Origin of the sequence: Streptomyces sp. KL109B, assembly GCF_030766935.1 — a bacterium.
In the GTDB taxonomy this organism is placed as follows: domain Bacteria; phylum Actinomycetota; class Actinomycetes; order Streptomycetales; family Streptomycetaceae; genus Streptomyces.
The window spans coordinates 958,675-1,071,531 of the sequence record NZ_JASERL010000001.1 but is presented as its reverse complement, the minus strand read 5'-3'; the positions used below and the strand labels follow the sequence as shown (position 1 = coordinate 1,071,531).

Annotated in this window: 101 protein-coding genes, 2 tRNA genes and 3 pseudogenes (2 of these 106 cut by a window edge); 42 read left to right on the top strand and 64 right to left on the bottom strand. The window is 70.9% G+C overall.

Annotated features, from left to right (window positions below; translation table 11 throughout):
- Both RBJ65_RS05075 and RBJ65_RS05070 read right to left on the bottom strand, forming a co-directional pair.
- Window positions 1–313, bottom strand: partial view of an alpha/beta family hydrolase gene (locus RBJ65_RS05075; RefSeq protein WP_306323394.1) — the beginning only. 323 nt of this gene lie to the left of the window's left edge; 313 of the gene's 636 nt are visible here — the first part of the coding sequence; it begins with the start codon at window positions 311–313; the stop codon falls past the left edge of the window.
- A 97-nt stretch (window positions 314–410) separates the two neighbouring features.
- Window positions 411–1,226 (bottom strand): SOS response-associated peptidase, encoded by an 816-nt coding sequence (locus RBJ65_RS05070; RefSeq protein ID WP_306323393.1) that lies wholly within the window; start codon window positions 1,224–1,226, stop codon window positions 411–413.
- A 72-nt stretch (window positions 1,227–1,298) separates the two neighbouring features.
- On the opposite strand from RBJ65_RS05070, the gene RBJ65_RS05065 reads away from it, so the two are divergent.
- From RBJ65_RS05065 to RBJ65_RS05050, 4 genes are all read left to right on the top strand, one after another.
- Window positions 1,299–2,000, top strand: coding sequence for a M50 family metallopeptidase (locus tag RBJ65_RS05065; RefSeq protein ID WP_306323392.1), 702 nt, complete (start codon window positions 1,299–1,301; stop codon window positions 1,998–2,000).
- A gap of 36 nt (window positions 2,001–2,036) precedes the next feature.
- The gene (gene aroA, locus RBJ65_RS05060) at window positions 2,037–3,401 is read left to right on the top strand and encodes a 3-phosphoshikimate 1-carboxyvinyltransferase (protein WP_306323391.1); all 1,365 of its coding nucleotides are present in this window, start codon (window positions 2,037–2,039) and stop codon (window positions 3,399–3,401) included.
- Window positions 3,402–3,413: 12 nt separating this feature from the next.
- The gene (rsgA, locus tag RBJ65_RS05055; protein WP_306323390.1) at window positions 3,414–4,424 is read left to right on the top strand and encodes a ribosome small subunit-dependent GTPase A; all 1,011 of its coding nucleotides are present in this window, start codon (window positions 3,414–3,416) and stop codon (window positions 4,422–4,424) included.
- A gap of 102 nt (window positions 4,425–4,526) precedes the next feature.
- Window positions 4,527–4,850, top strand: a complete 324-nt coding sequence (locus RBJ65_RS05050) for a multidrug efflux SMR transporter (protein WP_306323389.1) — start codon at window positions 4,527–4,529, stop codon at window positions 4,848–4,850.
- Window positions 4,851–5,577: 727 nt separating this feature from the next.
- Here RBJ65_RS05050 and RBJ65_RS05045 read toward each other — a convergent pair.
- On the bottom strand, window positions 5,578–6,168 hold the full coding sequence (locus RBJ65_RS05045) for a TetR/AcrR family transcriptional regulator (RefSeq protein ID WP_306323388.1): 591 nt from the start codon (window positions 6,166–6,168) through the stop codon (window positions 5,578–5,580).
- A gap of 154 nt (window positions 6,169–6,322) precedes the next feature.
- Here RBJ65_RS05045 and hisN point away from each other — a divergent pair, with 154 nt between their 5' ends.
- Complete coding sequence (gene hisN, locus RBJ65_RS05040) at window positions 6,323–7,123, top strand: histidinol-phosphatase (protein ID WP_306323387.1); 801 nt, start codon at window positions 6,323–6,325, stop codon at window positions 7,121–7,123.
- A gap of 215 nt (window positions 7,124–7,338) precedes the next feature.
- On the top strand, window positions 7,339–7,740 hold the full coding sequence (locus RBJ65_RS05035) for a cyclic nucleotide-binding/CBS domain-containing protein (protein WP_306323386.1): 402 nt from the start codon (window positions 7,339–7,341) through the stop codon (window positions 7,738–7,740).
- Window positions 7,741–7,816: 76 nt separating this feature from the next.
- Here RBJ65_RS05035 and katG read toward each other — a convergent pair whose 3' ends face one another.
- Complete coding sequence (gene katG / locus RBJ65_RS05030; protein WP_306323385.1) at window positions 7,817–10,030, bottom strand: catalase/peroxidase HPI; 2,214 nt, start codon at window positions 10,028–10,030, stop codon at window positions 7,817–7,819.
- Between the two features lie 137 nt (window positions 10,031–10,167).
- Between katG and RBJ65_RS05025 the strand changes: the two genes are divergently transcribed.
- The 4 genes from RBJ65_RS05025 (at window position 10,168) to RBJ65_RS05010 (ending at window position 13,603) form a co-directional block, all read left to right on the top strand.
- Entirely contained in the window at window positions 10,168–10,587 is a 420-nt protein-coding gene (locus tag RBJ65_RS05025) for a Fur family transcriptional regulator (RefSeq protein ID WP_306323384.1), read from the top strand.
- Window positions 10,588–10,798: 211 nt separating this feature from the next.
- Window positions 10,799–11,557 (top strand): ABC transporter ATP-binding protein, encoded by a 759-nt coding sequence (locus RBJ65_RS05020; RefSeq protein ID WP_306323383.1) that lies wholly within the window; start codon window positions 10,799–10,801, stop codon window positions 11,555–11,557.
- Entirely contained in the window at window positions 11,554–12,423 is an 870-nt protein-coding gene (locus RBJ65_RS05015; protein WP_306323382.1) for an ABC transporter permease, read from the top strand. Before RBJ65_RS05020 ends, RBJ65_RS05015 begins: the two co-directional genes overlap by 4 nt.
- A gap of 37 nt (window positions 12,424–12,460) precedes the next feature.
- Window positions 12,461–13,603 carry an ABC transporter substrate-binding protein gene (locus RBJ65_RS05010; RefSeq protein ID WP_306323381.1) on the top strand — a complete coding sequence of 381 codons (1,143 nt, stop codon included), beginning with the start codon at window positions 12,461–12,463 and terminating at the stop codon, window positions 13,601–13,603.
- Between the two features lie 54 nt (window positions 13,604–13,657).
- On the opposite strand, the gene RBJ65_RS05005 is transcribed toward RBJ65_RS05010, so the two are convergent.
- The 4 genes from RBJ65_RS05005 to RBJ65_RS04990 all read right to left on the bottom strand — a co-directional run bounded on the left by RBJ65_RS05005 (window position 13,658) and on the right by RBJ65_RS04990 (window position 19,869).
- Window positions 13,658–13,731, bottom strand: a tRNA-Met gene (locus RBJ65_RS05005).
- Between the two features lie 1,066 nt (window positions 13,732–14,797).
- Window positions 14,798–16,594, bottom strand: a complete 1,797-nt coding sequence (locus RBJ65_RS05000; protein WP_306324315.1) for a tetratricopeptide repeat protein — start codon at window positions 16,592–16,594, stop codon at window positions 14,798–14,800.
- A 241-nt stretch (window positions 16,595–16,835) separates the two neighbouring features.
- A tRNA-Met gene (locus RBJ65_RS04995) sits at window positions 16,836–16,909 on the bottom strand.
- A gap of 47 nt (window positions 16,910–16,956) precedes the next feature.
- Window positions 16,957–19,869 (bottom strand): UPF0182 family protein, encoded by a 2,913-nt coding sequence (locus RBJ65_RS04990; RefSeq protein WP_306324316.1) that lies wholly within the window; start codon window positions 19,867–19,869, stop codon window positions 16,957–16,959.
- Window positions 19,870–20,012: 143 nt separating this feature from the next.
- On the opposite strand from RBJ65_RS04990, the gene RBJ65_RS04985 reads away from it, so the two are divergent.
- Window positions 20,013–20,555: a PPA1309 family protein gene (locus RBJ65_RS04985; protein ID WP_306324314.1), complete on the top strand. Its 543-nt coding sequence runs from the start codon at window positions 20,013–20,015 to the stop codon at window positions 20,553–20,555.
- Between the two features lie 101 nt (window positions 20,556–20,656).
- Here RBJ65_RS04985 and RBJ65_RS04980 read toward each other — a convergent pair whose 3' ends face one another.
- From RBJ65_RS04980 to RBJ65_RS04965, 4 genes are all read right to left on the bottom strand, one after another.
- Window positions 20,657–21,745: a PDZ domain-containing protein gene (locus RBJ65_RS04980; protein WP_306324313.1), complete on the bottom strand. Its 1,089-nt coding sequence runs from the start codon at window positions 21,743–21,745 to the stop codon at window positions 20,657–20,659.
- 94 nt (window positions 21,746–21,839) lie between these two features.
- Window positions 21,840–22,004, bottom strand: coding sequence for a hypothetical protein (locus tag RBJ65_RS04975; RefSeq protein WP_306324312.1), 165 nt, complete (start codon window positions 22,002–22,004; stop codon window positions 21,840–21,842).
- A gap of 103 nt (window positions 22,005–22,107) precedes the next feature.
- Entirely contained in the window at window positions 22,108–22,572 is a 465-nt protein-coding gene (locus RBJ65_RS04970; RefSeq protein ID WP_306324311.1) for a molybdenum cofactor biosynthesis protein MoaE, read from the bottom strand.
- A 68-nt stretch (window positions 22,573–22,640) separates the two neighbouring features.
- The gene (locus RBJ65_RS04965) at window positions 22,641–23,753 is read right to left on the bottom strand and encodes an SDR family oxidoreductase (RefSeq protein ID WP_306324310.1); all 1,113 of its coding nucleotides are present in this window, start codon (window positions 23,751–23,753) and stop codon (window positions 22,641–22,643) included.
- 192 nt (window positions 23,754–23,945) lie between these two features.
- Here RBJ65_RS04965 and RBJ65_RS04960 point away from each other — a divergent pair, with 192 nt between their 5' ends.
- Together RBJ65_RS04960 and RBJ65_RS04955 are read left to right on the top strand one after the other, a co-directional pair.
- Window positions 23,946–25,427 carry a zinc-dependent metalloprotease gene (locus RBJ65_RS04960; protein WP_306324309.1) on the top strand — a complete coding sequence of 494 codons (1,482 nt, stop codon included), beginning with the start codon at window positions 23,946–23,948 and terminating at the stop codon, window positions 25,425–25,427.
- A complete protein-coding gene (locus RBJ65_RS04955) occupies window positions 25,424–25,948 on the top strand; it encodes an NUDIX hydrolase (protein ID WP_306324308.1) in 525 nt (174 codons plus the stop codon). The genes RBJ65_RS04960 and RBJ65_RS04955 overlap by 4 nt, the downstream gene beginning before the upstream one ends.
- 61 nt (window positions 25,949–26,009) lie before the next feature.
- Here the strand turns inward: RBJ65_RS04955 and RBJ65_RS04950 are convergent, their stop codons facing one another.
- The 4 genes from RBJ65_RS04950 to RBJ65_RS04935 all read right to left on the bottom strand — a co-directional run bounded on the left by RBJ65_RS04950 (window position 26,010) and on the right by RBJ65_RS04935 (window position 29,914).
- Window positions 26,010–26,765 (bottom strand): AIM24 family protein, encoded by a 756-nt coding sequence (locus tag RBJ65_RS04950; RefSeq protein WP_306324307.1) that lies wholly within the window; start codon window positions 26,763–26,765, stop codon window positions 26,010–26,012.
- A gap of 17 nt (window positions 26,766–26,782) precedes the next feature.
- A complete protein-coding gene (locus RBJ65_RS04945; RefSeq protein ID WP_306324306.1) occupies window positions 26,783–27,463 on the bottom strand; it encodes an AIM24 family protein in 681 nt (226 codons plus the stop codon).
- 11 nt (window positions 27,464–27,474) lie between these two features.
- Window positions 27,475–29,163 carry a TerD family protein gene (locus RBJ65_RS04940; RefSeq protein ID WP_306332108.1) on the bottom strand — a complete coding sequence of 563 codons (1,689 nt, stop codon included), beginning with the start codon at window positions 29,161–29,163 and terminating at the stop codon, window positions 27,475–27,477.
- 154 nt (window positions 29,164–29,317) lie between these two features.
- Window positions 29,318–29,914, bottom strand: a complete 597-nt coding sequence (locus tag RBJ65_RS04935; RefSeq protein WP_306318002.1) for a M48 family metallopeptidase — start codon at window positions 29,912–29,914, stop codon at window positions 29,318–29,320.
- 208 nt (window positions 29,915–30,122) lie between these two features.
- Here RBJ65_RS04935 and RBJ65_RS04930 point away from each other — a divergent pair, with 208 nt between their 5' ends.
- Both RBJ65_RS04930 and RBJ65_RS04925 read left to right on the top strand, forming a co-directional pair.
- The gene (locus tag RBJ65_RS04930) at window positions 30,123–31,289 is read left to right on the top strand and encodes a TOMM precursor leader peptide-binding protein (RefSeq protein ID WP_306318001.1); all 1,167 of its coding nucleotides are present in this window, start codon (window positions 30,123–30,125) and stop codon (window positions 31,287–31,289) included.
- A gap of 67 nt (window positions 31,290–31,356) precedes the next feature.
- Window positions 31,357–32,721 carry an AarF/ABC1/UbiB kinase family protein gene (locus RBJ65_RS04925; RefSeq protein ID WP_306318000.1) on the top strand — a complete coding sequence of 455 codons (1,365 nt, stop codon included), beginning with the start codon at window positions 31,357–31,359 and terminating at the stop codon, window positions 32,719–32,721.
- 6 nt (window positions 32,722–32,727) lie between these two features.
- Here RBJ65_RS04925 and RBJ65_RS04920 read toward each other — a convergent pair whose 3' ends face one another.
- From RBJ65_RS04920 to RBJ65_RS04900, 5 genes are all read right to left on the bottom strand, one after another.
- The gene (locus RBJ65_RS04920; protein WP_306317999.1) at window positions 32,728–32,931 is read right to left on the bottom strand and encodes a hypothetical protein; all 204 of its coding nucleotides are present in this window, start codon (window positions 32,929–32,931) and stop codon (window positions 32,728–32,730) included.
- A 136-nt stretch (window positions 32,932–33,067) separates the two neighbouring features.
- On the bottom strand, window positions 33,068–33,391 hold the full coding sequence (locus tag RBJ65_RS04915; RefSeq protein WP_306317998.1) for a hypothetical protein: 324 nt from the start codon (window positions 33,389–33,391) through the stop codon (window positions 33,068–33,070).
- The gene (locus tag RBJ65_RS04910) at window positions 33,388–33,756 is read right to left on the bottom strand and encodes a WhiB family transcriptional regulator (protein ID WP_306317997.1); all 369 of its coding nucleotides are present in this window, start codon (window positions 33,754–33,756) and stop codon (window positions 33,388–33,390) included. The genes RBJ65_RS04915 and RBJ65_RS04910 overlap by 4 nt, the downstream gene beginning before the upstream one ends.
- A gap of 185 nt (window positions 33,757–33,941) precedes the next feature.
- Window positions 33,942–34,265 (bottom strand): hypothetical protein, encoded by a 324-nt coding sequence (locus tag RBJ65_RS04905; RefSeq protein ID WP_306317996.1) that lies wholly within the window; start codon window positions 34,263–34,265, stop codon window positions 33,942–33,944.
- Window positions 34,266–34,428: 163 nt separating this feature from the next.
- Window positions 34,429–36,672 carry an ATP-dependent DNA helicase UvrD2 gene (locus RBJ65_RS04900; RefSeq protein WP_306317995.1) on the bottom strand — a complete coding sequence of 748 codons (2,244 nt, stop codon included), beginning with the start codon at window positions 36,670–36,672 and terminating at the stop codon, window positions 34,429–34,431.
- A gap of 162 nt (window positions 36,673–36,834) precedes the next feature.
- On the opposite strand from RBJ65_RS04900, the gene RBJ65_RS04895 reads away from it, so the two are divergent.
- Window positions 36,835–37,086 carry a mycoredoxin gene (locus RBJ65_RS04895; RefSeq protein WP_306317994.1) on the top strand — a complete coding sequence of 84 codons (252 nt, stop codon included), beginning with the start codon at window positions 36,835–36,837 and terminating at the stop codon, window positions 37,084–37,086.
- 69 nt (window positions 37,087–37,155) lie between these two features.
- Here the strand turns inward: RBJ65_RS04895 and RBJ65_RS04890 are convergent, their stop codons facing one another.
- Window positions 37,156–37,962, bottom strand: coding sequence for a DNA-binding transcriptional regulator (locus RBJ65_RS04890; protein ID WP_306317993.1), 807 nt, complete (start codon window positions 37,960–37,962; stop codon window positions 37,156–37,158).
- Window positions 37,963–38,080: 118 nt separating this feature from the next.
- Here RBJ65_RS04890 and RBJ65_RS04885 point away from each other — a divergent pair, with 118 nt between their 5' ends.
- On the top strand, window positions 38,081–38,257 hold the full coding sequence (locus RBJ65_RS04885) for a hypothetical protein (protein ID WP_306317992.1): 177 nt from the start codon (window positions 38,081–38,083) through the stop codon (window positions 38,255–38,257).
- Between the two features lie 53 nt (window positions 38,258–38,310).
- Here the strand turns inward: RBJ65_RS04885 and RBJ65_RS04880 are convergent, their stop codons facing one another.
- Window positions 38,311–39,000, bottom strand: a complete 690-nt coding sequence (locus tag RBJ65_RS04880; protein ID WP_306317991.1) for a hypothetical protein — start codon at window positions 38,998–39,000, stop codon at window positions 38,311–38,313.
- Between the two features lie 1,077 nt (window positions 39,001–40,077).
- On the opposite strand from RBJ65_RS04880, the pseudogene RBJ65_RS04875 reads away from it, so the two are divergent.
- Window positions 40,078–40,179, top strand: a pseudogene (locus RBJ65_RS04875) (NrdH-redoxin); the annotation flags it as partial.
- Between the two features lie 92 nt (window positions 40,180–40,271).
- Here the strand turns inward: RBJ65_RS04875 and RBJ65_RS04870 are convergent.
- From RBJ65_RS04870 to RBJ65_RS04845, 6 genes are all read right to left on the bottom strand, one after another.
- Entirely contained in the window at window positions 40,272–40,448 is a 177-nt protein-coding gene (locus RBJ65_RS04870) for a hypothetical protein (RefSeq protein WP_306317990.1), read from the bottom strand.
- 73 nt (window positions 40,449–40,521) lie between these two features.
- Window positions 40,522–41,481 (bottom strand): NAD(+) diphosphatase, encoded by a 960-nt coding sequence (gene nudC, locus RBJ65_RS04865; protein WP_306317989.1) that lies wholly within the window; start codon window positions 41,479–41,481, stop codon window positions 40,522–40,524.
- 75 nt (window positions 41,482–41,556) lie between these two features.
- Window positions 41,557–42,969: a dipeptidase gene (locus RBJ65_RS04860; RefSeq protein ID WP_306317988.1), complete on the bottom strand. Its 1,413-nt coding sequence runs from the start codon at window positions 42,967–42,969 to the stop codon at window positions 41,557–41,559.
- Between the two features lie 10 nt (window positions 42,970–42,979).
- Complete coding sequence (locus RBJ65_RS04855) at window positions 42,980–46,516, bottom strand: ATP-dependent DNA helicase (protein WP_306317987.1); 3,537 nt, start codon at window positions 46,514–46,516, stop codon at window positions 42,980–42,982.
- 94 nt (window positions 46,517–46,610) lie between these two features.
- On the bottom strand, window positions 46,611–49,901 hold the full coding sequence (locus tag RBJ65_RS04850; protein WP_306317986.1) for an ATP-dependent DNA helicase: 3,291 nt from the start codon (window positions 49,899–49,901) through the stop codon (window positions 46,611–46,613).
- 278 nt (window positions 49,902–50,179) lie between these two features.
- A complete protein-coding gene (locus tag RBJ65_RS04845; RefSeq protein WP_372341227.1) occupies window positions 50,180–50,554 on the bottom strand; it encodes an MGMT family protein in 375 nt (124 codons plus the stop codon).
- A 155-nt stretch (window positions 50,555–50,709) separates the two neighbouring features.
- Between RBJ65_RS04845 and RBJ65_RS04840 the strand changes: the two genes are divergently transcribed.
- The 3 genes from RBJ65_RS04840 (at window position 50,710) to RBJ65_RS04830 (ending at window position 56,861) form a co-directional block, all read left to right on the top strand.
- Complete coding sequence (locus tag RBJ65_RS04840) at window positions 50,710–53,490, top strand: lysylphosphatidylglycerol synthase transmembrane domain-containing protein (RefSeq protein ID WP_306317984.1); 2,781 nt, start codon at window positions 50,710–50,712, stop codon at window positions 53,488–53,490.
- A gap of 101 nt (window positions 53,491–53,591) precedes the next feature.
- Window positions 53,592–55,136, top strand: coding sequence for an alpha/beta hydrolase (locus tag RBJ65_RS04835; protein WP_306317983.1), 1,545 nt, complete (start codon window positions 53,592–53,594; stop codon window positions 55,134–55,136).
- 96 nt (window positions 55,137–55,232) lie between these two features.
- Window positions 55,233–56,861, top strand: coding sequence for an alpha/beta hydrolase (locus RBJ65_RS04830; protein WP_306317982.1), 1,629 nt, complete (start codon window positions 55,233–55,235; stop codon window positions 56,859–56,861).
- Between the two features lie 106 nt (window positions 56,862–56,967).
- Here RBJ65_RS04830 and moeZ read toward each other — a convergent pair whose 3' ends face one another.
- The 8 genes from moeZ to RBJ65_RS04790 form a co-directional block, all read right to left on the bottom strand.
- Window positions 56,968–58,146, bottom strand: a complete 1,179-nt coding sequence (gene moeZ / locus RBJ65_RS04825; protein ID WP_306317981.1) for an adenylyltransferase/sulfurtransferase MoeZ — start codon at window positions 58,144–58,146, stop codon at window positions 56,968–56,970.
- 63 nt (window positions 58,147–58,209) lie between these two features.
- Window positions 58,210–58,959 carry a spherulation-specific family 4 protein gene (locus RBJ65_RS04820; RefSeq protein ID WP_306317980.1) on the bottom strand — a complete coding sequence of 250 codons (750 nt, stop codon included), beginning with the start codon at window positions 58,957–58,959 and terminating at the stop codon, window positions 58,210–58,212.
- Window positions 58,947–59,915, bottom strand: a complete 969-nt coding sequence (locus RBJ65_RS04815; protein WP_306317979.1) for an NAD(P)-dependent oxidoreductase — start codon at window positions 59,913–59,915, stop codon at window positions 58,947–58,949. Before RBJ65_RS04815 ends, RBJ65_RS04820 begins: the two co-directional genes overlap by 13 nt.
- 322 nt (window positions 59,916–60,237) lie before the next feature.
- Entirely contained in the window at window positions 60,238–61,293 is a 1,056-nt protein-coding gene (locus RBJ65_RS04810; protein ID WP_306317978.1) for a hypothetical protein, read from the bottom strand.
- Window positions 61,293–61,679, bottom strand: a complete 387-nt coding sequence (locus RBJ65_RS04805) for a hypothetical protein (protein ID WP_306317977.1) — start codon at window positions 61,677–61,679, stop codon at window positions 61,293–61,295. The genes RBJ65_RS04810 and RBJ65_RS04805 overlap by 1 nt, the downstream gene beginning before the upstream one ends.
- A 660-nt stretch (window positions 61,680–62,339) precedes the next feature.
- On the bottom strand, window positions 62,340–64,616 hold the full coding sequence (locus tag RBJ65_RS04800; RefSeq protein ID WP_306317976.1) for a DUF3492 domain-containing protein: 2,277 nt from the start codon (window positions 64,614–64,616) through the stop codon (window positions 62,340–62,342).
- 200 nt (window positions 64,617–64,816) lie between these two features.
- A complete protein-coding gene (locus RBJ65_RS04795; protein ID WP_306317975.1) occupies window positions 64,817–66,250 on the bottom strand; it encodes a DUF3152 domain-containing protein in 1,434 nt (477 codons plus the stop codon).
- Window positions 66,251–66,258: 8 nt separating this feature from the next.
- Window positions 66,259–67,308 carry an alpha/beta fold hydrolase gene (locus RBJ65_RS04790; RefSeq protein WP_306317974.1) on the bottom strand — a complete coding sequence of 350 codons (1,050 nt, stop codon included), beginning with the start codon at window positions 67,306–67,308 and terminating at the stop codon, window positions 66,259–66,261.
- Window positions 67,309–67,527: 219 nt separating this feature from the next.
- On the opposite strand from RBJ65_RS04790, the gene RBJ65_RS04785 reads away from it, so the two are divergent.
- From RBJ65_RS04785 to RBJ65_RS04770, 4 genes are all read left to right on the top strand, one after another.
- Entirely contained in the window at window positions 67,528–67,746 is a 219-nt protein-coding gene (locus RBJ65_RS04785; protein ID WP_306317973.1) for a hypothetical protein, read from the top strand.
- A gap of 199 nt (window positions 67,747–67,945) precedes the next feature.
- A complete protein-coding gene (locus RBJ65_RS04780) occupies window positions 67,946–68,587 on the top strand; it encodes a TetR/AcrR family transcriptional regulator (protein ID WP_306317972.1) in 642 nt (213 codons plus the stop codon).
- A gap of 167 nt (window positions 68,588–68,754) precedes the next feature.
- Window positions 68,755–68,982, top strand: coding sequence for a DUF3107 domain-containing protein (locus RBJ65_RS04775; RefSeq protein WP_306317971.1), 228 nt, complete (start codon window positions 68,755–68,757; stop codon window positions 68,980–68,982).
- A gap of 209 nt (window positions 68,983–69,191) precedes the next feature.
- Entirely contained in the window at window positions 69,192–69,464 is a 273-nt protein-coding gene (locus tag RBJ65_RS04770) for a hypothetical protein (protein WP_306317970.1), read from the top strand.
- 24 nt (window positions 69,465–69,488) lie between these two features.
- Here RBJ65_RS04770 and RBJ65_RS04765 read toward each other — a convergent pair whose 3' ends face one another.
- Entirely contained in the window at window positions 69,489–70,226 is a 738-nt protein-coding gene (locus RBJ65_RS04765) for a ferritin-like fold-containing protein (RefSeq protein ID WP_306317969.1), read from the bottom strand.
- A gap of 542 nt (window positions 70,227–70,768) precedes the next feature.
- Between RBJ65_RS04765 and RBJ65_RS04760 the strand changes: the two genes are divergently transcribed.
- The 3 genes from RBJ65_RS04760 (at window position 70,769) to RBJ65_RS04750 (ending at window position 74,372) form a co-directional block, all read left to right on the top strand.
- The gene (locus tag RBJ65_RS04760) at window positions 70,769–73,021 is read left to right on the top strand and encodes a DEAD/DEAH box helicase (protein ID WP_306317968.1); all 2,253 of its coding nucleotides are present in this window, start codon (window positions 70,769–70,771) and stop codon (window positions 73,019–73,021) included.
- A gap of 82 nt (window positions 73,022–73,103) precedes the next feature.
- On the top strand, window positions 73,104–73,979 hold the full coding sequence (locus RBJ65_RS04755; protein WP_306317967.1) for an alpha/beta fold hydrolase: 876 nt from the start codon (window positions 73,104–73,106) through the stop codon (window positions 73,977–73,979).
- Window positions 73,980–74,219: 240 nt separating this feature from the next.
- Window positions 74,220–74,372 (top strand): hypothetical protein, encoded by a 153-nt coding sequence (locus RBJ65_RS04750; RefSeq protein ID WP_306317966.1) that lies wholly within the window; start codon window positions 74,220–74,222, stop codon window positions 74,370–74,372.
- 86 nt (window positions 74,373–74,458) lie between these two features.
- On the opposite strand, the gene RBJ65_RS04745 is transcribed toward RBJ65_RS04750, so the two are convergent.
- From RBJ65_RS04745 to RBJ65_RS04735, 3 genes are all read right to left on the bottom strand, one after another.
- Window positions 74,459–75,064: a MarC family protein gene (locus tag RBJ65_RS04745; protein ID WP_306317965.1), complete on the bottom strand. Its 606-nt coding sequence runs from the start codon at window positions 75,062–75,064 to the stop codon at window positions 74,459–74,461.
- Between the two features lie 89 nt (window positions 75,065–75,153).
- A complete protein-coding gene (locus tag RBJ65_RS04740; RefSeq protein ID WP_306318023.1) occupies window positions 75,154–76,017 on the bottom strand; it encodes a PHP domain-containing protein in 864 nt (287 codons plus the stop codon).
- Window positions 76,018–76,245: 228 nt separating this feature from the next.
- Entirely contained in the window at window positions 76,246–76,887 is a 642-nt protein-coding gene (locus RBJ65_RS04735) for a DUF6758 family protein (RefSeq protein WP_306317964.1), read from the bottom strand.
- A gap of 195 nt (window positions 76,888–77,082) precedes the next feature.
- Between RBJ65_RS04735 and RBJ65_RS04730 the strand changes: the two genes are divergently transcribed.
- Window positions 77,083–78,351: an MFS transporter gene (locus RBJ65_RS04730; RefSeq protein ID WP_306317963.1), complete on the top strand. Its 1,269-nt coding sequence runs from the start codon at window positions 77,083–77,085 to the stop codon at window positions 78,349–78,351.
- A 41-nt stretch (window positions 78,352–78,392) separates the two neighbouring features.
- Here the strand turns inward: RBJ65_RS04730 and RBJ65_RS04725 are convergent, their stop codons facing one another.
- The gene (locus RBJ65_RS04725) at window positions 78,393–78,983 is read right to left on the bottom strand and encodes a suppressor of fused domain protein (protein WP_306317962.1); all 591 of its coding nucleotides are present in this window, start codon (window positions 78,981–78,983) and stop codon (window positions 78,393–78,395) included.
- Window positions 78,984–79,507: 524 nt separating this feature from the next.
- Here RBJ65_RS04725 and RBJ65_RS04720 point away from each other — a divergent pair.
- Both RBJ65_RS04720 and RBJ65_RS04715 read left to right on the top strand, forming a co-directional pair.
- On the top strand, window positions 79,508–80,647 hold the full coding sequence (locus RBJ65_RS04720) for a magnesium and cobalt transport protein CorA (protein ID WP_306317961.1): 1,140 nt from the start codon (window positions 79,508–79,510) through the stop codon (window positions 80,645–80,647).
- 19 nt (window positions 80,648–80,666) lie between these two features.
- Window positions 80,667–81,182, top strand: coding sequence for a hypothetical protein (locus RBJ65_RS04715; RefSeq protein ID WP_306317960.1), 516 nt, complete (start codon window positions 80,667–80,669; stop codon window positions 81,180–81,182).
- Window positions 81,183–81,370: 188 nt separating this feature from the next.
- On the opposite strand, the gene RBJ65_RS04710 is transcribed toward RBJ65_RS04715, so the two are convergent.
- Window positions 81,371–82,069, bottom strand: a complete 699-nt coding sequence (locus tag RBJ65_RS04710; protein WP_306318022.1) for a hypothetical protein — start codon at window positions 82,067–82,069, stop codon at window positions 81,371–81,373.
- Between the two features lie 248 nt (window positions 82,070–82,317).
- Here RBJ65_RS04710 and RBJ65_RS04705 point away from each other — a divergent pair, with 248 nt between their 5' ends.
- Genes RBJ65_RS04705 through RBJ65_RS04695 form a run of 3 tightly spaced genes read left to right on the top strand, consistent with a single transcriptional unit; the run spans window position 82,318 to window position 85,386 of the window.
- Entirely contained in the window at window positions 82,318–83,601 is a 1,284-nt protein-coding gene (locus RBJ65_RS04705) for a magnesium transporter MgtE N-terminal domain-containing protein (protein ID WP_306317959.1), read from the top strand.
- The gene (locus tag RBJ65_RS04700) at window positions 83,591–84,208 is read left to right on the top strand and encodes a DUF1003 domain-containing protein (RefSeq protein WP_372341220.1); all 618 of its coding nucleotides are present in this window, start codon (window positions 83,591–83,593) and stop codon (window positions 84,206–84,208) included. Before RBJ65_RS04705 ends, RBJ65_RS04700 begins: the two co-directional genes overlap by 11 nt.
- Window positions 84,209–84,252: 44 nt before the next feature.
- Entirely contained in the window at window positions 84,253–85,386 is a 1,134-nt protein-coding gene (locus RBJ65_RS04695; protein ID WP_306317958.1) for an Mrp/NBP35 family ATP-binding protein, read from the top strand.
- 59 nt (window positions 85,387–85,445) lie between these two features.
- On the opposite strand, the gene RBJ65_RS04690 is transcribed toward RBJ65_RS04695, so the two are convergent.
- The 5 genes and pseudogenes from RBJ65_RS04690 to sigE all read right to left on the bottom strand — a co-directional run bounded on the left by RBJ65_RS04690 (window position 85,446) and on the right by sigE (window position 90,224).
- Window positions 85,446–86,111, bottom strand: coding sequence for a hypothetical protein (locus RBJ65_RS04690; RefSeq protein WP_306317957.1), 666 nt, complete (start codon window positions 86,109–86,111; stop codon window positions 85,446–85,448).
- Window positions 86,112–86,339: 228 nt separating this feature from the next.
- The gene (locus RBJ65_RS04685; RefSeq protein ID WP_306317956.1) at window positions 86,340–86,819 is read right to left on the bottom strand and encodes a sec-independent translocase; all 480 of its coding nucleotides are present in this window, start codon (window positions 86,817–86,819) and stop codon (window positions 86,340–86,342) included.
- A gap of 155 nt (window positions 86,820–86,974) precedes the next feature.
- Window positions 86,975–88,108: pseudogene (locus RBJ65_RS04680) on the bottom strand (S1C family serine protease); the annotation flags it as partial.
- 353 nt (window positions 88,109–88,461) lie between these two features.
- Complete coding sequence (locus RBJ65_RS04675; RefSeq protein WP_306317954.1) at window positions 88,462–89,451, bottom strand: anti-sigma factor; 990 nt, start codon at window positions 89,449–89,451, stop codon at window positions 88,462–88,464.
- Entirely contained in the window at window positions 89,448–90,224 is a 777-nt protein-coding gene (gene sigE / locus RBJ65_RS04670; RefSeq protein ID WP_306317953.1) for an RNA polymerase sigma factor SigE, read from the bottom strand. The genes RBJ65_RS04675 and sigE overlap by 4 nt, the downstream gene beginning before the upstream one ends.
- A gap of 156 nt (window positions 90,225–90,380) precedes the next feature.
- Between sigE and RBJ65_RS04665 the strand changes: the two genes are divergently transcribed.
- Complete coding sequence (locus RBJ65_RS04665) at window positions 90,381–91,079, top strand: O-methyltransferase (RefSeq protein ID WP_306318020.1); 699 nt, start codon at window positions 90,381–90,383, stop codon at window positions 91,077–91,079.
- A gap of 164 nt (window positions 91,080–91,243) precedes the next feature.
- Here the strand turns inward: RBJ65_RS04665 and RBJ65_RS04660 are convergent, their stop codons facing one another.
- The gene (locus RBJ65_RS04660) at window positions 91,244–91,411 is read right to left on the bottom strand and encodes a DUF3117 domain-containing protein (protein WP_266713770.1); all 168 of its coding nucleotides are present in this window, start codon (window positions 91,409–91,411) and stop codon (window positions 91,244–91,246) included.
- Window positions 91,412–91,731: 320 nt separating this feature from the next.
- Between RBJ65_RS04660 and RBJ65_RS04655 the strand changes: the two genes are divergently transcribed.
- Window positions 91,732–92,535, top strand: a complete 804-nt coding sequence (locus tag RBJ65_RS04655; protein ID WP_306317952.1) for an enoyl-CoA hydratase/isomerase family protein — start codon at window positions 91,732–91,734, stop codon at window positions 92,533–92,535.
- A 19-nt stretch (window positions 92,536–92,554) separates the two neighbouring features.
- On the opposite strand, the gene RBJ65_RS04650 is transcribed toward RBJ65_RS04655, so the two are convergent.
- A complete protein-coding gene (locus RBJ65_RS04650) occupies window positions 92,555–93,154 on the bottom strand; it encodes a DNA-3-methyladenine glycosylase I (RefSeq protein WP_306317951.1) in 600 nt (199 codons plus the stop codon).
- Window positions 93,151–93,552 carry a DivIVA domain-containing protein gene (locus RBJ65_RS04645; RefSeq protein WP_306317950.1) on the bottom strand — a complete coding sequence of 134 codons (402 nt, stop codon included), beginning with the start codon at window positions 93,550–93,552 and terminating at the stop codon, window positions 93,151–93,153. Before RBJ65_RS04645 ends, RBJ65_RS04650 begins: the two co-directional genes overlap by 4 nt.
- A gap of 129 nt (window positions 93,553–93,681) precedes the next feature.
- Between RBJ65_RS04645 and folP the strand changes: the two genes are divergently transcribed.
- On the top strand, window positions 93,682–94,542 hold the full coding sequence (folP, locus tag RBJ65_RS04640; protein ID WP_306317949.1) for a dihydropteroate synthase: 861 nt from the start codon (window positions 93,682–93,684) through the stop codon (window positions 94,540–94,542).
- A gap of 30 nt (window positions 94,543–94,572) precedes the next feature.
- Here folP and RBJ65_RS04635 read toward each other — a convergent pair whose 3' ends face one another.
- Window positions 94,573–95,322, bottom strand: a complete 750-nt coding sequence (locus RBJ65_RS04635) for a TIGR00730 family Rossman fold protein (RefSeq protein WP_306317948.1) — start codon at window positions 95,320–95,322, stop codon at window positions 94,573–94,575.
- Window positions 95,323–95,409: 87 nt separating this feature from the next.
- Window positions 95,410–96,492, bottom strand: coding sequence for a succinyl-diaminopimelate desuccinylase (gene dapE, locus RBJ65_RS04630; protein WP_306317947.1), 1,083 nt, complete (start codon window positions 96,490–96,492; stop codon window positions 95,410–95,412).
- A 73-nt stretch (window positions 96,493–96,565) separates the two neighbouring features.
- Here dapE and RBJ65_RS04625 point away from each other — a divergent pair, with 73 nt between their 5' ends.
- Window positions 96,566–97,522: a heavy metal transporter gene (locus RBJ65_RS04625; protein WP_306317946.1), complete on the top strand. Its 957-nt coding sequence runs from the start codon at window positions 96,566–96,568 to the stop codon at window positions 97,520–97,522.
- 298 nt (window positions 97,523–97,820) lie between these two features.
- Complete coding sequence (locus tag RBJ65_RS04620; protein WP_306317945.1) at window positions 97,821–98,249, top strand: ATP-binding protein; 429 nt, start codon at window positions 97,821–97,823, stop codon at window positions 98,247–98,249.
- A gap of 183 nt (window positions 98,250–98,432) precedes the next feature.
- Here the strand turns inward: RBJ65_RS04620 and RBJ65_RS04615 are convergent, their stop codons facing one another.
- The gene (locus RBJ65_RS04615) at window positions 98,433–99,557 is read right to left on the bottom strand and encodes a bifunctional succinyldiaminopimelate transaminase/glutamate-prephenate aminotransferase (RefSeq protein WP_306317944.1); all 1,125 of its coding nucleotides are present in this window, start codon (window positions 99,555–99,557) and stop codon (window positions 98,433–98,435) included.
- A 130-nt stretch (window positions 99,558–99,687) separates the two neighbouring features.
- The gene (fdxA, locus tag RBJ65_RS04610) at window positions 99,688–100,008 is read right to left on the bottom strand and encodes a ferredoxin (protein WP_306317943.1); all 321 of its coding nucleotides are present in this window, start codon (window positions 100,006–100,008) and stop codon (window positions 99,688–99,690) included.
- A 140-nt stretch (window positions 100,009–100,148) separates the two neighbouring features.
- On the opposite strand from fdxA, the gene RBJ65_RS04605 reads away from it, so the two are divergent.
- A complete protein-coding gene (locus RBJ65_RS04605; protein ID WP_306317942.1) occupies window positions 100,149–101,213 on the top strand; it encodes a GNAT family N-acetyltransferase in 1,065 nt (354 codons plus the stop codon).
- A 38-nt stretch (window positions 101,214–101,251) separates the two neighbouring features.
- A complete protein-coding gene (locus tag RBJ65_RS04600) occupies window positions 101,252–102,094 on the top strand; it encodes a transglutaminase-like domain-containing protein (protein ID WP_306317941.1) in 843 nt (280 codons plus the stop codon).
- A 60-nt stretch (window positions 102,095–102,154) separates the two neighbouring features.
- On the opposite strand, the gene RBJ65_RS04595 is transcribed toward RBJ65_RS04600, so the two are convergent.
- The 6 genes and pseudogenes from RBJ65_RS04595 to RBJ65_RS04570 form a co-directional block, all read right to left on the bottom strand.
- Window positions 102,155–102,409 carry a LuxR C-terminal-related transcriptional regulator gene (locus RBJ65_RS04595; RefSeq protein ID WP_306318019.1) on the bottom strand — a complete coding sequence of 85 codons (255 nt, stop codon included), beginning with the start codon at window positions 102,407–102,409 and terminating at the stop codon, window positions 102,155–102,157.
- Window positions 102,410–102,814: 405 nt separating this feature from the next.
- A pseudogene (locus RBJ65_RS04590) lies at window positions 102,815–103,642 on the bottom strand (ABC transporter ATP-binding protein); the annotation flags it as partial.
- 106 nt (window positions 103,643–103,748) lie between these two features.
- Window positions 103,749–105,179, bottom strand: coding sequence for a hypothetical protein (locus RBJ65_RS04585; RefSeq protein WP_306317940.1), 1,431 nt, complete (start codon window positions 105,177–105,179; stop codon window positions 103,749–103,751).
- A 769-nt stretch (window positions 105,180–105,948) separates the two neighbouring features.
- Window positions 105,949–106,452 carry a DUF6113 family protein gene (locus RBJ65_RS04580; protein ID WP_306317939.1) on the bottom strand — a complete coding sequence of 168 codons (504 nt, stop codon included), beginning with the start codon at window positions 106,450–106,452 and terminating at the stop codon, window positions 105,949–105,951.
- The gene (gene mshB, locus RBJ65_RS04575; RefSeq protein ID WP_306317938.1) at window positions 106,452–107,375 is read right to left on the bottom strand and encodes an N-acetyl-1-D-myo-inositol-2-amino-2-deoxy-alpha-D-glucopyranoside deacetylase; all 924 of its coding nucleotides are present in this window, start codon (window positions 107,373–107,375) and stop codon (window positions 106,452–106,454) included. Before mshB ends, RBJ65_RS04580 begins: the two co-directional genes overlap by 1 nt.
- A gap of 64 nt (window positions 107,376–107,439) precedes the next feature.
- Window positions 107,440–107,634 (bottom strand): hypothetical protein, encoded by a 195-nt coding sequence (locus tag RBJ65_RS04570; protein ID WP_306317937.1) that lies wholly within the window; start codon window positions 107,632–107,634, stop codon window positions 107,440–107,442.
- Between the two features lie 180 nt (window positions 107,635–107,814).
- On the opposite strand from RBJ65_RS04570, the gene RBJ65_RS04565 reads away from it, so the two are divergent.
- Complete coding sequence (locus tag RBJ65_RS04565; RefSeq protein ID WP_306317936.1) at window positions 107,815–109,923, top strand: prolyl oligopeptidase family serine peptidase; 2,109 nt, start codon at window positions 107,815–107,817, stop codon at window positions 109,921–109,923.
- 150 nt (window positions 109,924–110,073) lie between these two features.
- On the opposite strand, the gene RBJ65_RS04560 is transcribed toward RBJ65_RS04565, so the two are convergent.
- The 3 genes in view from RBJ65_RS04560 to RBJ65_RS04550 are tightly spaced (at most 4 nt apart) and all read right to left on the bottom strand, a layout consistent with a single transcriptional unit that may run on beyond the window.
- A complete protein-coding gene (locus RBJ65_RS04560) occupies window positions 110,074–111,222 on the bottom strand; it encodes an ABC transporter ATP-binding protein (RefSeq protein WP_306317935.1) in 1,149 nt (382 codons plus the stop codon).
- Entirely contained in the window at window positions 111,206–112,201 is a 996-nt protein-coding gene (locus RBJ65_RS04555) for an ABC transporter ATP-binding protein (protein ID WP_306317934.1), read from the bottom strand. Before RBJ65_RS04555 ends, RBJ65_RS04560 begins: the two co-directional genes overlap by 17 nt.
- 4 nt (window positions 112,202–112,205) lie before the next feature.
- Window positions 112,206–112,857 carry the 3' portion of an ABC transporter permease gene (locus RBJ65_RS04550; protein ID WP_306317933.1) on the bottom strand. The gene runs 275 nt beyond the window's last position, so the window shows 652 of its 927 coding nt (coding positions 276–927); its start codon lies beyond the right edge, outside the window; it ends in the stop codon at window positions 112,206–112,208.

The following is a 112,857-nucleotide window of genomic DNA, read 5'->3' as shown; positions in this document are numbered from 1 at the left end:
CGCCGGCGCTCCGCCCTCCGGCGACCACCGGCAGCCCCGGCTTCTCCAGCGCGGGCCAGATCCCCCGCCACCCCTTGTCGAGCGTCTTCGGCGCGGGCGCCAACTTCTTCCCGGCCACCCGCCACGGCTGCTCGACGAGCGCGACGCTCACGCCGTGGGCGGGGAGGGCGGCGGCGAGGGCCTGGAGGTCGCGTGCCTCGATCCCGCCGCCGGCCCCATGACTCACGGCCAGCACCAGCTTTGCCTGCTCGGCGACGTGCCAGGTGATCCGGGCATCGCCGACTTCCGTGGAAACGATCTCGCTACGTGTCACGGAGTCATGGTGCACCGAAATCAAGCCCCGCCGGCGATTGAGGCGCGGGGTCCGGGGCAGAGCCCCGAGTCGCCAACCACGGCTCACCGCACACGGTTCAGAAGAGCGTCCCCTCCTCCGGCCCCTCCAACTCCTTCAACAACTCCGGCCCGTTGTTGCGCACATTGCTCACCGCCGTCGACACGGGATACGCCCGCATCAGCCCCTCCGGAGGAGGGACAAGGAGCGTACGAAGATCCTCGACATCGGTACGGCCCGGGTCGAGCCAGTCGTCCCACCGCTCCGGCGTCAGCATCAACGGCATCCGCGGATGAATGTCGGCGAGCGACCTAGGCCCCTCCGCCGGAGCCACCCCCAGCGGCGCCGTCTCCGCCTCCGTAGTGATCACGGAGCACGTCACCCACCACGCCAGCGGATGCTCGTCCGGCAACGTCCGGTCCCGCCAGAACTCGTACAGCCCCGCCATCGCGAACACCGACCCGTCCGCCGGCGTCACGAAGTACGGCTGCTTTCGCGGCCGCTTCTTCTTGCCCTCGACCTCCAGGTCGCGCTCACCGGCCGCGGTCACCCACTCGTAATAGCCGTCGGCGGGCAGGATGCAGCGCCGCGTGGAGAAGGCCCGCCGGTACGAGGGCTTCTCGTGTACGGTCTCGGCCCGCGCGTTGATCATGCGGGCGCCGCCCTCCGGGGTCTTGGACCACGACGGCACCAGGCCCCACTTGAGCTTGCGCAACTGGCGAACCGGACGGGGGTCGTCGGCGTCCTTAACAGGGCGGTCCAGCACCGCGTAGACCTCCTTAGTAGGAGCCACGTTGAAGTCGGCCTCATAGGCCTCCTCCGGCTCCCACTTCTCGATCTCAAAGATTCCTGCGAGATCCTCGGGCCTACGACTCGATGCATACCGTCCGCACATACGTGCCACAGTGCCAGATGCCGACCCGCCGCCGAACCCGAAACCGAACTCGAACGGGAGCAGCCTAACCACATGGACGCCAGCCTCTGGGACCGGATCTTCGGGACCCAGTCCGACCCCGACCAGTGGGTGACCTTCGCCACCGGCGTCGTCGCACTCGCCGCGATCCTCCCGCACAACGTCTGGCGGCTGACCCGCAACGCCATCACCATCGCGCACGAGGGCGGCCACGGACTGGTCGCGCTGCTCATGGGCCGCAGGCTCGACGGCATCCGGCTGCACTCGGACACCAGCGGCCTCACCGTCAGCCGGGGCAAGCCGAGCGGGCTCGGCATGGTGCTGACCGCTGCGGCCGGGTACACGGCGCCGCCGCTGCTCGGCCTCGGCGGCGCCGCGCTGCTCTCCGACGGGCACATCACGCTGCTGCTGTGGCTGGCCACGGCGCTGCTCGTGGCGATGCTCGTGATGATCAGGAACGCGTACGGGGTACTGACCGTGGTCGTCACGGGCGGCGCGTTCGTGCTCGTGTCCTGGCTCGCGGGGCCGCAGGTGCAGGCGGCGTTCGCGTACACCGTGGTCTGGTTCCTGCTGCTGGGCGGCGTACGGCCCGCGTTCGAGCTGCAGCGCAAGCGTCGCAGGGGTGGAGCGGGCGACTCGGACGCCGACCAGCTCTCGCGCCTCACGCACGTCCCCGCGGGCATGTGGCTGTTTTTCTTCCACGCCGTCTCACTGTGCTCACTGCTGGGCGGGGGTCGCTGGCTGCTGGGGCTGTGAGCAGGTGGGTTCGCGTGGGCCTACTAGAGTTGGGGCATGACCACGAACCCGGCCCACACCGCCCTCTGGCCCGCCCCCGTCGCTGGCGGAGCCGTCGACGCGACTGTTCAGGTGCCGGGCTCCAAATCCGTCACCAACCGGGCGCTCGTCCTTGCCTCGCTCGCCGCCGAGCCGGGCTGGCTGCGCCGCCCGCTGCGCTCCCGCGACACCCTGCTGATGGCGGGTGCGCTGCGCGCGCTCGGCGTGGGCATCGAGGAGACGGTGTCTTCGAGCTCCTCCGTCGCGGGGGGTCCCGACGGCTCCGGTGAGGCGTGGCGGGTCATCCCGTCCGGGCTCCAGGGCCCGGCCACGGTCGACGTCGGCAACGCGGGCACCGTGATGCGCTTCCTGCCGCCGGTCGCCACGCTCGCCGACGGGGAGATCCGCTTCGACGGCGACCCCCGTTCGTACGAGCGTCCGCTGCACGGCGTGATCGACGCGCTGCGCGCGCTCGGCGCCCGCATCGACGACGAGGGGCGGGGCGCGCTCCCGCTGACGGTGCACGGCGGCGGCGCCTTGGAGGGCGGCCCGGTCGAGATCGACGCCTCGTCGTCCTCCCAGTTCGTGAGCGCCCTGCTCCTCTCCGGGCCGCGCTTCAACCAGGGCGTCGAGGTACGGCACACCGGCTCGGCGCTGCCCTCCATGCCGCACATCCGCATGACGGTCGACATGCTGCGCGAGGTCGGCGCCCAGGTCGACACCCCGGAGTCGGGCGGCGAGCCGAACGTGTGGCGGGTCACACCGGGCGCCCTCCTCGGCCGCGACATCACCATCGAGCCGGACCTCTCGAACGCCCAGCCGTTCCTGGCTGCGGCCCTGGTCACCGGCGGCAAGGTCACCATCCCGGACTGGCCGGAGCGCACCACGCAGCCCGGCGACGCGCTGCGCGACATCTTCACGCGGATGGGCGGCAGCTGCGAACTGACCGAGCGCGGACTCGAGTTCACCGGCTCCGGCTCGGTCCACGGCATCGACGTCGACCTGAGCGAGGTCGGGGAGCTGACCCCCGGCATCGCCGCCGTCGCCGCCCTCGCCGACTCCCCCTCCACGCTGCGCGGCGTCGCCCATCTGCGGCTGCACGAGACGGACCGGCTCGCCGCGCTCACCAAGGAGATCAACGAGCTGGGCGGCGACGTCACGGAGACCGCCGACGGCCTGCACATCAGCCCGCGCCGGCTGCACGGCGGGATCTTCCACACGTACGACGACCACCGCATGGCCACCGCGGGCGCGATCATCGGCCTCGCGGTGAAGGACGTACAGATCGAGAACGTGGCGACGACGGCGAAGACGCTGCCGGACTTCCCGGAGATGTGGGCCGCGATGCTCGGGACCGAGATGGCCGGGGCGGACAGGCCGTAGGGACGTAACGCGATGCGCCGCTACGGCAAGCACACCGACGAGGACGACATCCGCCAGCGCCCGAACCGCAAGGGCAACCGGCCGCGGACCAACATCCGTCCCAAGCACGAGGACGCGGCCGAGGGCATGGTCCTCACCGTCGACCGCGGCCGCCTCACCGTCCTCATCGACGACATCCCTGTGACGGCCATGAAGGCCCGCGAGCTGGGCCGCAAGGCGGCCGTCGTCGGCGACCGGGTCTCGGTCGTCGGCGACCTGTCCGGCAAGAAGGACACCCTCGCGCGCATCGTCCGCATCGAGAGCCGCAGCTCCGTGTTGCGCCGCACGGCGGACGACGACGACCCGTACGAGCGGGTGGTCGTCGCCAACGCCGACCAGCTCGCCATCGTGACCGCGCTCGCCGACCCCGAGCCGCGCCCACGCATGATCGACCGCTGTCTGGTGGCGGCGTTCGACGGCGGCCTCGCCCCACTCCTCGTCCTGACCAAGTCCGACCTGGCACCGGCCTCCAAACTCCTCGACCTGTACGGCGACCTGGACATCCCCTACGTCGTCACCAGCCGCGAGGAGCTGGAGGACGGCTCGGCCGTGGAGCGGGTGCGCGAGCAGCTCGACGGCAAGGTCACTGCGTTCGTCGGGCACTCCGGTGTCGGAAAGACGACGCTGGTCAACGCGCTGGTCCCGGACGACCAGCGGCGCACGGTGGGGCACGTGAACGCGGTCACCGGCCGCGGCCGCCACACCACGACCTCAGCGCTCGCCCTGCCCCTCTCCGGGGACGCGGGCTGGGTCATCGACACGCCCGGCGTGCGCTCCTTCGGCCTGCACCACGTGGACCCGTCGCGCGTCATCCACGCCTTCCCGGACCTGGAGCCCGGCACGGAGAACTGCCCGCGCGCGTGCAGCCACGACGAGCCGGACTGCGCGCTCGACTCGTACGTCGCGGAGGGGCACGCCGACCCGGCCCGCCTGTACTCGCTGCGCCGCCTCCTGGCGACACGGGAACGCCGCGAGGGCGACTGACCTCGGCTCTGTTTGCTGCCGCCGCGCCCTGGTAAAGGCATAATCGCACCAAGCCGGACGCAAGATCGTCGAAGATCAGTGGAACGCGGGAGGCACAAGGACATGGCGTGGCTGCTGGTCATCGTCGCGGGAATCCTGGAGACGGGCTTCGCCGTCTGTCTCAAGCTCTCGCACGGCTTTACGCGGCTGTGGCCGACGGTCGCGTTCGCCGCGTTCGCCCTGGGCAGCTTCGGCCTGCTGACCCTGTCCCTGAAGAAGCTGGACGTCGGTCCCGCGTACGCGGTGTGGACGGGCATCGGCGCCGCCGGCACGGCCATCTACGGCATGATCTTCCTCGGCGACGTCGTCTCGGTCCTCAAGGTCGTCTCCATCAGCCTCGTCATCGCGGGCGTCATCGGCCTCCAACTCTCCGGCTCCGCCCACTGACCCACGGCTCCCACGCCACGGGTCTCCACCCACCGGTCCACCGACCTCACGCCACCGGGCACCACGCCACGGGGCTCCGCCCCGGACCCCGCGGGCTATCGTCCGACGGCGGGGCTTGATGTCCCCGACTCCCCCACCTCGCCGCTCCCCCACCTGGCACCCGCCCATCTCCCACCCACCCGCCCCTCCAGGGGGTCGGCCCGACGGGCCACCACTCCCTTACGCCACGACTCCCCACCCACTGCGGCCGAACCCGCCCCGCCTCGGGCACCCCTCCACCACCCCCGGCTCCCCACCCACCACGCCAGCCCGCCACCAACCTTGGCCCCCACCCGTGACGCCAGCCCGCCACCACCCTGGGTATCCCCTCCGCCAACTCCGGCTCCCCACCCACTGCGGCCAACCGCACTCGCCTTGGGCAACCCTCCGCCACCAACCACGGCTCCCCACCCACTGCGGCCAACCCCCACCGCCTTGGGCAATCTGCCGCCAAGGGCGGCAGGGTGGGCAAGGCGGCCCCCGGTGCGGCGCACACGCCACTGCGGGCGCCACCCCCGGCACAGGCAGAAAACCCCGGCGCAGCGCACACATCACCGCAGGCACCCCCCGGCACAGGCACAAAACCCCGGCGCAGCGCACACATGGAACCCGGCGCCGACCACGGCACGGCCCCAAAACACCGGTGCGGGCCACCGGGACACACGACGCCAACCACAGCACCCGGCGATCAACCACGCCCCCGCCCCAACACCTCCCGCACAAGCCTCCCCGTACCCCCCTCCCCCGGCGGAGCCATCACACACGACAACGCCAACCGCACCGCCACCTCACAATCCCGCACCAACCCCTCCGCCTCACTCTTCGCCACCCCCGGCACCCCGAGCGCGGCCACACTCCGATCCCGTACGGCCGCCACAAAATCCCCTGGCCCCGGCAACGGCCCATCCGCCCTCCGCTGCGCCGGCACGGAGGACGAGGACGGCACGGCGGACAACGTCGGCGACGGCAGCCGCTCGCTCCAACACCCCGTAAGCGCCGCCCGTACCAACGGATTGCGCCGCGCACTCGCCACCGTCCACTCGGCGACCGCGTCGAGCCCGCCCTCCTTCAACGCCCGGTCGACCCCCGCGAGATACGCGTCGGCCTCCCGCCGCACCAACGCCCGCGCAAGCCCTTCCTTGCTGCCGAACTCGTTGTAGAGGGTCTGCCGGGAGACCCCGGCGACCGCCGCCACGTCCACCATCCGCACGCCGCCCCACGGTCGCCGCGCGAGCGCCGTGTAGGCCGCGTCCAATAGGGATTCCCGCGCTGCAGGCATCGTCGCCTCCCCGGTCCGCCGGGTCCGTAAAGGCCTGTGTGGCCAGAGTTGACGCGCTCGTACGCACTGTCAAGGGCCTGCACCGACCCCACCGGGCCCGCCGCCGGACCAGTGCCTGTAGCAGTCGGCGTACCACGATCGATACTGTTCACTCATGCCCGACTACCAAGATGATCTGCGCCTCGCCCACGTCCTCGCCGACGTCGCCGACGCCGCGACGATGGACCGGTTCAAGGCCCTCGACCTGAAGGTGGAGACCAAGCCGGACATGACCCCGGTGAGCGAGGCCGACAAGGCCGCCGAGGAATTGATCCGCGGCAACCTCCAACGGGCCCGGCCGCGCGACGCGATCCTGGGCGAGGAGTACGGGATACAGGGCACCGGCCCGCGCCGCTGGGTCATCGATCCGATCGACGGGACCAAGAACTACGTGCGCGGCGTCCCGGTCTGGGCGACGCTGATCTCCCTCATGGAGGCGGGCGAGGGCGGCTACCAGCCGGTCGTCGGCGTCGTCTCCGCCCCTGCCCTCAACCGCCGTTGGTGGGCCGCGAAGGGCGCGGGCGCGTACACGGGCCGCAGCCTCACCTCCGCCTCGCGGATCCACGTCTCCAAGGTGAACCGTCTCGAGGACGCCTCCTTCGCGTACTCCTCGCTGACCGGCTGGGAGGAGCAGGGCAGGCTCGACGGGTTCCTCGACCTGACGCGCGCCGTGTGGCGCACGCGCGGCTACGGCGACTTCTGGCCGTACATGATGGTCGCCGAGGGCTCGGTCGACCTGTGTGCCGAACCGGAGCTCTCCCTGTGGGACATGGCGGCCCCGGCAGTCATCGTGAGCGAGGCGGGCGGCATGTACACCGGCCTCGACGGGACCCCCGGCCCGCACAGCGGCAACGCGGCGGCCTCGAACGGCCTGCTCCACGACCAGTTGCTGAGCTACCTGCGCGCCTCGGTCTGAGCCACCGGCGCGCTCCGGCCCGAGCCCGCGGCGCGCCGCGAGTTGAGCCACCCGCGCGCCCGAACTCGCCTCCCGCGCCCCCTTGTTGACGCTCTCTTTACCTGCAACTCTGAGAGTCCCCCCACTTGTGAACTTGTGAACCGTTTCTCGTTCGGCTTCTCGCCCGGCACGAGCCCGGTGCCACAAGTACCTCACACAGGAAGGTGGCTCCATCCATGCTCGTCCGTGACGCCATGAGCACGATGGTCCTCACCATCGGCCCCAACCACACCCTGCGCCAGGCGGCCCGGCTGATGTCCGTACGCCGCGTCGGCGCCGCCGTCGTCCTCGACCCGGACGGCTCCGGCATCGGCATCCTGACCGAACGCGACATCCTCAACTCCCTCGGCCAGAACCAGAATCCGGACTTCGAGACCGCTGGTACGCACACCACCACGGACGTCGTCTTCGCGGCCCCGTCGTGGACCGTGGAGGAGGGCGCGGCCGCCATGGCGCACGGCGGCTTCCGGCACCTGATCGTGCTCGAAGGGCAGGAGCCGGTCGGCATCGTCTCCGTCCGCGACATCATCCGCTGCTGGGCCCCGGCCCGCCGGGACCACGCACCCCTCCCGGCATAGCCGCTTGGATACGACGAAGAGGGCCGGCTCCCCGAAGGGAACCGGCCCTCTTCACTCACTCAGCGGTCGTCCGCGCTCAGCGCACGTCGAACCGGTCCAGGTCCATGACCTTGCTCCACGCCGCGGCGAAGTCCTTCACGAACTTCTCCTTGGCGTCGTCGCTCGCGTACACCTCGGCGAGCGCACGCAGCTCGGAGTTGGCGCCGAAGACCAGGTCGGCGCGGGTGCCGGTCCACTTGACCTGGCCCGAGGCGTCGGTGCCCTGGAACTCGTCCTGCGCCTTCGTCGTCGACTTCCACTGGGTGTCGATGTCGGTGATGTTGACGAAGAAGTCGTTGCTCAGGACGCCCGGACGGTCGGTCAGGACGCCGTGCTTCGACCCGCCCGCGTTGATCCCGATGACGCGCAAGCCCCCGACGAGGACGGTCATCTCGGGCGCGCTCAGGGTCAGCAGGTTCGCCTTGTCGGTGAGCAGGAACTCCGCCGGGAGGCGGTTGCCCTTGCCCACGTAGTTGCGGAAGCCGTCGGCCTTCGGCTCCAGGGCGGAGAAGGACTCGACGTCCGTCTGCTCCTGCGAGGCGTCGACGCGGCCCGCCGTGAACGGCACCTCGACCTGGACGCCGCCGTCCTTGGCGGCCTGCTCGACGGCCGCGGAGCCCGCGAGCACGATCAGGTCGGCCAGGGAGACCTTCTTGCCGCCCTTGGCGTTGAACGACTCCTGGATGCCCTCAAGTACGCGGAGCACCTGCGCGAGGCTCTCCGGGTCGTTGACCTCCCAGCCGCGCTGCGGCTCGAGGCGGATACGGGCGCCGTTGGCACCGCCGCGCTTGTCGCCGCCGCGGAAGGAGGAGGCCGAGGCCCAGGCCGCGGAGACCAGCTGCGGGACCGTGAGGTCCGAGGCGAGGACCTGCTCCTTGAGCGCCGCGACGTCGGAGGCGTCGATGAGCTCGCCCTCGCGCTCCGGCAGCGGGTCCTGCCAGAGCAGTACCTCGGAGGGAACCTCCGGGCCGAGGTAGCGGACGACCGGGCCCAGGTCACGGTGCGTCAGCTTGTACCAGGCGCGGGCGAACGCGTCCGCGAATTCCTCGGGATTCTCGTAGAAGCGCCGCGAGATCGGCTCGTAGACCGGGTCGAGCTTCAGCGAGAGGTCCGTGGTGAGCATCGTCGGCAGACGCTTCTGCGACGGGTCCTCGGGGTCCGGGATGATCGCCTCGGCGTTCTTCGCCACCCACTGGTTGGCGCCGGCCGGGGACTGCGTGAGCTCGTACTCGTACTCGAAGAGGTTCTTGAAGAAGTAGTTGCTCCACTGGGTGGGCGTCTCGGTCCAGGTGACCTCGAGGCCGGAGGTGATGGAGTCGCGGCCCTTGCCCTTGCCGTGGCCGGACTTCCAGCCGAGGCCCATCTGCTCCATCGGGGCGCCCTCGGGCTCGGCGCCGACGAGGTCCGCGTCGCCCGCGCCGTGCGTCTTGCCGAAGGTGTGGCCACCGGCGATGAGGGCGACGGTCTCCTCGTCGTTCATCGCCATGCGGCGGAAGGTCTCACGGATGTCGCGGGCCGCGGCGATCGGGTCCGGGTTCCCGTTGGGACCCTCCGGGTTGACGTAGATGAGGCCCATCTGGACCGCGCCGAGCGGGTCCTCAAGGTCACGGTCGCCCGTGTAGCGCTTGTCGTCGAGCCAGATCTGCTCGGGGCCCCAGTAGACGTCCTCGTCCGGCTCCCACACGTCCGCGCGGCCGCCGGCGAAGCCGAAGGTCTCGAAGCCCATGGTCTCCAGGGCGACATTGCCGGTGAGGATCAGCAGGTCGGCCCAGGAGATGTTCTGGCCGTACTTCTTCTTCACGGGCCACAGCAGGCGGCGGGCCTTGTCCAGGTTCCCGTTGTCCGGCCAGCTGTTGAGCGGGGCGAAGCGCTGCTGGCCCGCTCCCGCGCCACCGCGGCCGTCGCTGATCCGGTACGTACCGGCGGAGTGCCAGGCCATCCGGATCATCAGCGGGCCGTAGTGCCCGAAGTCGGCCGGCCACCAGTCCTTGGAGGTGGTCAGGACCTCGGCGATGTCGCGCTTCACGGCCGGGAGGTCCAGGGAGTTGAACGCCTCGGCGTAGTCGAACTCCTCACCCAGCGGGTTCGCCACGGCCGGGTTCTTCGCAAGGATCTTCAGATTGAGGCTCTCGGGCCACCACTGGCGGTTTCCGCCACCCTGCGTCGGGTGCGCGGCGCGACCGTGCCCGACCGGGCAGCCGCCCGCCTCCGCATTGGGGTCCGTGACGAATTCTTGCTGATTCTCGGACATTGGGCGCCCTTCCCGAGTGGTCCTGTCGCTTGGCTATAGCCGTTCCTGATCCTACAATGGACAATGTCTAAGTCAAGGAAAGCTCCAAAGTCACATCGAATCGGGGCCAAGGTCCCCTGACTGTTAGGCTGGTCCTTATGAGTGACCTGTTGGAACGGCTGCGCGGGCGCGGCTGGCGGATGACCGCACAGCGGCGCGTCGTAGCCGAGGTACTCGATGGGGACCACGTCCATCTCACCGCCGACGAAGTACACGCACGCGCGACGGCGAGGCTCCCCGAGATCTCACGGGCCACCGTCTACAACACGCTGGGCGAGATGGTGTCGCTCGGCGAGGTCATCGAGGTCGCGACGGACAAGCGCGCCAAGCGGTACGACCCGAACGCGCACCGCCCGCACCAGCACCTGGTCTGCGACGTGTGCGGCCAGATCCGCGACGTGCACCCGGAGGGCAACCCCTTGACGGCCCTCCCCTCGTCGGAGCGCTTCGGCTTCACGATCTCGGAGGTCGAGGTCACGTACCGGGGGCTGTGCCCAAACTGCTCCGCCAAGGCGTAGCCGCCGCCCCCCTTCGCTCCGCAAGGCCCGCACCGCGAGGTGCGGGCCTTTTTGTCGCGCGGGGCTTTGTCGCGTGACTTTGTCGCGTGGCTTTGTCGCGCGACCACGGGCCGCGCCATGCATGTGTCAACCACGCACCCCCTTCCGCAATCTGACGGGTCGTCATATTCTCGCCACCGCCCACGAGAATCCGCCGCACCCCGGAGGGCCCATGCACCCCAAGCTCCAAGCCCGCACACTCACCAGGACGTTCGGCACGACCCACGCCCTCGGCCCCCTCGACCTGACGGTCACGCCCGGCGAGTTCGTCTGCGTGGTCGGCCCCTCGGGCTGCGGGAAGTCCACCCTGCTCCGGATAGCCGCGGGCCTCACCCGCCCCTCCACCGGCACCCTGGAGATCCGTACGACGAGCCGGCGCCCCGCAGCGATGATCTTCCAGGACTACGGGATCTACGACTGGAAGACGGTCCTGGCCAACGTCCGCTTCGGACTCGACATCCAGAAGACGCCGCGCAAGGAGGCGAACACCCGGGCCCGCGACTGGCTCGCCCGCATGGGTCTGGCGGACTTCGCCGACGCCTACCCCTCCGCTCTCTCCGGCGGCATGCGCCAACGCGTCGCGATCGCCCGCGCGTTGGCGGTCGAGCCCGAGGTCCTCCTCATGGACGAGCCCTTCGCGGCCCTCGACGCCCAGCTCCGCACCATCCTCCAGGACGAGCTCCTGGAGCTCACCCAGACGACGAACACCACCACGCTCTTCATCACGCACAGCCTGGAGGAGGCCATCGTCCTCGGCGACCGCGTCCTCGTGATGTCCGCACGGCCGGGCCGCGTGATCGCCGAGCGCAGGCCCCCGTTCGAGCGCCCGCGCACCGGCGAGATCCGCGACACCCCCGAATTCTCGTCCCTGAAGGGCGAGTTGTGGGACCTGTTGCGCGGCGAGGTGCAGCAGGAGGCGGTCCCGGCATGAGCGCGCTCACCCCCACCAAGGCGACGGAGAACGACCTCCTGGTCCGCGCCCCAGGACCCGGTGAACTCCACCCCACCCGCGCACGCCGCAAACGCCGCGCCCTCGAACTCTCCCTCGCGATCGCGGTCCCCGTGGTCCTGATCCTGCTCTGGCAGCTCGCGGCCTCGCAGTCCTGGATCGACGCGCGCGTCTACCCGGCCCCGTCCACGATCCTCGCCGACGGCTGGCAGCGCGCCGCCGACGGCGAACTGTGGCCGGACGTCTGGGCCACCCTGAAGCGCGTCCTCGCCGGCTATGTCATCGGCACGGTGTCGGGCTACCTCCTCGGCCTCCTCATGGGCTCGATCTCCCTGGTCCGCGCGGCCCTCGAACCCCTACTCGACGCCCTCTACGTAGTCCCGAAGCTCGCCCTCCTGCCGATCTTCCTGAACATGTTCGGACTCGGCGAGGGCCCGCAGATCGCGCTCGTCGCGGCGACGGTCTTCTTCTTCGTGTGGATCTCGACGATGGCGGCGGTCATCGCCGTCCCCACCGGCCACCGGGACGCCGGCCAGGTCTTCGGCGCCTCCCCCTGGCAGATGTTCCGCCACGTCCTGCTGCCCGCCTCGCTGCCCGCGGTCCTGGTCGGCGCGCGCATCGCGGCAGGCGTCGCGGTCCTGGTCATCGTCGCCTCGGAGCAGATCGCCGCGAACGACGGCCTCGGCCACCTCATCTTCGACGCCCGCGCCCTCTTCCAGAACGACGTCATGTTCGTCGGCATCGTCTGCGTCGCCGCCCTGGGTGTCCTCTTCTCCGAACTGGTGCGCCTCGCGGGCCGGTTCCTCACCCCGTGGGCCCCGCGCGACCGCGGCCGCGGCCAGTCCTGAACCCCGCTGTAGGGACCCCTCTTCGTACGGAGACTCCATGCACACCAGCAGCAGACATGTAGCTACGACCCTGCTCGCGGCCGGCGCCCTGCTCCTCGGCACGACGTCCTGCGCCAAGAACGACACCCCGTCCGACGCCGCCGCGAAGCCCCGCGCGATCAAGGCGGTCGCGGGCTGCGGCAAGGGCTCCTGGACGGACCCGAAGGACCGCTCCCCCGACCGCGAGCCGGCCCGCTGCGACAAGGGCGCGCCGGAACCGCAGAAGCTCGGCAAGCCCCGCAAGCTGACGATCGCGACGGGCACGCTGAGCGCGGAGTACGTGGCGCCGCTCGAAATGGCGGTCAAGAAGGGCGAGTTCAAAAAAGAGGGCCTGGACGTGACCCTGAAGACCCTCCCCACCCCGGACGCCCTCCCCCTCCTCGCGAAGGGCGAGATCGACGCCCAGTGGGCCGCCCCCGAGGCCGCGGTCATGAACGGCATCCTCGGCGGCTTCGACATCAAGTGGGTCTCCGGCAACTTCTCCCCCGACGCCAAGTCCAAGAGCGGCCTGTGGGTGCGCCTCAAGAAGGGCCAGAGCGCGTCCCAGGTCCGGATGGCCGGCAAGAAGATGGGCACGCTCATCGGCAAGGGCTCGGTCGCCTCGTACCCGATGAGCACCGCTCTACGTAAGCACGGTGGCGGCCTCAGCAAGATCCAGTTCCAGCAGCTCGGCTCGGCCGACGTGCTGACCGGCCTGCAGAACGGCGGCGTCGACTCGGCCTGGCTCCTCGACCCGATCTGGCGCAAGGTCGACGGCGACAAGCGCTACGCGTTCCTCGGCGGCCAGCCCCAGGGCGAACCGCTCGGCGGCCTCCTGTACGGCCCGAACCTCCTCAACAAGGACCCGGACGCGGGCGTCGCGCTGCTGCGCGCGTACATCCGCACGGTCAACACATACTTCCGCGGCGACTACAAAAAGAACCCCGCCTTCGTCTCGGAACTGGCGACACTCCTGAAGACGGACAAGAAGGTCCTCCAGGAGACCCCCTCGCTCCGCATGGACTGGGAGATCCGCTCCGGCACCACGGACCGCCTCCAGGCCGCCTACAAGGCGGCGGGCGTCTCGGAGGGCGACCCGCTGCCGGAGTCGAAGACGGTGAACCGAAAGCTGTACGAGGAGGCCGTCGGCCACAAGCCGTGAAAACGGCCCGAGGCCCGGAACCATTTACGGTTCCGGGCCTCGGATCTTCATCAGTAGCGGGGACAGGATTTGAACCTGCGACCTCTGGGTTATGAGCCCAGCGAGCTACCGAGCTGCTCCACCCCGCGTCGGTGAACCCAACCTTACGCCAAGCCCCCGACCAGCGCAAACCGCTCCGCGGGGGGGGGGCGGGTACGCCGGACACGGCGGAGCTGTGCGGCGCGGTACGGGCCGGACGCCGGGCCTCGAGCGCCGGACGCCGGCCGGACGCCGGGCATCGGGCGTCGGGCGTCGGGCGTCGGGCGTCGGGCGTCGGGCGTCGGGCGTCGGGCGTCGGGCGTCGGGCGTCGGGCGTCGGGCGTCGGCAGCACGGTGTCGGCTCCCGGTGCTCGGCGCCCGGCTCTCTGCGTCCGCCGCCCGCCGCCCGTCGCAAGCCACCCCGCCCATCTCCCACCCGCCCCCTCCGGGGGCGTCGGCCCGACGGAGTACCACCGCCCCACGCCTCCCCACCTGTTGCGACCAGCCGCAATGGCCTCGGGCACCCCACGCCCCCACGCCCCACACCCCCCAACCAATTGCGGCCGACCGCACCTACCTCGGCCAATCCGCCGCCAACCCCCGCTCCCCACCCGAGGCGACGGGCCACACCCACCTTGGGCACCCCACCGCCCCCACGGCTCCCCACCCACTGCGGCCAACCGCACCCACCTCGGCCAAACCCGCCGCCAACCCCCGCTCCCCACCCGAGGCGACGGGCCACACCCACCTCGGGCACCCCACCGCCCCCACGGCTCCCCACCCACTGCGGCCAACCCCCACCGCCTTGGGCAATCTGCCGCCAAGGGCGGCAGGGTGGGCAAGGCGGCCCCCGGTGCAGCGCACACGCCACTGCGGGCGCCACCCCCGGCACAGGCACAAAACCCCGGCGCAGCGCACACGCCACCGCAGGCACCACCCCCGGCACAGGCACAAAACCCCGGCGCAGCGCACACGCCACCGCAGGCACCACCCCCGGCACAGGCACAAAACCCCGGCGCAGCGCACACATGGAACCCGGCGCCGACCACGGCACAGCTCCCAGCCCCGACGCCGCGCACCGAAAACCCCGGCCCCAACCCCGACGCAGCCGAACCCCCGGCCGAGCCCACCCCACCACAAGGCCACCCCCGCCCACCGGTCAAGCCAGGCGCAGCCCTACGCCGACAACTCCTGCCGCAACGCATCCCGCAACCGCCCCGCCCGCTCCGCAACCTCCGCAGGCCCCAACTCGACCGCCCGGGACGCCCACTTCTGCCCCTCGGCGAGATCCCCCCGCCGCGCGCACAGCAACGCAAGCCGAAGCGCCGCCCGCCCATGCCCCGCGTCAGCGGCCCGCGTCCACCACAGCGCCGCCTCCGGCTCACTCCCCTCCCGGGCCAGCAACAGCCCAAGGTTGAACGCCCCGTTCCGCGACCCGGCCTCCGCCGCCTCCCGGTACCACCGCGCCGCCTCCACCACATCGCCCCGCGCGGCGGCCAGCATGCCCACCCGTACCTGCGCCCGCCGATGCCCGTGCTCGGCAGCCCGCTCGTACCACTCCTCGCACTCACTCTTCTCGGTGACGGGCTCCCCCAGCTCGTGCCGCACCGCGGGCGGCCGCCGCACATCGAGCAGCGCGGCAAGCCGGTACGCGGCCTCCCCGCTGCCGCCCCCGGCCGCACACCGCAGGTGCCGCTCGGCGGCCTGTTCGTCGCCCTCACGCTGCCGCGCGATCCCGGCCTGCAACGCGGCCTCGGTGTGCCCACCGGCCGCGGCCCGCTCGTACCACTGCAACGCGGCCGTCTCGTCGTCCCGACCCGCGTACAGGATCCCGAGGTTGAACGCCGCGTCGACGCTCCCCGCCTCCGCCGCCTTGGAGAACCACGGCTCGGCGCCCGCCGCGTCCCCGTTCTGCAGAAGCAGCACCGCGAGCGCGTTGGCGGCCTCGCGGTGACCCGCGTAGGCGGCGCGCCGGTACCAGCCCTCGGCCTGCGCGGTGCGCTGCTGCTCGGCACAGAGCAGCCCGAGGTTGTACGCGCCGTTGTTGTCGCCCGCGTCCATGGCGGCGCGGTACCAGCGCTCGGCGGTCTGCGTCTCGCCGCGCTCGGCGTGCAGGGCACCCAGCGCGTTCGCCGCGTTGCCGTCGCCGTCCTGGGCGGCGCGCAGCCACCACACGGCGGCGCTCTCCTCGTCGCCCGCGTCGCGCAGCAGGAACGCGAGCGCGCACGCGGCGCGCGCCTCGCCGTCCTTGGCGGACGTCAGGTACCAGCGCCCGGCCTCTTTCAGGGCGCCGCGCTTCTCCAGGATCGAGCCGAGGTGCAGCGCGGCCCGCCGGTGCCCGCGCGCGGCGGCCTGCCGGTACCACTGCTCGGCCTCCTCCGCCGGGTTCCCGCCGTCCCCGGAGACGAGCACATCGGCGCCGCCCTTGCGGTCGAGCGCGCGGGCGAGCCGGTACGCGGCCTCACGGTGCCCGCGCTCGGCGGCGGTCCGCATCCAGCGCTCGGCGCCGATGTCACTGCGGTGCTCCAGAAGGTCGGCGAGGGCGTACGCGCCCAGGGTGTGGCCCTGTTCGGCGGCCTGGCGCAGCCAGTACTCGGCCGCGGGCTCGTCGCCGCGCTCGCGGAAGTGGCGGCCCAGGGCGTGCGCGGCGGGCGCGGAGCCCGCGACGGCGGCGATGCGCCACCAGCCGGCGGCCTCCTCCGCGTAGCCGCGCTGGTGGAGCAGGACTCCGAGGTTGTTGGCGGCGGCCCGGTCACCGGCGCCGGTGGCGGTACGCAGCAGGGGCTCGGCTCCGTCGAAATCTCCGCGGCGCAGCAGCATGGCGCCGAGGACGCTCATCGCCTCGACGTCGCCGGCCTCGGCGGCCAGCCGCTGACGTACTTCTTCCGCAGCCTCTCCGGGTTCGTCCCGATCTGTCGGCTGCACAAACCGCCCTGTCTCCAACAGAGTTGCCTTGTCCCCCATAACGTCCATCGTCGCACCACCTGCAACCTGGGTACACCTGGTATACCGCAGCCATTGAGGTCACTTCAGCGTTTTGTCGACATGCCCACAGGGAGACAAGTGAAACACAGATTTCCCAACTACCCCCGTCGGGAGCAGGGTTCGCACACGCTTCGCACATGCCGGGGGCCCATGACGGGGGCTCATGACAACAGGGGCCCCAACGCACCGAAGGCCCGGAAGCTTTCGCTTCCGAGCCTTCGATCATCAGTAGCGGGGACAGGATTTGAACCTGCGACCTCTGGGTTATGAGCCCAGCGAGCTACCGAGCTGCTCCACCCCGCGCCGTTGTGCAGAAACCGTACCACGGCGCGGAGGGGTCATCTGACCGGTCAGCCGCCGGCCGCCTCCTTGTCGTTGCCGCTCTTGTTGTCACCCTTGTTGGACTGGGCCGCCTTGTCGGCCTTGTCGGCCTTGTTCTGAGCGTCCTCGGCGCGCTGCAAGGCGTCCTGCAGCTTCTCCTGCGCCTCGCCGTACGCGGTCCAGTCGTTGTCCTTCATGGCCTTCTGGCCGTCCTCGAAGGCCTTCTCGGCGTCCGCGAGCGCTTCCTTCACCGTCGAGTTCTCCGGTGTCTCGCCCGTGTCCCCACCGGGCTTCTCCGGCTCGGCAGGCGTGTCCCCGTCGACGTCGAAGGCCTGGTTGAGCGCCTCGGACAGCGAGTCCGCGAAGCCGATCTTGTTGCCGTAGCTGACCGCGACCTTGCGCATGAGTGGGTACTCGGCATTACGGCCCTGGGCGTAGATCGGCTCTACGTAGAGGAAGCCCTTGTCGAGCGGCACCGTCAGCAGATTGCCGTACAGGACCGTCGAGTCGGCGCCCTTCATGTCGCGCACCCAGTTGGCCACGGAGCCCGAGGAGTTGAGCGTGTTCTGCACCTGCTCGGGTCCGGCGACCTTGTCCTCGGTGACTCTGAGGAGCCTTATGGCGCCGTAGTCCTTACTGGTCGCGTCGGCGTCGACCGCCATGAACGCTCTCAGGTTGGGCCTGCCGCTCGGTGTGAACGTCGTCGTCAGCGAGAACTGCTGGCTGGTCTGGCCCGGCATCTTCATGGACAAGTAGTACGGCGGGACCGCGCTGTTGTCCTTCTTGGTCGGGTCGTTCGGCACCTGCCAGGCGTCGGACGCGTTGTAGAACTGGTTCGAGTTCGTCACGTGGTACAGGCTCAGCAGTTCGCGCTGAACCTTGAACATGTCCTGCGGGTAGCGCAGGTGTTCCTTCAGGGAGGCCGGGATCGCGCTCTTGGGCTCGACCGTGCCCGGGAAGGCCTTCTTCCAGGTCTTCAGGACCGGGTCCTTGTTGTCCCACGTGTAGAGCTTGACCTCGCCGGTGCCCGCGTCGACGGTCGCCTTCACCGAGTTGCGGATGTAGTTGACCTGGTTCTGCTGGGCCACCACGGCGCGCTGGCTGTCGGCCTCGTTGAGCGAGTCGGCGGTGCTGTCGCCCAGCGTCGTACGGGACGCGTAGGGGTAGCCGTTCGACGTCGTGTAGGCGTCGACCACCCACTTGATCTTGCCGTCGACGACCGTCGGGTACGGGTCGCCGTCGATCGTCAGCCACGGCGCGACGGCCTCGACGCGCTCCTTCGGAGTGCGGTTGTAGAGGATCCGCGAACCGTCGCCGATGGCTCCCGAGTAGAGGATCTGCGGCTCGCTGAAGGCGACGGCGTACGCGGCGCGGTTGAGCGGGTTGGCGAGGTTGACGCCACCCTTGCCCTTGTAGCTCGTCGTCTTCTGGGTGCCGTCGTCCTGCTCGTAGTCCAGCTCCTTCTGCGGCCCGCCGACGATCGAGTACTGCTTCGTCTTCTCGCCGTAGTAGATGCGCTGGTTGTAGTTGCCGAGGTCACCGCCGGTGGGCAGGCCCGACTCGGTGAACTGCGGGGCGCCCCCGGAGGTCGACGTGCCCTTCGCCGTCACGGCTCCGTAGCCGTGCGTGTAGACGAAGTGGTCGTTGATCCAGTTGCGCTTGTCGAGCTTGCTCAGGTTCAGCTCGCGCAGGCCGACCACGGTGTCCTGGCCGTTGTAGCGGTCCACGTCCAGGGTCGTGGGGAACTGGTAGTACTTCCGCTGCTGTTCGAGCTGCTGGAAGGTGGGCGACACGATGTTCGGGTCGTTCAGCCGGTAGCTGGCCGCCGAGTCCGACTCCGTGCGCTGCTTCTTGGCGTCGTCGGAGCCCTTGCCCTTGTAGTCGACGGGCTTGGCCTTGTCGATACCGTACGCCTTACGGGTCGCCTCGATGTTCTTCGTGATGTACGGGGCTTCCTTGGACTGCTCGTTCGGCTGGACCTGGAACTTCTGGACGATGGCCGGGTAGAGGCCGCCGATCAGGATCGCCGAGAGCACCATCAGGCCGAAGCCGATGACCGGCAGCTGCCAGGTGCGCCGCCACAGGGTCGCGAAGAAGAGGATCGCGCAGATGACGGCGATGCAGAACAGGATCGTCTTCGCCGGCAGATACGCGTTGGCGTCGACGTACCTGAGGCCCGTCCAGTTGTCCGTCGCCTTGAAGTCGCTCTGCTTCACCGCGAGCCCGTACCGGTCGAGCCAGTACGCGACGGCCTTCAGGGCCACGAACACGCCCAGCATGACGGAGAGATGCCCCGTCGCCGCCGCCGTGGCGCGCGCCCCGGGGCTGGTGATGCGCAGCCCGCCGTACAGGTAGTGCGTGAGCGCCGCGGCGACCAGGCCGATCACGGCGGCCGCGAAACCGAAGCCCAGCAGGAAGCGGTACCAGGGCAGGTCGAACGCGTAGAAGGACACGTCCATGTGGAACTGCGGGTCCTTCTGGTTGAACGGCACGCCGTTCACGAACATCAGCCACGTACGCCACTGGCTGGCGGCCGAGGCTCCCGCGATCAGGCCCACCAGGGCGGTGATGCCGGCCAGCAGCCACCGCTTGAAGGGCGCGATGCCCATCCGGTAGCGGTCGAGGCTCTGTTGCTCCATCGACATGGCACTCAGCGGCGGGCGCAGCCGATGCGCCAGCCAGATGTTCACGCCGACGGCGAGCGCCATCAGGAGGCCGAAGACGAAGAAGAGCCCGATCTTCGTCCACAGCTGCGTCGTGAAGACGGACGAGAACTTCACCGATCGGTACCAGAGCCAGTCGGTCCAGAACCCGGCGAACATGACGAAGGCCATGCCGAGCACGGCCAGGACGCCAAGCGTCAACAGCAGCGTCCGGGCCCGCCGGGAGGGGCGGCCCACTCTGATCCGCGGTCCCGTCGGGCCCCCGCCGCGGTCCGGCATCTGGAAAGCCAAGGTGCGCACCTCGAAGTTCAGTGATTCGGTCTTCGGTCGGGCCCCCGAGATCGCGGACCCATCACCTATGCAACTTACTCACGCTTTACTCAGTTCCCGGTTCGGGGCAGGAACGAGGCAGGATTGTGACCATGTCCAACACTCCCATGGCAGCGAGCCCCCTCACCCGTGCCGTTCTCGAGATCGACGAGTACGCCTCCGGGCTTGGCTGGGACCAGCCCGCTCGCCTCTTCGCCCTCGTCGACACGGCCGCGCTGCGCGCCCAGGAACCCGCCCTCGCCGCCCAGCTCGGCCTGGAGGGCGAGCAGGAGGCCCCCGGCCTCACCCCGATCGAGCAGGACGAAATTCCCGCCGACAAGCCGCTGGACGAGTTCCTCGGCACCATCGCGTGGCCCGACGCCGTCGTGGGCTGCGCGCTGACGGTGGAGCGCCTCATGCTGCCGCCGTCCGCGGAGGCGTCCGTCCCGGAGGGCCTCAGCGACGCGAAGCTCACCAAGTGGGTGGCCGAGCACCCGGACCGCCAGGAGGTCCGTATGACGGTCGGCGTGCTGCGCGACGGCACCCGCGACTCGGCGCTGCGGCTGCGCGAGAAGGACGCGACGACGGAGGTCCTCACGGGCGCGGGCCTGGTGCCGGGGCTGGCGGAGGCGCTGTCGGCGACGTTCGCCGAGTAGCGGTCCTGAGGTTTTCTTCGTCTACGTAGAGGGGCGCCACCGGAGATTCCGGTGGCGCCCCTCTACGTAGTGCGGTGTTCGCGATTGCTCAGCTCTTGTGCTCAGCTCTTGGCCGAACACGTGGGCAGGTCCGCCGTGTCGCCGCTGCGGATGTCCTTCAGGGCGTCCATCGCGTCGTCCATGGTGCCGACCTTGACGAGCGTCAGACCGTCCGGTGTGTCCTTGGCCGCGGTGGCGCAGTTGTCCTTCGGCGTCAGGAAGTACCGGGCGCCCTTGTCTCGGGCGCCGACGAGCTTCATGCCGATGCCGCCGATGGGGCCGACCTTGCCGTCGTCGTCGATGGTGCCGGTGCCGGCCACGAACTTGCCGCCGGTCAGGTCGTCCTTGGTGAGCTTGTCGACGATGCCGAGGGAGAACATCAGGCCCGCGCTCGGCCCGCCGACGTCGGCGAGCTTGATGTCGATCTCGAACGGGAAGGTGTGGTCGGTCCCCGCCTGGATGCCGACGATCGCGCGGCCGTCCTCTGCCTTCTCCGTCTTGATCGTCACGTTCTCCGTACGGGTCGGCTCCTTGCCGGCCTTCTCGGCCGCGGTCGCCTCCTTGACCGGCACGACCGTGAAGACGACGTTCTCGCCGGGCTTGTGCTTGGTGACGAGCTTGGCGACGTCGGTGGGCTTGGTGACCAAGGTGCCGTCGACGGCCTTGATGACGTCACCGGCGTGCAGCTTGCCCTGCGCCGGGCTGTCCTTGACGATGCTGGAGGCGATCACCCAGGACTTCACGGGGATGCCCAACTCGTTCAGCGCCGCCACCTTGGCGCTCTCCTGGGACTGGCTGAACTCCTCGGCGTTCTGCTGCGAGGACTGCTGCTCGGTCTGGCCGTCCGGGTAGAGCGTGTCGTGCGGCACCACGATGCTGTCGTGCGCGAGCCACCCGTAGACCGCCGACACCAGGTTCATGTTGTAGTCGGCGCTGGTGACGCGGACCGTCGTCATGTTCAAGTGGCCGGTCGTGTCGTACGTCTTGTGGCCATTGATCTGGATCACGGGTTCGCCGCCGTGGTCCGCGAGCGTGTTCACCGTCGGTCCCGGCGACATCTCCGCGTAGGGCACTTTGATGAGCACCCCCGCGCAGAGGAGCGCGATCAGCATCAGGGTCGAGGCGAGCATCGTCGCAGTGCGGCGTGGCATGGAACGACAGTACGGGACGAGCCTGTCAGCGCACGTGCGGGGCCGGTCCCTTCGGGGGCCCTGGCGGGGCCTTGGCGGGTCCTTGGCGGGTCCTTCAGGTGCCCTGGTGGGACTTCTCCATCGCCTCGCGGAAGCGCGCGTAACCGCTGAGTTCGGTGACGTCACCGGTCTTGTTGCGGCGGCGACCGGCCCAGATGCCCCAGACTCCGGCAGCCACCGCAGCGACAACCGGAATGAGCAGCCACAGGAGCGCTGCCATGCCGACCTCCCGACCCCTTGAGCGACCGCCACTGACGTATCAGCAGATTAACCATCCGCAGTCCCAACGCTCGCCTCAGGGGGGCGGTTACGCAACCTGAACCTCAGCAGGCTCCGACCCACTCTTCCGTACCGTCGGAGAACGTCTGGTGCTTCCAAATGGGCACTTCGTGCTTCAGGTCGTCGATCAGCTTGCGGCAGGCGTCGAACGCCTCGCCGCGGTGCGGGCACGACACGGCCACGACGACCGCGAGGTCGCCCACCGTCAGATCGCCGACCCGGTGGACCGCCGCGAGGGCGCGCACCGGGTACTCGGCGACGACCTTCTCGGCGACGCGCCGCATCTCCGCCTCGGCGGTCGGATGGCAGGAGTAGCCGAGCTTGTCCACGTCGGCCCCGCCGTCGTGGTTGCGCACGGTCCCCACGAAGAGCGCGGTGCCGCCCGCCGCGTCGTCGCCGACGGCCCGGAAGACCTCGTCGACGGAGAGCGGCGTCTCTCGGACGGCGAGCAGCTTGATCGGGTCCTGTGCCGCGTGCTCGCCGGGGTGCTCGTGCTCAGTGGGTGCCATGTCCTCATCGTGCCGCACACCACTGACAACCGTGAATTGGAGCCTCGTACAGTCGCCCTCGCCGCTCCTTAGATGCGCCGCCGAGCCTTGCGGACCCGGCGCACCACGGCCGCCGTACCCAGCAGCGCGACGGTCGCGCCCGCGGCACCGGCCGCCGTCGCGTCCTTGCGGCCGAGCCGTCGGCCCGCGACGGTGCGCCGCCCGGCGACCTCTTCGAGGAGTTCCGCGAGGACCTCCTCGTTGGTCCACTGCGGTCGCCACCCGGACTCGTGCAGCCGGCTGCCGCTCACGACCCACGGGTACATCGTGTAGGCGAGATCGCCCGCTGGCGAGGGCGTCAGGCCGATCCGGTGCAGCCGCGCGGCCGCGCCAAGGGCGACGGCGGAGGGCAGCTCCATGCGGCGAATTCCGCTGAGCTCCTCGACCTCCTCCTGCTCCAGCCACCCGTCGCAGCCGACGGCGAGCTCTCCGTCGACCTTCTCCAGGACGGCGTGCTCCAGGGCGCTGCACAGGTCGTCCACGTGGCAGAACTGCCAGGCGGGCCGGGAACCGGCCACTACAAGGAGGCGCGGCGACTCGAAGTACCGGGTGAGCGCCGTGTCCGTGCCACCGATGAGCACCGCGGGGCGCATCACCGTGACGTTCAGGCCGGGGTGCGCGCGCGGGGCGCGGCGGGCGAGACGTTCCACCTCCAGGAGGTCTCCGACGCCGGTCGCCTCGGCCGTGGCGCGCAGTTCCGCGTCCTCGGCGAGCGGCAGCTCGTTGTCCTCGAGCGCCCCGTAGACCATCGTCGAGGTGCACAGGACGACGCGGTGCACTCCGGCGGCGGCCGCGGCGGTCAGCACCGTCTGGGTGCCCCGCACGTTGTACGCGGTGCGGGCCGCGGGGTCGGATTCCAGGTCGAGGTCGAGGGCCAGGTGCACGACGACGTCCGCGCCGCGCAGCTTCTCGGCGATGGCCGGATCCCGCACGTCCAGGACGTGCCAGGTCGCGGATGTGCACTCGCCGCGCCGCTCGTCGATGGCGAGGACCTGCTTGATCGCGTCCGACGCGGCGAGCCGCTCGGTGAGCAGGGCACCGACACCGGACGCGGCACCGGTGACCGCGACGACGGGGCCGCGGACGGCGGATTTGGACGAAGGGTTTCGCGCTGCGCGAACCTGCGGATCTGGGGAACTCACCGGGCGTCTCCAGCGGTTGTCTTCAGTACGTACCTGTATGACGCGTACGTACCAGGAGGCATCCATCCTGCCGCAGGCCATGAGTCGGCGAAGCACTGAGGCCCGATCCGGTCATGGTGTCTACGCTGGGTGTGTAGTCGGGCAGTCGCCGCCGGGCCAAGAAACCGGCGGCCCAACCAGCCGAGGAATCCCGTGAGTGACACCCCATTCGGTTTCGGCCTTCCGCCGGAGGAGCCGGAAGACGGCGACGAGGGCAAGAAGAAGGACCAGCAGGGCGGTGGCGGTCAGGGACCGGCCGGCCCGTTCGGATTCGGGTTCCCGGGCCTGCCCGGCGCGGGCGGCCCGGGTGGCGAGGGCGGGGACAACCCCTTCGCGGCCATGTTCGGTTCGATGAATCCGAACGATCTGGGGGCGGCCTTCCAGCAGCTCGGCCAGATGCTCTCCTACGAGGGCGGCCCGGTGAACTGGGACATGGCCAAGGACATCGCCCGCCAGACCGTCTCGCAGGGCACGCAGGACGGCGTGAAGGACACCAGCGTCGGCCCGGCCGAGCGCTCCTCCGTCGAGGAAGCCGTGCGCCTGGCCGACCTGTGGCTGGACGACGCGACGTCGCTGCCTTCGGGCGCGCACTCGGCGGTGGCCTGGAGCCGCGCCGAGTGGGTCGAGGCGACGCTCCCGGTGTGGAAGGAGCTCGTCGACCCGGTCGCCGAGCGCGTCGGCATGGCCATGGGCGACGTACTGCCCGAGGAGATGCAGGCCATGGCGGGCCCGCTGATCGGCATGATGCGCTCCATGGGCGGCGCCATGTTCGGCCAGCAGATCGGGCAGGCCATCGGCGTGCTCGCGGGCGAGGTCGTCGGGTCCACGGACATCGGCCTGCCGCTGGCCCCGGCCGGCAAGGCGGCGCTGCTGCCGCTGAACGTCGAGGCGTTCGGCAAGGACCTCGGCGTCCCGCAGGAGGAGGTCCGCCTCTACCTGGCGCTGCGCGAGGCCGCCCATCAGCGGCTGTTCTCGCACGTGCCGTGGCTGCGCTCGCACCTGTTCGGCGCGGTCGACGGGTACGCGCGCGGGATCAAGGTCGACACCACGAAGCTGGAGGACGTGGTCGGCCAGTTCGACCCGCAGAACCCGGAGCAGATCCAGGAAGCGCTCCAGCAGGGCATGTTCCAGCCCGAGGACACCCCGGAGCAGAAGGCCGCCCTGGCCCGCCTGGAGACGGCTCTCGCGCTCGTCGAGGGCTGGGTCGACGCGGTGGTCCACGCGGCCGCGAAGCCGCGTCTGTCGTCCGCCGACGCGCTGCGTGAGACGCTGCGCCGCCGCCGTGCGACCGGTGGCCCCGCGGAGCAGACGTTCGCGACGCTGATCGGTCTGGAGCTGCGTCCGCGCCGGCTGCGTGACGCCTCGCGCCTGTGGGCCTCGCTCACGGACGCGCGCGGCGTGGACGGCCGTGACGGCCTGTGGGCGCACCCGGACATGCTGCCGACGGCGTCGGACCTGGACGACCCGGACGGCTTCGTGCACCGCGACGAGCAGCTGGACTTCTCCGAGATCGACAAGATGCTCGGCGAGGCGGCGAGCGGCGGCTCGGGCAAGCCGAACCTCTCCAAGGACGACTCCGACGACTCCGACGGCGCCGACGGCTCCGACAAGGGCGAGGACGACAGCGACAAGTGAGCCTGTACGACGACGCGGTCCTCGTGCTCAAGGGCTACGAGGACCAGCCGGAACTGCGCCAGGCCTACCTGGACCACCTGTCCGAGCACGGCGCCGAAGGCCTGTGGAAGCCCTGCACCGCCGGGCACGTCACGGCGAGCGCCCTCGTGGTCGACCCCTCGCGCGGGCGCGTGCTGCTGACGCTGCACAAGAAGCTGCAGATGTGGCTCCAGATGGGCGGGCACTGCGAGCAGGGCGACGCGTCGCTCGCGGCCGCGGCCCTGCGCGAGGCGACGGAGGAGTCGGGCATCCCCGGCCTCACGCTCCTCGCGGGCGGCCCGGTCCGTCTGGACCGGCATCCGATCCCGGGGCCGTGCACCCAGCACCTGGACGTGCAGTACGCGGCGCTCGCCCCGGCGGACGCCACGGAGGCCATCAGCGACGAGTCCCTGGACCTGCGCTGGTTCCCGTACGACGAGGTGGCGGACGTCGCCGACGCGTCCGTCGTCCGGCTCGTGGAGGCGACGCGGGCGCGACTCTGAGAGGGCATGTGTAAGGGGCGAGCACCGTGGTGCTCGCCCCTTACGCGTACCTGCGGAGCGGCTAGCTCCAGACGTTCCCCTGGTTCTGCCCACGGGCGCCCTGCTGCCCCATCCCGTACTGCGCGGCGAGTCCGCCGCCGATCGCCGCGTTCTGCGGCGGCAGCAGTTCGCTGGGCTGGACGAGCGCGTAGCCGCTGCCCATGAAGCTGAGCTCCCAGCCCTCTCCGGTGTTGCCCCGGCGCCGCCAGACGCCCGAGGAGTGCGTCTGCGCCTGCATCTGCACCCGGAGCCCGGTGGACCAGGCGACGACGGCGTCCGCGTCGGCGTTGACGTACTGCTCGGGCGTGACGTGGAGCATCAGCGGCTGGCCCGACGTCATCAGGGCGACCTTGCCGTGGCCTGTGATGTTGAGCTGGTACTTGCCCGAGCCGGAGATGCCGAACTGGCTGTCCACCGCGATGACTTCGTGGTGCAGGGAGGAGTCCATCGCCAGCACGTAGCTGCTGTCGACGGTGAGTCCGTCCTGTTCGACATCCACTACGTGGATGTACTGGGCGAGGTTCGCCAGGTAGACGGTGCCCTGCCCGTGGCAGCGCATCAGGCTGAGGCCCTCGCCGGTGTGCGCGCGGGCGCGCCGCTGTCCGGACGTCTGGTACTCGCCGTCGAACTCCATCAGCCCCTGGTAGGCGACCATCGCGCCCTTGCGGGCGAGGATGTCGTCGTGTCCTTCGAGGGCGACCCGCAGCATCTGCGGGTTCTGCACCGTGTAGCGCTCCTGGGTCTGCTGCTCGGTGTGCGCGAAAAGCGGGCTCTGCATGGTGTGTTCGCTCCCCCTCAGCCCCGGGCTCGGAGACGGTCGGTGCTGTCCTCACTGGGCTGTACGACGACGATGCCTTCGCCGGAGAAGCCCATCTGGTAGGCCTCGCCACTGCCCCGTCCGATGAGCGAGCCGGCCCTGAAGCTGCGCTTGCCCTTCACCTTCAGGCTCGGCGACCAGGCGATGAGCGCGTCGGGGTCCACGTAGGTCTCGTCCTCGCCGCGGCCGCAGTCGACCACGATGGGGGTGCCGCGCGAGGTCAGGGCGACGTGCCCCTGGCCGCCGACCGTGATGTTCCACAGGCCCTGGCCCGTGAACTTGGCGAGGCCCTTCACTCGCTCGACGCCCCACTGGAGGTGCGCATCGAAGGCGAGGAGGTTCGTGCCGTTGACGGAGATCGACTCGCCGCCGAGGTTGATGACGACGACATCGGCACCGTAGTCGGCGAGGTACAGCAGGCCGTCGCCGGAGCACTTCATGAGGGGCGCGCCCTCACCGGTGATCCAGTCCCGGGCGACCTGGCGTACGGCGGGCGGGTTGGGCTCGTACTGGACGAAGCCTTCGTAGGCGACCATCGAGCCCACGCGCGCGAAGAGGTCGTTTCCGGTCTGCATGGCGACCTTCAGCATGTTGCTGCCGTGGTTCTCCATGCGGGCGGCTACGGGGGTCGGGGCGAAGCCCGCGAGTGGCTGGTTCATGACGGGCTCCCTCAGACCTCGTACGGCTGGACGACGATGAAGTTGCCGGGTGCGCCCCGGAATTGCAGGTTGACGCCCTCGCCGCTGTCGCCGGGGTAGGCGTTGCGGCGCATGCGGACCTGGTTGGAGACGATCGCCTGCGAGGCCGCGGACCACGCCACGACGGCGTTGGAGTCGGCGAACGTGGTGGGCGTGACCGGCAGCACGACGGGCGTGCCGTGGGTCTTCACGACGACCGTTCCCGTGCCCTGGAACTGGAGCACGAACAGGGCGCCTCCGGGGATGCCGTGCCCTTCGATCCTGCGCACTTCGTGCTGCAGGCTCTCATCGAACGCGAGGACGTTCTCCGCGGAGACGCAGATCGCGTCGCCCTGGAGCTCGATGGGGTGCACATGGGTGGCCTCTTCCGCGAAGAAGACCTGACCGCGGCCGGAGCAGCGCATCAGCTGCATCTCCTGGCCGGTGGCATTGCCCACGATGCGGCCCGCGAACCCGGCGCCCTTGTAGCTGAATTCGACCTTGCCCTGGTAGAGCACCATGCTGCCCTGGCGGGCGAGTACGGGCTGGTCGCCGCCCGCGCCGAGGTCGACCCGGATCAGCTTCTTGTTCTGAAGCGTCCAGCGCTGACCCGTGGGGGCCTCGCGGTACTTCTCCAGAGCGGCGGCCACGCCCGGCGCGGCGGCCTGCTGCGGGATGCCCTGCGGGGCGCCTTGCGGGGCGGGCGCGGCCGGGGGCTGGCCGAAGACCTGCTGCGCGGAGGGCGTCGGGGGCTGCTGCCCGAAGCCCTGCGGGGCGGCGGGCGCCTGGGGCTGCTGGTCGTAGCCGGGCGGCAAGGGCGCGCTGCCTTGGCCGGGGACCTGGCCGAACTGCGGCTGCTGACCGTGCGGGCCTGGAGCGGTCGGTGCCGGCGGCGGTGGAGGCGGGACCGCGCCGGGGGGCGTGGCGAGCGGGGCCGCGATGGTGGGCGCGGCGTGCACCGAGGGCGTGGGGGCCTGGGGCGGGGCGGCTTGCTGCGGTGCCGGTTCGGGAGCGGGCGCGGGGGCCGGAGCGGGCGCGGGAGCCTGGGCCGGGGGCGCGAAGGCCGGCGGCTCGGAGGCCTGCGCGGGCGGCGCGAATCCGGGAGCCGCGAAGCCGGGAGCCGCGGTCTGCTGGGGCTCGGCGGCGGGCTCCTCCTCGGCGACCTCTCCGCCGAAGTTCTTCAGCAGCGCGTCCAGGCCACCGTCGAAGCCCTGCCCGACGGCGGCGAACCGCCACACGTCCTTCAGGTAGAAGTCGCCCAGCATCACCGCACGCTCGGTGGAGAACTCACCACCGTGGAAGGAGTACCGCGCGACCTCCTCACCACCGGCGACGATGCGGATGTACCCGGGAGCGACCTGCGACATCTGCCCCGCACCGTCGACGGTCGCGGTGAACGACAGCTTCTGGATCTGCGCGGGGATCTTGTCGAGGGTGACGCGGAAGGACTCCGTGTCACCGGCCTGCGCGCCGAGCAGCTGGACGGACTCCTCGGGCGTCTTCGGCTGGTTGAAGAAGACGAAGTACCGGTCGTCGGACAGCCGCTCCTCGGCGTCGAGGCCGAAGCAGCTGATGTCGAAGCTCAGTCCGGGGCCGGTGATCTGTACGCCCACGTACAGATCCGTGCCCGCGGTCAGGTCACTGATCTTGGCCTTGTGGCCGCGTTGGAATTCCCTGGCCATGCGTAACGACCGTCCCCCATCCCGATGGTGATTGCGTCGCGCCAGGCTAACCGCAAACACCGACAGCGGGAGAAGTCGGTACAGCCCTGGTACAGAAGCGTCCTTTGGGGACGATCGGACGGGAAGGGATCGAGCGGGTGGGGCGATCGGGCGATCAGTCGCCGCGAGCAGCCGGCAGGTGCGGCAGCCGGTCGGCCGCGACCACTCCTTCGAGGTAGCCGCGCGCCCGCTCGGTGCGGGGGTACGCCTCAAGGAGCCGCCAGAACCGCGGTCCGTGGCCGGGGACCAGTAGATGCGCCAGTTCATGGATGAGCACATAGTCGACGACGTACTCGGGCATGCCCTGGAGCCGGTGCGAGAGCCGGATGCTGCCTTCCGCGGGCGTGCACGAACCCCATCGGGTGTTCTGGTTCGTGACCCAACGCACCGACGCGGGGCGGGCCTTGCCCTCGAGGTACTGGTCCGACAGCCGCTCGGCGCGGTCCGCCAGTTCGGCGTCACCGAGGACCCGCTTGCTCTCCTGCGCGGCGAGCTTGTCGAGCATGACGCCCACCCAGCGCTTCTCCTCGGCCTCCGACATGCGGGCCGGGATGAGCACGACAGTGCGATCGCCTTCGCGGTACGCCGATACCGTCCTGCGTCGCCGGGAGCTTCTGCGGACCTCGACCGCGCTCGCCCCCAGGCCGCCTGCGGGCGGGCTGGTCGTGCTGCGCTGCGTGTTCGTGGCACGGTGCAGTGGGTCGGCGGACACGCCCCGACGTTACCCGCTGGGCAGGGCGGAAGTCCCGCCTCCGGAACTCTTCGGTGCGGTGCCGCGACCCGCCCCTTGATTAGTACGACTATCACCCACAGCCTGTGGACAACTTTCCGCACGATTCCGGCTGTCCGGGCATGCTGACGGTGTCGATCGACGGGAACGGCTCCGTCGACGCCAAACGGGGACGGCACGGGGGACAGTCATGCATCCGATCTTGAAACCGGCGCTGCGGCGCGGCTGGCACGACCTGAACACGGTGCAGTTCGGCCTGACGCCGGCGCACGCGGTGGTGCTCGGCCCTGTCGACACGGTGACCGGCAGCTTCCTCACCCTGCTCGACGGCACCCGCGGAGTACCGCTCCTGCGCGACGAGGCCCGCACCATGGGCCTTCCCGACGGGCACGTGGACGCGCTCCTGGAACGTCTGAGCGGGGCGGGGCTCCTGGACGACGCGACCGGGGGTGGCCCACCCGCCGAGGAGTTGCGCAGCCGAACCGGCGTGATGGACCGCCTGCGCCCCGACCACGCGGCGCTGACGGTGACGACGTCCGAGCCGGCCGAAGCGGTGGTGAAGCTGGCGGCCCGCCACTCCACGCGGGTTCAGGTGAGGGGTGCCGGGCGGGTGGGCGCCGTCATCGCCTCGGTGCTCGCTTCCGCCGGGGTCGGCCACGTCGAGGTGCGGGACGGCGGCTGCGTCGAGCCATGGGATGTGGCGCCGGGCGGGCACCCGATGGAGGCGGTGGGCGAGCGCCGTGCCGTGTCCGGGCGGCGGTTGGTGCGCTCGATGGCGCCGACCCGGCCGCCGCGCCCGGACCGGCGCGAGGCGGCCCCCGCCCGCCTGGCAGAGCCTGATCACGAAGAGCCGCCGTTCTCCCTGGTGATCATCGCCCCACGCGACGGACTGGCGGTCCACTCCCCCGCCCCGGCCGCGGACGAGGACCTCGTGGCGGCCGGTATTCCGCATCTGTACGCGGGGGTGGTCGAAGCCACCGGCGTGGTCGGTCCCTTGGTGCTGCCGGGCGGGACGGGGTGCGCGCACTGCCTGCTCCTCGGGCGTACGGACCGCGATCCGAGCTGGCCGCGCTTGCTGGCCCAGTGGGGCTCGGGGCGCGCCGCCCGCCAGGTGCAGGCCTGTGACCTGGGCCTGGCCACCGCCGTCGCCGGACTGGCCGCCGCGCATGGACTGGCCTTCCTGGACGGGGAGTTGCCGTCGAGCACGGGGGCCCGCTGGGAGGCGGCCGCTCCGGGCCTGGACTGGCACGCCCGACCGGTGTGGCCACATCCGCGGTGCCCCTGCGGTGCGGGTGAGAGAGCTAACGGGCAGGAGGTCTCCGTGGAAGAAGGGCCGCACGACACAATGGCGGGGTAGGCAATGGCTGTCGGCGTCACGACACTCGGGCACGCGCGGCATGGCTGTTCGGCACTTGGAGGGGTGTATGTCGGATCTTCCCCGGAAGGCGGTTACCCGTACCGCCAAGCTGGCAGCGCTGCCGATCGGCTTCGCGGGCCGAGCGACCTGGGGCATCGGCAGACGCATCGGCGGCAAGTCCGCCGAGCTCGTCGGCCGGGAACTGCAACAGCGCACGGCGGAGCAACTGTTCAAGGTGCTCGGCGAACTCAAGGGCGGCGCCATGAAGTTCGGGCAGGCACTGTCCGTCTTCGAGTCCGCGCTGCCGGAGGATGTCGCGGGCCCGTATCGCGCGGCCCTGACCAAGCTCCAGGAAGCCGCGCCTCCGATGCCGACGCGCACCGTGCACGCGGTCCTCGACGAACGGCTCGGCGAGCAATGGCGCGAGCTGTTCCTGGAGTTCGACGACAGGCCATCGGCCGCCGCGTCGATAGGGCAGGTGCACCGCGCGGTGTGGCACGACGGCCGCGAGGTCGCCGTAAAGGTGCAGTACCCGGGCGCGGGCGAGGCGCTGCTTTCGGACCTCAACCAACTGAGCAGATTCGCCCGCCTGTTGGGCCCGCTGGTCCCGGGCATGGACATCAAGCCGCTCATCGCCGAGTTGCGCGACCGGATCTCCGAGGAGTTGGACTACGCGCTGGAGGCGCAGGCCCAGCAGGCACACGCGGAGGAGTTCGACGACGACCCCGACGTCGTGGTGCCGCATGTGGTGCACCAGTCCGAGCAGGTCCTGGTGACGGAGTGGATGGACGGCACACCGCTCGCCGAGATCATCAACGATGGGAGTCAGGACGAGCGTGATCGCGCGGGACAGTTGCTGGCCCGCTTCCTGTTCTCGGGTCCCGCACGCACGGGCCTGTTGCACGCGGACCCCCACCCGGGCAACTTCCGGCTGCTTCCGGACGAGAAGGGCGGACGGCGGCTGGGCGTCCTGGACTTCGGCACGGTGGACCGGCTGCCCGGTGGCCTGCCCGGCACGATCGGCGCCTCCCTGCGCAGAACGCTCGACGGCGAGGCGGCGGCGGTCTACGAGCTGCTCTGCGAGGAGGGTTTCGTCAAGGAGTCGATCGAGCTCGAACCGGACGCGGTGCTCGACTACTTGCTGCCGATCATCGAGCCGGCCCGCGTCGACAGCTTCACGTTCACCCGCTCCTGGATGCGCAACCAGGCGGCCCGGATAGCCGATCCCCGCTCCCCCGCCCACCAGTTGGGCAAGCAGCTCAACCTGCCGCCGTCGTATCTGCTGATACATCGGGTGACGCTCAGCACGATCGGGGTGCTGTGCCAGTTGGGGGCCACGGTGCGGCTCCGGGACGAACTGGAGGCGTGGGTACCGGGGTTTGTGGTCGAGGAGGAGATGGAGGCCGAGGACTGGCCGGCCGCGGAGGCCTGAGCCCGATCACCACCAGTCGGAGTCGAGCCGTCCTTCGATGGCCCTGATGTTCTCCCGGGCGCAGGCCTCGCAGAAGTACCGCCGGACGCCGCCCTCGACGGAACACGTCCAGGTCAGCGGCATCTCTTGGGCTGTCGTGCCGCACCGCGCGCACGCGACGGCCTGATGCTCGGGCTGCTGCGCGCAGTCCCCGCCAGGAAGAGACGTCACTCGGCGACGATAACTCCACAACCCGATGAACGCCGGGCGCCACGCACCTCGGGGGCCGGTCCGGATCGGACCGGCCCCCGAGGGAGCAGCCGCGTTCGCCGCGGCAGGTGTCGACGAGCCGGCGTCGACAGTTCGGTTACTGCATGACGGCCATGGCGAGCGCACGCCGGGCGCGCAGCGACGCGCGCTCGGCACGACGCTGCATCCGGCGGGCCGTGGCCAGGCGCACGGCCCGGCGTTCACTCTCCGCCGCACGCAATGAGTCGTGCATATGCGCACGAGCCAAGGCTTCTGGGATGAGTTGCATCTGACGGGTCCTGTTCTGGCGCGACTCGTTCGCGCCGGGGGTGGTGAAGTCTGGGATCGCGGAGCCTGCGGGCTCGCTCGTGGACGGCTTCATCGGGGCCTGCTTCTTGGGGTCGTGCGTCAGGGGGCGGTCGATCGTTCCGGGGGTGTTCATGCCACGACCGGGTTCTTGCGCGGGCGGCCACGCGGCCGCTTCCGGGCGACAACAACGCCCTGGACGAACAGTTCGCCGCCCCAGACGCCCCACGGCTCACGCCGCTCCTTGGCGCCGGCCAGGCAGGCCTCCATCAGCGGGCAGGTACGGCAGAGGGACTTGGCGTACTCGACATCCGCCGGCGACTCCGCGAAGAAGACCTCGGGGTCGTAGGCACGGCAGGGGACGGGCACGTCGAGGTTCTCGATGGCGTCGTCGAGCGCGGTGAGCGCGGTCAGCGGGTTCAAGGTGGAGTCCTCCGTGGACACGGGCGGGGTAAGAGGGTCTGAAGGCGGTACGGACGGGGCGTGCGCTTCGAGTTGCACGGTGTCTTCTTCCTCGTCTGGTCGTCCGGCCGGTGGGCCGGTTGGTGGCGGTACCGGGTTCTTTTCTTGTCCCGAGGCCCCTTCGTTCTGGTCCCTCGGAAGATCGCTGTCTCTTCCGGGAAAACAGAAGGGCCGCGGATCCCGGATGGGGTTCCGCGGCCCTGAAGGCGCCGGCCTGATCGTCGTCAGGCTGGATCACTCCAGGGTTTGAGCCCACGGAAGGCCCACATCGTGAGGTGCTGCGTCGTCTGCTTCCGGAATCCGGCACCGGCCGCCGCAAAGGCATAGGCGTGAGCCTGTGCCGTCGCTACTGCTTCCGGTGCCTTGGTCGGTCGCTCATTGCGCTCGCGGACGGGAAGACCCGCGAGGGCCAGGCCGGACTCCGGACGCATGGCAGAGACGCCAGACAGACCGGTGCCCGGGTTCGAGAAACCGAGCAGGCAGGAAGCGACGACCGAGCGATCGGTCATTTTGGCGGTGCTGATGGAGCTGGCGTTGATGCTGATCACTGGAATCGCCTCCTCTCGGCGTCTCGGGGACCGGTGCGAACCGGTCCGACGGCTTTCAAGTACAACACGGAACCAGGGCCTTCGAGAAGGCCGCTGCTTTCGTGATTAAGAACCTATGGGGATTGCTGGGGCATGCGCAAACTATTTTTTCGACGAGTTCGCATCAGTCGTCCCCTGACTCGTCATCAGGCTGATCCTCCAACTCCTGACCTGCGCAAATAGCCAGAACATCGGATCCGTACGTCCGAAACTTCCGGCGCCCGACACCCGGGATGCGGGACAGCTCGGCCGCGTCCTCGGGTGCGGCCTCGGCGATGGCGATCAAGGTCTTGTCCGTGAAGACGCAGAACGCGGGCTGGCCGAGCCCGGCCGCCGTGCGTCCGCGCCACTCGATCAGTCGCTCGTACAGCCCCTCGTCCATGTCCGACGGGCAGTCCTCGCAGCGCATCAGCTTCATCTCGGCGGCCTCGAGGGTGCGGCCGCACACGCGGCAGCGCGCCACCTTCCGGTCGGCCCTGGGCCGCACGTCACCGACCGGTTCGCGGGCGCCCGGACCGCTTCCGAACTCGATGCCGCCGCGCCCCGCGCGCGCCCCGCGTCCCGCCGAGCCCTTCGACCCGGGCCGCAGTCCGTCGAGGAAACGGCTCGGCCTGCGGTTCGGACGGCCGCCCGGCGAGCGGGACAGCGCCCAGGAGAGGCCGAGGTGGCGCCGCGCGCGGGTCACCCCGACGTACAGGAGCCGCCGCTCCTCCTCGATCTGCTCGTCGGTCTTGGCGTAGGTGATCGGCATCATGCCCTCGGCGAGGCCGACCAGGAACACCGCGTCCCACTCGAGGCCCTTCGCCGCGTGCAGCGAGGCCAGGGTGACGCCTTCCACGGTCGGGGCGTGCTGGGCGTTGGCCCGCGCGTCGAGTTCCGCCACGAACGCGTTCAGGGTCGCGGCGGGCTCGGCTCTCGCGAGGTCCTCCGCGAGCCGGGCGATGGCGGCGAGCGACTCCCAGCGGTCCCGTACGGCGCCGGATCCCGCGGGCGGCTCCGGGGTCCAGCCCGCTCCGGACAGGACGGCTCTGACCTGGGAGGGCAGGTCGACGGCCTCGTCGAGTCCCGCGTCGTTGTCCCCGAAGCGGGCCGCCGCGCGCAGCTCGTGGTGGGCCTTGCGCACCTCGGCGCGCTCGAAGAAGCGCTCGGCTCCACGCAGCTGGTAGGGCACGCCCGCGTCGGCGAGTGCCTGTTCGTAGATCTCCGACTGCCCGTTCGTGCGGAAGAGGATCGCGATCTCTCCGGCGGACACTCCGGAGTCGATCAGCTCCCTGATGCGGCGGGCGGCGCCCTCTGCCTCGGAGGGCTCGTCGGCGTACTCGACGTACGTCGGCTCGGGGCCCGCCTCGCGCTGCGAGACGAGTTCCAGGCGGTGCTCGGCGGCGCGGCCACTGGCCCTGGTCAGGATTCCGTTGGCGAGGTGCACGACCTGGGGCGAGGAGCGGTAGTCGCGGACCAGCTTGACGACGGTGGCCGCGGGGTGGCGCGTGCGGAAGCCCAGCAGGTGGTCGGGGGTGGCGCCGGTGAAGGAGTAGATCGTCTGGCTGGCGTCACCGACGACGCAGAGGCTGTCGCGCTCGCCGAGCCACAGGTCCAGGAGGCGCTGCTGGAGCGGGCTGACGTCCTGATACTCGTCGACGACGAAGTGCTGGTACTGGGCGCGTACCTGCTCGGCGATGTCCTGTCGGTCCTGGAGGATGCCGACGGTGAGCAGCAGGACGTCCTCGAAGTCGATGACCGAGCGGTTCCGCTTGAGGGTTTCGTACGCGGAGTAGATCTGGGCGATCTCGGCAGGGTGCCGGGGCGCCGCGCGGTCCGCCTTGTGCACCGCCGCGGCGTAGTCGCCGGGGACGGTCTGCGTGACCTTGGACCACTCGATCTCCGCGGTCACGTCGCGCAGTTCGCCGCGGTCCAGGCGCAGGCGCGAGGCGGCCGCGGCGTCGGCGACGAGCTGGATCTTGCGGTCGACGAGCCGGGGCAGTTCCCCGCCGACCGCCTTGGGCCAGAAGAACTGGAGCTGGCGCAGGGCGGCGGAGTGGAAGGTGCGGGCCTGCACTCCCTCGGCACCGAGCTGCCTGAGCCTGCCGCGCATCTCGCCGGCGGCGCGGTTGGTGAACGTGACGGCGAGGACCGTGTTCGGCTGGAGGATCCCGGCACGGACGCCGTACGCGATGCGGTGGGTGATCGCCCGCGTCTTGCCCGTGCCCGCGCCCGCGAGCACGCACACCGGACCGTGCAGGGCCGTCGCCACGGCGCGCTGCTCGGGGTCGAGCCCCTCGAGCACCGCGTCGGCGTCCCTCGGCGGAGCCGAGTATTGAGCACGGCCGGGATCCTGCGGGAACAGGGTGGAGTGCGTTGCTGCTGTCACCCCGCCATGCTGCCAGGTCCGCGGGGACGCGTGCGTCGCGTTGTCCACAGGCGCCGGGCACTTGTCGTACTAATGCGCTCGACGCGCGGGAATGGGCGCCGGGTCGCGTACGTTCGACTGATTGCGAACACGCACCCCCAGCCACCGAAGGAGCGCGAGGACATGCCGGGCACTGTGACGATGTACAGCACCACGTGGTGCGGCTACTGCCAGCGGCTGAAGAAGCAGATGGACCGTGAGGGCATCGGGTACACCGAGGTCAACATCGAGCACGACCCGGAGTCCGCGGCCTTCGTCGAGAAGGCGAACGGCGGGAACCAGACGGTTCCCACGGTTCGCATCTTTTCCTCTGAAGGCGCTGAGACCGTGATGACCAACCCTTCGTTGGCTCAGGTCAAGCAGGCCATGGCCTAGACCCCCACTTGAGTCCCCGCACTCAGAGACAGACCCCCGGCCCTGATGGGTGCGGGGGTCTTCTGCTGCTCACTCCGGTGGGGTGCTGTACCGCTCGATGCTCGCCTTAGCCGTCGACCCGTCCAGCTTCCGCAGCTCCCACGGTCCAGTGTTGACGTCGAAGTCTTTCCCGAAGCCAACCCACTTCCCGGACATGCGTCGGCCGGTGGGCTCGACAAGCATCTGAATCGCCCCGTGGTACTTGGCTCCCTGGTAGTAGCCATCAGCGGACGTGTCCTCTACCCAAGAGCCGGTGACGATGTTCCGGTCCACCGTCAGAGCCAGTTGCAGCCGACTACCGGGGTTCGTGGCAGCGTCGGGCAGTGACTCGACCGTGAGTCGGTCGCCACGGTGCACCACTAGTACGTGGTGCTTGGCTTCGAAGGTCTCGTCTCGACTGGACGAGTAGAACTCATATCGAGAGAGCCAGATACCCGAGTAGTCGTCTCCCTGGGGCTGAGTGCTTGTCTCAGCGTCTCCGGACGCTTGGGTGATCCCTTCGGGCCCCGACTCCATGTCGTGGCCTCCTGCGCCGTCCTCATGGACTCGGGATGCTCCTGCGGAGTCATCCCTGCGTGAGCCAGGCAGGGACAGAGCGAAGCCTAGGGCTTCAATCGGCCGTCCCGTCGCCTTCTCCAAGGCACGTGCGTACAGGGGGCGACAGGTGCGAGTCCGGCCCGACTCCCACCGCTGTACGAGCCTCTTGGAGGCATCGTTGGGCTCCCTCAACTCGTCGCCAGCCTTGCGGAGTTGGGTAGCAAACTCATCTTGACTCAGCCGCATGCCGATACGGACGGCACGCAGCACATCGTTCGGGACAAGCGCTGTCGTCGTCATGTGATCACGGTAGGGCTTGGGGCCCTCGAATGACACCGGTTTGACGCCTACGAGTAGCGCCGGAAGGACGCCTAGAACGTCGTCGCAGTGACCGGCGGTTCTGCGGACCCTAGTGACCATGGCAACAGCACAGACGAACGCGAAGCTGGGCGACTACGTGACCTACGCGCCCAAGGGCGAGACGTGCAACAAGTGCGGCAAGCCCTTCAACGGGTTTGAGCGGGTGTGGAGACTCCGCGTAGAGCAGCCATCGGGAGCCAGGTTCGGGCCCTACCAGCACTACGACAAGTGCTGAGAACGCAAGAAAGCCCCGGCCGAAGCCGGGGCATCTTCTTGGGCTCAGTGGAGCTAGGCGACCTCGAACACGTTGTCAAGCTCCTGAGCAGTCATGTCGCCCGGTGCTGCCGCCTCGGCCGTGAGGTGGTTCGAGAGCTGAAGGTCAATCTCATCGATCTTCTTCGCGGCATGGTTGATGTCCGCCGAGTAGTTGCCACCACCCATGGCCTTCAGCAGGTTGATCCCGCCCTCGGCGTGCGTCTTGTTGGAATCCTTCGGGTACAGGTCGGTCTTAACCGTCAGGACCCCGTCATGGAAGCTGTAGCCAGTGATGTCCTTCGTCGTGAAGTCCATCGGGTCCGACGGGTCACTCGTGCTAGGACCGGCCATCTCCCGCATGTAGTGCTTCACGCCACTGATGACCGTGGCGTGGCTGTGGTGATGGTGCTTCTTCTTCGGCTTCGGCTTCGGCTTGTGCGTCGACTTGGGAGACGCCGAGTGCGTGTGAGTCGGCTTCGGGGACGTCTTGGCCGCAGCCTGTACGTGGTGCTGTGGCACCTTCACACGCGCCTGAGCGGTCGCATGAGCCTTCGGCTTGGCTTCGGTGGACTTCTTGTCCGTCGTGTTGCTGCCACCGCTCAGGGCACCGGCTACGACGCCCATAGCCCCGAGGGCGACCACTGTCCCGATGATCCTGCGGCGGGTCTTCCTGGCCTTGACGGGGTTCGACTCTTTCCGAGGACTCCACTGCTCGTACTGCATTCGCTTACCTCCTGCTACGAGGTTCGCAGTGCACTTACGTCGACTTGACAGCTGAAGGTCCCAGAACGCTTAGGCGAAGGTCCTTTACGAATTCTTTGGTTTGAGTCACCCCAAGGACTTCTTAGAGGTACCTTCACACAGCTTCCCCAGGAACTCAGGAACCCTAGCCTCGATTTCATCGGGCGTAGGAGTAACCGGATCAGGCTCCAACGCGAACGAGTATTCAGCCAAAAGTCGGGCCTGCCTCAAACGCTCCATATGATCGGCAGAATCAACGGCTATCCACTCAGCCATCAGATGTGCCCCCCCACGGCGAGCAGCACGACGAGAAGGATTAGCCGTAGTCGGCTTCTGAACCATCGCAATCAGCTTGTCGGCCTGCTGTCGAGACTGCCGGATTCAGCAACCGCAGGGTGCAGCACATACACACCCTTTCAGTTTCCGCCCTCGATCATCCGACCCTGCTCCTTAACGAGCCGACCCAATGACTCGGCACAGGCAAGATGCTCTGACGCGGATTCTATATACCGCTTCTCGAAGCCAGACAGGCGAATGCCATCGGCTTCATATTTCGATATCAGCTCAGCCTGAATTCGCCGAGCCGGCGTGTTCTTGGAAGTCATTCAAAGGCTCCCTTCTGGCACGAGGGCTCGATTCAGATCGCAGCATTGCCAAGGGATCCGGCCAATCTGAGTACGAGGCAAAACGCTGCATAACCTTGCAATAGACCCTTGATCATCCCTCTAAAGGGGCCTTCAGGAAGTGCAGCGAACCGGAGCTGCTATGACGTCCCGGTCCGGCTCAACCTCGTTAAGGGGCTGCCCCCTCCCTATTCCCTATACGGGAATCCGTATTCTTACGCATCGAAGTTCGCGAACAAATCCTGAAATGCAAAAAAGGTGTACGCCTCTCCGGATGGCATCCGGTACGGGAAGCAGCCGCCACCCGGTGACGTGTCGTTCTTGCTCGACCTTGAAGCAGGCACAGCGTTGATGACGCCGGCTGATGGGACGGAACTGATGCTCCCTCTCCCCGAGGGAACTCAAGCACTGAGCTTGGCTGCCTAGTGGGGGAAAAGTGAGAACCGTCCCCGCGCTCCTCGTGGTGTCCGACAGCGGCGCCGAGTCGGTTATGACGAACCCGTCGCTGGCCCAGGTCAAGCAGGCCATGGCCGCCTGAGCTGTCCGGCCCTGAGCGTATGGCCCCCGCCCCCACTCGGGTACGGGGGCTTTTCGCTGTCCTGCGCTGGTCTGACGGGTGCCCTGGGCCCGTCAGACCAGCACCAGCACGACGATCACGGCGAGGAAGATCAACGTGAGGATCATCGTCAGCAGGTTCGCCGCGCGGTTGCCTGTGATGTCCTGGTTGCCCCGGCGCTTGAGCGCCCACGCGCGCCGCCGGGCCGCCGCTTCCTCTTCGCGCCTGCGCTGTTCCGCAGAGCCGGCCATGGTCTCGCCCCCTTTGCGTCAGGGCTTCTGAGACCAACCCTGCCACGAGGCCGGCGGTCCGGCAGAGCGCGGCTCAGAGCGCGTCGCTGGGCTTCGGCAGGGGCTTGCCGTACCAGAGCTCGATCAGCCGGGCCGCGATCGAGATCCCGTAGGGAGGCATGACCTCGCCGGAGTCGAAGGCGGTGCGCAGGTCCTCTCGGGAGAACCAGCGCGCTTCGTGGATCTCGTCGCCGTCCACATTGATCTCGAAGGACGTGGCCTTGGCCATGAAGCCGAGCATCAGGCTGGACGGGAACGGCCAGGGCTGGCTGGCGACGTACTCGACGTCACCGACGACGACCCCCGCCTCCTCGAAGACCTCGCGCCGCACCGACTGCTCGATGGACTCGCCGGGCTCGACGAAGCCCGCGAGCGTCGAGAAACGCCCTTCGGGCCAGTGCACCTGGCGGCCGAGCAGGATGCGGTCCTGCTCGTCCGTCACGGCCATGATCACGGCCGGGTCGGTGCGCGGGTAGTGCTCGGCCCCGCAGGCCGGGCAGCGGCGGATGTGGCCCGCGGCGGCGATGACGGTGCGTTCGCCGCAGCGGGAGCAGAAACGGTGCAGCCGCTGCCAGTTCTCCAGGGCGACGGCGTGCACCATGAGGCCCGCGTCGCGCTCGGAGAGGAGCATTCCCGCCTCACGCAGGCCCGCCGGGCGCGCGGACTGGTCCATCCGCCCGGGAAGCGTGTCCTTCTGGAGCGCGAAGTAGCTCACGCCGTCCTCGTCGGTGCCCAGGAAGTAGCGGTGCGCCTCGGTGAGGGGCGCCTCGAAGGCCGGGGTCATGACCAGTTCCGTCCGGCCGTCCGGTGTCTCGTCGATCAGCGCCTGACCACCGGAGACCACGAAGACGCGGGTCGTGGGATGGCTCCACGCGGCGGCGAGCCAGGCCTCGTCGAGGCGGTGGTGCGCGGCGCGGTCGATTCCGCTCGGCGCGGAGAGCGAGAGGGGTCGCCCTGCGGCGAGGTCGGCGGTTCGGTCGGTCCAGGTGGTCACGAGTGCTTCCAACTCCCCCGGTGGAAATGGGTGGTTCGGCGGGCGGTTCGGCGAGGTGGGTGCGGGGTGCCTCAGTCAGTGTGCATCTGCCCAGCTCTCCGCGAGGTCGCCCCAGAGGTAGGCGGTTGTTTCGACACCCTTCATAAGGAGGTCGAGTTCGACCTTCTCGTTGGGGGCGTGCCAACCGTCGGACGGCACGGAGATCCCCAGGAAGAGCACCGGGGCCTCCAGGACGTCCTGGAGGTCGGCCGCGGGACCCGAGCCGCCCTCGCGCGTGAAGCGGATCTTCTGCTCGAAGGCCTGACCCATGGCGCGTACGACGGACCGCAGAGCCGGGTGGTCGAGCGGTGTGAGGCAGGGGCGGGTGGCGGCCCCGAAGGTGACGGTGTGCCGGATCCCCGCAGGCAGCTGTTCGGCGACCCAGGCGGTGACGGCCTTCTCGATGTGGTCCGGGTCCTGCCCTGCGACCAGGCGGAAGGAGAGCTTGAGCATCGCTGAGGACGGCACGATCGTCTTGCCGCCCGGCCCCTGGTAGCCGCCGCCGATCCCGTTCACCTCGGCGGTGGGGCGGGCCCAGATGCGCTCCAGGGTGCTGTGCCCGGCCTCTCCGTGGGTGGCCCGTGACTTCGCCGTGCGCAGCCACTGCTCCTCGTCGAACGGCAGCTCCGCGAAGAGCTCGCGCTCCCGGTCGGTGAGCTCCACGATGCCGTCGTAGAAGCCGGGTACGGCCACGCGCGCGTGCTCGTCGTGCAGCGCGGCCACGAGGCGGGCGGCCGCGGTCGCCGGGTTCGGGACGGCGCCGCCGAACGAGCCGGAGTGGATGTCCTGGTCGGGCCCGTACAGCTCGATCTCGCAGTCGGCGAGGCCACGCATGCCGGTGCACACCGTGGGGGTGTCTTCGGACCACATGCCCGTGTCGGAGACGATCACCGCGTCGGCGGCGAGGCGCTCCTTGCGCTCCTCCACGAGGGCGCGGAAGTGCGGCGAACCCGACTCTTCCTCACCCTCGACGAGGAACTTGAGGTTGACCGCGGGTGCGGTGCGGCCGGTCGCGGCCAGGTGGGCACGCAGGCCGAGGGTGTGGAAGAACACCTGCCCCTTGTCGTCGGCCGCCCCGCGCGCGTGGAGCCGCTTTCCGATCACGACCGGGTCGAAGGGGTCGGTGTCCCAGCCGTCCTCGCGGGCGGCCGGCTGCACGTCGTGATGCCCGTAGACGAGGACCGTGGGGGCCTCGGGGTCGCCCGAGGGCCACTCGGCGAACACGGCGGGGGCGCCGGGCGTCTCCCACACCTCCGTGGTCGGGAAGCCGGTCCCGGCGAGTTTCGCGGCGAGCCAGTCGGCGCTGCGCCGAACGTCCGGCGCGTGGGCGGGCTGGGCGGACACGGAAGGGATCCGCAGCCACGCGGCGAGGTCGTCGAGGAACGCCTCACGCTGGTTCTCGATGTACGCACGGACGGTGCTGACGGCGCTGTCAACGGGCTTGCTCATGGTCACGAGCCTATCGGCCCGCCCGAGCGTGCTCGCCCGGCGGTTCCTCGACGGACTCCGCAGGCTCCTGCGGATCCTCCAACAGAAGCCGTTCCAGCTCCTCCCGGCCGGGCAGCCGGCGCGGCCGGACCGTCTCCCCGGTGCGTACGTACAGGAAGGCGGCGCTCACGGCCTCCAGGGGCACGCCCTGCTGCTCGGCCCAGGCCAGCCGGTAGACAGCCAGCTGGAGGGGGTCCGCGGACTTCCTGTGGGCCGTCTTCCAGTCCACGATCTCGTACGTCGCCTCGTCGCCTTCGCCCTCCTTGTAGACGGCATCGATACGGCCGCGGACGACGCGGCCCGCGATGGCCATCTGGAAGGACGTCTCGACCCTGTAGGGAGTGCGGTGCGCGTACGGGGTGCGCTCGAAGGCTTCCTTGAGTTCCTCCAGGTCGCGCTCGTCCGCGATCTCGGCGTCGCTGCCAGGCAGTTCCTCCGGGTCGTGCATGGGCAGCCGCAGCTCTTCGAAGCGCGCCTCGATCCACGCGTGGAACCGGGTGCCCCTGCGGGCCGCGGGCTGCGGCGGCTGCGGCATGGGGCGGGCGAGTTCCTGGGCGAAGGCGTCCGGGTCGGCGGCCATCCGCAGGACCTGGGACGCGGTGAGGGTGTGCGGCACCGGGACGTCGCGGACGGCGGCCCGGGCGCGCAGCAGCTCGCCGGACAGGGCGTCGAGGTCGCGGTCCCAGGAGGCGATGGTGCGGGCCTCCTCCGGGGTGAGTTCGGCCTCGGGGGCGGGAGCGGGGTGCGGAACGGCGGGGGCCGGTGTCTCGGGCTCGTCCGGTACGTAGTCGTCCCTGGAAGGAACGTCGTCGTAAGGACCCTCGTACGGACCGTCGTCGTCCTCGTAAGGGTCGTAGGGCGGTTCGTCCGCGTCGTAGGGCGGTTCATACGGGCCGTAGGGGGGCTCGTCGTCCTCCGGGGGCGGTGGCCAGTCGGGGTCCTCGAAGGGCGGCTCTTCGAGGACGGCCGGGTGGGCCTCGGTGTGGGCGTGCGCCGCTTCGGGACCGTCGGCGCGCTCCAAGTAGGCGAGGACCGTGTGGGCCGCGGCCCGGCGGCGGGCCCGCGCCTCCTCGTCCAGCGGCAGCGGCCAGGCGTGCTCGACCGACTCCTCCTGGAGGGCCGGGTTCTCCTCGTCCTCCGCCGGTTCGTCGGCCCATGCCTCGATCTCGCCGTACCCGGCGGCGCAGTGCTCGTACAGCGCCTGGAGGAAGTCCGACGGCCCGCGCCTGCGCTTCTGGGAGGGCCCCCACCAGTGTCCGGAGCCGAGCAGCAGGGAGCGCGGGCGGGTGAACGTGACGTAGCCCAGGCGCAGTTCCTCGGTGTGCTGGTGGTCCTTCATGTCGGCGTGGAAGGCCTTCATGCCCTTGGAGTCCCACGTCTCGATGTCGGGCAGCGTGGCGCCGTCACCGCGCAGTTCGTGGGGCAGCACCTTGGCCTGCGCCGTCCACTTCTCGCGACCTTGGGCGCTCGGGAACGTGCCGTTGACGAGTCCGGGGACGGCGACCACATCCCATTCGAGGCCCTTGGACTTGTGGGCGGTGAGCACCTTCACGGTGTTCTCGCCGCCGGGCAGCGCGTTGTCCAGGCCCTTCTCGTACTGCGCCGCGGTACGGAGGAAGGCCAGGAAGGCGAGCAGCGTCGCGGAGCCGTCGTTGGCCGCGAAGGACGCGGCGACGTCGAGGAAGTTGGACAGCGTCTCGCGCCGCCGGGCCGCCAACGCGTGCGGGGACGCGGCGAGTTCGACCTCCAGGCCGGTGACCGCGAGCACGCGGTGCAGCACGTCCATGAGCGGGTCCGACAACGAGCGGCGCAGTTCGCGCAGTTCGGTGGCGAGCCGTGCGAAGCGCACGCGCGCGTCCGGCGAGAACGGCAGCCCGTCGTCGTCCTCCTCGTCCTCGACCGAGGACTCCAGGAACGTGTCGAGCGCGTCCGCGAGCGATATCACCTCGGCCGGGTCGACCCCCTCCACGGCCTCCGCCAGGCGCCGGTCCGGGTCGTCGTCCGCCCCGCGCGCGTGGGAGACCAGGAAGCGTGCCCTGCGCCCCAGGAGGGCGAGGTCGCGCGGGCCGATGCGCCAGCGCGGGCCGGTCAGCAGCCGTACGAGCGAGGCGTTGGCCCCGGGGTCCTGGAGGACCTCGCACATGGCGACCAGGTCGGCGACCTCCGGGAGGTGCAACAGGCCGGAGAGGCCGACCACTTCGACCGGGATGTCGCGGGCGACGAGGGCGCCCTGGATCTGGGCGAAGTCGGTCGCGGTGCGGCACAGGACTGCGATCTCCCCGGGCGCCGTCCCGGTGGCGACGAGGTGGCCGATGGAGTCGGCGAGCCAGTCGATCTCCTCGCTGTGCGTGCGCAGGAGGGCGCAGCGCACGCCGCCGTCCGCCTCGGCTCCCGGGGCGGGGCGCAGGGCCTCCACGCCCGCGTGCATCGCGCGGAGCGGCTCGGCGAGCCCGTTGGCGAGGTCGAGGAGGCGGCCGCCGCTGCGCCGGTTCTCGCTGAGCGCGAAGCGGGTGGCCGGGCGTCCGTCCGCGTACGCGAAGTGGCTCGGGAAGTCGTCGAGGTTGGCGACGGAGGCGCCGCGCCACCCGTAGATCGCTTGGCAGGGGTCGCCGACCGCCGTCACCGCGTGGCCCGTTCCGCCGCCGAAGAGGCCTGCGAGCAGGATGCGCTGGGCCACGGAGGTGTCCTGGTACTCGTCGAGCAGGACCACGCGGAACTCGTCGCGCAGGATCTCGCCGACCTCGGGCCGTGTGTCGGCCAGCGTCGCCGACAGGGCGATCTGGTCGCCGAAGTCGAGGAGGTCCCGTGTCCGCTTGGCTTCCCTGTAGTGGCCCACGAGCTCGGCCAGCTCCAGGCGCGCGGCGGCCGCCTCGGGGACCTTCCGCAGGTCCGCGTTGCTGAGCTTGGCGCCTTCGAGGGTGCGCAGCAGCTCGTGGTCGTACGCGCGCAGCTTGCCTGGTTGTACGAGGTGTTCCGCCAGCTCGCCGTCGAGGGTGAGCAGGTCGCTGACCAGGTCGGCGAAGGAGCGCGTGAGGGCGGGATACGGGCCGGGCGCTTCGCGCAGTATGCGCGCGGCGAGCTGGAAGCGGGTCGCGTCGGCGAGCAGCCGCGTCGTGGGTTCGAGGCCGATGCGCAGGCCGTGGTCGGTCAGCAGTCGGCCCGCGAAGGCGTGGTACGTGGAGATCACGGGCTCGCCCGGCGGGTTGTCCGGGTCGATGGTGTCGGGGTCGGTGACGCCCGCCTTGATCAGGGCCTTGCGGACGCGCTCGGCCAGCTCGCCCGCCGCCTTGTTGGTGAACGTGAGGCCCAGGACCTGCTCGGGCGCGACCTGCCCGGTGCCGACCAGCCAGACCACGCGCGCGGCCATCACCGTCGTCTTGCCGGAGCCGGCTCCGGCCACGATCACCTGCGGGGCGGGCGGTGCGGTGATGCAGGCCGTCTGCTCCGGGGTGAACGGGATTCCGAGGAGCTCCTTGAGCTGCTCGGGGTCGGTGAGGCGCGTGGTCACCTCATCGAGGCTAACCGGCCCCACTGACAGCGCCGTCCCGTTCGGGCTCAGTGGAGGCGCACGTCACTCCGCACGTCGCTCGACACCCCGCACGTCACTCGACGACGTGCTTGCCCTCCGGACGCGCGCTGCACGAGGCCCGGAAGGCGCAGTGGGCGCAGTGCTGGCCCGCGGTGGGCACGAAGCGCTCGTCGAGGACCTTGCCGGCCGCGGTGGCGAGGAGATCGCCGACCCACTCCCCCGTCTCCCCTTCGACGGGTTCCTGCGCCTGCACCTTCGGCAGGGTCTCGCCGCCGTCCTTCTTGGCTGCGCCCTGCCGCAGCTGCACCAGCTCGGCCCCTCCCGGGTGCGGGCGCACGCCGTCGAAGGCCTCGTCGACGGCGCCCTCGTGCACGGCGAGCTGGTACACGGCGAGTTGTGGGTGGCGGGCGACCTCCGCGGAGCTCGGCGCCTGCTTGCCGGTCTTGAAGTCGACTACGTAGGCACGGCCTTCGGCGTCGCGCTCCACGCGGTCCATGGAGCCTCGGATGCGTACTTCGTAGGAGCCCGCTTCGAGCGTCACGTCGAAGTCGTGCTCGCTGGCGACGGCGGTGCGGCCCGCGCGGTCCATGACGTGCCACTGGAGGAAGCGCTCCAGCGCGGCGCGGGCGTTCTCCTTCTCCTGGCTCGACTTCCAGGGCGCGTCGAAGGCGAGGGCGTCCCACACGGAGTCGAGGCGCTCCATGAGGACGGCGAGATCGGCGGGCGTGCGCCCGGAGGCGACCTCGTCGGCCAGGACGTGCACGACGTTTCCGAAGCCCTGAGCCGCGGTGGCGGGAGCGTCGGCCTTCACCTCGCGGCCGAGGAACCACTGCAGGGCGCAGGTGTTGGCCAACTGGTCGAGGGCGCTTCCGGACAGGACGACGGGCTTGTCCCGGTCGCGCAGCGGAACCTTGCTCTCGGTCGGCTCGTGCATGCCCCACCAGCGGTACGGGTGGGCGGCCGGCACGAGCGGCCTGCCGTCGTCGTCGCTGAGCGCGGCCAGCTTGGCGAGGCGGCGCGCGGCGGCCTCGCGCAGCCCTTCGGAGACGCGCGGGTCGACGGTCGTGGCGCGCAGTTCGGCGACGAGCGCGGCCACCGACAGGGGGCGGCGCGGGCGCCCGCTGACGTCCTTGGGTTCGACGCCCAGCTCGGTCAGGAACCGGGACGGCTGGTCGCCGTCGTCCGCGGGCGCCTTCACGGCGGTGATCACGAGCCGCTCCCGCGCGCGCGTGGCGGCTACGTAGAAGAGGCGTCGTTCCTCCGCGAGCAGTGCTCCGGGAGTGAGTGGTTCGGCGAGGCCGTCGCGTCCGATGCGGTCGGCTTCCAGAAGCGATCCGCGGCGCCGTAGGTCGGGCCACAGCCCTTCCTGGACGCCCGCGACGACGACGAGCCGCCACTCCAGGCCCTTGGAGCGGTGTGCGGTCATGAGGCGGACGGCGTCGGGGCGCACGGCACGACCGGCGAGGGTGTCCGCCGCGATGTCCTGGGCCTCCAGTTCCTCCAGGAAGTTGCGGGCGCCGCGGCCTCCCGTGCGCTCCTCCGCGCGCGACGCGACGGCGAACAGGGCGCAGACGGCGTCCAGATCGCGGTCCGCGTTGCGCCCGGCGGCGCCGCCGCGGCGGGCGGCACGCTCGAGTCGGCTCGGCCAGGGGGTGCCGTTCCACAGCGCCCAGAGGGCTTCTTCGGCGCTGCCCGCGTCGGTGAGTTTCCGGCGGGCGGTGGCGAGGACGGCGCCGAGACGCTGCGCACCGCGCGCGTAGGCGGGGTCGTGCAGGGCGAGCCGTTCGGGCTCGGCGAGGGCGCGGGCGAGCAGGTCGTCCGAGGGTGGCGGCAGCGCGTTCCCGGCCGCGCGCTCCTCCTCGCGCAGGGCGCGCCCCAGGCGACGTAGATCCGCCGCGTCCATCCCGGCCAGTGGCGAGGCCAGGAGTTCGAGAGCAGTCTCGGTGTCGAGCCAGCTCTCCCCTTCGGGGGTGTCGGTCCTGGCCACCGCCTTGAGGGCCGTCAGCAGCGGTGTGACCGCCGGTTCGTGGCGCAGCGGCAGGTCGTCGCCGTCGATGTCGAGGGGGACGCCGGCCGCCGTGAGCGCGCGCCGCACCGCCGGGATGCTGTGCGTGCCGGCGCGCACCAGGACGGCCATGTCGCTCCACGGGACGCCGTCCTCCAGGTGGGCACGGCGCAGGATGTCCGCGATGTTGTCGAGCTCCGTACCGGATGTCGGGTACGTGTAGACCTCGGCCGTGCCTCCGTCGCGCACGGGCGTCAACTCACGGTGGGCGCGCACCTTGTGCGCGGGCAGCCGGGTCAGCGGCATCCGGTGGGTGACGCGGCGCGTGGCCTCCAGGAGACGGGCGCCGGAACGCCGGGACGTGGTGAGCACTTCGAGCGGGGCGGGGGCGCCGTCCGCGCGGGGGAAGTCCTCGCGGAAGTTCAGGATGCCGTTCACGTCCGCGCCCCGGAACGCGTAGATCGACTGGTCCGGGTCGCCGAAGGCGACGAGGGTGCGGCCCCCACCCGCGAGCGCCTGCAGGAGCCGCACCTGGGCGGGGTCGGTGTCCTGGTACTCATCGACGAAAACGGCGTCGTACCGCTTGGCGAGCTGGTTGGCGACCTCCGTGCGGCGCGCCAGGAGCACGGCACGGTGCACCAGTTCCGCGTAGTCGAGCACGCCCTGCGCGTCGAGGACGTCCAGGTACTCGGCGAGGAAGGTGGCGGCCGCCCGCCAGTCCGGGCGGCCTATACGGCGCGCGAAGGCGTCCAGGGCGGGCGGACCGAGGCCCAGCTCGCGGCTCCGGGCGAGGACCGCGCGCACCTCGTCGGCGAAGCCCCGCATCGTGAGGCACGCGCGCAGCTCGTCGGGCCAGCGCACATGCGCGAGCCCGGCCTGCTCCAGGTCGATCTGCCCCGCGAGCAGCTCCCGCACGGCGACGTCCTGCTCGGGGCCCGACAGCAGCCTCAGGGGCTCCGCGAAGAGGTCCGCGTCCTGGTGGGCGCGGACCAGCGCGTAGCAGAACGAGTGGAACGTCGTCGCCTGCGGGGCGTGCGCCGCTCCGATGCGCACAGCCATCCGGTCGCGCAGTTCCACCGCGGCCTTCCGGCTGAACGTGAGCACCAGGACGCGCGCGGGGTCGACGCCCTTGGCGACGCGCGCCGCGACGGCCTCCACGAGAGTCGTGGACTTTCCGGTCCCCGGACCGGCCAGGACGAGCAGCGGCCCGTGGGCATGGTCAACCACCGCACGCTGATGTGCGTCCAGACGAGGGGGGTCCACCGGAGCCGGCGGGGTACGCACCAGTCGGTACGCACCGGGGACCACCTGTCGAACCTGGTGCTGCGACAGGTGCCGGGTGGACGAGGAGGAGCTCACGTGGATCGCTGGTCCTGGTGGGTGTGCTGGTGATCGAAGGGCCGTCCGCGCGAGGCGGTGGCCCTGGGGCGAAGGAGGTGTCTGCCATCGACGGTGCTGTCGACGCTACGCCGTCGAGTGTGGCGGAAGTCGGGCTTCCGGTGCCTCCCCCGCGTTCCCCCTGGCACGGATGTGCCCGGTCTCACCAACGGACGCGAGGGCGCCGAAGTGCCCCGCATGCCCCGTTTCCCCCATACGGGCCATCGGTACCCCGCCCGCGCGCGGGATGGCCGAAGCTGTCAATTGTGAGCTTCCGTACCTGCCCGGCCGTCCCACCGTGCGCGCTTCATGTCGAGGCGCGGCAGATGACCTTCGGCGGCGCGGGATGCCTCTCGCAAGGGCGTTCCCTCCTCCCTGTAGCGGTCGAGCGCGCGCAGTTCGTGCCCCGGCAGGAGGTGGCCGTCCGCGCGCACCACACGCCACCACGGAACCGCTCCTCCGTAGAGGGCCATCACCCGCCCCACCTGGCGGGGGCCGCCCTCCTCCAGCCATTCGGCCACGTCTCCGTACGTCATGACCTGCCCGCGCGGGATCGATTCCGCGACGTCGAGGACCCGCTCCGCGTACTCGGGAAGCTCTCCCGCCGGTTCGCTCTCCTTGCTCATCCGGCCCATCCTGCCGCACGGCACCGACAACATGGAGGGACGTACAAGAGGCGGCTTGGACGGACGCACAAGAAGACGTTCACCGAGGACTCCACGCTCCTCGAATGCACCCTGATGCCCCCCTATGACGGTGCGGCATGCCACCATCGTGCGGGCGGTGACTGGTGATACGAGATCAAGAAGAGACCACGGAGCAGCAGAGCGTGCACCCCGACAAGGCGGAGGGCACCTCTGTGGCACCGGCGCGCCCTGATGAAGCGGCCGATCAGGCCGACGAGACGAAGCACGAGCAGCCGTTGCACGACCCCGACTGTGCCGAGAACGACGTGCACGCGGAGCAGGTGGACGGCGACGAACCGCTGCTCCCCGCGCGCGTGCACCGGCCCTCCGACCTCATGCGCCTCCTTGTGGGGCTGCTCGCCATCGTCGTCATCCTGGCCATCGCGGCGTTCGCGCACGGCACGACCTCGGGCTTCGCCCAGGACATCGACAAGGGCACCGGCCAGGCACCCGACCTGCTGACCAAGTTCGCCGGTCTCGCGTCGAGCATCGCCATCCTGCTGGTGCCGGTCGCGTTCGCCATCGAGCGGCTCATCAAACGCGACGGTCTGCGGATCGCCGACGGAGTGCTCGCCGCGGTTCTCGCGCACGGAGTGACGCTGGCGACCGACCTCTGGGTCGCCAGGGCCGCCCCGCAGTCCATCCAGGACGCGCTCACCACGGTGTCGCCCGGCGACCTCCATGCGCTCACCGACCCGGTGCACGGCTACTTGGCGCCCGTCATCGCCTATATGACGGCGGTCGGCATGTCCCGGCGCCCCCGATGGCGCGTCGTGCTGTGGGTGGTGCTGCTGCTCGACGCGTTCGCGATGCTGGTCACCGGCTATACGACACCGTTCTCGATCATCCTGACGATCCTCATCGGCTGGACCGTCGCCTACGGAACGCTGTACGCCGTCGGCTCCCCGAACGTGCGCCCTACAGGGCAGACGCTCCTCGCCGGCCTGCGCCACGTCGGCTTCCACCCCGTCAGCGCCTCCCGTGAGGAAGCCCAGGAGGGCACTACGGAGAACGGCGACCGGGGGCGGCGCTACTTCGTCACCCTGGAGGACGGACCGCCGCTCGACGTCACCGTGGTGGACCGGGAGCAGCAGGCGCAGGGCTTCTTCTACCGAGTGTGGCGGCGCCTGACGCTGCGCGGCATCACGCAGCGCCGCAGCCTCCAGTCGCTGCGCCAGGCCCTGGAGCAGGAGGCGCTGCTCGCCTATGCGGCGATCGCCGCCGGGGCGAACGCGCCGAAGCTGATCGCGACGTCCGAGCTCGGCCCCGACGCCGTGATGCTCGTCTACGAACACGTCGGCGGCCGGTCCCTGGACGCGCTGCCGGACGAAGAGATCACCGACGAGCTGATGCGGGACACCTGGCACCAGGTGCAGGCGCTCCAGTCGCGGCGGATCGCGCATCGCAGGCTGGCGGGCGACGCGATTCTGGTGGATCGTTCCGGCACCGTGATCCTCACGGATCTGCGCGGCGGTGAGATCGCCGCGGGCGACCTGGTGCTGCGCATGGACATCGCCCAGCTGCTCACGACGCTAGGCCTCCGAGTGGGCGCCGAGCGCGCCGTCGCGTCCGCCGTGGGCGTCCTCGGACCGGACACCATCGCCGACTGTCTGCCGCTGCTGCAGCCGATCGCGCTCACCCGCTCCACCAGGGCGACGCTGCGCAAGCTCGGACGCGAGCGGGCCCAGCGCGAGCGCGAGGCCGTCCTGGAGGCGTCCAGCAGGGCCAAGCAGGCGCGCGTCGAGGAGGCGGCCGACACCGACATCGACAAGGTGTCCGTGCGTGCCGAGAAAAAGTCCGAGAAGAAGTACGAGAAGGCCGAGCGGCAGGCCGAGAAGCGAGCGCTCGACGAGGCTCTGGAGGAGGCCCGCGAGGAGGATCTGCTGACCCAGATCCGCCACCAGGTGCTGCGCATCCGGCCGCAGGCGCCCGTCGAACCGGCCCGCCTGGAGCGCATCAGGCCGCGCACGCTGATCAGTTTCATCGCCGGCGCGATCGGCGCGTACTTCCTGCTGTCGCAGCTCACCCACATCGACTTCGGGGCGATCGTGGGCGAGGCCGAGTGGGGCTGGGTCGGCCTCGCGGTGCTGTTCTCCGCGCTCAGCTACGTGGCCGCCGCGATGAGCCTGCTCGGCTTCGTACCGGAACGCGTGCCCTTCATGCGGACCGTCGCGGCCCAGGTCGCCGGGTCCTTCGTGAAGATCGTGGCACCAGCGGCGGTCGGTGGCGTGGCGCTCAACACGCGCTTCCTGCAACGCGCGGGGGTCCGTCCGGGGCTCGCCGTCGCGAGTGTCGGCGCCTCGCAGCTGTTCGGCATGGGCAGTCACATCCTCCTGCTGCTGACCTTCGGTTACCTGACAGGGACGGAGAAGACGCCCTCCTTGTCGCCGTCCCGCACGGTCATCGCGGGCCTGTTGACCGTCGCCGTACTCGTCCTTGTAGTGACGTCGATCCCGTTCCTGCGCAAATTCGTCGTCACGCGCGTGCGCTCACTTTTCGCTGGTGTCGTGCCGCGCATGCTCGACGTGCTGCAGCGGCCGCGGAAGCTGATCACCGGCATCGGCGGCATGCTGCTGCTGACCGCCTGTTTCGTGATGTGCCTGGACGCCTCGATCCGCGCCTTCGGGGACGAGACCCAGACCACGATCAGCCTGGCCAGCGTCGCCGTGGTCTTCCTCGCGGGCAACGCGCTCGGCTCTGCCGCACCGACACCGGGTGGCGTGGGTGCCGTCGAGGCGACGTTGACGGTGGGTTTGATCGCGGTCGGGCTGCCCAAGGAGGTGGCCGCACCTGCGGTGCTGCTGTACCGGCTCCTTACGTTGTGGCTCCCCGTTCTCCCTGGGTGGCTGTTCTTCAACCACCTCACAAGGAAGGGCGCTCTCTAAGCGACTTGAGCGTCCGTCGGGCGGCAACGACCTCAGCGACGGCCTCACTCGCACAGACCGCAGCCCGAGCGCCCCGCACCGGGCAACCGCAGGATGGACGCATGCCGAATCCGTCCTGGTCCCGCACCTCTGCCCTGATCGCCGCCACCCTGCTGCCCGTTTCGCTCGCCGCGTGCGGCGGCGAATCGGAGGACAACGCGGATCTGCCGTCCCAGCAGTTGAGCTGGAAGGACTGCCCCGCGCCCGCGGACTCCCAGGGCGGCGGCGACTCTCCCTCCCCGCTGCCCGGCGGCGCCGAGTGGCAGTGCGCCACCATGAAGGCGCCGCTCGACTGGGACAAGCCCAAGGGCGAGACGATCGACCTGGCGTTGATCCGCGCGGAGTCAAGCGGGGCCAAGGACAAGCGGATCGGCTCGCTGATCTTCAACTTTGGCGGCCCCGGCGGCTCCGGGGTCACCTCCCTGCCCGCCTTCGGTTCCGAGTACGCGAAGCTGCGCACGCGCTACGACCTGGTCAGCTTCGACCCGCGCGGGGTGGGCCGCAGCGCGGGTGTCGAGTGCGAGGACGACAAGCAGCTCGACGCGTACTACCAGGAGGACTCGACGCCGGACGACACGGCGGAGCAGAAGAAGCTCGTCGACAACATCAAGACCTTCAACGACGGGTGCGAGAAGAGCTCCGGGAAGGTCCTCCCCCATGTGGGCACCACGGACGCGGCCCGCGACATGGACCTCATGCGTCAGGTGCTCGGGGACGACAAGCTGAACTACTTCGGTGTCTCGTACGGCACCGAACTGGGCGGCGTCTACGCCCACTTGTTCCCCAAGAAGGTGGGCCGCGCCGTGTTCGACGGCGTCGTCGACCCCACGCAGGACCCCGAGGAGGGCTCGCTCAGCCAGGCGAAGGGATTCCAGCTCGCCCTCGACAACTACGCGAAGCACTGCACGTCGCAGGCCGAGGACTGCCCCGTCGGGGACACGCCGCAGGACGTCAAGACGAAGATCGCCAAGCTGCTCGACGAGCTCGAGGAGAAGCCGATCCCCGGCATCTTCCCGCGCGACCTCACGCAGACCGCGGCGACCAACGGCATCGCTCAGTCCCTGTACTCGAAGGACTTCTGGGAGTACCTGACCGAGGGCCTGCAGCAGGCGTACGACGGCGACGGCAAGATCCTCATGGCGTTGTCCGACTCGATGAACGGGCGCAACGAGGACGGCAAGTACAGCAACATCCAGGCCGCCAACGTCGCCATCAACTGCGCCGACGACAAGCCCCGTTACACGACGAAGGACGTCGAGGCGAAGCTGCCGCAGTTCCGTGCGGCGTCCTCGATGTTCGGCGACTACCTGGCCTGGGGCATGCTCAACTGCTCCGGCTGGGCCGTCGACGGGGCCGCCGACCACCCGGACGTCAGCGCGCCCGGCTCCGCCCCGATCCTCGTCGTCGGCAACACCGGCGACCCGGCCACCCCGTACGAGGGCGCGAAGAAGATGGTCGACGCGCTCGGCGACGGTGTGGGTGTCGAGCTGACGTACGACGGTGAGGGACACGGGGCGTACGACAGCGGAAACAGCTGCGTGCACAGCGCCGTGAACACGTACCTCCTCAGCGGGAAGCCCCCGGCCGAGGGAACGGTCTGCAAGTGATCCAAGAGTTGTCCACAGGCCGGGGCGGATGTCAGTGGGCGCTCCTACGATGGCTTGACTGTCTTTCGAACGGGGGCAGTTAAGGGGGGAGGTGCCATGGCGGCACAGGATTCGCGCGCACCCGCGGGCGCACGCACACGCAGGAAGAACGGCGTCCGTGCGCTCTCGCTGGCCGCGGCGGTCGTGCTGACGGCCGGTCTGGCATCGGGCTGCAGCGGCTCGGGCGACGGTGACCGTGACGGCGGGGACGATCCGAAGCGGCCGTCGGCATCCGCCTCGCGGTCCCCGGGCGCCGCGGCGGGCGACGACGGCTCGGCCCGCCTCCCCTCCTCGCTCACCAACCAGCGCCTCGACTGGGGCCGTTGCCGTGCGCACGGGGACACGCCCGCGCCCGGTTCCGACTGGCAGTGCGCCACGCTCAAGGCCCCGCTCGACTACGCGAAGCCAACAGGACGCACGATCGACCTCGCCCTCATCCGCACCAAGACTCAAGGCAACGCGGGTGATCGGATCGGCTCCCTGCTGTTCAACTTCGGTGGCCCAGGCGGCTCCGGGGTGGAGCTGCTGCCGGCCTTCGCCCCGCAGTACTCGAAACTGCGGGAGCGCTACGACCTGGTGAGCTTCGATCCGCGCGGGGTCTCGGAGAGCCGGGGGCTGCGCTGTCGCAGCGACAAGGAGACGCAGGCAGCCGAGTCCATCGACCTCACTCCGGACACCGCCGCGGAGGAAGCGGCGTACCTCAAGGACGCCGCCGCCTTCGGCAAGGGCTGCCGAGAACAGGCCGGCGAGCTGCTCGCCCATGTGTCGACCGTCGAGGCCGCGCGCGACATGGATCTGATGCGTCAGGTGCTCGGCGACAAGAAGATGCACTACATGGGCGTCTCCTACGGCACCGAACTGGGCGGAATCTACGCCCACTTGTTCCCCGGCAAGGTCGGCCGTCTCACTCTGGACGCGGTCGTCGACCCCACCGCTGGGCGCATCGGGCAGGCCGAGAACCAGGCGCGTGGATTCCAGCGGGCCCTGGACAACTACTTCACGTCACGCGGCAAGGACCCCAAGGAGGGTTCGCGCGAGATCACCGCGCTCCTCAAACGGCTGGACGCGAAGCCTCTGACCACCGCGGGCGGCCGTGAGTTGAACGAGTCGCTCGCGACCACCGGCATCGCGGTCACCCTGTACAGCAAGAGCAGCTGGCCCGCCCTGACGCGCGGCCTGCGGGACGCGGAGCGGGGTGACGGCACCGCCCTGCTCGCACTCGCCGACTCGTACAACGACCGTGACGCGAGCGGGCGTTACGGCACGGCGAGCCACTCGCAGCGGGCGATCTCCTGCCTCGACGACAAGGTGCGTCCCACGGCACGGGAGACCAAGGAGCGGCTGGCGAAGTTCCGCGAGATCTCGCCCGTGTTCGGGCCGTACATGGGCTGGGACACGGCGGGTTGGTGTCACGACTGGCCGGTTCCGGGGCAGTGGGACGACCCGGACGTGAGCGCTTCGGGTGCGGCTCCGGTGCTCGTCGTGGGCAACACCGGGGACCCGGCGACTCCCTACGAAGGGGCGCGCCGCATGGTCGACGAGTTGGGCGCGGGTGTCGGCGTCGAGCTGACGTGGAAGGGCGAGGGGCACGGGGCGTACGGATCCGGCAGCGCATGCGTGGACTCGACGGTCGACGCGTATCTCCTGGAGGGGAAAATACCGCGCGACGGCAAGGTGTGCTCCTGACGGCAGGCGTCCGCCCCGGTTCGGAAACGGCGGACGGGCCCCGCGCGTGGTGCGCGAGGCCCGTCCGATCCGCTCACAGCGGCTGAGTCAAGGCTCGAAAGGCCGCTCAGTAGACCGGCTTGTCCGGCTCGATCTGGTTGACCCAGCCGATGACGCCGCCGCCGACGTGCACGGCGTCCGCGAAGCCCGCGGACTTCAGCACGGCGAGGACTTCCGCACTGCGGACACCCGTCTTGCAATGCAAGACGATCTTCTTGTCCTGCGGCATGTCCTGGAGGGCCGTGCCCATGAGGAACTCGTTCTTCGGGATCAGCTTGGCGCCCGGGATGGAGACGATCTCGTACTCGTTCGGCTCGCGGACGTCGATGATCTCGATCTTCTCGTCGCCGTCGATCCACTCCTTGAGCTGCTTGGGAGTGATCGTCGAACCGGCGGCCGCCTCCTGCGCCTCGTCGGACACGACGCCGCAGAAGGCCTCGTAGTCGATGAGCTCGGTGACGGTCGCGTTCGGCCCGCAGACCGCGCAGTCGGGGTCCTTGCGGACCTTGACCTGGCGGTACTGCATCTCAAGGGCGTCGTAGATCATCAGTCGTCCGACCAGCGGGTCACCCACGCCGGCCAGGACCTTGATCGCCTCGGTGACCTGGATGGAGCCGATGGACGCGCACAGCACGCCCAGGACGCCGCCCTCGGCGCAGGACGGGACCATGCCGGGGGGCGGGGGCTCCGGGTACAGGCAGCGGTAGCACGGCCCGTGCTCGGACCAGAAGACCGAGGCCTGGCCGTCGAAGCGGTAGATGGAACCCCACACGTAGGGCTTGTTGAGCAGCACGCAGGCGTCGTTGACGAGGTAGCGCGTCGCGAAGTTGTCCGTGCCGTCGACGATCAGGTCGTACTGGCTGAACATGTCCATCACGTTGTCGGCCTCGAGCCGCTCCTCGTGCAGGATCACGTTCACGTACGGGTTGATGCCGAGGACCGAGTCCTTCGCGGACTCCGCCTTCGAGCGGCCGATGTCGGCCTGGCTGTGAATGATCTGGCGCTGCAGGTTCGACTCGTCGACCTCGTCGAACTCCACGATGCCGAGCGTGCCCACGCCGGCGGCGGCCAGGTACATCAGGGCCGGCGAGCCAAGGCCACCGGCGCCCACACAGAGCACCTTGGCGTTCTTCAGCCGCTTCTGCCCGTCCATCCCGACATCCGGGATGATCAGGTGGCGGGAGTACCTGCGGACCTCGTCTACGGTGAGCTCAGCAGCTGGCTCGACCAGGGGTGGCAGCGACACGGGGACTCCGTTGGTCGGTATCTACGTACGGTTGTTCCGTCTGTAACACTGCCACGCCCTCCTTCATTCCGAGACACCAGGTCCGATGCGCGAGACGATCTCGTCCCAGTAGCCGGGCATCGCCTCCCAGGGGTCGACCGAGCCGCCCCGGTCGGTGTGATCGGTGAAGTAGATCGTGCCCGCGCCCTGCCAGCGCGCGATGCGCAGCGCCTCCTCGAGATGGCCGAGGGGCATTCCGTGGACGAAGTGGCAGAACCGCTCGGGCGGATAGTCGGCCGTCCACTCGGCGACCTGGGACCAGCGGTAGTCGCTCCAGGGGCCGGAGAAGGTCACCAACTGGTCGGCGTTCTCGGCGTATCCGGGGTACGGGTGGGTGCCGTGGTTGAACACGATGTGCGCGTCGTCGACGAGGGCACGCAGGGTCGTGACGGCACGCCGGACCTCGGGGAGCGCGGCCCGCTCGGTGGGGCAGCGGTCGAAGGAGAAGCCGTCGACCTGGTACCAGTCGAGGAAGCGGTGCGCGTCGGAGACGAGCTCACCGAAGCCGCGGGCGCCGTAGGCCAGGTCCAGGTGACCAAGGACACGCACCCCGGCCTGCCGAAGCCGCCCCGCCGCCTCCAGGCAGTGCTGGTCGGGGCGGGACCCGGGACCATTGGCGACATTCAGGACAACCCAGTGCAAGGGTGTTGCGGGGCGGGTGAGTTCGGCCCATTCCGCGGGTGCGACGAGGGGGTGCGCAAATCCGGGGATGCCGAAGCCGAGGCGTACGTCGGTGCTCGACAGGCCGGTCGCGGTCGGGGTCAGATACGGCATGCCGCCTCCATCCAGATGTCGGCGAGGGACTCTTCGAGGTTGATGCGGGGACGCCACCCGAGCCGGTCGCGTGCCGTGCGCACGTCGGCCTGCTGCCAGCTGCCACAGCCGTCGGGGTACGGATACGCGGTCGGGGTGGGGTGCATCCCGTGGTCTGATTCGGAGCGGGGGTGGGCGACGGATGGCCGCAACCCGACGGCGGGGCCGTCGAGTTCGTGGAGCGCGCCGCCGAAGCCGGCGACGCGGGCGAGCACGGCGGCGGCGTCGCGCAGCCGCACGGCACGGCCCGAGCCGATGTTGATCACGCCCTGTGCGGCGGAGAGCGAGGCGGCGTGCACGGCGCGCGCCACGTCTCGTACGTCGATGAAGTCGCGCTGCGCGCCGAGACCGCCCAGCTTCAGTTCGCCGTCTCCGGCCTGCATCGCGCGGCGCATCGCCTCGGCGAGCCGGCCGAGCGGGGATCCGGCGGGGGTGCCGGGTCCCGCGGGCGAGAAGACGCGCAGGACGACGGCGTCGAGGCCGGAGCCTAGGACGAGTTCGGTGGCGGCGAGCTTGCTGACGCCGTACGGGCCGCCGGGCCTGGGCACCGCGTCCTCGGCGGTGGAGGAGCCGGGCTGCGAGGGCCCGTACTCGGCGCCGCAGCCGATCTGCACGAGGCGGGCGCCGCATCCGCTGCGGCGCAGGGCTTCGCAGACGGTGGCGACGGCGACGGTGTTGTGCCGGGTGAGTTCGCGGGCGCCGCCGCGGGTGGCGCCGGCGCAGTTGATGACCACTCCGGGGTGCACGGCGTCCAGGAAGCGGGTGAGGGCGCCGGGGCTGCCGGTGGCGAGGTCGAAGCGGACGTCGGCGTCGTCGCCCCGGCCGAGCGTGGTCAGTTGCACGGCGGGGTCGGCCAGGAGGCGGTCGGCGACGAAGCGGCCCAGGTACCCGTTGGCTCCGATCAGCAGAACCCTCATCGGACGCCTCCCGGATTTCGCGCTCCGGTGGCTCCGGTGGCTCGGAGCGCTCCGAAGGCGCCGCGCTCTCCGCGTGCTGCGCGCGGGGCGCACCGATCGTGGATTCCGCGCTGCCCGTGAGGTCCGGAGTATCCGGCGTATCCGGCGCCTCCGGGAGGAGGGGTGGTCATCTGGCGTTCTCCTTAAGGGGGTTGCCCTGGGTCTTCGGGTGGGCCCGCGGTGTCGGCCCCGCGGGAGGGGGGTGGTCCTGGTCATGCGGCGAGCGCTGGACGCGGTGGCACGGCACGCTCGGCGGTGGCGTCGGCGAAGTGGCGGGTGGCGGTTATGGCGCACCGCCGATCGGGACGTCGGGGGTCGCATGGGCGGAGGCCCTGGTCAGGGTGCGGGTGGCGTGCACGAGGAGGACGAGGGCGGCGACGGCGCAGGCCGCTGTGGGTACGACGCCGGTGCCCGCGGCGTCGACGGCGGTCTCGACGGGGAGGCTCACGACGTCGCAGCCCGGGAGGCGTCCGGCGAAGACCGTGGCGACGGCGAGGACCTCGACGGCGACGGCGGCGCCGAGTGCGAGCGCGGGGGCGTGGGTGCGGCGATGCGCGGCGAGGAGGCGGGCGAGCAGGAGCAGCACGCCCAGGGCGCCCGCTCCGGCGTAGTCCACCTTCTCGTGGAGCACGGCCCCGGAGAGCACGAGGAGCGCGACGAGGGCGAGGGCGAACAGGGCCACGGAGCCGAGGAGCAACGGACGTACGGAGTCGGCGAATTCGGCGAGCCCGCGACTTGCGGCGAGGCGGCGCCTGGCTCCACCCGAGAAGAGCTGGGCGCACCAGGTGGCCGGGGCCACGGCCACGGTGAGAGCGACCAGGGGCGCGGTCGCGGGGGCCCAGGTCTTGTCGGGTCCGCCGGCGAGCGCGGCGTCGAGGAGGCCGTCGCCGAGGAGTGCGTACGCGAGCAGCCAGCAGGCCCACAGGCGGGCCGAGGGGGCGGGCGGTCCTTCGGCCACGCGCAGCGGTCCGTGGCGCAGCGTCGCGCGCAGGGCGACGAGGGTGGCGAGCGCGCCGACGAGGCCCACCGCCAGGCGTGCGGCGGTGCCCGTCGTGGTGTGCAGGCCGAAGACGGTGAGCGCGCAGGCGGCGCCCGGCAGCAGCGCGAGCCCGGCCCACAGGCCGCGCACGCCGGTGGCGGGCCGGGTGACTCCGGCGACGACGGGCTCGTCGGGGTCGCCGTCCCTCGGTACGCGCGCGTACATCTCCTCGGCGAGCGAGAACACGTCCTTGTGGCGGAAGCGGGCGGCGGTCCGGTCGGTGACGCCGTGGGCCTCGAGCCCGGCGGCGATCTCCAACGGGTCGACGGCCCGCTCGCACAGCTCGCGGTGCCGGTGCATCAGCCCTTTGACCGGGTCGGCACCGGAACGGCGGTGGACGGGGCGGAAGTTGTCACCGCGAGCGTCGCCGTCACGGCCACCGCTGTCACGCGCGCCGCCGCCGCGGGAATCGCCGTCGCGGGAATCTGCGCCGCGCGGGTCGGCACCGCGCGGGTCGGCACCGCGGGAATCGCCGTCGCGGGAGTCCGCGCCGCGCGGGTCGGCGCCTCGGGAGTCGTCGCCGCGAGAGTCTCCGCCGCGCAAGTCGGCACCGCGGGAATCGTCGCCGCGAGAGTCCGCGCCGCGCAGGTCGGCACCGCGCGGGTCGGCACCGCGCACACCGGCACCGCGCGGATCGGCACCGCGCGCATCGGCTCCGCACGATTCGGCGCCGCGCTCATCAGCATCGTGCGCGCCGGTACCGAGAGGGTCGGCCGTCCCGGCGGCATCGGCGCGAGGGGCCGTCTGCGTGCGGGAGTCGCTGCCGTGGGGGACGTCGTCGCGGGCTCCCGCGTCACGGAAACCGTCGCCGCCGGCGAGACCGCGCTCGCCCGCCCCCTCACCGGCACCGGCTCCGGCACCGGCACCGGCACCGGAGCCCACGACCGCACCGACCCGGGCCCCCTCAAAGGCATCCGCACCCACACCCGCACAGGACCCGGTGCCCGCACCCGCATCGCCCTCAAGGACGGCCGACCGCCACGCCGCAGGATCGCGCAGCAACTCCCCATCGAGGTCGCCGAGATCGCCGAGATCGCCGAGATCGCCGAGATCGCCGAGATCGCCGAGAACACCCTGCCCAGCGGGGACCGAAGCCCCCGACGAACCATTCGGCCCCTCGGCAGAGTGACCACCCGGCTCGACCGCCGCACCGTCAAACGCCCCCGGCACCCCCGGTACACCTGGCGCCCCCGGCGCCCCCCGCATCCCCAGCGCCTCCGCCGATCCGGCACCCCACGCTCCGGCGCTCACCGGTACACGGGGCGCATCGGCGTCGCCCCCGGTACCGCTGTCGTCGAAGTCGCCGAACGCGGCGCGCGCGCTCGTGGGTTCACCGATTCGCCCGGTCATCCGTCCGCCTCCCCGCAGCCCTGTGTCATGCCGGCCAACTGCCCCCGCGCACCGCCACCGTCGTCACCGCCCGCATCGGCCCCGGAATCGACGCCCGAGCCCGAGCCGCGACCCGCGCCGCGCGTGGCCCTCGACCCGGCCCCGGTCCCCGAGCGCCGCGCGGTCGCGGGACCCGGATCGACCCGCGCGCCACCACCGGAGCCGGACCCCCAGCTCGTCCCGGCCGCCCCACCGGCGCGCCCGGCCAGCCACGCGCCGCCCCGGTCGCCCGTGGTCGATGTGGTCCAGCGGCCCGGTACATGGGCCTCGGGCGGGTAGGCGAACGGCAGCGGATCGCCCGCGTCGTCCACGACCTCCCTGCGTACCGGGCAGCGCGAGACGATCTCGAGGTAAATGCCGTGAAATGCCGTGATGTTCTGTTCGACGGTGAACAGCTCGAGGGCACGCGCGCGAGCCGCCGCGCCGAGCCGTTCGCGCCGTGCGGGGTCGCGCAGGAGCGCCACGCAGGCCTCGGCGAGCGCGCGCGGGTTGCGCGGCGGCACCACGAGCCCCGTACCGCCGATCACCTCGACGACGGCGCCCGCGTCCGTGGACACCGTCGCGCGCCCGCAGAACATGGCCTCGACCAGGCTGATCGGGAAGCCTTCCACGACGCTGGACAGGACGACGACACCGCAGGAGCCATAGACATCGGCGAGGTCGGGGGCCTCCGGGGAGCCCAACTCCTCGAAGGAGACGGGGTTCTCGCCCACGGCGTGGATGCCCTCGGCCTCGTCCGGGAAGAGCTGCGCGGCGAGGGCCCTGCAGTGCCCGAGGTACAGCGCGGCCTCGCGGTCCGCCGTGGGATCCGAGCCATCCGCGGCCCCGCCACCGGGCGCCCGCGCGGAGAGGAACCCGTCGGCAGGCCACCCTCCGCCGTCCACGAGCCCCGCGCCTGCGGCCGCACCCGCCCCGGCCACCGGGCCCGGCCCCGCCTCCGGCACCCGCACGATCCGCAGCCGGGCCTTCGGCTCCTCCTTGCGGATCTCGGAGAACGCGTGCAACAGGGAGATCAGGTCCTTGGAGGGGTCGACGCGTCCGATCCAGACGAGCGTGTCGGGGTCGCCCGGCCCTTCCCGCTCCCCCACCTCGTCGAAGTGGCCCGCCTCCATGCCGGGGTGAACGGTGCGCAGCTTGGCGCGGTCGGCGCCGCACTTCTCCTGCCAGCGGCGCGCGTGCGCGTTGCCGGGGGTGATCACGGCGGCCTGCCGGTAGACCTCGGCGGCGAGCCTGCCGTGGAAGGCGGCGAGGAGCGCGCGCACCGGCGCACTCAACTCGGCGTCGCCCGCGGCGATGTACCGCGCCCGGAGCTGCACTCCGTACTCGGTGACGAGCAGGGGCACACCGTAGAAGTGCTTGGCGATCAGACCGGGCAGCGCCGCAGCGCCCCCGGAGGTCGCGTGGCAGAGGTCGACGGACGCGAGCCCGCCCCCTCCTGGCAGCCTCCCGGCGGGGCCCGAAGAGGCACCCGCCGCCGAGCCGGACGACGCCGACGACGACGCACCCGCCACAGAACCAAACGCGGAACCAGACCAAGTAACAGCCGCAGAACCCGACACCGAGCCTGCCCCGGAGCCCGACACAGAGCCCGCCCCGGAGCCCGACGCGGCTCCCGACACCGAGGCCGCCACAGCGCCCCCGCGCTCGTACCCGTCCTCCACACCCTCGTACCAGTCCAGCGAGAGCGGGCGCAGCTCACGCTCCACGTGCGCCGCGAAGGAGAGCAGATCGGGCACGCGGGCCGCGCGCACCGCACGGAGGGCGCCCGGCGCACGACAGGCGCGCTCCAGAATGCGTACGGCGGCCTCCGACTGCAGGGAGGTGCCCAGGCCGCCCTCGTCGCGGGCGAGTTCGGCAAGCCCGTACAAGGCGCTGGCGAAACGGTCCGCCTCTCCCGGAGCGAATCCCGGAGCGGATGCGGTGTCGGGAGACACCACGGCCTCGACCAACTCCCGGTACAGCGCGGCGAACCGGCGCCGGGCGCGCCGCCCGAGTGCGCCCTCGCGCGCGCCGCTCTCGCTCCCGACCGCCGCCGCCCACATCGGCGCGGTGCGCACGCGCAGGATCTGCGGGGGCAGTTCGAGCCACCCCGCGTCCTCCTGCTCCTGGCTGGTGGCGAGCGCGTAGATGTCGAACTCGTGCTGCTCGAGCCCGCGCACAAGCCGGTCGCACCAGAGTCTGGCCTCACCGTTCACATACGGATAACCACCCTCGGTAAGCAGTCCGATGCGCACGCGTACACCCCCGATCTCCCATACAGGGAGCCGCCGTTGGGTTGGCGACTCGCAGCGGGACGAACGTATGCGGACATGCCGGTGGCGTGATGGACGGTTGTCCATCACGCCACCAAAAGGGGTGAAGGGGCGTAACTTTCTCGCGCGTACGGCGTTTAGTCGCGCTAAGAGATCAAACCACTACGGACAGCTACGTAGTGTCAACCCTTGGGAAAGGCCCAGGGATTCGGCTTGCACGTGATCCCTTCGGACGTCAGGAACTTGGTCTGCTGCTGCATGACCGGTGCGAGCGCGCCGTCCTGTGAACAGGTCACGTGATTGAAGCCGAGCCGGTGGCCGACCTCGTGGTTGATGAGCATCTGCCGGTACGGGTATATGGCGTGGTCGCCGAGCACCTTGTCGTAGGTCTTCGAGCCCTGCGCCCACCGATACGCGTTGATCATTACGCGGTCGGTCGCGGCGGAGTCGCACGAGACGTTGTCCTGCGTCGTGTCGAGGCCCGACTTCTCGCACCAGTCGGCCGTCGTCCCGGGGCTCGCGAGACTGATCACGAAGTCCGGCTTCCCGGAGGAGATCCGCTCGAAGGTGCGGGCGTCGTCGTGGGCCCAGCTCCGCTTGTCGTTCAGGGTCTTCTGCACCGCCTGCGCGAACAGCTTCCCGTCGAGCCCGAGACCCTTCTCCACGTCCACGCGGTAGCGGAACTTCTGCCCGCTGCCGGGCGCCTTGTCGGTCCCCGGGATCGTCGTGAACGCCCCCGACGCCTTCAGGTCCGCCGCGAGCGGATACTTCTTGGCCATCTTCTGCCCGTACGTCGCCGGGGCGGCCTGCGCCGTCTCCTTCGGGGCCGCCCGCTCGTCCGTACGCGAGGCGGAGCCGCCGTGCACACGGGCCCCCTCGGCGGCCTGCGACTGCGTTTCGCGCGCGGAGTCGCCCTTGTCGGTGACCTGGCCGGCGACGACGACGGCGAGTACCGCCGTGACGGCCGCGGCGGCGATGCCGGTGAAGGTCATGCCCTTGCCGCGCTTCTCACGCCCGCCGTCGTCCGACTGCTCCCCCGCCGGGTCCTCCGGCGGCGCGGGCGGCTCGGCGTCCCACTCGGTCACGCGCGCGTAGGGGTCGGCACCGGCGGGTGCGTCGAACGCGTCGAGGTACTCCTGCCGCGGGTGCCGCTGGTCCAGGCGCTCCTGACGCGGTCGGCCCTGGTCGGGTCGTCCCTGGTCCGGTCGTCCCTGTCGCGGCCGCGGTCCCGGCAGCGCCGGTTCGGCGGGCACCGTCACGCCGTGCCCGTCCTCGGGGCCCCGCACCGAGGTGACGGGTCCGGCGACACGCGGCACGGACGCGCCGCGCCCACCGGCCGCTCCCCAGCCGCCGCCCGGCTCCCCGGGCTCGGGGTGGCCGCCACGAACCTGCCCGGTCCCCGGGCGCGCGGACGTGTGCCCGGAAGCGGGCGTGCGGCCGGACGCCGACGGCGGGGCCGGAGCCGGGGCCGGCACGGGTGGCGCGTCGGCGGGCACCCGGCGTCTGCGCCCGGTGCCCGAGCCCGCCCTCGACGGGTCGTGCGCCTCGGGCGCCGCAGGTATGTCGACGGCTTCCTCGGCGCCGTCTGCCGGTCCTCGGCGGCTATGCCGTCCCACGGGCCGCCTCAGCTCCCCAAAGTCGTGTGGTCGCCGGTGCCGGTCGCGTCACTCACGGCATCACCGGCACTGGTGGCGCTCCCGCGCCTCTTGTTCAACGCTTCGGTGTCGGCGAGGAGTTCCCGGAACGCCGTCGCGACCGTTCGCGGATACTCCATCATCGCGACGTGCCCCGCGTCGGGGAGCGTAAGGAGCCTGGAGCCCCGGAAGGCACGGGCCGCGCGGGCCGCCATCCGGTACGACACCAGGAGGTCACGCCCTCCGTAGATGAGCTGGGTCGGCGCCAGTACGCGCTCGGCCTGGCGCCACAGGCCGTGCTGCCCACCGAGCGTGTACGCGTTCACGACCCCGCGCGCGGAGCGGGCCATCGCGTCCCAGAAGTAGGGCAGTTCGAGCCGCCGCTCCATCTCCTCGACGGCGGCCCTGAAGCCCTCGGGCGTGACCCGGTTCGGGTCTCCGTAGCAGAGGGCCATGACGCCCCGTACGCGCTGCTCCGGAGTCCACTCCTTCGTAAGACGCGTAAAGAGCGGGGCGATGCCGGGCACCGCGAGGAGGCCGGTCGGCAGGGCGGTGCGCTGCACCCGGATCTCCGGCATCGCGGGCGACACCAGGGTCAGCGTCCGTACGAGGTCGGGGCGCACGGCCGCCACGCGCGTGGCGACGGCTCCGCCCAAGGAGTTGCCGAAGAGGTGCACGGGGGCGTGGCCCTGGGCGTCGAGGTAGCGGATGACCGCGCGCGCGTGCCCGGTCACCGAGTAGTTGCCGTCGTCCGGTGGCGGCGAGTCGCCGAACCCCGGAAGGTCGAGCGCCTCCCCGTCGACGGTGTCCTCGAGCAGCGGCATCAGCGCCGACCAGTTCTGCGAGGAGCCGCCGAGCCCGTGCACGTACAGCGCGGGCGGCAGCCCCTCACGCGCTCCGGGGCGGGCTCTGACCGACAGCGTCAGGCCCGGGAGCCCGACCGATCGCACGCGCTCCCCCTCCGCGACCCTGACGGCGCCCGGCTTGGGCGTCGCGGCGGCGATGGCGGCAGGCACACGCGGCGATCCGGTCGAAGACATGCGACATATGTTACGAGACGATCACACAGTGGATCGCGTGTTCGCCATCACAGATCCGGGGCACCCGACCGGCAGCCCCGCACAAGGCGCCACCCAGGAGCCACCCAGGAGCCACCCATTGGATCCCCGAAAGGTCGCATAGCGCCTCGATCAGGTGTCTCCTACGCTCGATATCAGGGCACCCGCCCACGCACGGATCAGGTGAGGAAGGGAGCCACGATGACGGTCGACCCGAGCGACCCCGAGACCTTCACGGAGCGCGATCCCGCCGAGGCGGGCGTGGAGACCCCCGAGGCGGACAGCGCGGAGCAGCACGCGGAACTCGCGCCCGACCAGGACGACGAGCCCGACACCGGGGCCGACCCGGACACCGCGAACGAGGCGGACCGGGCCGAACAGGCCCGCGTCGTCGCGATCGACGAGGACGACTATCGGTGAACGGCGCGCAGCCGTCGGTGAGCGGTGCGCCGACATCCGCCCCATTTGTGACCACAGTTGTGACGTCGAGCTCACTACATGCGGTTTTCACAGCTGTCCGGTCCGTGAAATTCTGCGCTCGCACCGCGCACATCACGGTTACCCAAAAGTACGATGACGTCGCGGCGCACACCGCACACGGACGATTTTGGGAGGCGGCGTGACAGCCATCGAGCAGACGGAGGCAGCGCGCCCCAAGGGCACACGCCTGCCGCGCCGTGCCCGACGCAATCAACTTCTGGGAGCGGCCCAGGAGGTTTTTGTCGCGCAGGGGTACCACGCGGCCGCGATGGACGACATCGCCGAGCGGGCCGGCGTCAGCAAGCCGGTGCTCTACCAGCACTTCCCCGGCAAGCTCGAGCTCTACTTGGCGCTGCTCGACCAGCACTGCGAGTCCCTGCTGCAGTCGGTGCGCACGGCGCTCGCCTCCACGACGGACAACAAGCAGCGCGTCGCGGCGACCATGGACGCCTACTTCGCGTACGTGGAGGACGAGGGCGGCGCGTTCCGGCTCGTCTTCGAGTCGGACCTGACGAACGAGCCGGCGGTGCGCGAGCGCGTCGACCGCGTCAGCCTGCAGTGCGCCGAGGCCATCTCGGACGTGATCGCGGAGGACACGGGCCTGTCCAAGGACGAGTCGATGCTCCTCGCGACGGGCCTCGGCGGCGTCTCGCAGGTCGTCGCCCGCTACTGGCTGTCCAGCGCGAGCCCGGTCGAGCGCGACACGGCGGTGCAGTTGCTCACCTCGCTCGCCTGGCGCGGCATCGCGGGCTTCCCGCTGCACGGCGCCGAGCACCACTGAGCACCACTGGGCACACCGCTCTGAACCGGTGCCGCACTTTGTTCCCGTCCGGCTGTTCGCTCTTGGCGTGCGGCCGGGGCATCGGGAGCCTCGCCTCGCCGGGCTAATCTTTGCTGGGTACGGCGCGGTCTTCCGCGCACATCACGGATCGTCGGAGGGACAAGGCCGTGGAGGTCAAGATCGGCGTGCTGCACACGCCTCGCGAGATCGTTCTGGAGAGCGACCAGTCGGCCGAGGAGGTCGAGAGCGCGGTGTCCGCGGCGCTGTCCGGCAAGTCCCAGTTGCTCTCTCTGAAGGACGAGAAGGGCCGCAAGGTCCTGGTCCCCGCCGAGCGCCTCGCGTATGTCGAGCTCGGCGAGCCGGCGACGCGGAAGGTGGGCTTCGGCCCGCTGTAGGACCCGTTGCGGAACCCGCTGCGAAACTCGCCGCGGAACCCGCTGAAACAGCCCGCGAAAGGCCTGATGGCACAGCCGCCATCAGGCCTTTTGCCTGTTCACAGCGGGCGCACAGCGGATCCTCGCGCGGAGGGTTGCGTCCGGGGGGCCAGGGGTAGACCGGCTACGACCGATTAGCACCCACCGGCCGCGCGGGAGGTATCCGCACCATGCTTCTCGAAGCTCTCGGCTCCGTACTGCTCGGCATGGCACTCGCCCTCGCGGCGGGCCATCGCCTGCCGCACCGGCTGCCGTCGCGCACGCTAGTGCTGCCGACCGGCGTCGCGGGCGCCCTCTTCGGGGCGTTCGTCACACACACCGCGCTGGGCCCTGGACACGCGATCGCCACGCTCGTGGGCGCCGTCGCGATGTCGGTGGCCCTGCTGTCCCTGCTGCTGCGCCCCACCCGGGGCAGAGCGCGGCAGCTGACGCCCTACGCGTAGTGGCTCGGGCAGCGGAGCGGCAGGCTAGGAGGCCAGGCCGAGCGCCGACATCCGCTTGGTGTGCGCCTCGGTGATCCGCGAGAACATCTTGCCGACCTCCGCCAGGTCGAAGCCGTCGGCCACGCCCCCGACCAGCATCGTCGACAGCGCGTCCCGGTCCGCGACCACGCGCTGCGACTGCGACAGGGCCTCGCCCATCAGGCGCCGCGCCCACAGCGCGAGCCGGCCGCCCACGCGCGGCTCGGCCTCGATCGCGGCGCGCACCTTCTCCACGGCGAACGAAGCGTGGCCGGTGTCGTCGAGCACGGCGAGGACGAGGGAGCGGGTGTCCGAGTCGAGGCGGGCAGCGACCTCCCGGTAGAAGTCGGACGCGATCGAGTCGCCCACGTACGCCTTGACCAGGCCCTCCAGCCAGTCCGACGGGGCGGTCTGCTTGTGGAAGCCGTCGAGGGCGCCGACGAACGGGTCCATCGCCTCGGTCGGCTCGACACCGATCTTCGACAGGCGGTCGCGCAGCTGCTCGAAGTGGTGGAACTCGGCGGAGGCCATCTTCGCCAGCTCCGCCTTGTCGGCCAGCGTCGGCGCCAGCTTCGCGTCCTCGGCCAGCCGCTCGAACGCCGCCAGCTCCCCGTACGCGAGGGCGCCGAGCAGGTCGACGACGGCGGCGCGGTAGTTCTCGTCCGAGGCCGCGGTGGCCCAGTCCTGGGCGGCGATGCCGGTCGGCGCTTCGGTGGCGGGCGTGGCGTTGTCAGGCGTCTCCATGAAGCGCACAATAGCCCGCTCACCGCTTCGGGGAAGTCCCTGGTCAAGGAGTGTGACGACGGCTACGTGACCCATTCGGCCATCGCACATGCGCGTTTCCGGGGTATGGTGGTAATGAGCCCGCCGAGTGCAAGGCAGTCTGCGTGACACCGCTAGGCGCTTGCGCGCACTTCGGACGGGCCTCATGAATGAGGATGCCCGGTCGGTGGCCCGATCGGCTCCGACCCGACAGCCCTCCGGGTCGTACGTCACAAGGCGTACGGATCTGAGGAGGGGCCCTCAGCGGCACGAGCGCTCGAGCGTCGGCAGTGGTCCCGCGCAATTCTGGTCCACCCGATCCCGCGGACCGCGGCTCGAGTCCGGTGTACCAGCCGGCACGGTCAAGACCCCCGCGTTCGCCTCGCGCCGCACCTCACAGAAGAGGCAACACCCTGACTACGCAGACTTCGCCGACGTCGACTTTCCGCCAGCTCGGAATCCTTCCCGAGACCGCAGAGGCCCTTGAGGCCGTCGGCATCATCAACCCCTTTCCCATCCAGGAGATGACCCTCCCCGTCGCCCTCTCCGGCACGGACGTCATCGGCCAGGCCAAGACCGGTACGGGCAAGACCCTCGGCTTCGGCCTTCCGCTCCTGGAGCGCGTCACCGTCCCCGCGGACGTCGAGTCCGGCCGGGCCAAGCCCGAGCAGCTGACCGACGCCCCGCAGGCCCTCGTCGTCGTCCCGACGCGCGAGCTGTGCCAGCAGGTGACCAATGACCTGCTCACCGCCGGCAAGGTGCGCAATGTGCGCGTCCTCGCCATATATGGCGGTCGTGCGTACGAGCCCCAGGTCGAGGCCCTGAAGAAGGGCGTCGACGTCGTCGTCGGTACGCCCGGGCGACTGCTCGACCTGGCCGGCCAGAAGAAGCTCAATCTCTCGCACGTGAAGTGCCTCGTCCTCGACGAGGCCGACGAGATGCTCGACCTGGGCTTCCTGCCCGACGTCGAGAAGATCGTCAACATGCTTCCGGTGAAGCGTCAGACGATGCTGTTCTCGGCGACCATGCCGGGCGCCGTCATCGGCCTGGCCCGCCGCTACATGTCGCAGCCCACACACATCCGCGCCACCGCGCCGGACGACGAGGGCGCGACCGTGCGCAACATCGCGCAGCACGTGTACCGCGCGCACAACATGGACAAGCCCGAGATGGTCGCGCGCATCCTGCAGGCCGAGGGCCGCGGCCTCTCGATGATCTTCTGCCGTACGAAGCGCACGGCGGCCGACATCGCGGACCAGCTCAAGCGCCGCGGCTTCGCCTCCGGCGCGGTCCACGGCGACCTGGGCCAGGGCGCCCGCGAGCAGGCCCTTCGCGCGTTCCGCAACGGCAAGGTGGACGTCCTCGTCTGCACCGACGTCGCCGCGCGCGGCATCGACGTGGACGACGTGACGCACGTCATCAACTACCAGTCCCCCGAGGACGAGAAGACCTACCTGCACCGCATCGGCCGCACCGGCCGCGCGGGCAAGAAGGGCATCGCGATCACGCTGGTCGACTGGGACGACATCCCGCGCTGGCAGCTGATCAACAAGGCCCTCGAGCTGGACTTCAACGACCCGGTCGAGACGTACTCCTCCTCGCCGCACCTCTACGAGGAGATGAACATCCCGGCGGGCACCAAGGGTGTGCTGCCGCGTTCCGAGCGCACGCGCGCGGGGCTCGACGCCGAGGAGATCGAGGACCTGGGCGAGACCGGTGGCCGTGGCGTGTCGTCCGCGCGCGGCGGCGGCCGTGGTGGCCGGGGAGACCGCGACCGCGATCGTGATCGGGACCGCGAGCAGCGCGAGCGCCCGGCGCGCGCGCCGCGTCGCCGTCGCCGTACGCGCGGTGGCGAGCCGGTCGGAGCCGGTGAGGCCGCTCTCGCGGCCGCTCCGGTGGCGGAGGAGTCCGCCGAGCCGCGGACGCCGCGCCGTCGCCGTCGTACGCGCGGTGGCGCCGCGGCCGCCGCCCCGTCGGTCGCGCCGGTGGCGCCCGCCGCCGAGGCCGTCGTGGAGACGGTGGAGGCCGAGGCCCCCGCCAAGCCCCGTCGCCGTACGCGCAAGAAGGCCGAGGCCGTCGTCGAGACGGTGGAGGCCGTACAGCCGGTCGTTGCCGAGCCGGAGCAGGTGCAGGCGCAGGCGCGGCCCGAGCAGACCGAGGCGAAGCCGGCGCGTACCCGTACGCGCAAGAAGGCGGAGGCCGCGGTCGACACCGCGGAGGCCGCCGAGGCCAAGCCGGCCACACGCACGCGTACCCGTAAGAAGGCCGAGCCGGTCGCCGAGGCGGTCGAAACCGTCGAGGCGAAGCCGGCCCGCAAGCGCACGGCCAAGAAGGCGGAGGCCGCGGTCGACACGGCCGAGGCCAAGCCCGCGCGCAAGCGCACGACCAAGAAGGCCGAAGCCGCCCTCGACACCGTCGAGACGGCCGACGCCAAGCCCGCGCGGAAGCGGACCACCAAGAAGGCCGTGGCCGCCGTCGACACGGCCGAGGCCGCAGAGACGAAGCCCGCCCCCCGCAAGCGCACGACCAAGAAGGCCGCGCCTGCCGCCGAGCCGGTCGCCGAGGCGGCTTCGGAAGCCGCTCCGGCCAAGCCCGCGCGGAAGCGGACCACCAAGAAGGCCGTGGCCGCCGTCGACACGGCGGAAGCCGCAGAGACGAAGCCCGCCCCTCGCAAGCGCACGACCAAGAAGGCGGCGCCCGCCGCCGAGGCGGCCTCGGAGGCCGCTCCGGCCAAGCCGCGTCGTACGCGGAAGAGGGCCGAGGCCCCCGAGGCCTGATCGGTTCGATGACGAAGGCCCGGATTCCCGCCGTCGCGGGGTCCGGGCCTTCGTTGTCAGTGGCTGCACGTAATCTCGGTTCATGAGCAGGCCCGCGACCTTCACCCCGCCGCCCGGCACCCGTGCGCACCGCCTCCGCACCGCCCGGGGCGACTTCGCCGCGCTCACCGGGGAGCCGGCCCGGGGCCCGGTCCGCGGCACCGCTCTGCTGCTGCCCGGGTTCACGGGCAGCAAGGAGGACTTCATAGCGCTGCACGGGCCGTTGGGCGCGTCCGGGTACCGGACGGTCGCCGTGGACGGGCGCGGGCAGTACGAGTCGGAAGGCCCGAAGGACGACGAACGGCCTTATCAGCAGCGCGAGTTGGCGCGTGATGTGCTCGCCCAGGCCGCGGCGATCCGGGCCGACGGAGGGACCGGTCGGGTGCATCTGCTCGGGCACTCGCTCGGCGGACTCGTCGCGCGTGCGGCGGTCATCGAGGACCCCACCCCGTTCGCCTCGCTCACGCTGATGTCCTCGGGCCCCGCCGCCGTCACCGCGCCCCAGCAGGAGCGCGCCAAGCTGCTCCAGAGCGCCCTCGCCGCGCTCGACATGGCGCGGGTGTGGGAGGCGATCCAGAGCCTGGACGCCCCGGAGGACGCCGCCGACCTGCGCGGCGACGGCGAGGATCTGCGCCGCCGCTGGATGAGCAACAGCCCGGCCCAGCTCATCGCCACGGCGGGCCAGCTGTGCACCGAGCCGGACCGGGTCGACGAGCTCGCCACGCTCGGACTCCCGGTGCACGTGCTGTCGGGCGAGCGGGACGACGCGTGGCCGGTGCCGCTGCTCGATGCCATGGCGATACGGCTCGGCGCCGAGCGCACCGCCGTCGCCGGGGCCGAGCACTCCCCCAATACGGACCAGCCGGGGGCCACCGCCGCCGCCCTCGCCGCCTTCTGGGACCGGCACCCGGCGACGTAGCACCACCGGCCAGGACCTTACTGACGCACGAGTAATTAGCCGATCGAAAAATTTCCTTAGCGTAGGGAATGTTTGCAGCGGGCAACTCGTTGTACCCGGTGGAACGCGCGGCAGCGAAGCCGCGCAATTCACTCTTAACGGCCGGGCAACCGCCCGGCCGTACGGCGGGAACAGGCTGAGAAGCGGCTCCCGCACCAGTAGTTCTCCTTCAGGAGGATCACCAGACGAAGGGAGAAGCCCATGCGCTTCGAAATCATGCGACTCGACGATGTCGACGGCACCGCCGTGGACAGCACCGTCGTGGACGCCGCCTCCGTCAACCGGATCGTTCAGCAGGCCGCCGCCATCGGGCAGCGCCTCTACATCCGCCCGGCCGAGTCGTCCGCCTCGTAACGGCGTAGCGACTCACACACGTCGAAGCCCCCGTACGCACGATGCGTACGGGGGCTTCGCTGTGCTCGGCGGCCCGGCCCAGTCGGTCAGGAGCCCTGGATCACCTGCGTCACACCGTTGATGATCTGCTGCACCGCGATCGCGGACAGCATCATGCCCGCGAGCCGCGTCACCAGGACCACGCCGCCGTCCTTGATGACGCGGATGATCACCAGCGAGTACCGCATCACCAGCCACAGCACGACGTGGATCGCGACGATCGCGGACCAGACGGAGATCTGGTCGCCCACCGTGTCCGCGTCCTGCACGGCGAGGATCACGGAGACGATCGCGCCGGGCCCGGCGAGCAGCGGCATGCCGAGCGGTACGAGGGCGACGTTGACGTCCTTGGTCTGCTTGGGCTCGTCCGTCTTGCCGGTCAGCAGGTCGAGCGCGATCAGCAGGAGCAGCAGACCGCCCGCGATCATCAGGGCGGGGACGGAGACGTGCAGATAGGCCAGGATCTGGTTGCCCAGGACGCCGAAGACGGCGATGACGCCGAAGGCGACACAGACCGCCTGGAAGGCCATGCGCTTCTGGACCTTGGCGGGGCGTCCGGCGGTGAGGGCGAGGAAGATCGGGGTGATTCCCGGGGGATCCATAATCACAAAAAGCGTGAGAAATAGGGATCCGAAGACGGCAGCGTCGAACACGGTGGGGTGCCTTGCGAGAGTGGTGCGGAAAGAGAAAGAGGGGAAAAAAGGGGAAACGCAGAAGTGACGTGGTGGTGGGGGGGGGAACGTCAGGCGCGGCGTCCGCCGGCGCCCGGTACCGGGAAGGCGCCCGTGGCGCGGCGCGTGATCTCCCCGTAGACCTCGGGGTCGGTGGTGTACTCGCCGAGCACACACGTCTTTCGGCTGCCGTGGTAGTCCGAGGACCCGGTGGTCAGCAGGCCGACGTCGGCGGCGAGGCCGCGCAGGCGCTCGCGGGTCGCGGCGTCGTGGTCCATGTGGTCGACCTCGATGCCGTCGAGCCCGGCCTCGGCCAGCTTCGCTATCGCGGACTCGGGCACGGTGCGGCCGCGCTTGGCGGCGGCGGGGTGCGCGAAGACGGTGACCCCGCCGGCGGCCTTGACCAGGCGGATCGCCTCGAAGGGGTCGGTCTCGTGCTTCTCGACGTACGCGCGTCCGCCGTCGGCGAGCCAGTCCTCGGTGAACGCGTCGGAGACCGTGGGCACGACGCCGAGTTCGACGAGGGCCGAGGCGACGTGCGGGCGGCCGACCGAGCCGTCGCCCGCGATCCGGGCGACCTGCTCCCAAGTGACGGGCACGCCCAGCTCGTTCAGCTTGGCGATCATGCCCTTGGCGCGCGGCACCCGGTCGTCGCGGACCAGCTCGCGCTCGGCGAGCAGCGCCGGCTCCTCGGGGTCGAAGAGGTACGCCAGCATGTGCATGCTCACGCCGTCGAGGCGGCAGGAGAGCTCGGCGCCCGTGACGAGGGTCAGCCCCTCGGGCGCGGCGGCGATCGCCTCGGCGTGCCCGCGCGTCGTGTCGTGGTCGGTGAGCGCGACGACGTCCAGGCCGGACGCGGCGGCGTTCCGTACGAGTTCGGCCGGGCTGTCCGTACCGTCGGAGGCGGTGGAGTGGGTGTGCAGATCGATGCGCACGGCTGCGTACTCCAGGCTCGACGGGCCCTCGGGCGGGCGGACGGACTGACGGGGACCGTTCAAGGATAACGGGGATTTCCACCACCCCCGTCACCACCGAACCAGGCACGTACCCCTTACGTCCCGACCCCCTACGCATCGGCCCCTTACGTACCGGTCCCTTACGTACCGGTCCCTTACGCACCGGCCCCTTGCCTCACCGGCCCAGAACCTCACCCGCTCAGAACCTCACCCGCTCAGAATCCGCGGCGACAGCGCCCCGCACGGCAGCAGGTCCACCTCGGCCCCCGCGTCCCGCAGGTCCGTGAGCACCAGCTCGTCGTACATCAGCATCCCGGTCTGCTCCGGCCACACGACCGCCCACAGCCAAAGCCCGCGCGCCTCACCGGCGAAGACCGCCCGGTCGTCCGGGGTGCCGGAGACGTGCCACATCGGGGTGGGGCGGCCCGCGGCGAGCACCTTGGCCTGCGGCGGCTTGGCGACGTCCATGGAGGGGCCGGGGTCGGGCCCGTCGATCCCCGCGTAGCGCGCGCCGAGGCCGACGCCCAGCTCCTCGGCGACGAGCACCAGTTCACCGGGGCCGCCGAGCGGTCCGGGTCCGGAGCAGGCGACGGCGGTTGCGCGGCCTCCGTGGCGGTCGTCCCCCGCGTTGGCCACGCCGGTGAAAAGCCAGCCGACGGGCAGCGGCCAGGGCATCCAGACCGGTACCCGTGCGCGGTGCACCACGACGCTGAGGGCCTCGACGCTGGGCGGGATCACGGGCTGCAGCGGATGCACGGTCCCGTGCACATCGCACTGCCAGGAATCGGCAAAGAGTCCGGGAGCCCTGACCCGGCCACCACACTTCGGGCAACTGGGTTCGCCCCTCATAGAGCCCCACGGTCCTCCCCGTCCCGCGCCGCGTCAAGGACGATCACCCGTCCGGAGTGCGGCGTCGTGGCTCCTCCCCGCACCCCTCCGCGGACACCCCTGACCAGGATGGATAGATGTAGCTTGCATTAATTAGCTGCTCTAACTTATTATGTGCATACGCCAACGATCCAGCAGTCGTAAGGAGCAGCGGGCATGAGCCACAGCAGCGCGGAGAGCAGTACAGGAGGTCCCGCCGAAGGGGACACGTTCGACGCGGGAGCGGGCAGTCTCCTGCGTCAACCGAAGGCGGTCTGGGCGACCGCCGGGGCATCCGTCGTCGCCTTCATGGGCATCGGCCTCGTCGACCCGATCCTGCCGTCGATCGCCAAGGGCCTCGAAGCGACACCCAGCCAGGTCTCCCTGCTCTTCACCTCGTACTTCCTGATCACCGCGGTCGCGATGCTGGTGACCGGGTTCGTCTCCAGCCGCATCGGCGGCAAGAAGACCCTCCTCGCCGGGCTCGCCCTGGTCGTGATCTTCGCGGCGCTCGCGGGCACCTCGGGATCCGTCGGTGAGCTGGTCGGCTTCCGCGCGGGCTGGGGGCTCGGCAACGCGCTGTTCGTGTCGACCGCGCTCGCGGTCATCGTCGGCGCGGCGGCCGGCGGGTCCGCCGCCGCGATCCTGCTGTACGAGTCCGCGCTCGGGCTCGGCATGGCGTGCGGGCCGCTGGTCGGCGCGCTGCTCGGCAACGCCAGTTGGCGCTACCCGTTCTTCGGCACCGCCGCGCTGATGGCCGTCGGCTTCATCTGCATCACGGCATTCTTGAAGGAGCAGCCGAAGCCCGCGCAGAAGACCTCGATCCTCGACCCGATCAAGGCGCTCGGGCACGGCGGCCTCGCGTCCGCGGCGGTCTCGGCCTTCTTCTACAACTACACGTTCTTCACGGTGCTGGCCTTCACGCCGTTCGTGCTGAACATGACCCCGTACAAGTCGGGCGCGGTGTTCTTCGCCTGGGGTGTGCTGCTCGCGCTGTTCTCGGTGATCGTGGCGCCGCGCATGCAGGCCAGGTTCGGCTCGCTCAAGGTGCTCGGCGGTTCGCTGGTGCTGCTCGCCGTGGACGTGCTCGTCCTCGGGTACGGCAACCACACCACGGCCATCGTCTGCACGATCCTGTCCGGCGCCTTCATCGGCGTGAACAACACCGTCTACACGGAGCTGGCGCTCGGCGTCTCGGACGCGCCGCGCCCGGTGGCGAGCGCGGGCTACAACTTCGTGCGGTGGTTCGCCGCGGCGGCCGCGCCGTTCTTCGCGCCGAAGATCGAGGAGTGGAGCAATATCCACATCCCGTTCGTGGTCGCGGCGATCACGGCGGTGCTCGGAGCGGTCGTGGTGTGGGTGCGCAGGAGCGCGCTCAACCACGAGGCGGAGGAGCTGGAGACGCGGCACGCCACCGAGGACAGCGTTTCGGTGTACGCGAGCTGATCAGCACTCAGTCCAGGGACTCCCCCAGGGACTGATCGGACTCAGTCCAGGGCAACGGACTTGCGCAGTGGATCGCGCAGGTCCGTTCCGCTGTTCAGCCACTTCTCCTGGAGCGCGGCGGCGCCGTGCACCCGCTTCCACGCCGCCTCGTTCGGCGTCATGGGCAGCAGGGGCAGGAAACGTACGGGATCCAGGGGCTCGTCGAGGTCCAGGTCCTCGACCAGGCCGCCCGGCTCCGCGACGAGGGTCGAGGTGAACGGGGCGGCGGGCCACAGCGGTTCACCCACGTCGAGCGAGGCGCCCGGCGCCACGACGAGGCCCTCGACCTGCGGGGAGGCCGCGAGGACCGCGAGCGGGCGGAGCACCTTGTCCGTGTCGGCGAGGCCCGCGCGGACGGTGAGGACCAGCTCCGCGCGGGGGCCCGCGACCGGGTCGGCGAGGGCGGCCGTGGGGTCGGTCATGGGGTTCGCGGACATGCCGAGCGTCGCGTAACGCACCACGTTCTGGGAGGCGTCTGTGAAGCGCAACACCTCGATCCGGTCGGTGCCGAGGAAGGTAACCGCCGCACGTGCGTCCGGTTCGCCCAAGGTTGTCCGGAGTCGCGCCTCCACCAGCGCAAGAACTTCTGCCATCCCGCGAGCATAGATCGCGCACCCAACGGGTAAGGACGGGGCCCGCTTTCGTCGGTCGGCTGATAGTCTTGGCCGCTGGTCGGGACAACACGCAGCGCGTGTCCCCCGAGGGCCTCGCGCGAGGCCGTCGGAGAACCGACCCCTTTCACGTCCCTCACGGGGGACCGGCCGGAGGAGGTGGGGCTGTCATGGATCGAAGTCGACCGTGCAGTACTACCCGTTCTTCCGGCCTGTAGGGCCCAGGGCCTCGTCTCATTCGCAGTCAGCCGCACACGTTCGATACGTACTACGCGTACCTCGTGCTGACCGCGCCTGCCGGAAGAGCACTTCGTTTCCCCTGATCTCATCGATGGCCGCCTCGGCCGTCGCGATCTGAATCAGTCAGCGAAGCCGCCCAGCGTCGGTGCGGTGCTTCCCGCTTTGTGGACGTGCAGCATGTCCCGGTTTCCGGTTGGCCAGGACGTCCTCATTCCGGGTGGTTCCACCCGACGCGCGGCGACTCCCGCCCGCGAAGGAGCCTGCCCATGTCGATGATGCGCGACCTGCGAGCCGCCGTCCGTCCCTCGCTGCGCAAGAGCGTCGCCCCGTACGCCAACGAGTCCCGGTCCTCGTACGACTTCACGCGCGACGCGGCCGCCTGCTCGGCCGTCGTGGACTGCGCCGTGTACCGCGACGGAGTCCGCGTCGCGTCCGACGCGCCCTCGGGGTGCCTCACGCCCGGCACGGCGAAGACGCAGGTGCGGCGCGACGGCGGCTTCGCCTGGATCGGCCTGCACGAGCCGACCGAGGAGGAATTCGCCGGTATCGCCCGCGAGTTCGGCCTGCACCCGCTCGCCGTCGAGGACGCCGTCCACGCCCACCAGCGGCCCAAGCTGGAGCGCTACGACGACACGCTGTTCACCGTCTTCAAGACCATCCACTACGTCGAGCACGCCGAACTCACCGCCACCAGCGAGGTCGTGGAGACCGGCGAGGTCATGTGCTTCACCGGCCGGGACTTCTTCATCACCGTCCGGCACGGCGGGCAGGGCTCGCTGCGCGCGCTGCGGCACCGGCTGCAGGACGACCCGGAGCTGCTCGCCAAGGGCCCGAGCGCCGTGCTGCACGCCATCGCGGACCACGTCGTCGACGGGTACCTGGCCGTGGCCGACGCGATGCAGGACGACATCGACGAGGTCGAGACCGAGGTCTTCTCGCAGCCCGGCAAGGGTTCGCCGCGCGGGTCCGACGCCGGGCGGATCTACCAACTCAAGCGCGAGGTACTGGAGTTCAAGCGGGCCGTCGCGCCGCTGCGGCGGCCGCTGCAGCTGCTCAGCGAGCGGCCCATGCGGCTGATCGACCCGGACATCCAGAAGTACTTCCGGGACGTCGCCGACCACCTGGAGCGCGTACAGGAGCAGGTCATCGGCTTCGACGAGCTGCTGAACTCGATCCTCCAGGCCAATCTGGCGCAGGCCTCCGTCGCCCAGAACGAGGACATGCGCAAGATCACCTCGTGGGCGGCGATCATCGCCGTACCGACCATGGTGTGCGGGGTGTACGGCATGAACTTCAAGCACATGCCGGAGCTGCACTGGCGGTACGGGTATCCGATGGTGCTCGCGCTCATCGGCGGGGTCTGCTTCGCGATCCACCGGACGTTGAAGCGCAACGGGTGGCTGTAGCTGTGGCTACGCTTTCCGTATGACGACTGCTGAACTGCTCGATGCCGCCCTCGTCGAGGAGGCCACGAAGAAGTCCGGGCTTGTCTGGGTCCGCGGGGACCGGGGTGTGGAGCGGGCGCTGTGGCATGTGTGGCACGAGGGGGCGGCGTGCCTGGTCGGCGACGGGCCGGGCGAGCAGCCGCTGCCGGATCTGGTCGACGGGGGGTCGGCCGTGGTGACCGTGCGCAGCAAGGACAAGGGTGGGCGGCTTGTCGGGTGGCGGGCGAAGGTGGTTGAGCTGGTGCCTGGTACGGAGGCGTACGAGGGGGTGGTGGGCGAGTTGAAGGGGAAGCGGCTGAACGCGCCCGACGCGGAGACGATGCTGGAGCGGTGGGCCCGGGAGTGTCGGGTGCTGAGGCTTGAGCCGGTGGGTGGGGGTGCGGAGCCGGTGTCGGACGGGTCGTTGGCGGCGCCGCCGGTGGGGTCGCCGGCGACCACGCGCAACCCCGTCCCGGCGGGTCTCCCGAAACTCTTGGCTCGCCGTAAGCGTGGTTGACGCCTCGGGGCTCCGCCCCGGACCCCGCGCCTCAAACGCCGGCGAGGCTTGATTTACCGGAACCGCGCCTCAAGTGCCGGCGGGGCTTCATGTGCCGAACCGGTCCGCAGGGGCTTGAGTGGCCACAATCAAGCCCGTCCGGCGATTGAGGACCGGGGGGCTGGGGGCTGAGCCCCCAGGGACGAGCGCTACGAACCCGGGAGGGACCGGCCGTAGTCGACCGTGTCCGTGGGGGACGGTTCGCGGAGTGCGAACGTTTCGCCCCAGTCGCTGAGTTGGAGGGAGCCCGCACCGCCCGCGCGTTCCAGGCGCATGGGGTAGGCGCCGCCCTCCAGGGACACGTCGAGCGTGCCACCGGCCCCCTTGTCGCCGGTGAGCTCGATCGTGCGGACGCCGGACGAGGTGCCGCGTTCGCCCTTCGCGAGCGTGCCGTGCAGCGTGAGCAGGCCGTCGAGCAGCACGGTCTTGTCGGTGAACGTGCTGAGCTGCTGGAAGGCCGGGTCGCCCTTGGGGACCTTCACATACTTGCCGTCGAGCTTCTGCGCGGCGTTGCCCGCCCCGTGCTGCCCCTTGTCGTCGTCCGAGTGCGTCCAGAAGTCGGCGCTCGCCTTGAGGTACAGGTGGTCGTCGACCCGCAGCAGCCGGAACGTGCTGCCGCCCGTGGACACCGAACCGGTGCCGCCCTTGGCGTTCAGCCGCATGTCCAGCTTGTACGTCTTCTTGCCGCTGACCACCGTGCCGGCGACGTGCACCGTGTCCGCGCCGCGCGCCGCCTGCACCGTACGGGACTGGATCTTCGCCGGGGCCAGTTTGCCGACCCCGTTCGTGCCCGCGTCCGGGTCCTCCTCGCCGCACGCCGCGAGCCCCACCGCGAGTCCCGTGCACATCACGCCCACCACGAGTGTCCTGCGGGTACGGCGGTTGAGGGGGCGCAGGGTCACGGGCGGACTACCTCTCGTACGGCAGCGGGGCGGGATCAGGTACGGCAGCGTACCCCCGCGATCTGCGGTGCCCCGTCCAGGCCCGGTGGTCGCCGAGCAAAGGCGCGGTAAGCGGGGAGCGGCTAGCCTGAACGACGAATTGGTTACATAAGGGATTTGGACGGCGGAAGCGGGCGAAGGAGGCGTGTGGGCGTATGGCTGGAGGCGCTCCCCGTGTCTTCGTGTCGCACCTCTCCGGAATCGCCGTCTTCGACCCGAACGGTGACCAGGTGGGGCGCGTACGCGACCTGGTCGCGATGCTGCGCGTGAGCCGCAGACCGCCCCGGCTGCTCGGGCTCGTCGTCGAGCTGTCCACGCGGCGCCGCATCTTCCTGCCGATGACCCGCGTCACCGGGATCGAATCGGGTCAGGTGATCACGACGGGCGTGCTGAACGTCCGGCGGTTCGAGCAGCGGCCCACCGAGCGCCTCGTCCTCGGCGAGATGCTCGACCGGCGCGTACGGCTCGTCGAGACCGGCGAGGAGGTCACCGTCCTCGACGTCTCCATCCAGCAGTTGCCCGCGCGCCGCGACTGGGAGATCGACCGCGTCTTCGTACGGAAGGACTCCGGCAAGCGCGGCGCGTTCCGGCGCGCCAAGGGCGAGACGTTCACGGTCGACTGGTCGGGCGTCGACGGCTTCAACCTGGAGGAGCACGGGCAGGGCGCCGAGAGCCTGCTCGCCACCTTCGAGCAGATGCGCCCCGCCGACCTCGCCAACGTGCTGCACCACCTCTCCCCCAAGCGCCGCACCGAGGTCGCCGCGGCGCTCAGCAACGAACGTCTCGCCGACGTCCTGGAGGAACTCCCGGAGGACGACCAGGTCGAGGTGCTCGGCAAGCTGAAGGAGGAGCGCGCCGCCGACGTCCTGGAGGAGATGGACCCGGACGACGCCGCCGACCTCCTCGGCGAGCTCCCCGAGGACGACAAGGAACGCCTGCTGGATCTGATGAAGCCCAGCGAGGCGGCCGACGTGCGGCGCCTGATGGCGTACGAGGACCGGACCGCGGGCGGCCTGATGACGACCGAGCCGATCGTGCTGCGCCCCGACTCGACCGTCGCCGACGCCCTCGCCCGCATCCGCAATCCCGACCTGTCCCCCGCGCTCGCCGCGCAGGTGTACGTGTGCAGGCCGCCGGACGAGACCCCGACCGGCAAGTACCTCGGCACGATCCACTTCCAACGACTGCTGCGGGACCCGCCGTACACGATGGTCGGCTCGATCCTCGACGAGGATCTGCAGGCCCTGACCCCGGCGGCCGGGCTGCCGGAGATCGCCGGGTTCTTCGCGACGTACGACATGGTGGCCGCGCCCGTCGTCGACGACAGCGGCTCGCTGCTCGGCGCGGTGACCGTGGACGACGTCCTGGACCACATGCTGCCCGAGGACTGGCGCGAGCAGGAGTTCCACCTGGCCGGGGAGGTGAACCGTGCCGACTGAGGAACGAGAACGCGACCGCGACCGCGACCGCGACCGGGAGCGGGAGCGGGAGCGGGATCGTGAGGCTCCGCGGCGGCCGCGCATCCGGCTCGACCAGCCGCGCGCCCCCCGCCGCAAACTGCTGCCCGATTACGATCCGGAGGCCTTCGGCCGGCTCTCCGAGCGGATCGCGCGCTTCCTGGGGACGGGCCGGTTCATCGTCTGGATGACGGTGATCATCATCGTGTGGGTGCTGTGGAACATCCTCGCGCCGGCCGAGCTGCGCTTCGACGAGTACCCGTTCATCTTCCTGACGCTGATGCTGTCGCTCCAGGCCTCGTACGCCGCCCCGCTGATCCTGCTCGCGCAGAACCGGCAGGACGACCGGGACCGGGTCAATCTCGAACAGGACCGCAAGCAGAACGAGCGTTCCATCGCCGACACCGAGTATCTGAGCCGCGAGGTGGCGGCCCTGCGGATCGGGCTCGGCGAGGTCGCGACGCGCGACTGGATCCGCTCCGAGCTGCAGGACCTTCTCAAGGAGTTGGAGGAGCAGCGGCACTCCGGCGCGCACGGCTCCGTATTCCCCGCGGAGCGCGAGCGGGGACGTGACGTAGACGACCGCTGACAGGGCTTTCCGGGTGCGGGTTACCCCGCCGTAGACTCGGGTGCATGGCTACGGAAGACGCGGTGCGCGAGGCACTCGCGACAGTGAACGACCCCGAGATCCACCGTCCCATCACCGAATTGGGGATGGTCAAATCGGTGGACATCGGTGCGGACGGAGTCGTCGCGGTCACCGTGTATCTGACCGTGTCCGGCTGCCCGATGCGGTCCACGATCGAGAACAACGTGCGGGACGCCGTCGCCGCCGTCGAGGGCGTGACCCGGGTCGACGTCACCCTCGACGTGATGAGCGACGAGCAGCGCAAGGAGCTGGCGACCGCGCTGCGCGGCGGCACCGCCGAGCGCGAGGTCCCGTTCGCCAAGCCCGGCTCGCTGACCCGCGTGTACGCGGTGGCCTCCGGCAAGGGCGGCGTCGGCAAGTCCTCGGTGACGGTGAACCTGGCGGCCGCGATGGCGGCGGACGGCCTGAAGGTCGGCGTCGTCGACGCGGACATCTACGGTCACAGCGTCCCGCGCATGCTCGGCGCCGACGGCAAGCCGACCCAGGTCGAGGACATGATCATGCCGCCGTCGGCGAACGGCGTGAAGGTCATCTCGATCGGCATGTTCACGCCGGGCAACGCGCCGGTCGTGTGGCGCGGCCCGATGCTGCACCGCGCGCTCCAGCAGTTCCTCGCGGACGTGTTCTGGGGCGACCTGGACGTGCTGCTCCTGGACCTGCCGCCCGGCACAGGCGACATCGCCATCTCCATCGCCCAACTGGTCCCGAACGCGGAGATCCTGGTCGTCACGACGCCGCAGCAGGCCGCCGCCGAGGTCGCCGAGCGGGCCGGTTCGATCGCCGTGCAGACCCACCAGAAGATCGTCGGCGTCGTCGAGAACATGTCCGGGCTGCCGTGCCCGCACTGCGGCGAGATGGTCGACGTGTTCGGCACGGGCGGCGGCAAGCTGGTCGCCGAGGGCCTCACGAGGACCACGGGTGCGGAGGTCCCGGTGCTCGGCTCCATCCCCATCGACGTACGCCTGCGCGAGGGCGGCGACGAGGGCAAGCCGGTCGTCCTGACCGACCCGGACTCCGCCGCGGGCTCGGCGCTGCGCGACATCGCGGAGAAGCTCGGCGGGCGCCAGCGGGGCCTGTCGGGCATGTCGCTGGGGATCACGCCGCGCAACAAATTCTGAGCGCGCTCCGAGCACGCACAACGGTGGGCCGCCCTCCTCGGGCGGCCCACCGTTCTTCGTTACGCGTCCGCTTCCAGCGCCGCGATGTCCTTCACGACGGAGAATCCGAGCCCGTACGCGCTCATGCCGCGCCCGTACGCGCCCAGGTGCACCCCGGCCTGCGTGGAGCCGGCGAGCACCCAGCCGTACTCGGACTCCCGGTAGTGGAACGGGGTCGGCACCCCGTCCACCGGCAGCGTCAGCGTCGCCCAGTCCTCGGAGTCGAGGTCGTCGGCGAGCACCCACGCCGTCTCGGTCTGCTGCTCCAGCCAGTCGTCGCGCAGCGTGTGGTCCATCTGCACGGGCCAGGTGTACGAGAGCAGTCCTACGCCGGCGAGCCAGGCCGCCGAGGAGACGGATGTGGCCTCCAGGACGCCGGTGCCGTCGGCGGTGCGCCGTACCGGATTGGCGGCGACGGTCACGACGACCGCGAACCGCTCGGTGTCCTCCGTGAGCTCGCTGCGTACGGAGGGCTCGTCACCGTGCCCGATCGAACCGTGCTCGACGGACTCGTCCGCCGTGGTGCCGACCTGCATCAGCCAACGCGGTCCCGTGAAGGCCTCGTCGAGGCCGTACCACGGGAAGGGCGCCAGCAGGTAGCCGTCGACCGTGCGCCGGGCCGCGGAAGCCTCGCCGGCCCCCTCGGTGGCCGGCGCCTGCGCGCCCACCCGACTCGTCGTCTCCATGTACCCGGCCGCCTCCTCGCTCAGTTCGGACCGGAGCGGCCCGCCCCCCTCGGGCGTTCTCACGTCCGGTCCGCGCAACAACAAGGCAGGATGCCACACCGGGTCCAGGAGGCCCGGTTTCGTCAGGTGTGGTTCAGGTCGCGTTCGGAGCGATTCGGGTCATGTTCGCCCGCGTACGCGCCGGTTCGGGCGCATCGATTCAGTCGCATCGACGCAAGTCGCGTCGGTTCAGGTCGCGTCGACGTCGAAGGGCGGCGGCTCGACGGCGGCCGGCTTCTCGGACTTCCGCATGTCGACCTTCGCGGGCTCCGCGGGCTCCGCGCTCTTGCTCATGTCCACGCGGGCGCCGGAAGAGCCGGAGGACGAGCCGGATTCCTCCAGGTCACCGACGGTGTGCGCCGCCTCGGAGACCTCGGCCATCTCCTTCTTCAGGTCGAAGCCGTTGCGGATCTCCTTGAGCCCCAGCTCGTCGCTGTCCAGCTGCTTGCGGATGAACGTCTTGGGGTTCAGGTCCTCGAACTCGAAGTCCTTGAACTCGGGGCCGAGTTCATCGCGGATGTCCTGCTTCGCGCTGTCCGAGAACTGCCGGATCTTACGGATGGTGCGCGAGACGTCCTGGATGACCTTCGGGAGCTTGTCGGGGCCGAACACGAGCACGGCCAGCACGACGAGCGTCACGACCTCCAGTGGGCCAATGTCGTTGAACACCTTGCTCTCCTAGCGTGTCCTCGGCCCGCGGTCGGTCAATCAGCAGCAGGTCTTCGGCAGGGTCCGGCAGCGGACCCGCTCCACGGTACCCGGCCCACCTGTCCGTCCGGTAGCCACCGGGGTACGTCCAGGTTCCCGTCGTTCCCGTCTCCCGCTCAGTCGCCACCGGCCGAACCGAGCACCAGTGACACCTTCCGCTGCTCTCCGCCCCGTTCGAGCGTAAGGACCAGTTCGTCCTGGGGCTGATGGGTGCGGATCTTGACGATCAGCTCCTCGCCGGAGTGCACGCGGACGCCGTCGACCTCGGTGATTACGTCGCCGGGTCCGATCCCCGCCTTGGCGCCCGGGCCGCCCGGGCTGACGGCGGGGCCGCCGCCGTTGCCCTTCGTGCCGACGCGGGCGCCGTCGCCGGAGTAGTCCATGTCGAGCGTGACGCCGATCACCGGATGCGTCGCCCGGCCGTTGTTGATCAGCTGCTCCGCGACGCGTTTCGCCTGGTTGACGGGGATGGCGAAGCCGAGGCCGATGGAGCCGGACTGCCCCTCGGTCAGCTCCGAGCCCGCGCCTTTCGCGGACCGGATCGCGCTGTTGATGCCGATGACGCGCGCCTTGGAGTCGACCAGGGGGCCGCCGGAGTTGCCGGGGTTGATGGGTGCGTCGGTCTGCAGCGCGTCGACATAGCTGACGTCGCTGCCGTCGCCCTTCTCGCCGCCCGCCGTGATGGGGCGCTGCTTGGCGCTGATGATGCCGGAGGTGACCGTGTTCGCCAGGTCGTAGGGGGCGCCGACGGCTACGACGGGGTCGCCGACCTGTACGTTCTCGGAGTTGCCGAGGGGCAGGGGGCGCAGGCCGCGGACGCCGTCGACCTCGATGACGGCGAGGTCGTAACCGCTGTCGCGCCCGACCAGCTTGGCGTTGACGCTCTGGCCGCTGGCGAAAGTGACCGATATCTCACCGTCCGCCGAGCCGTCGGAGTCCGCCGGGGAGACGACGTGGTTGTTCGTGAGGATGTGCCCGCGCCCGTCGAGTACGAAGCCGGTGCCGGTGCCCTCCTCCGAGGACCCCTCGGTGTGGATCGTGACGACGCCGGGCACGGTGCTGGCCGCGATCCCGGCCACGCTCCCCGGCTCGCGATGCTTGGACTCGACGCCGGCCTGCGGCAGTTCGATCCGGGCCCCGACCCCATCCCGCTCCAGCCACGCCCCGAGCCCCCCACCGATGCCTCCGGCGGCAAGCGCGATGACCACAGCCCCAACCACAAGCCCACGCTTCCGGGTCGCTCCACGACCGGGTTGACGGTCGAGCGGTTCAAGTCCGTGCGACGCCTGAGCAGCGGGGTCCGGTTGATCGAAGTCCGGTCGATCAAGGTCCGGTCGATCAAGGTCCGGTTGATCAAGCCCCTGCGGCGATTGAGCAGCGGGGTCCGGGGCGGAGCCCCGTGGCGTGGGGACGGTCGACCGCTCCGACACCCCACCCCCGGCGGAGCCCCCCGTGGGATTCACCTCGTCCATGTCCCGCCGCTCTCCCCAAGCCCGGCCCGCGGCACCACACCGCCGACTCCCACGCGCGCGAACCGGATCCACACCCGCCGCACCGCCTCACCCGGATTCAACCAGGTTCGACGGCGCGGGCGCAGTGTGTGTCAGCGCACGGACGAAGGCCGCGAGGACGCGGTCGGCGAGGGCGCCGAGGCCGCGGCGAGCCCGGGTCCGGAGGACGCCTCGGCGGCGGGCGCGACGGACGGCCGCGGTGCGACCGAGACGGCGGCGGCCGGGACGGCGGAGGCGGCGGGGCGTATGAGAGGCGACATGCGCGCCGCCTGTGCCAGCATCGGCGTAGCGAACGGGTAGTCGACGCTCTCCGCGTGCCCGCCACCCGGCAGCAGCGGCGCCCCCGCCTCGGTCGGCGAGACGGGCGCCGCGAGGGCTCCCCCGCGCTGGCCGAGCAGCGAGGCGGTGGACCTGCGGCGCTGCGTGTCGGAGGCGGCCGCGGCCCCGGAGGGCTGGCTGCGCAGCGGCGTGACATTGCTGCCGGAGCCGCCACCACGCGCGTCGGAACTGTCGATCGGCGCGGCGGTCGTGACCCCGCCGAGCGCGATGGCGGCGAGCGACACCGCACCGGCCGCGGCGAACGCGAAGCGGCGGGACCGCGAGGCCCGGTCGCTCTCGTGCCGGTCCGGGCGGCCCACTTCGTGGATGCGGAAGCCGCGCTGGTCGCTTGGCAGGACGGCGGTGTGCGCGCCGGACGGTGCGTAGCCGAAGGGTTCGGCGTCTACGTCGAAGACGCCCTGCCCGAAGCCCCGGACGCCGCCGAGGGGCCGTCCGCCACCGAAGCCGCCTCCCCCGAACGGTGTGGAGCCACCGTCGGAGTCACCTCCCGCGGGCAGCCCCTGGAGGCGGGCGAGAAAGCTCTCGGAGGGCGGCGGCGGGGCCGCCTGCGCGAAGACGCTCTTGAGGCGGCGCTGGGCGTCGGCCTCGGCCTTGCATTTGGCACAGGTCGCCAGGTGCGCGAGCACGCGCTCCCGGGCGTCGTGGTCCAACTCGCCGTCGACCAGGGCGGCCAGCCTGTCCCCCAGGTGTTCGTCGGCCGCGGTCTGTTGGCGTTCGGCAGGATTGAGACGTGATCCACTCACGCGGTCGCGCCCCCTCCTCCGAGGACAGGGAACGCCCCTGTGGTCGCGAGCGTGCGGCGCTCCTTGCGGGCCTCGGGCGAGCGGTGCTGCAGCGCCTTGCGCAGCTGCGAGCGGCCTCGGTGGATACGGCTGCGGACCGTGCCCAGCTTCACGCCCAGGGTCGCGGCGATCTCCTCGTACGAGAGTCCCTCGATGTCGCACAGGACGACGGCGGCGCGGAACTCGGGCGCGAGGGTGTCGAGCGCCTGCTGCACGTCGGCGTCGAAGTGCGCGTCGTTGAAGACCTGCTGCGGCGAGGGTTCTCTGCTGGGCAGCCGCTCGGCGGCGTCGTCCCCGAGCGCGTCGAAGCGGATGCGCTGCTTGCGGCGGACCATGTCGAGGAACAGGTTCGTGGTGATGCGGTGCAGCCAGCCCTCGAAGGTGCCGGGCGTGTACGTCGACAGCGAACGGAAGACGCGGACGAAGACTTCCTGCGTGAGGTCCTCGGCGTCGTGCTGGTTTCCGGTCAGGCGGTACGCGAGGCGGTAGACGCGGCCACTGTGCGTGCTGACGATCTCCTCCCAGCTGGGGGGAGTCCACGCCTGTGATTCCGCATCGGCGGCAAAGGTCGCGGTCTGCGCGGAGTCAGTGGTGCGGATTCGGTCAGCGGTGTTGGTCACGGATTTCGGCTCACCCGCCGACCTGAGAAGACGCCGAAGCACTCCTCCCCGATCCACAGGCGCAGCCGCACCTCCCCTGTCGGCTCTGGTGGTGTCCAGTGGAGCACCTACCATAACCACCTCGCCCGTTAGCTCCGGATAAGCGTTTTTACTCAGATTTGCCGGTCGGCTCCGGACCGGCGCCGCTACCGCTGCCGTCATCCCGTTCACCCCCGCTGCTCCCCGTGTCCAGCCTGCGCTTTTCCCCCGCCTCTTCAAACGTGCGGTCCCATCTGCGAGTTCCCGCCACCAACGGATAAAGTCACGCGCAGGCATCCACGGGGACGGGAGAGGGCCATTACCGGCAACCGGCAGACGAGTTGGGCGTTCGCCGACGCCTTTGTCGCCGAGGACGACGCGACTCGCTGGGCTCGTGACCGGGCCCGCGAGGCAGGGCTGTACCCGGTGTCCCCCGGCGCGGGCGCGACGCTGGGGATGCTCGCTGCCACGGTAGGGGCGAAGGCCGTCGCCGAGATCGGTACGGGCACGGGCGTGTCCGGAATCCATCTGCTGCACGGGATGCGGCCCGACGGCGTCCTCACCACGGTCGACCCGGAGCCGGAGCGGCAGCAGTTCGCGCGCCAGGCGTTCCGCGCGGCCGGCTTCGCCAGCAACCGCGCCCGGTTCATTCCGGGGCGCGCCCTGGAAGTGCTGCCCCGGCTCGCGGACAGCGGCTACGACCTCGTGTTCTGTGACGGCGATCACATGGAGTGCCTCGACTACCTCGCTGAATCGTTGCGCCTGCTCCGGCCCGGTGGCCTGGTCGTCTTCCAGGGAGTACTCGCCGAGGGGCGGACCGTCGACTCGGGGCCGCAGCCGGTGGAAGTGGTGCGGCTGCGCGAGTTGCTGCGGGCGGTGCGGGAGAGCCCGGAGCTGGTGGCGTCGGTGCTGCCGGTCGGCGACGGACTGCTCTGCGCCGTCAAGCGCTGAATCCACCCGCTCCGCCAAAGCTCCGTCGAGCGCCGAGACCCCGCCCGATCGCCCCGGCGCGCCCCCGACCTGGCCTTACGCACACGACTGCCCCGGCACCGGATGTGTGCCGAGGCAGTCGAAAAGGTATGGTCGCTTCCGCGCGAGCGCGGAAGCGGAAGGTGTCAGCCCACTACCTTCTTCAGTTCGTCGCCGAGGGCAGACGCCTCGTCCGGCGTCAGCTCGACCACGAGCCGACCGCCGCCTTCGAGCGGAACGCGCATGACGATGCCCCGCCCCTCCTTGGTCACCTCGAGCGGGCCGTCACCCGTTCGCGGCTTCATGGCCGCCATGCTCGTTCCCCTTCCTGAAACCAGCTCATCGTCAGCCGACGGCCCTCTGGGTGGGCACACGTCACCGGCATCGAACACATTGCTTCCAGGCCATTATCCCGCATCGCGGGACCCGATGACCAACATCGGTCGGCATCGCTTGCGCAACGCGCTTGAGCAAAACCACTCAATTCGGGGAGCGGACTGCGATACTGCGCCATCTTCGGACCCTTCCCGGCACGAATTTGTTTGACGCAGGTCACATGCCGGGGGCGTTCCCTGGGTCGTGATCTCCGTCATGCTGAGCACGGACGACTGAGCGACCGCATAGGAGGAGTCCCATGGCCGACACCGTGCTCTACGAGGTGAGCGACGGGCTCGCGACGATCACGCTGAACCGCCCCGAGGCGATGAACGCGATGAACACCGAGGCCAAGGTCGCCCTCCGCGACGCGGTACAGGCGGCAGCCGCCGACGAGACGGTGCGGGCGGTGCTGCTCACGGCCGCGGGCGACCGGGCGTTCTGCGTGGGGCAGGACCTCAAGGAGCACGTCGGCTCGCTGATGGCGGACCGGGAGTCCGGCGAGGGCCGCACGATGAGCACGGTGCGGGAGCACTACAACCCGATCGTGCGGGCCCTGACGCAGATGAAGAAGCCGGTCGTGGCGGCGGTGAACGGCGTGGCGGCCGGCGCCGGTTTCGGTTTCGCGCTGTGCGCCGACTACCGGATCGCGGCGGACAGCTCCTCGTTCAACACCTCGTTCGCGGGCGTGGCGCTGACCGCCGACTCCGGGGTGTCCTGGACGCTGCCGCGCCTGATCGGCCCCGGCCGCGCGACCGACCTGCTGCTCTTCCCGCGCTCCGTGAAGGCGCAGGAGGCGTACGAGCTCGGGATCGTGAACCGGCTCGTGCCGGCGGCGGAACTCGCCGAGGAGGCAGGGAAGTTGGCGCGGACGCTCGCCGAGGGCCCGACCGTCGCCTACGCCGCGCTCAAGGAGGCCGTCGCCTTCTCCGGCGACCACTCCCTCGACGAGGCGCTCGACAAGGAGGACGAGTTGCAGGCGCGGGCCGGCGCGTCCGAGGACCACGCCATCGCGGTTCAGGCCTTCATCGCGAAGGAGAAGCCGAAGTATCTCGGTCGCTGACCGCCGTGCTTCCGGCCGCTCACGCCGTCGTACGCGCGCGGGACACGCAGTCCGCCAAGTGGTCGTTGACCAGGCCGCAGGCCTGCATCAGGGCGTAGGCGGTCGTGGGGCCGACGAAGCGCAGGCCGCGCTTCTTCAGGTCCTTGGACAGGGCCGTCGACTCGTCGGTGATCGCCGCTACGTCGCCGAGGACCTTCGGGACCGGGCGGCCCGCGGCGTCCGGCGCGTACGACCAGATCAGCTTGTCGAGTTCGCCGGGCGCCCAGTCGACGAGCACGCGCGCGTTGGCGAGCGTCGCGTCGACCTTGGCGCGGTTGCGGATGATGCCGGGGTCGGCGAGCAGGCGCTCGCGGTCGGCGTCCGTGAAGGCGGCCACGTCCGCGATCCGGAAGCCGGAGAACGCGGTACGGAAGCCCTCGCGGCGCCTGAGGATCGTGATCCAGGACAGCCCGGACTGGAACGCCTCCAGGCAGAGCCGCTCGAAGAGCGCGTCGTCGCCGTGGACCGGGCGGCCCCACTCCTCGTCGTGGTACGCGACGTAGTCCTCGGTCGACAGGCCCCAGGGGCAGCGGAGCTTTCCGTCGGGCCCGGGGAGGGCGCCTTCTGTCGGCTCGGTCATCGCAGGCCCTCCCCCGGGCCGAACCCGTATCCGAAGTCACCGGGCGGCGCGAAGCCGGTTTCCGGGCCGTGGTCGGTCGGCTGCGGGCCGGGCCGCGTGTGGGCCGCGGTGAGGGCGGCCTCCAGTTCCGTGATCCGCGCGTCCCGCTCGGCCAGTTCGGCCCCGAGGCGGTTCAGCGCGTCGTCCACCTCCGCCATGCGGTAGCCCCGCACCGCCGTGGGCAGCCGGAGCTCCTCCAGGTCGGCGGGGGCCAGCGGCCGGTCGGGCGGCAGCGGGTCCGCGTAGAACTGGGACGGCTCGTCGCGCAGCGTGCCGCTGTCGCCGCCGCCGATGACCGCGAAGGTCACCGCGGCGATCACCACGACCAGCGCGGCGACCAGAAACAAGAACATGACCATGTCTGCCGTCCCCTGGGTTCGACCGGGCCGTGCGGCCCTCAACCGTCAGGCTTCGATCGTGCCATGCCGCACTGACAGTTAAGGTCACAGGCGACGTTCAAGCGGGTACGAGAAGGAGAGTCACAGGGGATGCTCAGGCTGGGCCAGCACGAATTCGGCGCGCACGAGCCGGTGATCATGGCGATCGTGAACCGGACCCCGGACTCCTTCTACGACCAGGGCGCCACGTTCCGGGACGAGCCCGCGCTCGCCCGTGTCGAGCAGGCGGTGTCCGAGGGCGCCATGATCGTGGACATCGGCGGGGTGAAGGCGGGGCCCGGCGAGGAGGTCACCGCCGAGGAGGAGGCGCGGCGGACCGTCGGCTTCGTCGCCGAGGTGCGGCGCCGCTTCCCCGACGTGATCATCAGCGTCGACACCTGGCGGCACGAGGTCGGCGACGCGGTGTGCGAGGCGGGCGCGGATCTGCTCAACGACGCGTGGGGCGGCGTCGACCCGAAGCTCGCGGAGGTCGCGGCGCGCCACAAGGTGGGCATCGTGTGCACGCACGCGGGCGGCGCCGAGCCCCGTACGCGCCCGCACCGGGTGACGTACGAGGACGTGATGGCGGACATCCTGGACGTGACGGTGGGCTACGCGGAGCGGGCCGTCGCCCTCGGGGTGCCGCGCGAGTCGGTGCTGATCGACCCGGGCCACGACTTCGGGAAGAACACGCGGCACTCCCTGGAGGCGACGCGGCGGCTGCCGGAGATGGTCGACACGGGCTGGCCGGTGCTGGTCTCCCTCTCCAACAAGGACTTCGTCGGTGAGACCCTCGACAAGCCGGTCAAGGAGCGCGTCATCGGGACGCTCGCGACCACGGCGGTCTCCGCGTGGCTCGGGGCGCAGGTCTACCGGGTGCACGAAGTCGCCGAGACCCGCCAGGTGTTGGACATGGTGGCGTCCATCGCGGGCCACCGGCCCCCGGCGGTCGCCCGCCGGGGACTCGCGTAACGGCTCTTCTGTAGGAGGCCGTTCGACGGCCTACTTGCCGGTCTCCTTGGTGACCAGCGTGATCGCCTCCTCCACGTCGTCCGTGACGTGGAAGAGCAGCAGGTCGGCCTCTCCCGCCTTGCCCTGGGCGATCACCGTGTTCTTCAGCCAGTCGACCAGGCCGCTCCAGTACTGCGAGCCGAAGAGGACGATCGGGAACCGCGTCACCTTCGTGGTCTGCACGAGGGTGAGCGCCTCGAAGAGCTCGTCCAGGGTGCCGAGGCCGCCGGGCAGGACGACGAAGCCCTGGGCATACTTCACAAACATGGTCTTTCGGACAAAAAAGTACCGAAAGTTCAGACCCAGGTCGACGTACGGGTTGAGGCCCTGCTCGAAGGGCAGCTCGATGCCGAGGCCGACCGAGATGCCCTTGGCCTCCACGGCGCCCTGGTTGGCCGCCTGCATGGCGCCGGGGCCGCCGCCGGTGATCACCGCGAAGCCGGCCTCCACCAAGGCCTTGCCGATGGCGACGCCCGCCGCGTACTCCGGCGAGTCCTCCGAGGTACGGGCCGAGCCGAACACGCTGATCGCGGGCGGCAGTTCGGCGAGCGTGCCGAAGCCCTCGATGAACTCCGACTGGATGCGCAGGACCCGCCACGGATCCGTGTGCACCCACTCGGAGGGGCCTTCCGAGTCGAGCAGACGCTGGTCGGTCGTTCCGGGCTGCACCTGGTCGCGGCGGCGGACCACCGGGCCGAGGCGCTGCTCCTTGGGACGCCGCTTGCCCTCCGGGTTGCTCATCGTCTGCTCCCTTCCTGCGCAGGTAACGCGCGCTTACGTGGAGCAAGGGTAGGTCTACGCGAGTTACGAGCGAGGGACCTCGGCGTATCAGGAAGCCGTGAGCCACGCGGCGAGGCGCTTCTCGCCCTCCAGGATGAGCGAGGTCTCGACCCGCTCGTCGATCTTGTGCGCGAAGATCGGGTTGCCGGGACCGTAGTTGACCGCGGGGACGCCGAGGGCGCTGAAGCGGGAGACGTCGGTCCAGCCGAACTTGGGTCGCACCTCGCCGCCGACGGCCGCCACGAAGGCGGCGGCAGCGGGGTGGGTGAGGCCCGGCCGGGCACCTCCCGTGTGGTCGTCGACGAGGAACTCCTCGATGGGGCAGCCGTCGAAGAAGTCGCGGACGAACTTCTCGGCCTCCTCCATGGAGCGGTCGGGCGCGTAGCGGAAGTTGACCGTGACGGCGCACGCGTCGGGGATGACGTTCTTGGCGAGGCCGCCCTCGATGCCCACCGCGTTGAGACCCTCGTGGAACTGGAGGCCGTCGACGACCGGCTTGCGCGGCTCGTAGGCGGCGAGGCGCTCCAGGATGGGGGACGCGGCATGGATGGCGTTGTCGCCCATCCACGCGCGCGCGGAGTGGGCCCGCTCGCCCTTGGTCTTCAGAATGACGCGCAGGGTGCCCTGGCAGCCGCCCTCGACATCGCCGTTCGTCCCCTCAAGGAGGATCGCGAAGTCGCCCTCCAGCCAGTCGGGGTGGGCCTCGGCCACATGCCCCAGGCCGTTGAGGTGTGCGGCGACCTCTTCGTTGTCGTAGAAGACGAACGTGAGGTCCCGGTTGGGCTCGCGGACGGTCTGCGCGATACGGAGCTGGACGGCGACACCCGACTTCATGTCACTCGTACCGCAGCCCCACAGGGTGCCGTTCTCGTCGAGCCGCGAGGGCACGTTGTCGGCGATCGGGACCGTGTCGATGTGCCCGGCGAGGATGATCCGCTCCTCGCGGCCCAGGTCCGTGCGGGCCACGATGTTGTTGCCGTACCGGTCGACCGTGAGGTGCGGCAGCTCGCGCAGGGCCCCCTCGATCGCGTCGGCGAGCTCCTTCTCGCTGCCACTGGGCGAGGGGAAGTCGACCAGCTGGGCGGTGAGGCGCGCGGCGTCCTGCGTGAGGTCAAGGGGGGTACGGTCCATGGCGTCGAGCCTAATACGCGGGCGTTTTCCGTGCGGCGGCTGGACTGTCGGTGGCCTCCAGTACCTTTGACGCGTGTCTGAGCCCCCCACTCTCTTCCGGCGCGGCCGCCTCCTCCGTATCGGCGCGGCCGTCGTCGTGCTGCTCGCCGTGGCCACGTACGTGGCCGTGCAGTACGCCACCGGGGGCCGCGGCAAGCCGAGATGCGTGGTGGTCTCGGCGCACACCGACAAGGCCGCCGGGGCGTCGTACGAGTTCACGTCCGAGCAGGCGGTGAACGCGGCGACGATCGCCGCCGTCGGCACCTCGCGCGGCATGCCCGAGCGGGCGGTCACGATCGCCCTCGCGACGGCGCTCCAGGAGTCGGGGCTTCGCAACATCGAGCACGGCGACCGGGATTCGCTGGGCCTGTTCCAGCAGCGGCCCACGAAGGGCTGGGGCACCGCGGAGCAGATCATGGATCCGGCGTACGCGTCCGAGCGGTTCTACGCGCACCTGGAGAAGATCCCGGGCTACTCGCGGCTGCCCCTGACCGCCGCCGCGCAGCGCGTGCAGCTCAGCGGGTACCCGCAGGCGTACGCGAAGCACGAGCCGGACGCGACGTTGCTGGCCGCGTCGCTGACCGGGCGCGCCGCCGCTTCGCTCACCTGTGAGGGGCGGCCGGGTGGCGGCGCGGGCGCGCGGGCCGGTGACCCCGCGCGCGTGAAGGCCGCGCTCGCCCGGGACTTCGGGCGGGGCGTGGCGCCCGCGGCGGGGCCCGGAAAGAGTTCCGTGCGCGTGCCGGTGCCCGCCGCCGTCGACTCGGCCGAGGACGGCGAGCGGCAGCGCGGCTGGGAGCTGGCGCAGTGGGCGGTGGCCAACTCCTCGGCGCTGCGCATCGAGCGGGTCTCCTACGCGGGCCGGGAGTGGACCGCCGGGGAGTCCGGGCACAAGTGGCGCAAGGTGTCGGCGGAGAAGAGCGGTGGACGATCGTCGTCCGGTCCCGCCGCCTCCACGTCCGTCGGCGAGGTCCGAATCGTCACTGGGCAGTAGTGCGGGCGCCCACTCGGACGAGTGACGCGGGGCCCGTCGACTAGACGCCGGTCGGGCCCCTTCGAGTGAGTCGGGGCTTCGGCCCCAAATCCCTTGTGCACAGCGGGATGTAAGGGTTCTGCGGCGGCCGACGATGCGCGAACTTTGCCCGTTTCTGCCCGCACCTGATAATGCGACGCATTGCGAACCCTTTACGTTTCCGACCCGCAACCTTCCTGGGCCTTGGGGCTGTTGTCACGGCGTCCGATCGCCGTACGGCAACCGGGCACCAAACGTTCTCTCCCGTCTAAGGAGCATCATGTCCCTCCCCCTGACCCGTCGGATCGCCCGTGCCGCGCTGCTCGTAGCGGCGGGAGCGGCACCCGTGGTCGGTGCGGCCGGCTCCGCGAGCGCCGTCGACCTCCCGGCCACGCCCGACCTGGGCGGTGTGACCGCCCTGGACGGAGCGAACCTGGGGAGCACCGTCGACGGTGCGGCTCAGAGCGCCACCGGGCTCGCGGGCGACGCCGGCAGCAAGGCCGTCGACAAGGCGGTGCCGGCGGCGGGTAAGGTCGTCGGCACGAGCGCCAAGACCGCGACGCCGGCGGCGCAGGAGGCCGCGGGTGGGCTGGCCGGGAGCGCGGGTGACGTGCTCGGTGAGACGGCCGGGGCCGCGACCGATGGTGGGCTGCCGGTGGGTGGTGACGGTCTGCCGACCGACGCGCTGGGCAGCCTGCCGATCGGCTGACCGCCTGTTTACCCGAACGGGGTGCCGGGAGCGTTCTGCTCCCGGCACCCCGTTTTGCCGCTGTCGCGGTCGGCCGCGCTCACGTCACGGGGCTCCGCCCCGGACCCCGCTGCTCAATCGCCGCAGGGGCTTGAACCGGTCGGCCGCGCTCACGTCACGGGGCTCCGCCCCGGACCCCGCCGCTCAGTCGCCGCAGGGGCTTGAACCGCTCAGCCGGGACACCGCCGCCTGGACACGGTCGTCCGAAGCCGTCAGGGCTACGCGGACGAAGGTGGCGCCCGCCTCTCCGTAGAAGTCGCCGGGGGCCACCAGGATGCCCAGGTCGGCAAGCGCGGCGACCGTGTCCCAGCAGGACTCGTCCCGGGTGGCCCACAGGTAGAGGCTCGCCTCGCTGTGCTCGATACGGAAACCGTGGGCCAGCAGAGCCGAGCGCAGCGTCTCGCGGCGGGCCGCGTACCGCTCCCGCTGCACCCGCACGTGCTCGTCGTCGCCGAGCGCCGCGACGACCGCCGCCTGCGTCGGCGCGGACGTCATCATGCCGCCGTGCTTGCGAATCTGGAGCAGCGGGCCGAGGACGGCGGCGTCACCCGCGATGAACGCCGCGCGGTAGCCCGCCAGGTTCGAGCGCTTCGAGAGCGAGTGGACCGCGACAAGACCCTCGTACGAGCCGCCGTTGACGTCCGGGTGCAGGACCGAGACCGGGTCGGCCTCCCAGCCCAGCTCCAGGTAGCACTCGTCGGAGAAGATCAGGATCCCGTGCGCGCGGGCCCACTCCACGATGCGCTTCAGCTCGTCCTTGGCAAGCACCCGACCCGTCGGATTGGACGGGGAGTTCAGCCACAGGAGGCGAATGCCCTCCGGGTCGAGCTCGGTCGGGTCGTCGTAGACGACGTAGTCGGCACGGGCCAGCCGGGCGCCCACCTCGTACGTCGGGTACGCGAGCCGCGGGTAGGCCACCTTGTCGCCGGGGCCGAGGCCCAACTGCGTAGGAAGCCAGGCGACGAGTTCCTTGGAGCCGACGACCGGCAGCACGTTCGTGTGGTCGAAGTCGCGCGCGCCGAGGCGGCGTTCGCACCAGGAGACCAGCGCGTCGCGCAGCTCGGGGGTGCCCCACACCGTCGGGTAGCCCGGCGAGTCCGCGGCGTCGACCAGCGCCTTCTGGATCAGCTCGGGCACCGGGTCGACCGGCGTGCCGACGGACAGGTCCACGATGCCGTCCGGGTGCGCCGCGGCCGTCTTCTTGTACGGCTCCAGCTTGTCCCAGGGGAAGGTGGGGAGGCGGTCGATGGGGGCCGGGACGGAGGACACCTGGTCAGCTCGCTCTCTTACAGGCTCTTACGGGCTCTTACGTAGTGGTGGACAAACACCTCGGTCCCGTACGGCAGTCAGAGCCGTACGGGACCGGGGCAACGCCTGTGCGTACCGCTGAACTCAGCAGCTACTGGTTCTGCGGCGGCAGCGCGGCGATGAACGCGTGGTCCTTCTCGATCAGGCCCATCTTCGAGGCACCACCGGGCGAACCGAGATCGTCGAAGAACTCGACGTTCGCCTTGTAGTAGTCCTTCCACTCCTCAGGAGTGTCGTCCTCATAGAAGATCGCCTCGACCGGGCAGACCGGTTCGCAGGCACCACAGTCGACGCATTCGTCCGGGTGGATGTACAAGGACCGGGAGCCCTCGTAGATGCAGTCGACCGGGCACTCCTCGATGCACGCCTTGTCCTTGACGTCGACACAAGGCTGCGCGATGACGTAGGTCACGCTGTCGTTCCTCCTCGATAGGGCGCTGGCGGGCCTCCGCAGGCTCCGCCGCCTGGCGCGCGGGAGCGCGGCGTCGTCGATGCCCACACCTAGTATCTCCGTTCCCGGCCATGATCCGAACAGGAGGGGTGGGACGAGCTGTGGAATTCACTGCGGGCGGACGTCTCGAAGTCCGCATTTCAGGCGATGACGTGGGAAAACGCGTCTCTGTGCGACGGGTGAGCGGGGAGGAATCCGCGGGTCGGAAGTTCACCGACACCGTCGGTGTTCTCACATCCTGGGACGACGGTGTGCTGCTCGTCACACGGCGAGACGGTGAAAGTGTGCGGATCGAGGAGTCCACGCTGGTCGCGGGGAAGGTGGTGCCGGCCGCGCCGGCCCGTCGCCGCGGCCCGTCCGCCACGTACCCGGAGCTCGCGCGTGTCGCCTCGCGGGCCTGGCGGCCGATCGAGGGCGAGCGGCTGGGCGACTGGGAGTTGAGGGCGGCAGTCGAGGCGGTGCCGCGCGAAGCGCGTCCTTGGGGGGCGGCGGCCGGGCGACGGAAGGGATTCACACGGCGCGCGAATTCCGTGCTCCCGCTGGGGGACCCCGGCCTTCCGCTCGACGCCGCACTGAGCCACGTACAGGAGTGGTACGCGGCCCGTGGACTCCCGGCGTACGCGCAGACGGCGACCGGCGCCGAGGGGGCGCAGGAGGTGCTGTGCGCCGAGTTGGAGGCGCGCGGCTGGGTGCGCGAGGTGAGCGCCGAGCTGCGGATCGCCGCGCTCGCGCCCATCGGGGACGCGCCGGACGCCCCGCGCGTGCGCCTCACCCGCGAGCCCGACGAGGCGTGGCTCGCGCGCTACCAGCGCAAGGGGGCGAGCGAGGTGGCGCTGAAGGTGCTGAGCGCCGGGCCTTCGGTGTGGTTCGCGACCGTGCCGGGGGACGGGGCCGGTGACGTGCCCGCCGCGATCGGGCGGTGCGTGGTCGACGGGCGGTGGGCCGGGTTCGCCGCCGTCGAGGTCGATCCCGCGCTGCGGCGCCAGGGGCTCGCCACGGACGTGATGACGGCGCTCGCGCGGCGGGCGCTCGACGAGGGCGCCTCGGCGGCCTGGCTCCAGGTCGAGGCGGACAACGAGGGGGCGCGCGCCCTCTACGACCGCATGGGTTTCGCCACGCATCACGCCTATCACCACTACCGTGCTCCGGACCGCGGTCCCCGCTGACCCGCTAATCGATCGGCCTGAGAGGGCACGAGGCACGTATGTCCCCCCACCTTTCCCCCCGTTCCACGGAGCTGCGGCGCCGGTTCGCCGAGGAGGCGCGGGCCGAGCGGCCCGATCTGGCGCAGCTGTGCCTGCTGCTCGCCGCGCAGGGCGACGCCTCGCTCGACGAGGCGGGCATGGACGCCGTCCAGATCGAGCTGGACGAGCTCGCCGGACGGCTGCCGTATCGGCCGGGCACCCCGCGCGCCTGGGCCACCGCGTGCGCCGAACTGCTCGGCGAGCGCCTCGGGTTCCACGGCACGCCGGGCGCCTACCAGCGCCTTGAGTCGTCCCTGCTGCACGAGGTCGTACGGCGCCGCAGAGGGCTGCCGATCCTGTTGTCGGTGGTGTGGCTGGAGGTGGCCAGGCGGGCCGGGGCGCCGGTGTGCGGGGTGGCCCTGCCGGGGCACTTCGTGGTCGGGTTCGGGGCGCCGGAGGAGCAGGTGCTGGCCGATCCGTTCGACGGCGGGCGGGTGTTGACCGGGCCCGACGCCCAAATCCTCGTGGCGGGCGCGACCGGTGGCTCGCTCGACCCGGCGATGCTGCGGCCCGCCGACCCGCTGGACGTCGTACTGCGGATCCTCAACAACATCCGGGCGTGGGCGGCGACCAGGCCCGAGCGCTCCGACGTGTCGCTGTGGGCGGTCGAGCTGTCCCTGCTGCTGCCCTCGCATCCGGCGCGACTGCGCTACGAGCGGGCCCAACTCCTCGTACAGCGCGGTGACTTCGTGAGCGGGGCGGTGGAGCTTGAGGCGTACGCGGAGGTGGTCGGGGCCGTGGACGAGACGGCGGCGGAGTCGGTGCGGGAGCAGGCGCGGGCGGCGCGCGCGATGCTGAATTGACCGGTTTTGGTTGCGGTGGGCCGGGGTTGCGGTTCGGGGCTCTGCCCCGGACCCCGCTGCTCAATCGCCGCAGGGGCTTGAGAACAGGGGCGACAGGTGCAGCGCCGCCGCGAGTTCCGCGTTGGTGCGGCCGTCCGCCGCCGCGCGCAGCACCTCGCGTTCGCGGTCGGTGAGCGGGTTCGCGCCCTCCGCGAGGGCCGCCGCCGCGAGCGTGGGGTCGATGACGCGCTCGCCCGCGAGCACCTTCCGTACGGCATCGGCGAGTTGCGCGGCGGGCGCGTCCTTGACCAGGAACGCGGCGGCGCCCGCCTCCATGGCGCTGCGCAGATAGCCGGGGCGGCCGAAGGTGGTGAGCACGACGACGAGGCTGCCCGCCCAGGTCGCGCCGGTGAGCGCGAGCCACTGCCAGGCGTCGAACCGTACGTCCTTGAAGGCCGCGGCCACGGCGAAGACGATCACGATGGACGGGAGCGAGACGACGGCGGCGCTCGCGGTCTTGGCGAGGACATAGCCGCGCCCGGGCAGCGTGGTGAGCCTCAACTGCCGTACCCAGGCGCTCTCCCGCTCCTTCGCGATGCGCTCGCTGTTGCCCATGAGGACGGCGGTGAGCGCGCCGAAGGAGGCCATCGAGACCATCACATACGCGGGCAGATTCAGGCCCGTGTCGTCGACCATGGCGGTGGTGTCGGACTTGCCCGCGATCAGCAGGAACAGCACGGACGGGTAGCCGCCGAGCCCGTACAGGGCGTGCACGGTCGCGTCGGCGTCGGTGGACTGGATGCGGACCGTCTGGCCGCTGATGGATACGCCGGTCAGGAACGGGAGCCCCTTGACGGCGGCCTCGTCGATCGGGCCCTCCAGGTCGAAGGAGACCCGGCGGGCGCCGGCCTTCGCCTTGATCTCGGCGGCCGTGCCGTCGGCGAGCAGCCGCCCGCGGTGCAGCACGAGGACGCGGTCGGCGATCGCGTCCGCCTCCTCCAGGTAGTGCGTGGCGAACAGCACGGTGCGGCCCTGGTCGGCCTGCGCGCGCATGGTCGACCAGAACGCGTGGCGGGCGCTCACGTCCATGCCGGTGGTCGGCTCGTCGAGGACGATGAGGTCGCTGTCGCCCGCCGTGGCGAGGGCGAAGCGGACGCGCTGCTCCTGGCCGCCGGAGAGCTTGTTGACCTTGCGGTCGGCGATCTGGGTGAGTCCGGCCCTGGTCAGTACGTCGTCCACCGCGTGCGGCCTCGGGTGCAGGGCGCAGCCGAGCCGGACGAGCTCGCGCACGGTCACCTCGTCCATCAGGCCGCCGCTCTGCAGCATGGCGCCGACCCGGCCCGCCGTGATCGCCTCGCGCGGGCTCGTGCCGAAGACGCGGACCTCTCCGGTGTCGGCGGGGCGCAGGCCGAGGAGCAGGTCGAGGGTGGTGGACTTGCCCGCGCCGTTCGGGCCGAGCAGGGCGACCGTCTCCCCCGCGCGCAGTTCGAGGCCGAGGTCGTCGACCGCCCGCACGGTGCCGTACGTCTTCGTCACCCCGGTGAAGGTGACCGCCGCGTGTGTCGTCATGGCAGTCAGCCTCGCCGGTCGGCGGGGGTGCGCGGCAGTGTCGACAAGCGTGAGTCCCGCATGACGGATGTCATGCGGGACTCGTGACGCGTACGTCGGGCGGGGCCTACGAGGTCTGGATCTCCGCCGTGCGCTCCGCCGCGGTCTTGCCGAGCAGCGCCTTGGCGATGGCCTGTGCCACGTCCGTCGGCTGGACCGGCGTCTTCTTGCCGGTGCCGCGGGTGATCAGGACGCCGTCGAAGGTGTTGCCGTAGAGCTGCTTGAGCACCGGCAGGTTGTACGTCTCGACCAGCTTGCCGTTGACCGGCTTCACGCCGAGGATCTTCGGCAGCGACTTGTCGGGGCCGAACTGGATCGAGGCGTTGCCCGCCTTGACGGTGATCAGACCGGACATCGCGGGCTCGGCGAACTGCTGCATCTTCCGGTCGACCTCGGCGTTCGAGATCGTCGGCTTCCGCGTCGCCGTCGCCAGCGGGACCGACTCGGACGAGCCGTTCGCGATCTGCGCGCGGTAGGCGTCCTTGACGGCGGAGACCGACTGGGCGACGTCGAGCCCCTTGCCGGTCTTGCCGTAGACGGGGACGGCCTTGCCCGGCTCGAACTTGATGGTGCCCTCGCCGGACGCGGCGGCGCCGCCCGCGGCCCGCTCCAGGGACGCGGCGAGCTTCTCCTCGTCGACGGGCACGACCGGGTCGACGACCCGTTCGTTGCCGAACAGCGAGCCGATCACGGAGATCGGGTTGTAGTCGCTGCCCGCGGCGGCCGACACGGTCGACGCGGTGTCGAAGGAGAGGCCCGCCTGCTCCGGCTCCATCTCCACGGACTTGCCGTCGACCTCCAGCTTCAGCGCCTGTTCGGTGCGCTTGCCGAGGGCGTTCTCCAGCTTGCTGGTGGCCTCGTCGCGGGTGCCGCCGCCGATGTCGACTCCGGCGACGGTGGTGCCCTTCGGGACGTCGGAGTGGTTCATCAACAGGCCCGCGCCGTACGCGACTCCGGCCACGCCGACGACGCCCGCGCCGAGCAGCACCAGCTTGTTGCGGCCCTTCTTCTTTTTCGCGGGGGCCGGGGTGGCGGGCACCGGGTCGGGCAGCTTGGGCGGGGTGTGCGCGGCGGGCGTCGCGGGGTTGGCTGGGGTCTGCCGGAACCCGCCGGGGGCGGCCGGGCCGTTGGGCTCGTCGTCCGCAGGGATGACGCGCAGGCCGCTGGTGAGCGTGTCACCGGAGACGTTGCCGCTGCCGCCGGAGTTGCCGCCTGAGGGCGGTTCAGGGGCGGGCTTCTGCGGCGTGAGGATCGCGGTGTCGTCGCTCATCCGCGGCGGCGTGCCACCGGCGCCGGGGACCGGCGGGTTCGGGGCGGCGGGCGGGACCATGGGGCCGTCGCCCGCGGCCGGGCCCGCGGTGGGTCCCACGGGTCCGGAGTCGGGCGTTCCCGCGTCCTGGTTTGCGGAGAAGTACGGCAGGTCGCCCCGGGACTGGTCGCCACGGGGGCCGGGGGCGCCACCGGTGCCGAGCGGTCCTGCCGCCACGGCGCCGGACACGTCGAATCCGCCGGAGGAACCACCGGAGTTGGGGTTCGGCGCAGGCGGCGGGGGCGGCGTGGGCGCACCGGCGGCCGGACCACCACGCGTCCCCGAGGGCGACTTGCGCGGCGCGAACCAGTCGCTCGTCTTCTCCTCACGCTGCGGCGCCTCACTCCCCGCCGGTGCCTGCGGCGCACGGCCGGCCCCATCTTGAGACGCACGCCCCGCCGACCCATCAAGCCCCTGCGGCGATTGAGCAGCGGGGTCCGGGGCAGAGCCCCGCGACGCAGGACCGGCATCCGCACCAGACCCGGATCCGGCACCGGCACCGGCACCGGCACCAGCACCAGAACCGGCACCACCGTCCTGGTTACCGTCCACGTCACTCATCGGCGTCCGCATGACCACCGGAGGAATCGGTCGGGAACCGGGAATGTTGATCCGGATCCGGGTCGTCAGCGTCGTCTCGGTCTTGGGCGATTCCGGGGCGCCCTGGTCACCCGGCGGTGTCGGACCGCCGTCACCGGACGCCGCGTCCTGCGCGGGCGATCCATACGGAGGCGTGCCCGACGGGTACGCGGCAGCGCCGCGCCCCTGGGGCCCGGAGGACGAACTGTCAGTTTCACGGCTCAAGGCAGGTTCTCCCGGTTGGCTCCGCCGCCCGTCTCGACCTCGCGCGGGCTGCTCGGCGGCGCGCACCACCATACTGTCCGCCGCCGGAACTCACCGTGTGACGGATGACCAATCCTTCAGCGGCACGCGCCGCGCGACGGCCCGGAGGGCTACGTCACTTCCCAAGTCGGGCGGTGGACACGGGTGGTTGCCCCGGCAGCCAGAAGGTGGCACACATCACAGCGACAGCCATCCCTCCGAGGAGGAAGAGGTACGAGCCCGCTCCCGCGCCGAACAAAAAGTCGCCCTCCGGACGGCTCGCGGTGAGCAGGATCACCGCGAGCACCCAGCCCGCGGCGGGCGCCACCGCCCCCGCGCGCCCGCGCGCCACTCTCGCCCCGCCGTGGAAGAGCCCGGCCGCCGCGAGCAGCGCGAGCAGCAACCCGCCCGGGAACCAGCCGCCTTGGACGAGGCCCCCCGCGACCGCGACGACCGCGCCGAGGACGAACAGGAGCAGCAGGGCGAGGACCCGCCCGGCCGTGAACCCGCTGAAACTGAACGGCAGGTCGACCTCGGAGTGCGCACCCGCCTTGCCGGGGGCCGCCTTTCCGTTCCCGGTGGACGCCGCGGCCCGCTCGTTCTTCCCGCCGCTCGTCCCGCCGTTCTTCCCGCCGCCCATCACGCGGTCACTCCCTCGGTGCTCTCAAGACCCTCGATACCCTCGAACAGGTCCTTCTCGTACGGCGATCCGGGTTCACCCCGCACCAACTCGTAGTACTCGACGTCGAACAGCGGCTGCGCGAGCCCGTTGGAGAGCGCGAACACCGTGTCCCCCGCCGCCACGTCGACCTGTGTGGCGTGCGCGCGCATCGCGGCCGCCTTCCGCTCGACGTACGGCCGCCCGTCGATCTCGGCGGTGATCCGCTCGTCCTCGACGACACCCGGCACGTCGTCGACGACCGCGACGGCGTCGAACGGAACGGAGCCGAGCCCCCGAAGCCGCTCCAGCTCCTCGAACCTCGCGGTGACCACCGCGCGCGGCACCCGGTTCCAGTAGACCTTGGCGATCGTGTGCGGCTCCCCGAGGTCGCGCCGGAAGGCGGTCTCGGCGGCCAGTTCGGCGGCGCGCATGGCGACGCGGTGGGCCTGGATGTGGTCCGGGTGCCCGTAGCCGCCGTCGGGGTCGTACGTGATCAGGACCTGGGGGCGGGTCTCGCGGATCACGGCGACGAGGTGGGCGGCGGCCTCGTCGAGCTCGGTGGACCAGAAGGCGCCCTCCCGCTCGTTCTGCGCAGCGCCCATCATCCCGGAGTCGCGGAAGCGGCCGGGGCCGCCGAGGAAGCGGTGGTCGGCGACGCCGAGTTCCTTCATGGCGGCGGCCAACTCACCGATTCGGTGCGGTCCGAGAATATCCTCCCGGTCCGGAGCCAAATGCTCCAGTTCGTCCGGAATGACCTCGCCCTCCTCGCCGAGCGTGCAGGTCACCAGCGTGACCTGGGCGCCTTCGGCGGCGTACTTGGCCATGGTGGCGCCATTGTTGATCGACTCGTCGTCGGGGTGCGCGTGCACGAGGAGCAGGCGCCGACCTGGCATTTCCGTCATGTGTCACAGCGTAGAACGCCCCACTGACACCCGGCCGACAGACGCCTGCCGACAGGCGGCCCGGCTAGAACTTGATGCCGCCGACCATGTCCGCCACATTCGTGGTCAGCTGCTTGATCGTGGGGGCGATGGACGAACTCGCCAGGTAGAAACCGAGGAGCATGCACACCACCGCGTGTCCCGCTTTCAGTCCCGACTTCTTGATCAGGATGAAGACGATGATCGCGAACAGCACCACGGCCGAGATCGAGAGTGCCACAGCGGTCCTCCTCCAAAGTGATCCGGTCGCCGACGGACTCGTACCCACACAGCGCTAACGATCATAACTTTCCGTGCCCGCGCATGGGTCGTCATCGGGGAGCACGCGATGCGGCCGGGAGCGCACGGGGGCGCGTACGCTCCATGTCTTCAAGAGCCCTCCTGGCTCTAGGCTGCCCAGATGACCATCGACACCTTCCCTCGTCAGCACGCGCGTACACAGCGCTTCACACTGGGAGCGCCGCGCGCCTTCACGGTGGCGCCGGACGGCGAGCGCGTCGTCTTCCTGCGGTCCGCCTCGGGCACCGATCGGGCGAACGCGCTGTGGGTTCTTGACGTGACGAGCGGTCAGGAGCGGGTGGCCGCGGAGCCGGTGGCGCTGCTCGGCGGGGCGGCGGAGAACCTGTCGGCCGCCGAGCGGGCCCGGCGCGAGCGCAGCCGTGAGGGCGGCGCGGGCATCGTGGGCTACGCGACCGACGCCGCCGCCGAGTTGGCCGCGTTCGCCCTGTCGGGGCGGCTGTTCGCCGCCGAGCTGCGCGCGGGCACGGCGCGTGAACTGCCCGTCCCCGGACCGGTCATCGACCCGCGCCCCTCCCCCGACGGCCGGCACATCGCGTACGTCGCCCAGGGCGCGCTGCGCGTCGTCGGCGCGGAGGGCGAGGGGGACAGGGCGCTGGCCACCCCGGAGTCGGACACGGTGACGTACGGGCTCGCGGAGTTCATCGCGGCCGAGGAGATGTCCCGGTACCGCGGCCACTGGTGGTCCCCCGACTCGGACCGGCTGCTCGTGGCCCGCGTCGACGACGCGGACGTGCGCCGTTGGTGGATCGCCGACCCCGCGCACCCGGACCGGGAGCCGGCCCGCGTCGCCTACCCCGCCGCCGGCACCCCGAACGCCGAGGTACGCCTCTTCGCGTACGACATCGACGGCGCCCGCAGCGAGGTGACCTGGGACCGCAAGGCGTACCCGTACCTCGCGCGCGTGCACTGGTCGGCGGACGGCGCCCCGCTGATCCTCGTCCAGGCCCGCGACCAGCGCAGCGCGCTCTACCTCGCCGTGAACACGGACGACGGCTCGACGCGGATGGTGCACGCCGACGAGGACGACGACTGGCTGGAGCTGCTGCCGGGGGTGCCGTGCTGGTCGCCGAGCGGGCAGCTGGTGCGGATCGCCGACGAGGGCGGCGCCCGGGTCCTCGCGGTGGGCGAACGCCCGCTGACCGGGCCGCAGTTGCACGTGCGGGCGGTGCTCGACGTGGGCGAGAGCGACGTGCTCGTCTCCGCGTCGGCCGGGACGGACGCCGAGTCCCCGGAGACCGGCGAGGTGCACGTCTACCGGGTCAACGAGCTGGGAGTGCAGCGCGTCTCCACGGAGCCCGGCGTGCACTCCGCGGTCCGCTCCGGGGACGTGACGGTCCTCGTGTCCGCGACGCCGGACTCGCCCGGCGCGCGCGCACGCGTGGAGCGCGACGGGAAGCACGTGGCGGACATCGCCTCGCACGCCGAACGCCCGCTGCTCTCCCCGCGCGTGACGCTCACGGAGGCGGACGGCATCCCGTGCGCCGTTCTCCTGCCCTCCTCTTACGAGGAGGGGGACGGCCCGCTCCCGGTCCTCATGGACCCCTACGGCGGCCCGCACGGGCAGCGCGTGGTGGCGGCCCACAACCCGCACCTCACCTCGCAGTGGTTCGCCGACCAGGGCTTCGCGGTGATCGTCGCGGACGGCCGGGGCACGCCCGGGATCTCGCCAGGACGCGAGAAGTCGATCAAGGGTGACCTGACCCTGACCATGGAGGACCAGGTCACGGCCCTGCACGCGCTGGCCGACCGGTTCCCGCTGGACCTCTCCAAGGTCGCGATCCGGGGCTGGAGTTACGGCGGTTTCCTGGCGGGGATGGCGGTGCTGCGCCGCCCGGACGTCTTCCACGCGGCGGTCGTGGGCGCCCCGGTGACGGACCAGCGGCTCTACGACACCCACTACACGGAGCGCTACCTGGGCGATCCGGCGACGTCCCCGGAGGCGTACGCGCACAGCTCCCTGGTGACCGACGACGGTCTCTCCGAGGCGGCCGAGCAGCACCGCCCGATGCTCATCGTGCACGGCCTCGCGGACGACAACGTAGTGGTGGCCCACACCCTGCGGCTGTCCTCCGCACTGCTCGCGGCCGGCCGGCCGCACGAAGTGCTGCCGCTGTCCGGCGTGACCCACATGACGCCGCAGGAACAGGTCGCCGAGAACCTGCTGCTGCTCCAGGTCGACTTCCTGAAGCGGTCGTTGGAGCTGACCTGAGAGTTGAACCTGTCCTGAGACGGGTCCGGGCCGGAGCGACATGGCGCGCTCCGGCCCGGTTCTACGGCACCCGCACGGCCGTACGTGGAACACCTTCGACGGTCCACATATCGACGTCGCGTCGGACGGGTTGCCGCCACGTAAAAGCACTCACTCCGTCGGCACGACCCGCTTCTCCTCCGCGAAGTGGCAGGCCGACGGGTGGCTCGCCGGGGTGTCGCCGCCCCGGAAGACCTCCGGCACGGCCAGCACCGGCTCCTCGTCCACGCACTTCTGCTGGGCCTTCCAGCACCGCGTACGGAAGCGGCAGCCGGAGGGCGGGTTGGCGGGCGAGGGGACGTCGCCGGAGAGCAGGATCCGCTCGCGGTGCTCGCGCGCGTCCGGGTCCGGCATCGGCACCGCCGAGAGCAGCGCCTGCGTGTAGGGGTGCGTCGGGTGGTCGTAGATCTCGGCGTCGGAGCCGATCTCGGCGATGCGGCCCAGGTACATGACGCCGACCCGGTCGGAGATGTGCCGCACGATCGACAGGTCGTGGGCGATGAAGACGTAACTCAGGTCGAACTCGCTCTGCAGCCGGTCGAGCAGGTTCACCACCTGCGCCTGCACGGACACGTCGAGCGCGGACACCGGCTCGTCCGCGACGATGATCTCGGGGCGCAGCGCCAACCCGCGCGCGATGCCGATGCGTTGGCGCTGGCCGCCGGAGAACTGGTGCGGGTAGCGGTTGATGTACTCGGGGTTGAGGCCGACGACGTCGAGCAGGTCCTGGACCTTCTTCCTGCGGTCGCCCTTCGGGGCCACCTCGGGATGGATCTCGTACGGCTCTCCGATGATGTCGCCGACCGTCATCCGCGGGTTCAAGGACGTGTACGGGTCCTGGAACACCATCTGGATGTTGCGGCGCACGGCCCTCAGAGCGCGGCCGGAGAGCGTGGTGATGTCCTCGCCCTTGTACTTGATGACACCCGCGGTCGGCCGCTCCAGATTCACCAGCATCTTCGCGACGGTCGACTTGCCGCAGCCGGACTCGCCGACGATGCCGAGCGTCTCGCCCTGCCCGAGGTCGAAGTCGACGCCGTCGACGGCCTTCACGGAGCCGATCTGCTTCTTGACGAGGATGCCCTGGGTGAGGGGGTAGTGCTTGGTCAATCCGCGTACCTGGAGCAGCGGTTCGTGTCCGGAGGGCGAGCCGTGCTCCGCGTAGTCGTTCTCCGCCTGCGCCTTGTGGAGGAGGTGCGTGGCGATCCTGCCCTCGCGCTTCAGGTCGTCCTTGCTCACGTGCTTACCGTGCTGCGGCATCGAGCGTCTCCTTCCAGAAGTGGCAGGCGCTGCGACGGGCCCCTGAGGAACCAGCGACCTCGGCAAGCGGCGGGACGTCCGTGCGGCACACGTCCTGGGCCATCGGGCAGCGCGGGTTGAAGGCGCAGCCGGGCGGGATGTTCATGAGGTTCGGCGGGAGCCCCTTGATGGCGAACAGCTCCTGGCCCTTCTGGTCGAGGCGCGGGATCGACTCCAACAGGCCCTTGGTGTACGGGTGGGCGGGCGCCTTGTAGATCTCGTGCACCGGCGCCTGCTCGACGATCCGGCCCGCGTACATGACGGCGATCTTGTCGGCGACGTCCGCGACGACGCCCAGGTCGTGGGTGATGAGGATGAGCCCCATGTTGAGCTCGCGCCGCAACTCGGCCAGCAGGTCCATGACTTGGGCCTGGACAGTGACGTCGAGGGCGGTGGTCGGCTCGTCCGCGATGATCAGCGAGGGTTCGAGCGCGAGCGCCATCGCGATCATGATGCGCTGGCGCATGCCGCCGGAGAACTGGTGCGGGTACTGGCTCACCCGCTCCTTCGCGGCCGGGATCCGCACCCGGTCCATCAGCTCGACGGCCTTCGCCCTGGCGTCCTTCTTCGACATCCCCTTGTGGACGACGAACATCTCGCCGAGCTGCTCCCCCACGGTGAGCACGGGGTTCAGGGAGGACAGCGCGTCCTGGAAGATCATCGCCATCTCGGCGCCGCGGATCTTCCGCCGCTCCTCCTCCTTGAGGGTCAGCAGATTCTTGTCCTTGAAGAGGATCTCGCCGCCGGAGATCCGTCCCGGCGGCATGTCGAGGATGCCCATCACGGCCTGCGCGGTGACGGACTTGCCGCTGCCCGACTCCCCGAGCACGGCGAGCGTCTCGCCCTCGTCGACGGTGTAGTTGACGCCGTTGACCGCCTTGGCGACTCCGTCGCGGGTACGGAACTCGACGTGCAGGTCGCGTACTTCCAACAGGGCCATGCGGCTACCTCAGCTTGGGGTCGAGGGCGTCGCGCACCGCGTCGCCGAGCATGATGAACGCGAGGACCGTGAGGGCCAGGGCGCCCGCCGGATACAGCAGCATGTGCGGGGCGTTGCGGATGTACGGGGCGGCGTTCGAGATGTCGATGCCCCAGGAGACCGCGGGCGGCTTCAGGCCGACGCCGAGGAACGAAAGGGTCGCCTCCAGGGCGATGTACGTGCCGAGCGCGATGGTCGCGACGACGATCACCGGGGCGACCGCGTTCGGCAGGATGTGCCGCAGCAGGATCCGGGAGTTGGAGGCGCCGAGGGTGCGCGCGGCGTGCACGTAGTCGTTCTCCTTGACCGTGATCACGGAGCCGCGCGCGATGCGGGAGATCTGCGGCCAGCCGAGCAGCACGATGAATCCGACGACCGGCCACACCGTCGTCGAGGTCACCACGGACAGCAGCACGAGGCCGCCGAGGACGACGGGGATGCCGAAGAAGATGTCGGCGACGCGGGACAGCAGGGCGTCCGCCCACCGCCCGTAGAACCCGGCGAGCGCCCCGAGGATCCCGCCGAGCAGGGCGACACCCGCGGTGGCGCAGATGCCGACGGTGATCGAGGCCCGCGCCCCGTACACCGTGCGCGTGTAGACGTCGCAGCCCTGGGCG

Excerpts from the sequence above, each read along its gene's own strand:
- RBJ65_RS05070 (WP_306323393.1), bottom strand. The coding sequence starts at position 1,226 with ATGTGCGGACGGTATGCATCGAGTCGTAGGCCCGAGGATCTCGCAGGA.
- RBJ65_RS05065 (WP_306323392.1), top strand. The coding sequence starts at position 1,299 with ATGGACGCCAGCCTCTGGGACCGGATCTTCGGGACCCAGTCCGACCCC.
- aroA (WP_306323391.1), top strand. The coding sequence starts at position 2,037 with ATGACCACGAACCCGGCCCACACCGCCCTCTGGCCCGCCCCCGTCGCT.
- rsgA (WP_306323390.1), top strand. The coding sequence starts at position 3,414 with ATGCGCCGCTACGGCAAGCACACCGACGAGGACGACATCCGCCAGCGC.
- RBJ65_RS05050 (WP_306323389.1), top strand. The coding sequence starts at position 4,527 with ATGGCGTGGCTGCTGGTCATCGTCGCGGGAATCCTGGAGACGGGCTTC.
- RBJ65_RS05045 (WP_306323388.1), bottom strand. The coding sequence starts at position 6,168 with ATGCCTGCAGCGCGGGAATCCCTATTGGACGCGGCCTACACGGCGCTC.
- hisN (WP_306323387.1), top strand. The coding sequence starts at position 6,323 with ATGCCCGACTACCAAGATGATCTGCGCCTCGCCCACGTCCTCGCCGAC.
- RBJ65_RS05035 (WP_306323386.1), top strand. The coding sequence starts at position 7,339 with ATGCTCGTCCGTGACGCCATGAGCACGATGGTCCTCACCATCGGCCCC.
- katG (WP_306323385.1), bottom strand. The coding sequence starts at position 10,030 with ATGTCCGAGAATCAGCAAGAATTCGTCACGGACCCCAATGCGGAGGCG.
- RBJ65_RS05025 (WP_306323384.1), top strand. The coding sequence starts at position 10,168 with ATGAGTGACCTGTTGGAACGGCTGCGCGGGCGCGGCTGGCGGATGACC.
- RBJ65_RS05020 (WP_306323383.1), top strand. The coding sequence starts at position 10,799 with ATGCACCCCAAGCTCCAAGCCCGCACACTCACCAGGACGTTCGGCACG.
- RBJ65_RS05015 (WP_306323382.1), top strand. The coding sequence starts at position 11,554 with ATGAGCGCGCTCACCCCCACCAAGGCGACGGAGAACGACCTCCTGGTC.
- RBJ65_RS05010 (WP_306323381.1), top strand. The coding sequence starts at position 12,461 with ATGCACACCAGCAGCAGACATGTAGCTACGACCCTGCTCGCGGCCGGC.
- RBJ65_RS05000 (WP_306324315.1), bottom strand. The coding sequence starts at position 16,594 with ATGGACGTTATGGGGGACAAGGCAACTCTGTTGGAGACAGGGCGGTTT.
- RBJ65_RS04990 (WP_306324316.1), bottom strand. The coding sequence starts at position 19,869 with ATGCCGGACCGCGGCGGGGGCCCGACGGGACCGCGGATCAGAGTGGGC.
- RBJ65_RS04985 (WP_306324314.1), top strand. The coding sequence starts at position 20,013 with ATGTCCAACACTCCCATGGCAGCGAGCCCCCTCACCCGTGCCGTTCTC.
- RBJ65_RS04980 (WP_306324313.1), bottom strand. The coding sequence starts at position 21,745 with ATGCCACGCCGCACTGCGACGATGCTCGCCTCGACCCTGATGCTGATC.
- RBJ65_RS04975 (WP_306324312.1), bottom strand. The coding sequence starts at position 22,004 with ATGGCAGCGCTCCTGTGGCTGCTCATTCCGGTTGTCGCTGCGGTGGCT.
- RBJ65_RS04970 (WP_306324311.1), bottom strand. The coding sequence starts at position 22,572 with ATGGCACCCACTGAGCACGAGCACCCCGGCGAGCACGCGGCACAGGAC.
- RBJ65_RS04950 (WP_306324307.1), bottom strand. The coding sequence starts at position 26,765 with ATGCAGAGCCCGCTTTTCGCGCACACCGAGCAGCAGACCCAGGAGCGC.
- RBJ65_RS04945 (WP_306324306.1), bottom strand. The coding sequence starts at position 27,463 with ATGAACCAGCCACTCGCGGGCTTCGCCCCGACCCCCGTAGCCGCCCGC.
- RBJ65_RS04940 (WP_306332108.1), bottom strand. The coding sequence starts at position 29,163 with ATGGCCAGGGAATTCCAACGCGGCCACAAGGCCAAGATCAGTGACCTG.
- RBJ65_RS04930 (WP_306318001.1), top strand. The coding sequence starts at position 30,123 with ATGCATCCGATCTTGAAACCGGCGCTGCGGCGCGGCTGGCACGACCTG.
- RBJ65_RS04925 (WP_306318000.1), top strand. The coding sequence starts at position 31,357 with ATGTCGGATCTTCCCCGGAAGGCGGTTACCCGTACCGCCAAGCTGGCA.
- RBJ65_RS04915 (WP_306317998.1), bottom strand. The coding sequence starts at position 33,391 with ATGAACACCCCCGGAACGATCGACCGCCCCCTGACGCACGACCCCAAG.
- RBJ65_RS04895 (WP_306317994.1), top strand. The coding sequence starts at position 36,835 with ATGCCGGGCACTGTGACGATGTACAGCACCACGTGGTGCGGCTACTGC.
- RBJ65_RS04890 (WP_306317993.1), bottom strand. The coding sequence starts at position 37,962 with ATGACGACGACAGCGCTTGTCCCGAACGATGTGCTGCGTGCCGTCCGT.
- RBJ65_RS04885 (WP_306317992.1), top strand. The coding sequence starts at position 38,081 with ATGGCAACAGCACAGACGAACGCGAAGCTGGGCGACTACGTGACCTAC.
- RBJ65_RS04880 (WP_306317991.1), bottom strand. The coding sequence starts at position 39,000 with ATGCAGTACGAGCAGTGGAGTCCTCGGAAAGAGTCGAACCCCGTCAAG.
- RBJ65_RS04870 (WP_306317990.1), bottom strand. The coding sequence starts at position 40,448 with ATGGCCGGCTCTGCGGAACAGCGCAGGCGCGAAGAGGAAGCGGCGGCC.
- RBJ65_RS04860 (WP_306317988.1), bottom strand. The coding sequence starts at position 42,969 with ATGAGCAAGCCCGTTGACAGCGCCGTCAGCACCGTCCGTGCGTACATC.
- RBJ65_RS04845 (WP_372341227.1), bottom strand. The coding sequence starts at position 50,554 with ATGGGCCGGATGAGCAAGGAGAGCGAACCGGCGGGAGAGCTTCCCGAG.
- RBJ65_RS04835 (WP_306317983.1), top strand. The coding sequence starts at position 53,592 with ATGCCGAATCCGTCCTGGTCCCGCACCTCTGCCCTGATCGCCGCCACC.
- RBJ65_RS04830 (WP_306317982.1), top strand. The coding sequence starts at position 55,233 with ATGGCGGCACAGGATTCGCGCGCACCCGCGGGCGCACGCACACGCAGG.
- RBJ65_RS04820 (WP_306317980.1), bottom strand. The coding sequence starts at position 58,959 with ATGCCGTATCTGACCCCGACCGCGACCGGCCTGTCGAGCACCGACGTA.
- RBJ65_RS04815 (WP_306317979.1), bottom strand. The coding sequence starts at position 59,915 with ATGAGGGTTCTGCTGATCGGAGCCAACGGGTACCTGGGCCGCTTCGTC.
- RBJ65_RS04810 (WP_306317978.1), bottom strand. The coding sequence starts at position 61,293 with ATGCACCGGCACCGCGAGCTGTGCGAGCGGGCCGTCGACCCGTTGGAG.
- RBJ65_RS04805 (WP_306317977.1), bottom strand. The coding sequence starts at position 61,679 with ATGCTGATGAGCGCGGCGCCGAATCGTGCGGAGCCGATGCGCGCGGTG.
- RBJ65_RS04790 (WP_306317974.1), bottom strand. The coding sequence starts at position 67,308 with ATGTCTTCGACCGGATCGCCGCGTGTGCCTGCCGCCATCGCCGCCGCG.
- RBJ65_RS04785 (WP_306317973.1), top strand. The coding sequence starts at position 67,528 with ATGACGGTCGACCCGAGCGACCCCGAGACCTTCACGGAGCGCGATCCC.
- RBJ65_RS04770 (WP_306317970.1), top strand. The coding sequence starts at position 69,192 with ATGCTTCTCGAAGCTCTCGGCTCCGTACTGCTCGGCATGGCACTCGCC.
- RBJ65_RS04765 (WP_306317969.1), bottom strand. The coding sequence starts at position 70,226 with ATGGAGACGCCTGACAACGCCACGCCCGCCACCGAAGCGCCGACCGGC.
- RBJ65_RS04760 (WP_306317968.1), top strand. The coding sequence starts at position 70,769 with ATGACCCTCCCCGTCGCCCTCTCCGGCACGGACGTCATCGGCCAGGCC.
- RBJ65_RS04755 (WP_306317967.1), top strand. The coding sequence starts at position 73,104 with ATGAGCAGGCCCGCGACCTTCACCCCGCCGCCCGGCACCCGTGCGCAC.
- RBJ65_RS04750 (WP_306317966.1), top strand. The coding sequence starts at position 74,220 with ATGCGCTTCGAAATCATGCGACTCGACGATGTCGACGGCACCGCCGTG.
- RBJ65_RS04735 (WP_306317964.1), bottom strand. The coding sequence starts at position 76,887 with ATGAGGGGCGAACCCAGTTGCCCGAAGTGTGGTGGCCGGGTCAGGGCT.
- RBJ65_RS04730 (WP_306317963.1), top strand. The coding sequence starts at position 77,083 with ATGAGCCACAGCAGCGCGGAGAGCAGTACAGGAGGTCCCGCCGAAGGG.
- RBJ65_RS04725 (WP_306317962.1), bottom strand. The coding sequence starts at position 78,983 with ATGGCAGAAGTTCTTGCGCTGGTGGAGGCGCGACTCCGGACAACCTTG.
- RBJ65_RS04720 (WP_306317961.1), top strand. The coding sequence starts at position 79,508 with ATGTCGATGATGCGCGACCTGCGAGCCGCCGTCCGTCCCTCGCTGCGC.
- RBJ65_RS04715 (WP_306317960.1), top strand. The coding sequence starts at position 80,667 with ATGACGACTGCTGAACTGCTCGATGCCGCCCTCGTCGAGGAGGCCACG.
- RBJ65_RS04710 (WP_306318022.1), bottom strand. The coding sequence starts at position 82,069 with ATGTGCACGGGACTCGCGGTGGGGCTCGCGGCGTGCGGCGAGGAGGAC.
- RBJ65_RS04705 (WP_306317959.1), top strand. The coding sequence starts at position 82,318 with ATGGCTGGAGGCGCTCCCCGTGTCTTCGTGTCGCACCTCTCCGGAATC.
- RBJ65_RS04695 (WP_306317958.1), top strand. The coding sequence starts at position 84,253 with ATGGCTACGGAAGACGCGGTGCGCGAGGCACTCGCGACAGTGAACGAC.
- RBJ65_RS04690 (WP_306317957.1), bottom strand. The coding sequence starts at position 86,111 with ATGGAGACGACGAGTCGGGTGGGCGCGCAGGCGCCGGCCACCGAGGGG.
- sigE (WP_306317953.1), bottom strand. The coding sequence starts at position 90,224 with ATGGTAGGTGCTCCACTGGACACCACCAGAGCCGACAGGGGAGGTGCG.
- RBJ65_RS04660 (WP_266713770.1), bottom strand. The coding sequence starts at position 91,411 with ATGGCGGCCATGAAGCCGCGAACGGGTGACGGCCCGCTCGAGGTGACC.
- RBJ65_RS04655 (WP_306317952.1), top strand. The coding sequence starts at position 91,732 with ATGGCCGACACCGTGCTCTACGAGGTGAGCGACGGGCTCGCGACGATC.
- RBJ65_RS04650 (WP_306317951.1), bottom strand. The coding sequence starts at position 93,154 with ATGACCGAGCCGACAGAAGGCGCCCTCCCCGGGCCCGACGGAAAGCTC.
- RBJ65_RS04645 (WP_306317950.1), bottom strand. The coding sequence starts at position 93,552 with ATGGTCATGTTCTTGTTTCTGGTCGCCGCGCTGGTCGTGGTGATCGCC.
- folP (WP_306317949.1), top strand. The coding sequence starts at position 93,682 with ATGCTCAGGCTGGGCCAGCACGAATTCGGCGCGCACGAGCCGGTGATC.
- RBJ65_RS04635 (WP_306317948.1), bottom strand. The coding sequence starts at position 95,322 with ATGAGCAACCCGGAGGGCAAGCGGCGTCCCAAGGAGCAGCGCCTCGGC.
- dapE (WP_306317947.1), bottom strand. The coding sequence starts at position 96,492 with ATGGACCGTACCCCCCTTGACCTCACGCAGGACGCCGCGCGCCTCACC.
- RBJ65_RS04620 (WP_306317945.1), top strand. The coding sequence starts at position 97,821 with ATGTCCCTCCCCCTGACCCGTCGGATCGCCCGTGCCGCGCTGCTCGTA.
- RBJ65_RS04600 (WP_306317941.1), top strand. The coding sequence starts at position 101,252 with ATGTCCCCCCACCTTTCCCCCCGTTCCACGGAGCTGCGGCGCCGGTTC.
- RBJ65_RS04595 (WP_306318019.1), bottom strand. The coding sequence starts at position 102,409 with ATGGAGGCGGGCGCCGCCGCGTTCCTGGTCAAGGACGCGCCCGCCGCG.
- RBJ65_RS04580 (WP_306317939.1), bottom strand. The coding sequence starts at position 106,452 with ATGGGCGGCGGGAAGAACGGCGGGACGAGCGGCGGGAAGAACGAGCGG.
- mshB (WP_306317938.1), bottom strand. The coding sequence starts at position 107,375 with ATGACGGAAATGCCAGGTCGGCGCCTGCTCCTCGTGCACGCGCACCCC.
- RBJ65_RS04565 (WP_306317936.1), top strand. The coding sequence starts at position 107,815 with ATGACCATCGACACCTTCCCTCGTCAGCACGCGCGTACACAGCGCTTC.
- RBJ65_RS04560 (WP_306317935.1), bottom strand. The coding sequence starts at position 111,222 with ATGCCGCAGCACGGTAAGCACGTGAGCAAGGACGACCTGAAGCGCGAG.
- RBJ65_RS04555 (WP_306317934.1), bottom strand. The coding sequence starts at position 112,201 with ATGGCCCTGTTGGAAGTACGCGACCTGCACGTCGAGTTCCGTACCCGC.